The sequence below is a fragment of the Agromyces italicus DSM 16388 genome (assembly GCF_000421545.1).
In the GTDB taxonomy this organism is placed as follows: Bacteria; Actinomycetota; Actinomycetes; order Actinomycetales; family Microbacteriaceae; genus Agromyces; species Agromyces italicus.
In genome coordinates, this window is sequence record NZ_ATXF01000001.1 from 1 (window position 1) to 84,561 (window position 84,561).

Annotated in this window: 74 protein-coding genes, 1 tRNA gene, 1 other RNA gene and 1 pseudogene; 44 read left to right on the top strand and 33 right to left on the bottom strand. The window is 68.1% G+C overall.

The genetic code is table 11. The features are described from left to right. A partial coding sequence (locus H516_RS0100005) for a transposase (RefSeq protein WP_033196646.1) occupies positions 1 to 276 on the bottom strand: 276 nt, incomplete at its 3' end. A 224-nt stretch (positions 277 to 500) separates the two neighbouring features. Here H516_RS0100005 and H516_RS17395 point away from each other — a divergent pair. The 6 genes from H516_RS17395 to istB all read left to right on the top strand — a co-directional run bounded on the left by H516_RS17395 (position 501) and on the right by istB (position 6,399). Beyond that, positions 501 to 698, top strand: a complete 198-nt coding sequence (locus H516_RS17395; RefSeq protein ID WP_022887675.1) for a hypothetical protein — start codon at positions 501 to 503, stop codon at positions 696 to 698. 234 nt (positions 699 to 932) lie between these two features. Further along, positions 933 to 2,417 (top strand): DUF3375 domain-containing protein, encoded by a 1,485-nt coding sequence (locus H516_RS0100015; RefSeq protein ID WP_022887676.1) that lies wholly within the window; start codon positions 933 to 935, stop codon positions 2,415 to 2,417. Between the two features lie 28 nt (positions 2,418 to 2,445). Beyond that, on the top strand, positions 2,446 to 3,081 hold the full coding sequence (locus H516_RS0100020) for a DUF4194 domain-containing protein (RefSeq protein ID WP_169513483.1): 636 nt from the start codon (positions 2,446 to 2,448) through the stop codon (positions 3,079 to 3,081). Continuing rightward, the gene (locus H516_RS0100025) at positions 3,074 to 3,793 is read left to right on the top strand and encodes an ATP-binding protein (protein WP_169513484.1); all 720 of its coding nucleotides are present in this window, start codon (positions 3,074 to 3,076) and stop codon (positions 3,791 to 3,793) included. Before H516_RS0100020 ends, H516_RS0100025 begins: the two co-directional genes overlap by 8 nt. A 132-nt stretch (positions 3,794 to 3,925) precedes the next feature. Continuing rightward, positions 3,926 to 5,593 carry an IS21 family transposase gene (gene istA, locus H516_RS0100030; protein ID WP_026378233.1) on the top strand — a complete coding sequence of 556 codons (1,668 nt, stop codon included), beginning with the start codon at positions 3,926 to 3,928 and terminating at the stop codon, positions 5,591 to 5,593. Next, entirely contained in the window at positions 5,590 to 6,399 is an 810-nt protein-coding gene (istB, locus tag H516_RS0100035) for an IS21-like element helper ATPase IstB (RefSeq protein ID WP_026378234.1), read from the top strand. The genes istA and istB overlap by 4 nt, the downstream gene beginning before the upstream one ends. Positions 6,400 to 6,474: 75 nt before the next feature. On the opposite strand, the gene H516_RS0100040 is transcribed toward istB, so the two are convergent. Next, a complete protein-coding gene (locus H516_RS0100040) occupies positions 6,475 to 6,684 on the bottom strand; it encodes a hypothetical protein (protein ID WP_022887681.1) in 210 nt (69 codons plus the stop codon). Positions 6,685 to 7,020: 336 nt separating this feature from the next. On the opposite strand from H516_RS0100040, the gene H516_RS0100045 reads away from it, so the two are divergent. The 14 genes and pseudogenes from H516_RS0100045 to H516_RS0100115 form a co-directional block, all read left to right on the top strand. Beyond that, a complete protein-coding gene (locus tag H516_RS0100045; protein WP_157432095.1) occupies positions 7,021 to 7,575 on the top strand; it encodes a hypothetical protein in 555 nt (184 codons plus the stop codon). Between the two features lie 113 nt (positions 7,576 to 7,688). After that, positions 7,689 to 8,054 carry a hypothetical protein gene (locus H516_RS21935; RefSeq protein WP_157432096.1) on the top strand — a complete coding sequence of 122 codons (366 nt, stop codon included), beginning with the start codon at positions 7,689 to 7,691 and terminating at the stop codon, positions 8,052 to 8,054. A 123-nt stretch (positions 8,055 to 8,177) separates the two neighbouring features. Continuing rightward, positions 8,178 to 10,889 carry an ATP-binding protein gene (locus tag H516_RS0100060; RefSeq protein ID WP_084620124.1) on the top strand — a complete coding sequence of 904 codons (2,712 nt, stop codon included), beginning with the start codon at positions 8,178 to 8,180 and terminating at the stop codon, positions 10,887 to 10,889. Beyond that, entirely contained in the window at positions 10,882 to 12,009 is a 1,128-nt protein-coding gene (locus H516_RS0100065) for a Wadjet anti-phage system protein JetD domain-containing protein (RefSeq protein WP_022887686.1), read from the top strand. The genes H516_RS0100060 and H516_RS0100065 overlap by 8 nt, the downstream gene beginning before the upstream one ends. A 153-nt stretch (positions 12,010 to 12,162) precedes the next feature. After that, positions 12,163 to 12,738 (top strand): helix-turn-helix domain-containing protein, encoded by a 576-nt coding sequence (locus tag H516_RS22895; protein ID WP_425393469.1) that lies wholly within the window; start codon positions 12,163 to 12,165, stop codon positions 12,736 to 12,738. Then, positions 12,738 to 13,322 (top strand): hypothetical protein, encoded by a 585-nt coding sequence (locus tag H516_RS0100075; protein WP_022887688.1) that lies wholly within the window; start codon positions 12,738 to 12,740, stop codon positions 13,320 to 13,322. The genes H516_RS22895 and H516_RS0100075 overlap by 1 nt, the downstream gene beginning before the upstream one ends. A gap of 783 nt (positions 13,323 to 14,105) precedes the next feature. Further along, a complete protein-coding gene (locus H516_RS21475; protein ID WP_157432097.1) occupies positions 14,106 to 18,548 on the top strand; it encodes a type VII secretion EssC family protein in 4,443 nt (1,480 codons plus the stop codon). Between the two features lie 211 nt (positions 18,549 to 18,759). Then, entirely contained in the window at positions 18,760 to 19,053 is a 294-nt protein-coding gene (locus H516_RS0100085; RefSeq protein ID WP_022887691.1) for a WXG100 family type VII secretion target, read from the top strand. Between the two features lie 29 nt (positions 19,054 to 19,082). Further along, on the top strand, positions 19,083 to 19,571 hold the full coding sequence (locus H516_RS0100090) for a hypothetical protein (RefSeq protein WP_022887692.1): 489 nt from the start codon (positions 19,083 to 19,085) through the stop codon (positions 19,569 to 19,571). Then, entirely contained in the window at positions 19,568 to 19,861 is a 294-nt protein-coding gene (locus H516_RS21940; protein ID WP_157432098.1) for a hypothetical protein, read from the top strand. Before H516_RS0100090 ends, H516_RS21940 begins: the two co-directional genes overlap by 4 nt. After that, on the top strand, positions 19,861 to 21,315 hold the full coding sequence (locus H516_RS21030; protein WP_022887694.1) for a glycohydrolase toxin TNT-related protein: 1,455 nt from the start codon (positions 19,861 to 19,863) through the stop codon (positions 21,313 to 21,315). Before H516_RS21940 ends, H516_RS21030 begins: the two co-directional genes overlap by 1 nt. Beyond that, a complete protein-coding gene (locus H516_RS21945) occupies positions 21,312 to 21,653 on the top strand; it encodes a hypothetical protein (RefSeq protein WP_157432099.1) in 342 nt (113 codons plus the stop codon). The genes H516_RS21030 and H516_RS21945 overlap by 4 nt, the downstream gene beginning before the upstream one ends. A 251-nt stretch (positions 21,654 to 21,904) precedes the next feature. Next, a protein-coding gene (locus H516_RS0100110; protein WP_157432100.1) for an IS3 family transposase occupies positions 21,905 to 23,157 on the top strand; the annotation gives its coding sequence in 2 pieces (ribosomal slippage) (positions 21,905 to 22,187 and positions 22,187 to 23,157; 1,254 coding nt in all). A gap of 36 nt (positions 23,158 to 23,193) precedes the next feature. Continuing rightward, positions 23,194 to 23,559: pseudogene (locus tag H516_RS0100115) on the top strand (transposase); the annotation flags it as partial. A 330-nt stretch (positions 23,560 to 23,889) separates the two neighbouring features. Here the strand turns inward: H516_RS0100115 and H516_RS0100125 are convergent. Genes H516_RS0100125 through H516_RS17415 form a run of 4 tightly spaced genes read right to left on the bottom strand, consistent with a single transcriptional unit; the run spans position 23,890 to position 27,097 of the window. After that, on the bottom strand, positions 23,890 to 24,663 hold the full coding sequence (locus H516_RS0100125) for a DivIVA domain-containing protein (protein ID WP_157432101.1): 774 nt from the start codon (positions 24,661 to 24,663) through the stop codon (positions 23,890 to 23,892). Then, the gene (locus tag H516_RS17410; protein WP_022887700.1) at positions 24,660 to 25,868 is read right to left on the bottom strand and encodes a globin domain-containing protein; all 1,209 of its coding nucleotides are present in this window, start codon (positions 25,866 to 25,868) and stop codon (positions 24,660 to 24,662) included. The genes H516_RS0100125 and H516_RS17410 overlap by 4 nt, the downstream gene beginning before the upstream one ends. A gap of 4 nt (positions 25,869 to 25,872) precedes the next feature. Further along, the gene (locus H516_RS0100135; RefSeq protein ID WP_022887701.1) at positions 25,873 to 26,277 is read right to left on the bottom strand and encodes a group I truncated hemoglobin; all 405 of its coding nucleotides are present in this window, start codon (positions 26,275 to 26,277) and stop codon (positions 25,873 to 25,875) included. A gap of 40 nt (positions 26,278 to 26,317) precedes the next feature. Further along, positions 26,318 to 27,097, bottom strand: a complete 780-nt coding sequence (locus H516_RS17415) for a hypothetical protein (protein ID WP_157432102.1) — start codon at positions 27,095 to 27,097, stop codon at positions 26,318 to 26,320. An 85-nt stretch (positions 27,098 to 27,182) separates the two neighbouring features. On the opposite strand from H516_RS17415, the gene H516_RS0100145 reads away from it, so the two are divergent. Next, positions 27,183 to 28,940 (top strand): bifunctional 3'-5' exonuclease/DNA polymerase, encoded by a 1,758-nt coding sequence (locus H516_RS0100145; protein WP_022887703.1) that lies wholly within the window; start codon positions 27,183 to 27,185, stop codon positions 28,938 to 28,940. Here the strand turns inward: H516_RS0100145 and H516_RS17420 are convergent. Next, the gene (locus H516_RS17420) at positions 28,919 to 29,533 is read right to left on the bottom strand and encodes a PadR family transcriptional regulator (protein ID WP_022887704.1); all 615 of its coding nucleotides are present in this window, start codon (positions 29,531 to 29,533) and stop codon (positions 28,919 to 28,921) included. The two genes, H516_RS0100145 and H516_RS17420, sit on opposite strands and share 22 nt — an antisense overlap. A 214-nt stretch (positions 29,534 to 29,747) precedes the next feature. Between H516_RS17420 and H516_RS0100155 the strand changes: the two genes are divergently transcribed. Then, a complete protein-coding gene (locus tag H516_RS0100155; protein ID WP_022887705.1) occupies positions 29,748 to 30,269 on the top strand; it encodes a DUF3145 domain-containing protein in 522 nt (173 codons plus the stop codon). A 140-nt stretch (positions 30,270 to 30,409) separates the two neighbouring features. On the opposite strand, the gene H516_RS0100160 is transcribed toward H516_RS0100155, so the two are convergent. The 6 genes from H516_RS0100160 to aceE form a co-directional block, all read right to left on the bottom strand. Continuing rightward, a complete protein-coding gene (locus tag H516_RS0100160; protein ID WP_022887706.1) occupies positions 30,410 to 31,645 on the bottom strand; it encodes a beta-ketoacyl-[acyl-carrier-protein] synthase family protein in 1,236 nt (411 codons plus the stop codon). An 80-nt stretch (positions 31,646 to 31,725) separates the two neighbouring features. Then, positions 31,726 to 31,974, bottom strand: coding sequence for an acyl carrier protein (locus tag H516_RS0100165; RefSeq protein WP_026378239.1), 249 nt, complete (start codon positions 31,972 to 31,974; stop codon positions 31,726 to 31,728). A 67-nt stretch (positions 31,975 to 32,041) separates the two neighbouring features. Further along, the gene (locus tag H516_RS0100170; protein WP_022887707.1) at positions 32,042 to 33,046 is read right to left on the bottom strand and encodes a beta-ketoacyl-ACP synthase III; all 1,005 of its coding nucleotides are present in this window, start codon (positions 33,044 to 33,046) and stop codon (positions 32,042 to 32,044) included. A 24-nt stretch (positions 33,047 to 33,070) separates the two neighbouring features. Then, complete coding sequence (locus H516_RS0100175; protein ID WP_026378240.1) at positions 33,071 to 33,991, bottom strand: ACP S-malonyltransferase; 921 nt, start codon at positions 33,989 to 33,991, stop codon at positions 33,071 to 33,073. 125 nt (positions 33,992 to 34,116) lie between these two features. Further along, positions 34,117 to 35,325, bottom strand: coding sequence for a PucR family transcriptional regulator (locus tag H516_RS17425; RefSeq protein ID WP_022887709.1), 1,209 nt, complete (start codon positions 35,323 to 35,325; stop codon positions 34,117 to 34,119). A gap of 11 nt (positions 35,326 to 35,336) precedes the next feature. Further along, on the bottom strand, positions 35,337 to 38,063 hold the full coding sequence (gene aceE / locus H516_RS0100185) for a pyruvate dehydrogenase (acetyl-transferring), homodimeric type (protein ID WP_022887710.1): 2,727 nt from the start codon (positions 38,061 to 38,063) through the stop codon (positions 35,337 to 35,339). 189 nt (positions 38,064 to 38,252) lie between these two features. Between aceE and H516_RS0100190 the strand changes: the two genes are divergently transcribed. The 5 genes from H516_RS0100190 (at position 38,253) to rnpB (ending at position 40,910) form a co-directional block, all read left to right on the top strand. Then, positions 38,253 to 38,720: a peroxiredoxin gene (locus tag H516_RS0100190; protein WP_022887711.1), complete on the top strand. Its 468-nt coding sequence runs from the start codon at positions 38,253 to 38,255 to the stop codon at positions 38,718 to 38,720. 66 nt (positions 38,721 to 38,786) lie between these two features. Beyond that, positions 38,787 to 38,859 (top strand) — tRNA-Val (locus H516_RS0100195). A gap of 62 nt (positions 38,860 to 38,921) precedes the next feature. Then, entirely contained in the window at positions 38,922 to 39,740 is an 819-nt protein-coding gene (locus H516_RS0100200; protein WP_022887712.1) for a Nif3-like dinuclear metal center hexameric protein, read from the top strand. 34 nt (positions 39,741 to 39,774) lie between these two features. After that, on the top strand, positions 39,775 to 40,512 hold the full coding sequence (locus tag H516_RS0100205; protein WP_022887713.1) for a zinc ribbon domain-containing protein: 738 nt from the start codon (positions 39,775 to 39,777) through the stop codon (positions 40,510 to 40,512). 20 nt (positions 40,513 to 40,532) lie between these two features. Next, positions 40,533 to 40,910, top strand: an RNA gene (gene rnpB / locus H516_RS21035) — RNase P RNA component class A. Between the two features lie 42 nt (positions 40,911 to 40,952). Here rnpB and ppgK read toward each other — a convergent pair. Then, the gene (gene ppgK / locus H516_RS0100210) at positions 40,953 to 41,705 is read right to left on the bottom strand and encodes a polyphosphate--glucose phosphotransferase (protein WP_022887714.1); all 753 of its coding nucleotides are present in this window, start codon (positions 41,703 to 41,705) and stop codon (positions 40,953 to 40,955) included. A gap of 42 nt (positions 41,706 to 41,747) precedes the next feature. After that, positions 41,748 to 42,611, bottom strand: a complete 864-nt coding sequence (gene map, locus H516_RS0100215) for a type I methionyl aminopeptidase (RefSeq protein ID WP_022887715.1) — start codon at positions 42,609 to 42,611, stop codon at positions 41,748 to 41,750. A gap of 11 nt (positions 42,612 to 42,622) precedes the next feature. Here map and H516_RS0100220 point away from each other — a divergent pair, with 11 nt between their 5' ends. Continuing rightward, positions 42,623 to 42,808 carry an SPOR domain-containing protein gene (locus H516_RS0100220; RefSeq protein ID WP_022887716.1) on the top strand — a complete coding sequence of 62 codons (186 nt, stop codon included), beginning with the start codon at positions 42,623 to 42,625 and terminating at the stop codon, positions 42,806 to 42,808. A gap of 21 nt (positions 42,809 to 42,829) precedes the next feature. Here H516_RS0100220 and panB read toward each other — a convergent pair whose 3' ends face one another. Beyond that, positions 42,830 to 43,711 (bottom strand): 3-methyl-2-oxobutanoate hydroxymethyltransferase, encoded by an 882-nt coding sequence (gene panB / locus H516_RS0100225; protein ID WP_022887717.1) that lies wholly within the window; start codon positions 43,709 to 43,711, stop codon positions 42,830 to 42,832. Positions 43,712 to 43,810: 99 nt separating this feature from the next. Between panB and H516_RS0100230 the strand changes: the two genes are divergently transcribed. After that, complete coding sequence (locus H516_RS0100230) at positions 43,811 to 45,166, top strand: glutamine synthetase family protein (protein ID WP_022887718.1); 1,356 nt, start codon at positions 43,811 to 43,813, stop codon at positions 45,164 to 45,166. A 25-nt stretch (positions 45,167 to 45,191) separates the two neighbouring features. Further along, on the top strand, positions 45,192 to 48,188 hold the full coding sequence (locus H516_RS0100235) for a bifunctional [glutamine synthetase] adenylyltransferase/[glutamine synthetase]-adenylyl-L-tyrosine phosphorylase (protein ID WP_022887719.1): 2,997 nt from the start codon (positions 45,192 to 45,194) through the stop codon (positions 48,186 to 48,188). A gap of 146 nt (positions 48,189 to 48,334) precedes the next feature. On the opposite strand, the gene glnA is transcribed toward H516_RS0100235, so the two are convergent. After that, entirely contained in the window at positions 48,335 to 49,759 is a 1,425-nt protein-coding gene (gene glnA, locus H516_RS0100240; protein WP_022887720.1) for a type I glutamate--ammonia ligase, read from the bottom strand. 137 nt (positions 49,760 to 49,896) lie between these two features. Here glnA and H516_RS17430 point away from each other — a divergent pair, with 137 nt between their 5' ends. Further along, complete coding sequence (locus H516_RS17430) at positions 49,897 to 50,370, top strand: RDD family protein (RefSeq protein ID WP_022887721.1); 474 nt, start codon at positions 49,897 to 49,899, stop codon at positions 50,368 to 50,370. Between the two features lie 58 nt (positions 50,371 to 50,428). On the opposite strand, the gene H516_RS0100250 is transcribed toward H516_RS17430, so the two are convergent. The 3 genes from H516_RS0100250 to lipB form a co-directional block, all read right to left on the bottom strand. Next, entirely contained in the window at positions 50,429 to 51,142 is a 714-nt protein-coding gene (locus H516_RS0100250) for a DUF4191 domain-containing protein (RefSeq protein ID WP_022887722.1), read from the bottom strand. Between the two features lie 85 nt (positions 51,143 to 51,227). Further along, entirely contained in the window at positions 51,228 to 52,217 is a 990-nt protein-coding gene (lipA, locus tag H516_RS0100255; RefSeq protein WP_022887723.1) for a lipoyl synthase, read from the bottom strand. Next, on the bottom strand, positions 52,214 to 52,855 hold the full coding sequence (lipB, locus tag H516_RS0100260; RefSeq protein WP_022887724.1) for a lipoyl(octanoyl) transferase LipB: 642 nt from the start codon (positions 52,853 to 52,855) through the stop codon (positions 52,214 to 52,216). The genes lipA and lipB overlap by 4 nt, the downstream gene beginning before the upstream one ends. A gap of 107 nt (positions 52,856 to 52,962) precedes the next feature. Between lipB and H516_RS0100265 the strand changes: the two genes are divergently transcribed. Next, positions 52,963 to 54,615: a protein kinase family protein gene (locus H516_RS0100265; RefSeq protein WP_022887725.1), complete on the top strand. Its 1,653-nt coding sequence runs from the start codon at positions 52,963 to 52,965 to the stop codon at positions 54,613 to 54,615. On the opposite strand, the gene sucB is transcribed toward H516_RS0100265, so the two are convergent. The 3 genes from sucB to H516_RS0100280 form a co-directional block, all read right to left on the bottom strand. After that, positions 54,612 to 56,096 carry a 2-oxoglutarate dehydrogenase, E2 component, dihydrolipoamide succinyltransferase gene (gene sucB, locus H516_RS0100270; RefSeq protein ID WP_022887726.1) on the bottom strand — a complete coding sequence of 495 codons (1,485 nt, stop codon included), beginning with the start codon at positions 56,094 to 56,096 and terminating at the stop codon, positions 54,612 to 54,614. The two genes, H516_RS0100265 and sucB, sit on opposite strands and share 4 nt — an antisense overlap. 68 nt (positions 56,097 to 56,164) lie before the next feature. Further along, entirely contained in the window at positions 56,165 to 57,538 is a 1,374-nt protein-coding gene (lpdA, locus tag H516_RS0100275; RefSeq protein WP_022887727.1) for a dihydrolipoyl dehydrogenase, read from the bottom strand. Positions 57,539 to 57,636: 98 nt separating this feature from the next. Further along, entirely contained in the window at positions 57,637 to 59,109 is a 1,473-nt protein-coding gene (locus H516_RS0100280) for a leucyl aminopeptidase (RefSeq protein WP_022887728.1), read from the bottom strand. Positions 59,110 to 59,197: 88 nt separating this feature from the next. Between H516_RS0100280 and H516_RS0100285 the strand changes: the two genes are divergently transcribed. The 4 genes from H516_RS0100285 (at position 59,198) to H516_RS17440 (ending at position 63,696) form a co-directional block, all read left to right on the top strand. Next, on the top strand, positions 59,198 to 60,124 hold the full coding sequence (locus H516_RS0100285) for a proteasome assembly chaperone family protein (RefSeq protein ID WP_022887729.1): 927 nt from the start codon (positions 59,198 to 59,200) through the stop codon (positions 60,122 to 60,124). Between the two features lie 263 nt (positions 60,125 to 60,387). After that, on the top strand, positions 60,388 to 61,683 hold the full coding sequence (locus H516_RS0100290; RefSeq protein ID WP_022887730.1) for an RNA polymerase sigma factor: 1,296 nt from the start codon (positions 60,388 to 60,390) through the stop codon (positions 61,681 to 61,683). Positions 61,684 to 61,690: 7 nt separating this feature from the next. Then, complete coding sequence (locus H516_RS17435) at positions 61,691 to 62,962, top strand: Mur ligase family protein (protein WP_022887731.1); 1,272 nt, start codon at positions 61,691 to 61,693, stop codon at positions 62,960 to 62,962. Continuing rightward, positions 62,959 to 63,696, top strand: coding sequence for a type 1 glutamine amidotransferase (locus H516_RS17440; RefSeq protein ID WP_022887732.1), 738 nt, complete (start codon positions 62,959 to 62,961; stop codon positions 63,694 to 63,696). The genes H516_RS17435 and H516_RS17440 overlap by 4 nt, the downstream gene beginning before the upstream one ends. A 90-nt stretch (positions 63,697 to 63,786) precedes the next feature. On the opposite strand, the gene H516_RS0100305 is transcribed toward H516_RS17440, so the two are convergent. Continuing rightward, positions 63,787 to 64,023 carry a DUF7455 domain-containing protein gene (locus tag H516_RS0100305; RefSeq protein WP_022887733.1) on the bottom strand — a complete coding sequence of 79 codons (237 nt, stop codon included), beginning with the start codon at positions 64,021 to 64,023 and terminating at the stop codon, positions 63,787 to 63,789. A 142-nt stretch (positions 64,024 to 64,165) separates the two neighbouring features. Between H516_RS0100305 and H516_RS0100310 the strand changes: the two genes are divergently transcribed. Continuing rightward, positions 64,166 to 66,244, top strand: a complete 2,079-nt coding sequence (locus tag H516_RS0100310) for a DNA gyrase/topoisomerase IV subunit B (protein WP_022887734.1) — start codon at positions 64,166 to 64,168, stop codon at positions 66,242 to 66,244. Positions 66,245 to 66,351: 107 nt separating this feature from the next. Here H516_RS0100310 and H516_RS0100315 read toward each other — a convergent pair whose 3' ends face one another. After that, the gene (locus H516_RS0100315) at positions 66,352 to 68,829 is read right to left on the bottom strand and encodes a DNA gyrase/topoisomerase IV subunit A (protein ID WP_022887735.1); all 2,478 of its coding nucleotides are present in this window, start codon (positions 68,827 to 68,829) and stop codon (positions 66,352 to 66,354) included. A 75-nt stretch (positions 68,830 to 68,904) separates the two neighbouring features. On the opposite strand from H516_RS0100315, the gene H516_RS0100320 reads away from it, so the two are divergent. Beyond that, positions 68,905 to 70,053, top strand: a complete 1,149-nt coding sequence (locus tag H516_RS0100320) for an alkaline phosphatase family protein (protein ID WP_022887736.1) — start codon at positions 68,905 to 68,907, stop codon at positions 70,051 to 70,053. A gap of 66 nt (positions 70,054 to 70,119) precedes the next feature. Here the strand turns inward: H516_RS0100320 and H516_RS0100325 are convergent, their stop codons facing one another. Next, positions 70,120 to 70,704 (bottom strand): DUF3043 domain-containing protein, encoded by a 585-nt coding sequence (locus tag H516_RS0100325; RefSeq protein WP_022887737.1) that lies wholly within the window; start codon positions 70,702 to 70,704, stop codon positions 70,120 to 70,122. A gap of 36 nt (positions 70,705 to 70,740) precedes the next feature. Between H516_RS0100325 and H516_RS0100330 the strand changes: the two genes are divergently transcribed. The 5 genes from H516_RS0100330 to H516_RS0100350 all read left to right on the top strand — a co-directional run bounded on the left by H516_RS0100330 (position 70,741) and on the right by H516_RS0100350 (position 75,882). Further along, a complete protein-coding gene (locus H516_RS0100330; protein ID WP_022887738.1) occupies positions 70,741 to 72,186 on the top strand; it encodes a dipeptidase in 1,446 nt (481 codons plus the stop codon). A 79-nt stretch (positions 72,187 to 72,265) separates the two neighbouring features. Further along, positions 72,266 to 72,616, top strand: coding sequence for an iron-sulfur cluster insertion protein ErpA (gene erpA / locus H516_RS0100335; protein ID WP_022887739.1), 351 nt, complete (start codon positions 72,266 to 72,268; stop codon positions 72,614 to 72,616). 199 nt (positions 72,617 to 72,815) lie between these two features. After that, the gene (ctaC, locus tag H516_RS0100340; protein WP_022887740.1) at positions 72,816 to 73,718 is read left to right on the top strand and encodes an aa3-type cytochrome oxidase subunit II; all 903 of its coding nucleotides are present in this window, start codon (positions 72,816 to 72,818) and stop codon (positions 73,716 to 73,718) included. Next, a complete protein-coding gene (gene ctaD, locus H516_RS0100345) occupies positions 73,715 to 75,451 on the top strand; it encodes an aa3-type cytochrome oxidase subunit I (protein WP_022887741.1) in 1,737 nt (578 codons plus the stop codon). Before ctaC ends, ctaD begins: the two co-directional genes overlap by 4 nt. Continuing rightward, positions 75,451 to 75,882 carry a cytochrome c oxidase subunit 4 gene (locus H516_RS0100350; protein ID WP_022887742.1) on the top strand — a complete coding sequence of 144 codons (432 nt, stop codon included), beginning with the start codon at positions 75,451 to 75,453 and terminating at the stop codon, positions 75,880 to 75,882. Before ctaD ends, H516_RS0100350 begins: the two co-directional genes overlap by 1 nt. A 66-nt stretch (positions 75,883 to 75,948) precedes the next feature. Here H516_RS0100350 and H516_RS17445 read toward each other — a convergent pair whose 3' ends face one another. From H516_RS17445 to ctaE, 6 genes are read right to left on the bottom strand one after another with little or no spacing between them, the layout of a single operon-like run. Then, positions 75,949 to 76,632 carry a class I SAM-dependent methyltransferase gene (locus H516_RS17445; RefSeq protein ID WP_022887743.1) on the bottom strand — a complete coding sequence of 228 codons (684 nt, stop codon included), beginning with the start codon at positions 76,630 to 76,632 and terminating at the stop codon, positions 75,949 to 75,951. A 54-nt stretch (positions 76,633 to 76,686) separates the two neighbouring features. Next, positions 76,687 to 77,577, bottom strand: a complete 891-nt coding sequence (locus H516_RS0100360) for a methyltransferase domain-containing protein (protein ID WP_022887744.1) — start codon at positions 77,575 to 77,577, stop codon at positions 76,687 to 76,689. Between the two features lie 32 nt (positions 77,578 to 77,609). Then, complete coding sequence (gene qcrB / locus H516_RS0100365; RefSeq protein ID WP_022887745.1) at positions 77,610 to 79,217, bottom strand: cytochrome bc1 complex cytochrome b subunit; 1,608 nt, start codon at positions 79,215 to 79,217, stop codon at positions 77,610 to 77,612. Then, on the bottom strand, positions 79,214 to 80,290 hold the full coding sequence (qcrA, locus tag H516_RS0100370) for a cytochrome bc1 complex Rieske iron-sulfur subunit (RefSeq protein ID WP_022887746.1): 1,077 nt from the start codon (positions 80,288 to 80,290) through the stop codon (positions 79,214 to 79,216). Before qcrA ends, qcrB begins: the two co-directional genes overlap by 4 nt. 37 nt (positions 80,291 to 80,327) lie before the next feature. Continuing rightward, positions 80,328 to 81,122 carry a cytochrome bc1 complex diheme cytochrome c subunit gene (qcrC, locus tag H516_RS0100375; protein WP_026378243.1) on the bottom strand — a complete coding sequence of 265 codons (795 nt, stop codon included), beginning with the start codon at positions 81,120 to 81,122 and terminating at the stop codon, positions 80,328 to 80,330. A gap of 49 nt (positions 81,123 to 81,171) precedes the next feature. Continuing rightward, positions 81,172 to 81,807, bottom strand: coding sequence for an aa3-type cytochrome oxidase subunit III (gene ctaE, locus H516_RS0100380; protein WP_022887748.1), 636 nt, complete (start codon positions 81,805 to 81,807; stop codon positions 81,172 to 81,174). 138 nt (positions 81,808 to 81,945) lie between these two features. Between ctaE and trpD the strand changes: the two genes are divergently transcribed. Then, the gene (gene trpD, locus H516_RS0100385; RefSeq protein ID WP_022887749.1) at positions 81,946 to 82,998 is read left to right on the top strand and encodes an anthranilate phosphoribosyltransferase; all 1,053 of its coding nucleotides are present in this window, start codon (positions 81,946 to 81,948) and stop codon (positions 82,996 to 82,998) included. A gap of 66 nt (positions 82,999 to 83,064) precedes the next feature. On the opposite strand, the gene glpK is transcribed toward trpD, so the two are convergent. Beyond that, positions 83,065 to 84,561: glycerol kinase GlpK (gene glpK, locus H516_RS0100390; protein ID WP_022887750.1), on the bottom strand; the 1,497-nt coding region annotated here is incomplete at its 5' end.

Sequence of the window (84,561 nt, forward strand, 5' to 3'; positions counted from 1 at the left end):
AGCCGTCGCCGCCTTCAGGATCGCGACGTCCTCACGCAACGCCCGGTTCTCGGCCTTGAGCCGCTTGATCTCGGCATGTTCTTCGCTGGTTTGGCCATCACGGTCACCGGCATCGATATCGGCCTGCAGCACCCACCGGCGCAGCGACTCCGCACCCACGCCTTCCTGGCGGGCGACGGCCGCGATCGCCTTCGCGTTCGACGGGTACTCCGCCCGGTGCTCGCGCACGAGCCTGACAGCCCGCTCACGCAGCGCGGGATCGATCTTCTTCGGCATGATGACATCCAATCAACTCAAAAGGATGCGGCATCAAACCTGGGACGGTTCATGATGAGCCTACTTCGAAAGGAGGGGAGGGCGAGCTCATTCCGCTTGACGAGGAGAAACGCAATCACGCGACCGCCGCGATTCAGAAAGTCATCCCTGGCTTCGACTACTACGCACTCCTCGCACAGCTCAAAGACCGGGATGTCCTGAAAGCCAAGTTCACCGACACGAACGTGGGCTACGAGAAGGTCCAGATCTTCCGCATCGCGTCAGCGCTTGATCCCGACGCCCCAGGGGGCGATGCCGTCTTCAGGAAATTCGTCAATGAGTCGTACCACATCGAGAACGAGTACGTGATGCAGTTGAACCCGCGCGAGTTCGATTCAGTCCCCGAGCATGTCGTCCATGCGTGTGCGGACCTCCTTGGATAGCACGGCCGCGCTGAACGGTCATGCGCACGCCATAGAGAACCGTCGGGCGGGGCCTTGCTCTCGCCACGTTCCTCGTACTCACATCAGGCCCCATTTCCTCGGCTCGCCGGAGTGCCCGAAGAGCGCATTGCTGGTCTCAGCCCGCTGGTCAGGGGGATTCCGTGCGAGGCCAGTCGAGCCTTGCATCGAGACGGCCGAAATTGGGAAGTCGGCAGTCGTCGATATGGTTCGCTCATGCCGACGACGACGCTCGAAACCCACGGGGCGCTCAAACGCGCCCGTGACTTGCCCACCTGGCAGCTGCTTGCCGCCGACAACGCCAAAGAGGTCATCACCGTCCTCTACACCAACTTCATCGTGGCCGGACAGCCGCTGATCGCCACTGGCCGGTTTCACGAGCGCGTCGCTGACGACCTCCGCACCATGAACCGGCTCGCCGGAAGCCGGATGCTGCGACCAGCGGCGGACTACTGCAGCACCTGGGTCGACTACGGGTGGCTTGAACGCCGCCCCGACCAGTCCGGCGATGGCGAGACGTACGAACTCACACCGGAGGTGTACACCGCAATCGACGTCGTGACCAGGCTCGTCACCCCGACGTCCGGCACCACCTCATCCCAGGTTGCGTCCCTGTTCGCCCAGCTGGACGAACTGAACGTCCAGACGAATCCGAACAGCCAAGCTCGTCTCGACGCCCTGTACGCCCGCCAGGCCGCCACCCAGACTGAGATCGATCAGCTGCTCGACGCCGACGGCGAACCGGACCCGCTCGACGAGGAACGCGCCCTCGAGTCCGCGAGAGGGATCCTGAACAGTGTCCGCACTTCCGGCGCCGACTTCGCCCGCCTCCGCCGAGACCTGTCCCACACTGTCGACGACCTCCGCCGGAGAGCGCTTGAGACCGACGGCAACCGAGGGGACCTCCTCGAAACCGTGCTGTCGCAAACAGACCTCCGCGCCACTGAACAGGGACGGTCGTTTGTCGCGCTGTACGAACTCCTGGACGACATCGAATTGCGCGCCAAAGTCGGCAGCTCCATCAGGGACATCCTCTCCCGCCCGTTCGCCGCGAAACTCAGCCACACCGAACGGGAAGGCCTTCGCGACATGGTGGGGGAGCTGCGCCGGCGCGCCGGGGACGTGCACCAAGTCGTGGACACCCTCATGGACAAGCTCCGCAGCTACGTCGAAGAGCGCCAGTATGCGCAGGAACGCCTCATCGACCAAGCGCTCCGTACCGCGCTGAAGGAGTTCGGCCGGCTAGCGGAAACCGAATCGCTCCGCACGAAAGTACCGTTCGAGCTGCCGCTGTCCGTGCCGGAGTTCCGGTCCATCGGCCAATGGGCCCTCGGGGAGGTGCACGCATCGATCACCGACGAGCTCATCGACCACTCCGCCGACGACACCGAGCAGATCACCCTGGACGACGTGTTCGACCTCGCCGAAGGGGCCGACATCGACTTCCACACACTCCGGGAACGGATCACCGGATTGCTTGCCGCCCGGACCGTTGTCACGATCGGTGACATCATTGCCGACGCCCCGGACCTGCTAGACATCGCCGACGTCATCGGGTTGATCCTCATCGCCGGCCGCGGCACTGACAACGGCGTCACCGCCGTCATCCGCGACACCGAGGAGACCGTCTCGTGGGCCGGCGGCACCACCTTGAGGATCCCCAAGATACTGTTCCACGAATCGGAGACGCAGCATGCCTGACCTTAGCCTCGAACGCGACTTCGAGACGGTGAACGACCCCGACATTGCCCGGCACTTCGACGGCGACAACGGTGTGCTGCCGTTCGACGTCCGCGAAGCGATTGCGCGGATCCAACAAGGGCCGTTCCTCGACGGGTACGAACACACCCGGCTGTGGTCGGCGGTGATCACCCGCCGCGAAGACGTGCAACGGCACTTCGCGGAGACGTTCCAGGTCCTCTACGTCGACCGGGAGAAACGAACCGCGTTCGTTCGGCAAGCCGAGACCGACACCCCGTTCCCGGTGCTGCTGCGACGCGCCCCTCTGAACCTCGTGGAGTCAGCGGTAATCATCCACCTCCGCCGGCGCCTCGTCGAAGAGGCCGGGACCGGCGCCCCCGTCGTCGTCAATCGGAAGGACGTGCAGGATGAGGTCCTTACGTTCCGCCAGGCCGGCAACACCGACGAATCCGGCCGACGGAAAGCGGTGAACGGGGCGATCACGAAGTTCCAGAGGAACGGCATCCTGAAGCCGATCCGCGACACCGACGACCGGTTCACCATAACCCCGGTGCTCCACAACCTGTTCAAACTCGACGAAGTGAGCCGGCTCGTCGCAGCGCTGAAGTCCATGGACGGCGGCGCCGACAGCTACGACGAAACGCAGGGAGGCGATGATGACTGACCTGCTCGAAACCCTCGGCGAGGAGTTCGCGCTCGCCCTCCCACCGGTCGCGGAACAGTACCGGCTTACTGGCATCGGGCTGCTGAACTGGGGGACATTCAGTGGGCACCACTGGATCCCGGTGTCCGAAGTCGGGCACGTCCTGACCGGCGGGTCCGGGCATGGGAAATCCACAATCCTCGACGCCGTGTCGGTGGTGATGTTCCCGCCGAACGGGCTCGATCTGAACGCCGCCGCCCGCGACGCCACCGCGAAGGGGAAGGACCGGAACATCCTCTCCTACATCCGAGGCGCCTACGGGTCCCTCCCGGATGCAGAAGGGAATCCGGTCACCCAGTTCCTCCGCAACGGCAACACCTGGTCTGCGCTGTCGCTGGAGTTCACCCACCCTCAACATGGGCCGCTCACCCTGATCCGGGTGTTCCGTGCGTCGGAGACTGCCACCCGGCTGGAGCAGGTGCCGAAGGCCGGGATGATCGTCGAGGGCAAATTCCACCTGCCTGACCTGAAGGAGATCGTCACCCAGCCGCGGCTCGAGATGAAGGCGCTGCAGCGAGAGTTCGACCCGATCCACGTCAGCGCCGAGTTCACCCCGTACCAAGAACGGTTCATGCGGTTGCTGGGGCTCACGCAGCAGGCTATGGACCTGCTCGGGAAGATGCAGGCGAACAAGGGCCTGTCTTCACTCGAGCAGCTGACTATGGCAGCTTGATTCAGGACCGGGTTGACGGTCTGATTCAGGACCACCTTGCGGAATCCCGGAGTGTTGTGACGGTTTGATTCAGGACCACCTTCGACGGTTGATTCGCGGCCTCGCTGATGAGGCGCGGATCGGGGTGGTCAGATGGGAAGTCGCGTGGACCTGTTCGCTCGCATACGGCGTGATGCCCGCGTGGAAGGGCTCGGCATTCGGGCGCTCGCCCGAAAGCACGGCGTGGGCCGCGATACCGTCCGAACGGCCCTGTCGCGGGCGGACCCGCCGCCGCGGAAGACCCCGGTGCGCTCGTCGCCGAGGTTGGCTCCGTTCAAGACCGCGATCGATGAGATGCTGCGACAGGATCTCGACGCGCCGAGGAAGCAGCGCCACACCGCGACGCGGATCCTGGCCCGGCTCGCGGACGAGCATGGGGCGACGGAGCTGTCGTACTCAACGGTCCGGGACTACGTGCGTGTCCGCCGCGCCCAGATCGATGTTGAGGCCGGCCGGCGGGTCGAGGTGTTCATCCCGCAGCAGCACGCCCCGTCCGAGGAGGCTGAGGTCGACTTCGGTGAAGTCTGGGTGATTCTGGCTGGGGTGAAGACGAAGTGCCACATGTTCGCCTTCCGGCTCTCCCACTCTGGGAAGGCGGTGCATCGGGTGTACTCGACACAATCGCAGGAAGCGTTCCTGGAAGGCCACATCGACGCGTTCGAGGAGACCGGCGGGATCCCGACGAAGCACATCCGCTACGACAACCTCACCGCCGCGGTGCAGACCGTGCTCTACGGAAAGGGCCGCAACCGGGTAGAGAACGACCGGTGGGTGCTGTTCCGCTCGCACTACGGGTTCGACTCGTTCTACTGCCAGCCCGGGATCGACGGCGCCCACGAGAAGGGCGGCGTCGAAGGCGAAGTCGGCCGGTTCCGCCGCACCTGGCTCTCACCGATGCCCGTGGTCGACACCCTCGCCGAACTGAACGAACGGATCCGCGACTACGACGCCCGCGACCACGACCGGCGCATAGGCACTCGCATCCGCACCGTGGGGCAGGACTTCGCCGACGAGCAGGCGCTCCTTGGGCCGTTGCCGTTCGAACGGTTCGACCCCGGTCTCGTGCTGCACCCGCGCGTGGACCGATCGTCCCTGATCACGGTGCGGATGGCGAAGTACTCCGTCCCAGCGCGCCTGATCGGCCGGCAGGTGCGGGTATCGCTGCGTGCGTCCGAGCTCGTGGTCTTCGACGGCCGCGAGCAGGTGGCCCGGCACGAGCGAGTCGTCGCCCGCGGTGGGGAGTCGATCAACCTCGACCACTACCTCGAGGTCCTCCGCCACAAACTCGGTGCCCTCCCCGGGTCGACCGCGCTCGCAAGAGCCCGCGCGACCGGGGTCTTCACCCCGGCGCATGAAGCGTTCTGGCAGGCCGCCCGCAAGGCCGACGGCGACAGCGCCGGCACCCGCGCGCTGATCGACGTGCTGCTCCTGCACCGCACCATGCGACCCGTCGATGTGATCGCCGGAATCCGGGCGGCGCTCACCGTGGGCGCGGTATCCGCTGATGTCGTCGCCGTCGAAGCCCGCCTGCACGCGGGTGGGTCCGCCGCAGACCGTCACCCTGTTGAACATCGTCGTGGTGACGGGCAGCGAGTTGTCAGTCTCACCCAACGTCGACTTGCCGACCCGGCCGCGGTGATCGCAGGCCTCCCGCCGGACAACCGGCCGGTGCCAACGATGGCACCGTACGACGAACTCCTCACCCGCCGCCCCGCCGCCGCGCCGGCCACCAGCACGAGAGAAGGAACCAGCGGAACATGAGCACACCGACGAAGATCACGACCACCCTGCGCCGACAACGCGGAATGACCGAAGAAGCCGCCGCGACCGCGGTCGACCAAGCCTGCCGACGGCTCCGACTCCCGACCATGCGGGCCGTCATGGACGAAGCCGTGAAAGCCGCAGAACGCGAGCAACTGTCCTACCAAGGCTTCCTCGCCGAACTCCTCCTCGCCGAGTGCGACGACCGCGACCGCCGATCCGTCGTCCGCCGCGTCGCCGCAGCAGGGTTCCCGCGTCAGAAATGGCTCGGCGACTTCGACTTCGACGCAAACCCGAACATCAACCCCGCCACCATCCACACCCTCGCGACCGGGGAATGGATCCGCCGCGGCGACCCGCTCTGTCTCATAGGCGACTCCGGCACCGGCAAGTCCCACCTGTTGATCGGACTCGGCACCGCGGCTGCCGAAAAGGGGTACCGGGTCAAGTTCACGCTGGCGACGAAACTCGTGAACGAGCTCGTCGAAGCCGCCGACGAGAAACAACTCGCCCGCACGATCGCACGGTATGGGCGCGTCGATCTGCTCTGCATCGACGAGCTCGGCTACATGGAACTCGACCGCCGCGGCGCCGAGCTCCTGTTCCAGGTCCTCACCGAACGCGAGGAGAAGGCCTCCGTCGCGACCGCGTCCAACGAGTCATTCTCCGGGTGGACGAAGACCTTCACGGACCCGCGCCTGTGCGCCGCGATCGTCGACCGGCTCACCTTCAACGGCACCATCATCGAAACCGGCACCACCTCCTACCGACTCAACCACGCACGACAACGGCAGCACCCGAGTTGAAGACCGTTGGGGCTCCCACCGATCCTCCGCTTGGCATCATGCCGCTCTCATCGAAATGAACGGTGCACTCGCGGGTCAGCTGAGTGCGATCCACCACGCGACGCCGCCGGCCACGACAAGTAGCAGCACGATAAGTGCGATGCTCGTGCGCACGATTCTGCGACGACTGACGGTGCCCGGTTCTAGCGATGCGCGCGAGAGCTTGTCGAGGTTCGGGCTGACAGCCTGGAAAGGAGGCTCTGTCGAGGGCAGGATCTCATCGTCTGCATCCCGATCGCTGTTCATGCGGTCATCCTACGGGATGCTCATTTTGAGGCATTCGTTCGGTTCCTTGTCAAACGGCCGGGGTGGCATGTAGCCTCCACGGAAGGCTCGGCAACGGTGCCGAGCGTCTGGGGGGACAAACGAATGTTGCGCAAGATTGCCGTTGCGACGGCGTCGGTTGGGGCTCTGCTCCTGGGGGCCGGGTACACACCGGCGTTTGCGGCTCAGCCGGAGGATCCGGGCCAGTCGGCTCGTGCCGCTGAGAGCAGGCTGGTCGACTTCCGGGCTGCGAACCCGGAACCAAAGCAGCCCGCAGAGTCCGCGTCCGAGACCGCGTGGAACGAGTACTGGCACCGCATGTCCGACTGGTGGAGCGAGGTCCCCTGGGATGCCGTCGCAGAGCAGTGGGGCTGCGAGGCCGGCGGCACCGAAGTCGAACTCGTCGAGAGCAACGACGGCTCCGTGACCGCGCAGTACAGCGGTATCGTGCACTGCGATTCCGAACTCGACCAGGCAGGCCTTGGATACGTCGGTATCCCCGAGCCGCGCTCACAGCAGCTTGCAGCGTACGCCGCCGCAAGCAGGACCGATGTCGGGATCCTCGCCGTGCAACAGTGCGATCTGCCGGGCGGCGATAACTACTGCCTCACGCGGCCATCGAGCGGCAGCTCCACCCTCACCGCAAGCTTCCAGAAGGGGTACCCGGGCACCTTGACCGGCAGAGCTCGGCTTGGCAGCGTGCCCGCGACGGGTTCCTGCGTGAACGGAACCCAGATCGCGCTCGGCACTCTCGGGACGGGCGCACAGTACGCCACGTGGTACGCGACCGGCACCGCAGCATACAACGGCCGCTTCTCCTCGGCGTTCATGGTCGGCACATCGACGTATGGCCGGCACTGCGCGATGATGTAGCGAGAAGAGGTGATGCGACGATGAGTAGGCGATGGTCAGTAGCAGTCGGGATCGGCATCCTGGCGCTTGGCGCCGTCAGCGGCATCGCTGCGGCCGCCGTGCAACCGCCAGACGTGGGCGACAACCAGATCGATGTCAGTCCGGCAGCCCAGGCCGAGTACGAAGCTGAGCTCGTGGCGTTCCTTGAGGCGAACCCTCGTCCCGAAAGCGGAGACTTCACTCACTCCGTGGACGGCCGAAACTCCTATTGGAAGTCGATTGCCGCCTGGTGGGAGGCCGTCCCATGGGAGGCAGTCGCTGGACAGTGGGGATGCACTTCCGGTGGCGTCGGAGTCACCTTCAACCCGCCGGATGAGCAGGGAATCTCATCAGCTGGTTACGGCGGGATGATCGACTGCGGAACCCTCTACGAGTCGGGAACAGTACCGCTGCTCACCGAACCGGTACCCCGGAGCGAAGTCGACATCGCCGAGCAATAGGGCAGAGCATCCGGCCCTAGCCAAGCGAAGCGCCGCCGCGCATCTGATCGATGTCGTGGCGGCGTTTTGCTGCCCCGACGCGGGCATGGCTGGCCGATCCGCTCAACGCACGGTCACCGCAAGGTGGTCCTGAATCAGGCCGTCACGCCGGTCCTGAGTCAAGTTGACAAAGCCAAGCAGCTGATCCGCGAGTTCATGCTGGACCGCCCGGAAACGCAAGCGCATGCGCACCGTGCAGTCGGGAACCACGAAGCCACGAAGTCCGCCTTCCTCGCCGTGGAGGACGCCCGCAACCAACTCGCGGTGCTCGGCCCGATCCGCGACCTCGCCGCGACGATCGAATCGTCCTCGACAGCGCGGGCTGCCCTGCACCGACAGGCCGACGCAGTGCTGCGGGTCCGCACCAGCCGTGCGATCCAGATCACCGGACAGCTCACCGACGCTGCGGCCGCGAAGGTGCGAGCCGAGGCCGACAAGATCGACCGTGCAGACCGGCACCTCGCCGACCTGGGGTCGAAGATCGACCTCGCGAAAGCGCGGTACAACACCAACGGCGGGGACGAGCAGACAGTCGTCGACCTGCAGGTCGAGCAGGCGAAGCTCGAGCTCTCCAAGCGCGAGAACGCACGAAGGCGGCTCGAACCGAAGGTCGTCGAGGCCGGCCTCCAGATGCCCGACACCGGGCAGGAATTCGAAACGCTGCAACGCCTCGCAGGTGAACAGCTCGCCACGATTGACGAAGGCGGCGCCGCCGCCGCGCGACGTGACGTCCGCAACGAGTTTGTTATCACCGCTGGCAAGGCGAAGGACGCGTGGCGGGTCGCCGATCAGCAGCGGAAGAGCCTCGACGGGAACAGCAGCAACATCAACCCGCGCGAGCGGGAGCTGCGGGACCAGATCTCCCGCGCGACCGGTGTGCCGGCGGAACGGCTGCCGTTCGTCGCCGAGCTCGTGCAGGTGAGGAAGGGGCAGGAACGCTGGCAGGGCCCGATCGAACGGGTGCTGCGCGGGTTCGCCCTGTCGATGCTCGTCCTCGCGGACGACTACGACACGGTGAAGAACTATGTAGACGCGAACAACCTCCACCGCGACCTGACGTTTCATCCGGTTCGTTCCGCCGCGCCGGCGAAGCAGGCGGCGGCCGAAACGGTTCCCGGGAAGGTCGACGTTGCCGCAGGGGAGTTCCACGACTGGATCCGTGCGGAAGTGCGGACCCGGTTCGGCTACCGGTGCGTGGAGCATCTCGACGAGGTGGAGCGCCGGCAGCTGGCGGTGACGATCAACGGCTTGGTCCGCCATGCCGGTGAGCGGCATACGAAGCATGACCGCCGTCCGATCGGTGACACCACCAACTGGGTGCTCGGGTTCGACAACACGGAGAAGAAGCGTGCGCTGGCCACCCTGGTGGTGAAGCTCCGAGAGGAACTTCGCGTCGCGGAGGAAGCAGTCCTGAGCAACGACGACGCCGCGTCCACCCTGACGCAGCGGCGCGACTCGTTCGCCCGGATCCTCGAACAGGACTGGGAGGGCATCGATGTCGGGTCCGCATCGGAGCAGTTCCGAATGTATGAACGGAACCGCCGGCTCCTGTTTCGTGACCGGCCGACACTCGCGGACATCGCCGACGAGATCGAACTGCTCCAAGCTGACCGGACGACGTGGCAGGAACGTCGCGACATTGTGATCGCCGCGAAGAGCGGGCACGAGAACGACGCGAACCGGTATCACCGGGAACTGACGGACCTCCGCGAGACGCTGGCCGGCGAAGACCCAGCCGACCCTCCAGTCCTGCTGGCCGTGTCGGAACGGTTCGAGCTCACCGTCACCGCGAACACCATCCGTGGACTGGACGAAGCCGACCGGAAGGTCCGCAACGCGATCCAGGCTGATATCGACGAGCACACCGGCAAGGCATCCGCGGCGGAGAACGAACTCGCCCGCATCTTTACCAAGTACATCAGCGAATGGAAGGAGCTGTCCTCCGACCTGAACGGCACAGTCGAGTCCCTCCCCGGGTTCCTCGCCAAGCTCGACGCGATCGAGATGGACCGGCTGCCGGACTTCGTGGAGCAGTTCCGTGAGCTGATGCTCAGTGGACCAAGGAACCATCTCAGCGACCTCGCCGCGAAGCTCGAGGAGGAGCGTGCGGCGATCAGCCGCCGCCTCGACCCGATCAACTCGGCGTTGCGCAGCCTGCCGTACAACGCCGGCACGTACCTGCAGTTGGTGTCGTCGGACATGACCCCGCCAGAGCTGCTGGACTTCAACCGGGAATTGCAGACGTACTTCGCGTTGGATGTGCAGAACAAACGGAACCCGGACGACACCGGGTCGCTGGAGGAGCAGTACCGGGTGCTGTCCTCCATCGTCGACAAGCTCGGCAGCGACTCGCACACCACGTGGCGGAACAAGGTGCTCGACGTCCGTCAGCACGTGTCGTTCTCCGGGTACGAGTACCGCGGTACGGAACTGGTCGACACCCACCGTTCAGGTGACAGCCGTTCCGGTGGGCAGCGGGCGAAGCTGCTGATGTTCGTCCTCGCCGCGGCGCTGCGGTACCAGCTCGCTCGAGGCGAAGCGGACTTGCCGACATTCGCAGCCGCGTTCATGGACGAGGCGATGTCCCGCGCCGACGAGGGGTTCACGCAGAAATCTCTCGATGTGCTCCGCGACTTCGGGTTCCAGCCGATCCTCGCCACCCCGAACAAGATGCTCCGCACGTTCAGCCAGTACGTCGGCTCGTACACGATCGTGTCGATGAACGAGGAGGAGCACGAGTCGCGGGTCCGCCATGTGATTTTGGAGAAGCGCGCCGACGGGGGTTCCGATGCTTGACACCGTTGAAGCGATCCGTGCGGTCGCCTGGGCTGCGTTCGAAGCAAAGCTGCCCGGATGGGTTCAGTCGCGGGAACCGGTCGCGGTGAAGTTCACCATCCGTGGGTACGACGCTGCGGAGTTCGAACGGGACGCGGACGTGTACGCGGCCAACCTCGGCGACTGGGACCGGTACGCCGGCCCAGGCGCCGTGGAGTCCGTGCGCCGGAAGGCGGGACGGAGCGGCGTCATCGACGTCCCAGTCCGGATCCGGTTCGCAGGCGCCGCCGACGTGGCCGAGTTCGCCGGCCGGTCCTCCGAGTGGGCGCACGCAGCCCGCAGGGTTGATGATCTCCGTAGCCGTTGGCCGGTAGCGCACCTCACCCCGGGGCTGCTTCGGAAGGTGCTGGGATTCTCAGACGAGGACTGGGCTACCACCGTCGCCACCCTCGAGTGGACCGAACTGAACGACCCGACCGGGCTGTTCGCCCGCCAGCTGCCAGTCCCCGGCGCCGACACCAAATGGGTACAGAGGCACTGGCCGACAATCGTCCTCCTTTCCAAGAGTGGAGCCCGACGTAACCCAGAAGCGCTCGGCGAACTGCGCGACATCGAACCGATGACGTTCGTTCGTCTCCTGGACGACCGGCTCCGCCAGGAAGTCGGCGGCCTCGGGACATTCGCTGCCGCACCGTCCGAGCTCGGGAACCTCACGGTCACTCCGGACACCGTGATCATCTGCGAGAACCTCACGAACGGACGTTCGTTCACCGACCGCCCAGGCACAGCCGTTCTCGCCGGAAAGGGGAACGACGTCGTTTCCTACGCCGACCTTCCGTGGGTGCGCGCCGCCCGGGTCGTGTACTGGGGCGATATCGACACGTGGGGTTTCCAGATCCTCGACCGATTCCGCGCGTTCATGCCAGCCCAGTCGATCCTGATGGACGCCGCGACGCTGCACCGGAACCGGGCAGCGTGGGCCATCGAGAAGAATCCGACGAACGTAACGCTTGCGCGCATGGAACCGGAAGAAGCGGAGGTGTACGACGACCTGGTCGCCGGCACCTACGGCCCCGGAGTTCGACTCGAACAGGAGCGGATTCCGTGGGCGGACGTCACCGCCGCGCTCGACCTGCTCTGATCGGGGCAGGTCGGTGACGCCTGTCTAGGCCAACGGGCGGGGCGCCGCACTCTATGCGAAGGAGATTCGGACTGGACATTGTTCCGATGTCGTTCTTTTGCCCATGGAAGCATTTATGATGTAGGTGTCATATTCTTGGTTTGGAGGTGCTTTATGGTGAGCTCGTCGACGCTTGTTCGGGCCGCTCGTCGGAGTCGGCATCTCACGCAGTCGGGACTTGCGGCGCTGACTGGGATCGATCAGGCGAGCGTCTCGCATCACGAGCGGGGGAGAGATGCTGCGTTCAGCACTGTGGACCGATTGCTTGCAGGTGCAGGGCATCGTCTGTACGCGGCACCGACTCGGCGGGACGATGCCGCCAGCGCGGCGGCCACGATTCGCGACCACCTTCGCGCAGGAGACCCGGACCGAGCGCTCCGTGCGTTGCTTCAGCTGAACGACGACCTCACCGCCGAGCACGGACTCGTCCGAGGCATCCTTGCTCTGGCTGAACCTGAGCCGACCGGAAACCGTGTCTGGGATGCCGCCATCGCGGCTCTCGTGGCGTGGCGGCTGAACCAGGAGCAGATCCCACTGCCTGCGTGGGTCGATGATTCGGATCGTGTGTTGGCCGTCCCCGTTGTATTCCGAGTCGATCCGGCTGACCCTACTCCCGGGGGTGACGACGTCCCCGACGAGTTCGCTGACCGTGGTGTCCTCGCATGGGCCGACACGTTTGCGAGCGTCTGATGGCGGGCACGGCGCTCGACCGCGATGAGATCATCGCCGGTCTCCGAGACCTCGTTTCCGAGCTTCGCGCTGCCGGCGAGATCGCGGGTATTCGGCTGGTGGGCGGTGCGGCTCTCGCCCTGCGCTACTTCGACCGAGGGACCACCAAAGACCTGGATGCGCTCCATGTCCGTCCGGGCTCAGACGAGTCGGTGGCCGCTGCCGCTGCGCGGGTCGCGAATCGCCGCGGTTGGGACGCGCACTGGTTGAACTTCGAAGTGAACAACGCGGACGCGATCCCGACTCTCGGTCGCGCCGTGGAGTGGGAGACGATCTACGACAAGAGCGGCATCGAAATCCAAGTCGCCTCGAAGGAAGCGATGCTCGCGATGAAACTCCGGGCGAACCGCCCCGGTCGCGATACCCGCGACATCCGTCTCCTGCTCGCGCTTTGCGACATCCACACATTTGAGGGCGCGGAAGAACTCTACGAGGAGTTTTACCCCGGCGACCTGCTCACCGAACGCGCAGAGCGGATGGTCAACGCCATCCTCGATGGCGCGCCGACACCAGCTCCGCCTCCGCCAGGGCCGCTCGAGATCTGAACCGCGCCTGACCATCTCGGCGTTGACTTGGGCTCAAGTCCAGAGTGCTGCGCTCAGCACTCGATGCGTTCACGTTTATCCAACGCTTATTCGACCCGAGCTGAGTCGAGCTGCTCCGAGGCATCCCGAGTATTCTTGGATGCGCAGTTTCAGGATCGGCGAGAAATCCCCGATCATGTCGAGATCGGTCGAGCGGTTGCCGAGATTCGAAATCTGGGGGAGTGGTCCCAGGAGAGTCCATCGGTCGTCAGTTCAAGTCTGACCCGCCCCACGAAAGCCCTGTTGACGTATGCTTTTCGTCGCCAAGGGAGATGTTGTGGTGACTGCGTTCGACGTGGCAGTTGGAAACGGGCACGGCGCAACTCGCCTGGTCAAGGGTTTGCTCGGGAGCGGTGGTTGGATCTCGAGTGGACTGGCTCATGTTCCTCACGATGGTGTTCCGAGGAGGCCCCAGAGGAGGCCGAAACGGATAGACCCGGATCCAGTACTCCGGGGGTGCCCATTGCCACGACTCTCGGGTAGCGGGACCGCGTTGCGCAGCCTCGAGCGCACTTGGTCGGGCCGACGGCTAGTGTCGAGAGTCCGGGTCGGAATGCCCGACAGGGAATGTCGGTGCGGGATTTGTAGCGGGAGAGACCACTGAAGCTTCGGGTGAGCACGCGGGTTGCCGCGGCTGGTGGTGTACAGCGCAGCCGTGATGTGACGTTGACGGTGGAGGTGACGGCGCGAGTCGGCGAGGTTGCGCGCGCACTCGTGCGGGGAGGCGCGGGGCATCCGAGCTTGATGCCTTATGCGGTGCACCGGCATGCGCCGTTGACGTTGCTGGTGCAGTATCCGGACGGTGCTGCGCTCATGTTGGACTCCGGAGACGCGATTGTGGCGTCGGGGCTTCGGTCCGGGAGCTTTGTTGAGCCGGTGTTGGAGTCTCCCGCACACGCGGAGGCGTCGCGGGCGAAGGCGCCGGTTGCGTATTTGACGGTGCTCGACGACGAGCAGGAGGGGGTCACGTTTCTCGCGGTCCGGGGTGAGACGACGATCGGCCGTGATCGCAGCAACCGGGTCGAGCTTCATGATTCCGGGGTGTCTCGCCGTCACGCGATTCTCCGCACGGTGGGTGATCGTCTCGAACTCGAGGATCTCGGATCGGCGAATGGAACTGCGCGTTTGAGCGCGGGGGGCGAGCGGTTGCCGACGGAGGGGCCGGTTATTCCGGTGGCCGGGACCACGGTGGTCGAGGTCGGCACGGTACGCGTTCGGATCGACGTCGGTCCGCCCGGTCAGCCCGAACCCGCGTTGCAGAGCGCGGTGCCGCATTTGCAGGCACCGCAGGTGGATCCGGTGTTCGCTCCCGACGCGATCGCGCTTCCATCCCCGCCTGACGCACCTGAGCCGACCCGGTTTCCGCTCATCGCGATGCTCGCGCCGCTCGTGCTGGGGTCCGTTCTTTTTCTCGCAACTCAGTCCGTCTTAAGCCTCATCTTCATCGCGTTGTCGCCGATCATCATGATCGGCACATGGCTCGACAACCTCCTCTCGCGCCGACGGGCGAATCGCGCGAAGCAGCGCGAATTCGGGGCTGCGCTGGGCCTTGCCCGGCAAGAGCTTGAACAGAACAGGGAACAAGAACAGCAGTCACGAGGCGAAGAGACGCCACCGTCGGGTGATCTGGCCGAGCTTCCAACGCAACGAGCGCCGCGGCTGTGGGGTCGCAGGCCAGAGCATCGTGCGTTTCTCGAGTTGCGACTGGGAAACGCGACACTGCCCAGCCGCAAACAGATCGAGTTGCCGCCGCGCGGCAGCATCCCGGCGGAAGCCTGGGAAGAACTCCTTCAGCTGCATGAGCGCTACCGCACAGTGCAGGATGTCCCGATGCTGGAGCGTCTGGACCGGTGCGGCTCGCTTGGCATCGCCGGCCACGAACTCTGGGCGGGCGGGGCAGCACGTTCGGTGCTGGTGCAGTTGCTTTCGCAGCATTCCCCTGCAGATCTCGTGTTCACCGCGTTCGCCGATCCCGCGCATGCGCGCGGTGACTGGGCGTGGTTGAAGTGGATTCCACACGTCGACTCGGCCTTCAGCCCGATCAGAGCACCCCATCTGGTTGCGGATGAACGAAGCGCGGGCGTACTGCTGACCGAACTGGAAGGACTCATCCACGCCCGTACGCAGCCGGCACCGTCGAGGTCGGTGCGTTCCCGCATGACGGGCAGCGCCGAAGACGGGAAAGAGCGACTGACACCAGTCGGCGATCGCGCAGTGACTCCGGCGATTATCGTGTTCGTCCTCTCCGACACGATCGTCGACCGGACGCGACTGGTCGGGCTTGCAGAAGACGGGCCTGACGCGGGTGTTCACGTCATCTGGGTGGCGGAGCATCTCGGGGCGGTGCCCGCAGCATGTCGGACCACGGTGGAGGCCCTCCCGAGTGCCTGGCGGACGCACTTCGTGCGCCAGGGAGAAGTCGCACCCTTGACGGCATTGGAATCAGTGGATCTGCCGGTGGCCGAGAGGTTCGGCCGCGCGCTCGCCCCGATTCTGGATGCCGGAGCCAGAGTGCTCGACGAGAGCGATTTCCCGAGAAGCGTTCCGCTCGCGCAGATCGTGCCGGGCGACATCCTCGACTCCGGGACGGCGGTGCTTCGCAACTGGGAACAGACCGACAGCCTCGTTTCCCGGTGGGGATTCGGTGCAGAGCGAGAGGCCGGGCGGCTCGCCGCAGTTGTCGGCCAGGGCAGCGCCGGCCCAGTCGAGATCGACCTCCGCGTCCAAGGCCCGCACGCCCTCGTCGGCGGCACGACGGGTTCGGGGAAGTCGGAATTCCTGCAGTCCTGGATCTTCTCGCTCGCTGGAAACTATGCCCCAGACCGGGTCACCTTCCTGCTCGTTGACTACAAGGGCGGGGCAGCGTTCTCCGACTGCGTCGACCTGCCGCACACAGTCGGCCTTGTCACCGACCTGAACACGCACCTCGTACGACGCGCACTCACCTCGCTGCGGGCGGAACTGCGCTACCGGGAGGAACTGCTCGCTGAAAAGGGAGCGAAAGATCTGGTCGCGTTGGAGCGACGCGGCGACCCTGAAGCCCCACCGGCCCTCGTGATCGTGATCGATGAATTCGCGGCGCTCGTGAACGAGATCCCCGAGTTCGTAGACGGCGTGATCGATGTCGCACAGCGCGGCCGCTCGCTCGGCCTGCATCTGGTCATGGCGACACAACGCCCGGCAGGAGTCATCAAAGACAACCTCCGGGCGAACACGAACCTCCGTATCGCGTTGCGAATGGCAGACGCGACCGACAGCAGCGATGTGATCGGAGTGAACGACGCTGCAGGCTTCTCACCCGACGTGCCCGGCCGCGCGGCGATGAGGATCGGCGCGGGCCGACTCACGCACTTCCAATCCGGGTATCTCGGCGGGCGATCGGATTCCGATCTGCGCGATGTCGTCGAGATCCGTGACCTCGAGTTCGGTGAGCATTCGCCGTGGACGCTCCAACCTGAAGTTCGGCATGCACCCGCACGTGCGACGAAGGGTCCCACCGATATCGAAGTCCTCGCCGCGAACATTCGCAAAGCCGCAGAAGCCGCGGGCACCGTTCGTCCGCGCAGGCCATGGGTAGACCAGCTTCCCGAGTTCATTCCGCTCGGATCGGATCTCTTGGCACTCCGGCCGAGTGCGCGCGAGCGGGAGACGACCGGGCTCGTGGTCGGTCTCATCGACGAACCACACCTGCAGCGCCAGTCGCCGTACGAGATTCCACTCGCCGAGGTCGGGAATGTTGCGATCTTCGGCGGTGCAGGCAGCGGGAAGACGACCGCACTCATCACAGCTGCATGTGCCTCGATCCATGCCACTCCCGAAACTCAGATCTACGGCGTCGACTGCGGCGGCGGACGACTCGGTATGCTCGCGTCCCTCCCGAACACCGGCGACATCGTGCCGCTCGATGAACGTGACCGGGTCGTGCGGCTGCTTCGCCTCATCCGGACCCTCGTTGCAGGCCGTGTTGCCATGCGGACGGACGATCCGCCGGTGTTGCTTTTCATCGACGGTTTCGCCGCGTTCCGTGACGCTTACGAACATCATGGGGGCGGTATCGACCCTTTCGCTGATCTTGTGGAGATCGCCCGAGGAGGCCGCACCGTCGGCGTTCACGTGCTGCTCACCTCTGAACGATCCGTCGGTCTTCCGACCTCGCTTGCGGCGAGCGTGCCAGAACGGCTGGTGCTGCGGCTGCCCGCAGAACACGACTACAACTCGCTTGGCGTCCCAACCGGAATTCTCGAGAACGCCGGCCCTGGCCGGGCGCTGCGAATCGGATCCAACCAGGAGATCCAACTCGCAACTCCGGGCACCGATCCGGCAGACACCGACACGGCGATCAAGGACTTGGCTGCAGATCAGCAGCGCCTCGGGATCACCCGCCCGCCGGGCGTCGCTGCGGTCCCCGAATCGCTTCGTCGCACAGAGATCCCGCATGAGCTCGACCGGCCGGTCCCGTTCGCGATCGACACGGCCCACCTCGCGCCCGTACCGGCACCCGAACACGGCTTCCTGCTCGTCACCGGCCCGGCAGGCTCCGGACGCACGACGACTATCCGGTCACTCCTTGAAGCATTCGAGGAAGATGCCACCCGTACAGAACAACAGCTCGACGCCACGCTCCTCTCGCCTCGACGCTCATCGCTGCGCGATCTTCCGCTCTGGGGCGGCATCGCGGACACAGTCGACACCCGAGACCGAACGATCGCGAAGCTCATTCGTGCTCTCGGCGGGCACAGTCCGAAACCTGCCGGACTCCAGCTCCTGCCACTCATCGGCACCACCCCGCAGGCCACGCCTGAAGAAGCCGTCGAACCAGAGCCCATAGTGTTCCCCGCCGCCGGCCGTCGTGGAATCGTCGTCATCGAGGACATCGGCGGATTCGACGGCTCAGGAAACGAGCAACAGCTCGCGACGCTCCTCAAACTCCTCAGACGCAGCGACATCACCACCATCATCGAAGGCGAGAACGCGACTCTCAGTAGCGTCTGGGAACTGACCAGTCCACTCCGTGGCGCACGATGGGCAATCGCGCTCCAGCCCGATGCGAACGACGTACCCAGCCTCTTCAGCACACCTTTCGCTCACGCGAAGCGCGCTGAATCGCCGGCTGGCCGCGGCTACCTCATACGGAACGGCACACTCACCGGCGTTCACATCGGACTGCCCGACACGCATCGGTCTTGACCCGAGCAGCCTGGGGAAGGTGAGGTGCCGTCACTCACCGTACGCTGCTGCCACTGGTCGCGCAGGGGTTGCACGCACGATTCCCGCGAGCGCGGCATCGCTGCTTGTGGAGAGATTTTGTCCCCCAGCAGGATGACTGACAGTATCGTCAGGTGTCCGCGATTCTTCGGGACGCCATTTGTCTGCCGAACATGTAATGGAGTGCCAGGGGATGTCGAATATCAAGGTTTCCTACGCTGAGATCGAGACCGCGGCGAGCCAGCTCGGCACGGGACGTGAGGAGATCACGACGAAGCTGCAGGGCATGCAGAGCCAGATCCAGAACCTCGTGAGCTCCGGGTTCGTCACTGACCAGGCGTCGGGCAAGTTCAACGACGCGTACACGAAGTACACGGCGTCGGCGAACACGCTGATTGCGCAGCTCAACGAGATCCAGTCCTTCCTTACCGGCACGGCGAACGCGATGCGTGACCTCGACTCCCAGATCGCGTCCAAGATCAACTAGCCCCCAGCACGATCGTGTCGCGAGGCGACGTGCCAGACGCGAGCACGTCGATGTTGCTCGAGTTTGCGGGGCTCTGGTCGCGGGGTCTCGCCGATGTGGGCAAGTTGTGGCAGCTGTTCGATGTGTGCGAAATGCACATGCTCCGGCCGGACTACTTCGGTGCTCCGGTCTTCCGAACCGAAGCCGGATTGATCACTCCGGTGTTTTCAACGCTCGAGTTGCTCACGGAGTTCGTCGCAGCGTCGCCGGAGCTTGGGCCGGAATCAGGGGCCGGCGACTTCGACTGGGTGCGGCTGACCGGCGCGAAATTGTTCGGTCTCCCGGTCCGTGCACGGCTGCTGTCCATCGACCCGGGCAGCGAACACGGCGTGGTCGTGGATCTTGCTGCTAGGGATGACCCGCGGCCGTTGGCGAACGGTGCACCGCCGCTCGCGATCGATCTGGAGATGTCCCGCGACGGAAGGGTCATCGGCGGTCGGCGTGAAACCTCGGATGCTGCCACTGAGACGGAAGAATGATGAGCGATTTTCAGTGTTCCCCGCAGGAACTGCGAAACGGCGCGGTTAACGCAGGCGTGATCGGGCAGGCAATTGCTGGGCACCCGGTGCACCGGCTCATTTCTGGCGATGTCGGTCATGCCGGGGTGGCTGCGGCAGTGACCGCTTTTCGTGAGGCCTGGGCGGGCGAGTACCGTCTGCGGCAACAGGCAGCCGACGAGGCGAGCCAGATGCTCCAAGGTGCAGCAACCGATACCGAACGGGTGGACGCACTGCTGGCGCAGGCGATCGCACAGATCGGCGGCCGCTGATGCTGTCAGGAAGCGCGAGCGTTGAGACGTTGATCCCCGGGAGCCCGACCGCGATCGCGAGCACGATGGAAACGGCTGGTGCCGGTGCGAGCACCGCTCGGGATGTGACACAAGCGTGGCAGGTCATGAGCATCCCAGGCTGGCAAGGTCGCGCCGCGGCTGGGTGGCAAACGTTCACCCCGCGCGAAGCAGGTCGCGCCGGTCTCGCGCCTGCCGCGTTCAACCGGGTCGCGTCCGCCCTGCTGCGCTACCAAAGCGCGTTCCAAGCGGCTCGCGCCGAAGCACAAGCCGCGATCAATGATGCCGCCACTGCCGAACGGGCCACCGCGAACGCCCAACAGGAACATCAGACCGCGGAACGCGTCGCGGCCCTCGCGGCGCCCGGGACTCCTGAATCGATCGTGGCGCCGTTCGCTGACCCTGGTGCCGTTTCGATCGTGAACGCGAACGCCCGCTACGAAGCGGCCCGTGCCACGCTCCAACAGGTCGGCGACGAGGTCGCCGCTGAGATCCGTGCTGCGGGCGGCACGACCTCAGGTGAAGCACCAGGAATCGAATGGTGGGAGCAGGTCGGCATGTCTGTTCCCACATGGTTCGAGGGCCTGTTCCTCCAAGCAGGGGATACCGTGGTCGGGATCTGGGAGATGCTCCCCATCCAGTACATCTGGGACGACCTCGTCAACGATGGTGACGACTGGTGGGAGCAGTACTTCGTCGATCTTTGGGGCGGCATCATCGACTCCGTGGTCACAGACCCACTCGGTGCACTCGACGCGATGTGGGGTGAGTTCATCGCAGCTGACCACTGGGATGGCTATGTCGGCGAAGGCGCTGGCCGCGTCACCTTCAACGTCGCATCGTTCGCAGTCGCGGGCGTCGGAGCGCTCAAAGTCCTCAAGGGCCTCAAAGGACTTAGTCGGGCAGAAGCTGCAGCTGTCATCCTGAACAAGCCACCGAAACTCGATGTTCGAGTCGATCACTCACGCCCTGGGGGACACCTGTTTCCCGACGGCTTCGACCCACTGGGTGGGCTAAGGGCCGACGAGTTCGCAACCAAACACTGGGACCCCGACGCAGAACAATGGGACGGTTCGCTGGGAGGATGGAGATACCCGCCGGACAACGGATTCGACACCTCACCCGGTGTACCGCCACCACTAGAACTCACTGAGCTCCCCACTGGGTTCAAGTTCGACCGGTTCGGCGACCCGGAAGGTTCATATGTCTCGCCTGAGGGGACGCCGTTCCCTGAACGGGCCCTCCCACCCGACGCGGTACTGAAGGACTACCACGTCTACAAATTGGTGAAACCGTTCGACGACTCCTCGGGCTACCCGGTCGGTGGGGCCATCGCGGCAGAGTTCGAGCAACCTGGCGGTGGCACTCAGATCAAACTCCCGAAGAACGTTGCGTGGTTGGAAGAGAACGACTACATCGAGGAGGTTCCGCAGTGAAGTTTCCCGAACTGTGCAAGAAGTTGATTCGTGAGGTCGGTAGCGCCGACGTTGTCTGCAACGCTTATCCGGGTCTCGGGGCGACCTCTTCCCAGCAGGCCAAGCTGGGATTGTGGGTGCACGACGGCATATTCGACGTCGGAGGAGAAGAGCGAGGCGAGTGGAACTCGACCCGGCACTTCTCAACCGAGGATGAAGCTTGCGAATACATTTACGATCGCTTGACCCGACAGTCGGAGATTCGGGCAGAAACTCCGGAGGAGAGGCAACGAAGCCGGGAAATCACGGAAGCAACCACTCAGAAGTTGAAAGAGATGTTCCGCAAGCGGGACCTTTGAGTTCGTTGAAAGCATCACCGCGCTCACGTTCATCACACGGTCGCGGCCATCACTCCCGACATCCCGAATTTCGTCCGCGCTTCGAATTCGACGTGGCCGCGCTCGCATCTGTCTAAACAAACAGCCCACCTTGAGAGCGAGCAGAACAATTATGCAGCCTGCTGTTTCAGACCTTCGTGAACTCCGCAGCTTGGTGCAGCTGAGTCGCCCCGGTGTGTCCGGAGGCAGAATTCCTTGGAAGGATCTGTCTTATGGCACGTCCCAGTAAGTATCCGCGTGAGCTTCGTGAGCGCGCTGTCCGTATGGTCGCCGAGGTGCGGTCCGAGTATCCGAGCGAGTACGCGGCGATCACCGCGGTCGCGGGCATGCTCGGGATCGGCTCGCCCGAAACGATCCGGACCTGGATTCGCCGGGTCCAGGTCGATGTCGGGCAGCGGCCCGGTGTCACGAGCGACGCGCAGGCAGAGATCAAGAAGCTGAAGCGGGAGAACGCTGAGTTGCGGCGGGCGAACGAGATATTGAAGGCGGCCTCGGCTTTCTTCGCGGCCGAACTCGACCGGCCACACCTGCGATAGTCGCCTTCATCGACGAGCACAAGGATCGCACCGATGGTGGGCTCCGGTGGGGTGTCGAGTCGATCTGTGCCGTGCTCACCCAGCACGGTTGCAAGGTCGCCCCATCGAGCTACTACGACGCCCGGAACCGGGAGCCGTCGGCGCGGGAGGTCTCGGACGAGCGGTGGAAGCCGATCATCCTGGCCACGTGGAAGAAGCAACGGCGGCTGCTCGGCGCTCGAAAGCTCTGGTTGCGGTTGCGACGTGAGGGGCATGACATCGCCCGCTGCACGGTGGAACGGCTCATGCGTGAGCTCGGGATCGCTGGTGTCGTCCGGGGGCGGCGCAAGAACCCGGTCGACGCCGATCCGAGGGAAAGCAGGCCGGCCGATCTCGTGGACCGGCACTTCGCCAGGTTCCGCACGAATCAGCTCTGGGTGGCCGACTTCACCTACGTGTGGACATGGTCGGGGTGGGTGTACGTCGCGTTCGTGTTCGACGCGCACTCCCGCCGCATCCTCGGCTGGCGTGCCGCGACGAGCATGACGACCCCGTTGGTGCTGGACTGTCTCGAGATGGCGCTCTGGACCCGGCGGCGCGAGGGCGCTACCGGCTTCGCCGGGCTCACGCATCACACGGATGCCGGGTCGGTCTACACGTCGATTTCGTTCACCGATCGGCTCATCGACGAGGGCATCGACCCGTCCGTCGGGTCTGTCGGTGATGCGTACGACAATGCTCTCGCGGAGTCGCAGATCGGGCTCTACAAGTCCGAACTCATCCATCACGAGGGCCCGTGGCGCGACGTCGATCAGGTCGAGGTCGCGACCGCCGGCTGGGTGCAGTGGTTCAACACTGAGCGCATCCACGGCTCGATCGACGACCTCACGCCGCTCGAGGCCGAGCAGTTCAGCTACGCTCTGACCCAACCCCTCGAACGAGCGGGCTGACACCAGAAACCAGCCCTCCGGACACGCCGGGGCGACTCAGACCGCCTCCTGGAATACGTGACCGAGAAACTCCCGAAGGTCGCCGAGCACCTCGCTGACGCGCGGGAGGACGTCCTCGCGTTCACCGCGTACCCGAAAGACGTGTGGATGCAGATCTGGTTCAACAACCCCGCCGAACGGCTCAACAAGGAGATCCGCCGCCGCACCGACGCCGTCGGGATCTTCCCGAACCGCGACGCGATCATCCGCCTCGTCGGCGCGGTCCTGGCCGAGCAGACCGACGAATGGGCCGAAGGCCGCCGCTACCTCGGACTCGATGTCCTCGCTCGGTCACGCCTCAACCTCGTTCCCGACACCGGAAACGAGGTGACCGACCAACCCGTCCTCGAACTCAGCGCCTAACCAACACCAGCTCGAAGGATCACCGACCGCTACACCACGTCCAGGGGCTTGACCATCGGGCACCTGGTCGTCTCGATCATCGGCTCGTCGATCGCGCGGACGCGAGTCATGAACCCGCGGATCGCAATTCCGTTCATTTCGTCGATCTAGATACGCACACGGAGGGTGGGCAATTCCTCCAGCCGGTCGACTGTCCAAAGAAGTCGATTCACAGCCGCCGAAATTCAATGTGGATGTCACGGGGGCGCGCCTCGCCGGCGAAACCCCCGCAGTGGCCGGCCGGCGCCATCGGGCCACCGCCTGTTCGTTACGGGCGGTTGATCGTCGAGATCACGGCCGAATGTACGTTTGACGCTGCACGGTCGGTTCGGGCGGCACGGCCGGGAGCCAATCGGGTTCCTCGTCGGTCGCGTCGTCGTCGGCGACGACGGGGGGCGCGACCGGCTCGTCCGCCGACTGCGGCAGTGCGCCGAGCCGGTCGACCTGCTCGGCCAGCGCCTCGAGCACCGAGCGCAGTTGGACCTGGGCGACGCGCGCGTAGGTGCGCACGTACTCGATCTCCGGCATCGCCGCCTGCGGTGAGGCGACGGGGCCCGCGCCCGTGCTCCCGGCGGCAACGTGCGAATCCTCCGCCCGCGCGGCGCGTTCGAGCACGTCGCGGTACTCCTCACGGGCCGCGAGAACGAGATCGCGCGCATACTGCTCGGCATCTGCAACGGCCCGGTCGGCGATCGTCTGCGCCTGCGATAGCAGACCGACTGCGCCGAGGGTGACGTCTTCGTCGAGCTTCGCTTCGGCTGTGGCACTGAGTCGCGCAAGCTCTGCGCGCAGCTGGTCGCGTTCGCGGCGATCCTGTTCTGCGGCGGAGCGGACGGCGTCGATCGCCTCGTTCAGGCCGACGAGGAACGCGTCGACTTCGGCGCGGTCGTACCCGGCTCCGATATGCCGGACCGCGAACCTGGCCGGGTCGGTCTTGGGGAGGCCGGCGACGGCTGTCGCAAGATCGGACTGTTGCGTTACGGTCGGGGTCGGGATCGGGATCGGAGCCGTGGTCGGGCCGTGCACTGAATTGGACTGCGGCTCGTTCTCAAGATCGGGAGTCATCGGGCACTTCCCATTCGTTCGGCGGGCAGTGGGGACAGCTGCCCATCTTGGATTTCGTGAGGGCCTTCCAGCGGCGCCTCCTCGAGCGTCGCGAATTGCTCGAAGCGGAGATCGCCGGAGGCGACACCGGCAGCGCGGAGTCGTGCGAGCGAGTGCTTGACCATGGCCGGAGAGCCGCAGACCATCGCGAGGTCGCCAGCGCGGAAGTCGTCTTCCGCCGCCGCGTCGCCGACCAGCCCCTTGCGGCCCGGGTAGCTCGGGTCATCGGAGACGACGGGCGTGTAGGTGAACCAGGGTCGACCCGCGAGGCTCTGCAGCAGGCGCTGTTCGTAGAGATTCCACGGCACGCGCGCGCCGTGGAACAGGCGCACGCGAGGAGCATCCCCGGTCTCCTGCCACTGCACGTCGATCCGCTCGAGGTGTGCGCGGAGGGGAGCGAAGCCGGTGCCGCCTGCGACCAGCAGGAGGTCTCGGTGGTGCTCATCGGCGCCGAGAGTCAGTTCGTGCCCGACCGGTGCGCCGAGGCGCAGCACATCGCCGACCTTGAGTTTTCGGACGATCGCGCTCGACACTTGACCGCCCGGCACGAGCTGCACGTGGAACTCGAGCGTCCCGTCGGGCCGCGGCGCGTTCGCGATGCTGAGGTAGCGCCAGAGGCGGGGCGCCTGCGGCGTTTCGACCGCCACCGATTGACCGGGTTCGAAGACCAGCTCGGGTTCGGGGCGAACGTGCACGATCGCCACCTCCATGTTTCGGCGTTCGATCGCCGTGACATGGCCCTCCCAGGAGGCCGGACTGACCTGTTCCGACTCCTCGGCGGCCTGCACCATGACGGTGGCGATCACACCGTACGCGGCGGCCCAGTCGGACGCGAGCTCCGGGGTCCACTGATCACCGAGGAAGTGCTTCAGCGTCGTCAGCAGCGAGAGGCCCACGGCGTCGTAGTGCTCCGCGATCACCTGGAACCGCCGGTGATCCCTGCCGAGTTGCTGGATGAACGCGGTCACCTCATCGAGCTGGTCGACGTTCGAGACGATGCGACCCAGCGCGCCGACGAGTCGGTCGCGCTGGGTCGCCATCGACACCGGGAACATCGCCCGCAGCTCAGGGTGCGTGTAGAAGAGGTGCGAGTAGAAGAAGAGCGGCACCTCGTCGCCGAGCGTCTCCGCCGACGACCACGTGCGCTTCAGAGCCGCGGTGTCCAAGCGATCACTCGTGCGTCGAAGCGGCCTCGACGATGTCGGGCTGGGTGGCGGCGACCGCCGCCACCGTCCGATCGATGATCTCGGCAGGCACGCCCGCACCGGTCAGCGCGGCCACGAGGTGACCGGCGACGGCCGCGAAGTCGTCGGCCGAGATGCCCATGCCGGCGTGCGCCTTGCGCAGATCGCGCCCCTCGTAGACGACGGGGCCGCCCATGACGGTCGAGACGAGTGCGACCTGGTGTCGCTTGAGACGGACGAGTTCGATGCCGTCGAAGTAGTGCGCGAGTCGATCGTCGCCGAGCACCAACTCGTAGAAGCGGTCGACCACGGCGCTGATCGCCGGGGCGCCTCCCACCGCCGCGTAGTCGCTCTGTGCTTCCGATTCGGTCTGAAGTGTGGGGGAACTCATCGTTGGGTCCAATCGTTTCGTCGGGAGGGGCGATCCATTCCTAGCAGACGGAGTCGTCGTGGAACAAAGCCGGATCGACGATCGGGAGCACGATCGCGTCGACGGAAGCGTCGCCGCGAATGCGTCGCATCATCGCGATCACCTCGTCGGCGACCTCGCTCGTGAGGCGCGAGCAGACGACGCTCGTCGGACCGAGCGGACCGAGCCCGCCAGCGCGAACACGGATGACTCGCCACCCGACCTCGCCGAGCGCCTCGTCCTTCTCGAGGTCGGAGGCCTCTTTCAGCCAGACGTGCGCCCGGCGCGAGCGGCCCGGGTCGTCGTACTCGATCGCGATGCGGAGCTGCGGCACGATGATGTCGGGCCAGACCTCAGTTCGGCCGAAGAAGGCGCGGGCCACCCGAACGGCGTTGACACGGTGGTGGAGCCGGATGCGCTCTCCGAGCAGCATCCGCAGCTTCTGCTCGGTCATCGAGGTGCGGGTGCGCAGACCCGGGTTCATGAAGGCGACGCCGGCATCTCGGAGTGCCGCGGGCGCGTGGGCGTTGGCCCGGCACTTCCCGCAGCCGGTGCCCGTGAGCTGCTCGGCGACGGTCGCCCGGTACCGATCATGCCCGCGGTCGCATCGCCACTCGTACTCGGCGCCGATGCGCGTCTCCATCATGAGTCGGGTGCGCTGGGGTGGGGATGCTCGACGAAGGAGCTCGCCCCGCGAGCGCTGGGTCTCGGCGATGAGCATGCAGAGGGGGCAGGATCGGCCGATGAGGTGCGCCTCGTCGTCCTGGGCCCCGTGACCGCAACGGAATCTCACGGCGACCACATCGAGCTCCCATCGTTCGTCATGACCACGAGTCTCGTCCACGCCTCCGACAACCGATGTCGGCGGCGACCTCGAGAATGGAGCCGTGCGGATCGCTGTCGGAGCGGACGAGGGCGACCGGGTCGCCCTCGTCGACCTCGACGACCCCGGCGCGAGCGCCGAGGTGATCGGGCTGGCCGAGCTGCCGTCTCGCGCTGCGGCACTGGAGGCGGCCGGGCCCCGGTGGGTGTGGAGCGACACCCGACACTGGTATCCGATCCTGCTCCGCGCCGGGCTGCGCGTCGAGCGCTGCCATGACCTATTGCTCTGCGGGGCCATCCTCGAGGGCTCGGCAGATGCGCGCGAGCCCCGCGAGAGCGAGCGAGAACGGCCCGGATGGCTCGCCGCCGCCCCGACCCTCTCAGGGAGCACGATCGGCACGGCGTCATCGCCGCACGCAGGCGGGCCGACGGCACTCTTCGACCTCGGTGGCGGGCTCGGCCGTGGAGCCGCCGCGGACGCCGACCCTTCGGCCGTCCCACTCGATGGTATCGTCGCGGAGTATCGGCGGCAGGAGCGCCTGACCGCCGGGAGCGCGAGGCCTCGCGCGATGCGCCTGCTCCTCGCCGCCGAGTCGGCCGGTGCACTCATCGGTGCCGAGATGCGGGCCGCGGGTCTTCCGTGGAGCCGAGACGTGCATGAGCGGATCCTCGAGGCCGAACTCGGCCCGAGACCGAAACCGGGGTGGAAGCCCGAGCGCATGGCGGTGCTCGCGACCGAGGTCCGCAGCGCACTCGGGCAGACCTCGGTGAACCTCGACTCGCAGGCCGAGTTGCTCCGCGCCCTTCGAAACGCGGGTATTCAAGTCGACTCCACCGCGAAATGGGAGCTTCACGAGCACGACCATCCCGCCATCGCCCCGTTGCTCGCCTACAAGCGCTCGGCGCGTCTCCTGAGCGCCAACGGCTGGGCCTGGCTCGACGAGTGGATCGCCGACGGCCGGTTCCGTCCCGACTACGTCCCGGGCGGCACGGCCACGGGGCGCTGGGCGACCTCGGGCGGGGGAGCGTTGCAGCTACCGAAGATCGTCCGCGCCGCAGTGGTGGCCGATCCGGGCTGGTCGCTGGTCGTCGCCGACGCAGCGCAGCTCGAGCCCCGGGTGCTCGCCGCGCTCGCCCACGACGAGGCGATGGCGACCGCTGCGCGCGGCCGCGACATCTACCGGGGAATCGTCGACGACGGCGTGGTCGAGACGCGCGACCAGGCGAAGGTCGCGATCCTCGGGGCGATGTACGGCGCCACGACGGGTGACAGCGGGCGGCTCGTGCCGCGGCTCGCCCGCGCCTACCCGCGAGCGATGGCGCTCGTCGATCGGGCGGCCGCGACGGGGGAGCGCGGTGCACAGGTCACCACCAACCTCGGCCGGTCCTCACCCTTCCCTCCCGCGTCGTGGCACGCGGCGCAGGCCCGCGCGAGCGAGCCCGACGCGACGCCGTCCGACGAGCGTCGTGCCCGCAGCGTCGCGCGCGACTGGGGCAGGTTCACCCGCAACTTCGTCGTGCAGGGCAGCGCTGCCGAGTGGGCGCTCTGCTGGATGGCCGCGCTGCGCACCCGCCTCGCCCGCGTTCCGCCGACGACACCGGCCGCCGAGCGATCCGGGCCGGTCTTCAGCGCCGCGCCGCATCTCGTCTACTACCTGCACGACGAGATCATCGTGCACACCCCGAACGAGTACGCCGAGGCGGTCGCCGTCGCCGTACGCGAGAGCGCCGAGGGCGCAGGCCGACTGCTCTTCGGCGACTTCCCGGTCGACTTCCCGCTCGACCTCGCGATCGTTGACAGCTACGCGATGGCCGACGGCTGAGTGGTCGGATCCTCGGGCGCCGCCGCAGGACGCCTGCCCCGGCGTGGGCGTTCGAGGGTCGGGGCGAACGCGAGCGAGTCACCCGGTGCCGCGCCGAGCACTCCGGCCTCGAGCCAGCCGATCGCGGCACGGGCACGTGCGGCGTCGGCCGCCGCTGCGAGCCGGGCGAGTTCGGCGGGGGTGCCGGGGTCGCCGCCGGCCGCGTGCGCTTCCGACTCCGCAAGTCGCGCCCTCCACCGCTCGCGCTCCGCCGTGACGATCGGGCGTTCGTCGATCTCGGGCAGCGAGGCTGCGATCAGCACACGGTCGACCGTCTCGTCCCAAGGATCTGCGCCCGAAGCATCCGCGCCATCGAGCCAGGCGCGTGCGACGCGTGCGCCCGCCTCGGTGAGGCGATGCAGGGGCAGCCCGTCGGCCGTGGCGCCGGCCGATTCGATGAGGCCGGCCTTCGAGGCGCGTTCGAGCGTCGCGTAGCTCTGCCCGACGTTGACGCGGCGCCGGCCACCCGTTCTCGTCGCGAGGGCGCCGTGGAGTTGGAAGCCATACGCCGGCGCGGCGAGCAGGATGGCGAGGAGGGCTTCCCTGACGGCCATCGGGTCTCCTCTCGAACGTTCGAATACCTCACCGAGCATAGTGTTCGCGGCGCACGAGACGTCGCAGCGCACCGGATCGGCGCGCAACCTTGTGAACCGCCCTGATCCGGGGCATAATCGGCGATGCGGCGCTTGTCGCACACAATCGAACATCCGGCCACCCGCCGTTCCGAGGTCGTAGGGGAAGACGCACCTCAGCAGAACGGAGAAGGAGATGGCAGAGACGGTCGTGCGGGCCGCACGCACCGCGCGTGGCGTGCTGTTCGTGCACTCCTCGTCGCGGGCGCTCTGTCCGCATGTCGAGTGGGCCGCGGGGCGTGCGCTCGGCGTACCCGTGAACTTCGATTGGCAGGAGCAACCCGTGCTTCGCGGCGCCATGCGCGCCGAGTTCTTCTGGGAGGGCGAACCCGGCACCGGCGCCAAGATCGCCTCGGCGCTGCGCGGCTGGGAGCAGCTGCGATTCGAGGTGAGCGAGGACCCGACGCCCGGCAACGACGGCGCGAGGTGGATGCACACGCCCGAACTCGGCGTCTTCTTCGCGCAGACCGATGCGGCGGGCAACACCGTGATCCCTGAGGATCGCATCCGCTATGCCCTCGAGGTCGGCGGGCTCGACGCGCTCGAGGTGCACCGAGAACTGCGGCTCGCACTCGGCCAGGCGTGGGATGACGAACTCGAGCCGTTCCGGCATGCGAGCGACTTCGCCCCTGTCGTCTGGCTGCACCAGGTGGGGTGAGGAACCGAGGGCCCGCTGCGGCGCGACGCGGAGGTCGGATGGACCAGTCCCCGGCGGCCGTACGAGTGAAGCAGCCGGCCCGACGACGACGAAGGTCCCGGTGCGAGACGCACCGGGACCTTCGCCACGCGTAGCCGGCGTCAGACCGAACGGAACCCGACGACCGCGTTGTGCCCGCCGAACCCGAACGAGTTCGAGATCGCGACGAGCTCGCCGTCGGCGAGCGTGCGCGGCTCGCGCACCACGTCGAGCGGGATCTCCGGGTCGAGCTCGGTGACGTTGATCGTCGGGGGAGCGGTGCGCTCGTGCAGCGCGAGCACCGTGAACATCGCCTCGATCGCCCCTGCGCCGCCGAGAAGGTGCCCGGTCGAGGCCTTCGTCGCGCTGATCGCGATGCGGTCGAGGTGTTCGCCGAAGACCGCGCGGAGGGCCGTGTACTCGGCGATGTCACCGACCGGGGTGCTCGTCGCGTGCACGTTGACGTGGGCGACATCACCCGGAGTGAGACCGGCTGACGCGAGGGTCGCTCGCATCGCTCGCGAGGCGCCGAGACCCGAAGGATCGGGTGCGGTGATGTGGTAAGCGTCGCTCGTGACGGCGCCGCCGAGCAGCTCGGCGTAGATGCGAGCGCCGCGCGCCTTGGCGTGCTCCTCGGTTTCGACGACGAGCGCAGCGGCGCCCTCGCCCATCACGAAGCCGTCGCGGCTGACATCGTACGGACGCGAGGCGGTCGCCGGGTCGTCGTTGCGCTTCGAGAGCGCCTGCATCGACGCGAACGAGGCGATGGTGATCGGGTGGATCGCCGCCTCGGAGCCGCCGGCGATGACGACGTCGGCCTCGCCCGCCTGCAACTGGTTGTAGGCGTTGACCAACGATTCGGTGCTCGATGCGCACGCCGAGACGACGGTGCGGATGCCGGCGCGAGCGTGCAGGTCCATGCCGACCGCCGCGCCGGGGCCGTTCGGCATGAGCATCGGCACGGTCATGGGCAGCACGCGACGGGGGCCGCGCTCACGCAGCGTGTCCCATGCGTCGAGCAGCGTCCAGACGCCGCCGATGCCGGTCGCCCAGTCGACGGCGAGCCGCTCGGGCTCGACCTCAGGGGCACCTGCGTCGGCCCAGGCCTCACGGCCGGCGATGAGGGCGAACTGGCTCGAGGGATCGAGACGCTTCATCTCGTGACGCTCGAGCACCTCGGAGGCGGGGACCTTGGCGGTCGCCGCGAAGGTCACGGGCAGTTCGAGCTCGGCAACCCAGTCGTGCTCCAGGGCACGGGCGCCGGATTCGCCGGCGAGCAGCGCGTTCCAGCTGTCACGAGCGGTGCCGCCGATGGGCGAGGTCGCACCGATACCCGTGATGACGATCTTTTTGGTCATGACGAAAACACTCCGGGGAGGAAGGCGAAGGAAACGGATCGAGCGGGCCGGGCGAAGCCGCGGCCCGCTCGTCGCGGCGACTAGGCCTGGGCCTTGACGATGAAGCTGACGGCGTCACCGACGGTCTTGAGGTTCTTGACCTCTTCGTCGGGGATCTTCACGTCGAACTTCTCTTCGGCGTTGACGACGATGGTCATCATCGAGATCGAGTCGATGTCGAGGTCGTCGGTGAACGACTTGTCCAGCTCAACCGTGTCGGTTGCGATGCCGGTCTCGTCGTTGATGAGCTCGGCCAGGCCGGCAAGCACTTCTTCGGTGGACAATGCCATGGTTCTTCTCCTTGAGGGGTGTCTCGTTTTGACCGAGAGACAGTCTAGATGGACAGGGGTCGGCGGTTCAGGGGAGAACCACCACTTGGGCGCCGAACACGAGGCCCGCGCCGAAGCCGATCTGGAGGGCGAGGCCCCCGGAAAGTTCAGGATGCTCTTCGAGCAGACGGTGCGTCGCGAGCGGGATCGATGCCGCCGAGGTGTTGCCGGTCGTCGCGATGTCACGGGCGATGACGACGGAATCGGGCAGCTTCAACTGCTTCGCGAACTCGTCGATGATGCGCATGTTCGCCTGATGGGGGATGAAGGCGGCGAGGTCGGCGCCCGTGACGCCGGCGGCATCCAGTGCCTGCTTCGCGACCTTCGCCATGTCCCAGACGGCCCAGCGGAAGACTGTCTGGCCCTCCTGGCGCAGGGTCGGCCACTCGGCGGTGCCGTCACGGAACTCGACGAGCGTGCCGTTCATGCCGACCGCAGCCGCCTTCGAACCGTCGGAGCCCCACACCGTTCGGGCGATCCCGGGCGTGTCGCTCGGGCCGATGACCGCCGCGCCGGCGCCGTCGCCGAGCAGGAACGAGATGCTCCGATCGGTCGGGTCGACGACGTCCGAGAGCTTCTCGGCGCCGATCACGAGGGCGTAGTGCGCACCGCCGGTGCGGATCAGGGCGTCGGCCTGGGCGACCGCGTAGGCGTAACCCGCGCACGCGGCGTTGCTGTCGTAGGCCGCTGCGGGATTCGCGCCCACCCGGTCGGCGACGACCGCGGCCATCGACGGGGTCTGCTGCACGTTCGAGATCGTCGCGACGATGACGAGGTCGATGAGCTCGGGCGCGACGCCCGAGCGCTCGATCGCCTCCTTCGCGGCCTCGGTCGCGAGATCGAGTGCCGACACCTCGGCCCCGGCACGGGCGCGGGTGATGATGCCGGTGCGCTGCTGGATCCACTCGTCGGAGGAGTTGATCGGCCCGATGAGCTCTTCGTTCGGCACCGCGTTCTCGCCACGGGCTGCGCCGAGGGCGTAGATGCGGGTGTACGCGGGTCCGTGCGACTGCTGGAGCGTTGGTCTCGTCATGCTCGGCTTTCTCGTGATGAGGGGTCAGGCGGCCTGATCGATGAGCTCGATCGCGGCGGCGAGGTCGTCGGGAGTCTTCACGGCGACGGTGGGCACGCCCTTGAGGGCGCGCTTCGCGAGCCCGACGAGCGCTCCGGCCGGCACGAGCTCGATGATGCCGGTCACCCCGGCCGCGGCGAAGGACTCCATGCAGCGATCCCAACGGACGGGCGAGGAGACCTGTCCGACGAGCAGTTCGAGGAAGGTCGCACCGGATGTCACGCGGCCGCCGTCGCGGTTGGTCCACAGCGGCAGACCGGGGTCGGCGGGCGCGAGCGTCGCGGCGCGCTGCGCGAGACGCTCGACCGCGGGCTGCATGTAGTGGGTGTGGAAGGCGCCGGCGACTTGCAGCGGGATGACCCGAGCCCCGGCCGGCGGCTCGGCCCGCAGCTCATCGAGCGCATCGAGTGCGCCCGCGACGACGATCTGGCCGCCGCCGTTGAAGTTCGCCGGCTCGAGCCCGAGCTCGGCGAGGCGCGCGAGAAGTTCTGCCTCGTCGGCCCCGATGACGGCGCTCATGCCGGTCGCGACCTGCGCCGCGGCATCCGCCATGGAGCGCCCGCGTTCGGCGACGAAGCCGATCGCGTCGGCGTCGCTGAGCACCCCCGCGCCGGCCGCGGCGGTGATCTCGCCGACCGAGTGGCCCGCGATACCGCCGATGCGCGCAGCGCGACCGTCGGCGAGCAGGCTGCCGAGCGTGAGCAGACCGGCCGCGACGATGAGCGGCTGGGCGACCGAGGTGTCGCGGATCGTGTCGGCGTCGCTGACGGTGCCGTGCGCGGCCAGATCGAGGCCCGCGGCGGTGGAGAAGCCGTCGAGGCGCTCGGCGTAGCCGGGCACGTCGAGCCAGGGGGCGAGGAATCCGGGGGTCTGAGAGCCCTGTCCAGGGCAGACGACGACGATCACCACCCCAGTCTGCCAATCACCGGCGCCCGAGTGGTGTGCACACGCTACAAGCTCTTCGCGAAACCCTTGTGTCGACGGCACAGCGTGACGTCGAGACGCGCGTGAACGCTCCGTCGGCGCCGTGATCAGGGCCGACGCGGGGCGCCGTGCTCGTGATCGCTCATCGAACCGATGATGAGCGCCGACTGGAGGATGAGTGCCTCGCGGGCGCCCGTGGCATCCCACCCGATCACATCGGAGACGCGCTTCAGGCGGTACCTCACGGTGTTCGGGTGCACGAACAGCTCGCGCGCCGTCGCCTCGAGTGATCGACCGTTGTCGAGATAGCTCCACAACGTCGTGAGCAGTTCGGTCGAGTGCGCCCGCAGCGGGCGGTAGATGCGGTGCACGAGAGTCGCCCGTGCGAGAGGGTCGCCGGCGAGTGCCCGCTCGGGGAGCAGGTCGTCGGCGTGAACCGGCCGCGGCGCGTTGCGCCACGATCGTGCGACGGCGAAGCCCGCCAGGGCCGCCTTGGCGCTCTTCGACGCATCGACGAGGTTCGGCACCGCGTGCCCAAGAACGAGATGTCCCTGGCCGAAATGCGGTTCGAGCTGCGCGGCGATCTCCATGAACGTCAGGGCCGGTGCGGTGCCGATCGACTCCTCGGTCTCGCGGGCGAGCGGGTCGGCCCGGCCGATCACCAGCACGAGGCGATTGCCCTGCACGCCGATGAGGACATCTGCGTGCATGTGGCGTGCCGCGCGTCGCACGTGGTCGACGTCGAGCTGCTTCGGCGCGGTGCCGACGAGCACGGCGACCTCGCCGTGCCCGTGCCAGCCGAGGGCGGCGATGCGGCTCGGCAACTCGTCGTCGGCCTCGCCCGAGAGGATCGAGTCGACGACGAGCGCCTCGAGCCGCGCGTCCCAGAGGCCGCGCGCCTCGGCGGCACGCGCGTAGACGTCGGCCGCGGCGAAGGCGATCTCGCGCGAGTAGAGCAGTATCGCCTCGCGGAGCGGTTCGCCGCCGTCCTTCACGCGGTCTTCGACGACCTCGACCGTCACCCTGATGAGCTGCAGCGTCTGCTGGAGGCTCACCGACCGCAGCAGCTCACGAGGAGCCGCGCCGAACACGTCGGCGGCGATCCAGGGCGTCGATCGAGGGTCGTCGAACCACGCGATGAACGAGGAGATGCCTGCCTGGGCGACGAGACCGACCGCGGAGCGGCGGCTCGGAGGCATGTCGCCGTACCACGGCAACGTGTCTTCGAGTCGCTTGAGCGTCGCGGTCGCGAGTTCGCCCGCGATGGTCCGTAACCACGCGAGCGTCTCCGCCTTCGTCTTCGGTTTCGTCGCCACCTCGTCGCCCGCTAGCTCTCGCCGCCGGCCGAGCCGGTCGTGCCGGCGTTCACCTCGTGCAGACGGTACTTCTCGATCGCCTGCGCGGGCAGCGCCCGGTCGACCTCGCCGCGCTCGGCGAGGAGCTCGAGGGTGCGGACCACCACCGAGGGGCCGTCGATCTTGAAGAAGCGGCGCGCCGCCGGACGCGTGTCGGAGAATCCGAAGTCGTCGGCGCCGAGCGTCGCGTACTGGCCGGGCACGTAGGCGCGCACCTGGTCGGGCACCGCGTGCATGTAGTCGGAGACGGCGACGAACGGGCCGCGGGCGCCCGCGAGCTTCTGCGTCAGGTAAGAGACGCGACGCTCGGCATCGGGATTCAGGAAGTTGTGCTCCTCGGCGGCGAGGCCGTCGCGGCGCAGCTCCGACCAGCTCGTGACCGACCACACGTCGGCCGACACGCCCCAGTCGTCCGCGAGGAGCTGCTGCGCCTCGACGATCCACGGCACGGCGACGCCGGAGGCGAGGAGCTGGGCCTTCGGCCCGGCGGCCGTCGACTCCGAGAGGCGGTGGATGCCGCGGAGGAGACCCTCGACATCGACCCCCTCGGGCTCGGCGGGCTGCACGATCGGCTCGTTGTACACCGTGAGGTAGTACATGACGTTCGGGTCGGCGTGGTTTCCGCCGTACATCCGCTCGAGGCCGGCGCGCATGATGTGCCCGATCTCGTAGCCGTAGGCGGGGTCGTACGACACGACCGCGGGGTTGGTCGACGCGAGCAGCGGCGAGTGGCCGTCGGCGTGCTGGAGGCCCTCGCCCGTGAGGGTGGTGCGGCCCGCCGTGGCGCCGATGATGAAGCCGCGTGCCATCTGGTCGCCTGCCGCCCACATCGCGTCGCCCGTGCGCTGGAACCCGAACATCGAATAGAAGACGTACACCGGGATCAGCGGCTCGCCCTGCGTCGCGTACGAGGTGCCGACGTTCGTGAACGCCGCGAAGGCGCCGGCCTCGTTGATGCCCACGTGGATGATCTGCCCCTGCGGGCTCTCTTTGTAGGCGAGCAGCAGTTCGCGGTCGACCGAGGTGTAGTGCTGGCCGTTCGGGTTGTAGATCTTCGCGGTCGGGAAGAACGCGTCGATGCCGAAGGTGCGCGCTTCGTCGGGAATGATCGGCACGATGCGGTGGCCGAAGTCCTTCGAACGGATCAGGTCCTTCAGGAGGCGCACGAAGGCCATCGTGGTCGCGATCTCCTGCGTGCCCGAGCCCTTCTTCGCGATCGCGTAGACCGAGTCGTCGGGCAGGTTCAGGGCCACATGCGTCGAGCGGCGCTCGGGCGTGTAGCCGCCGAGCTCGCGACGCCGCTCCTGCAGGTACTGGATCGCCTCGTCGCCCTGACCGGGGTGGTAGTACGGCGGCAGGTAGGGGTTCTCCTCGAGCTGCGCGTCGGAGATCGGGATGCGCATCTCGTCGCGGAAGGTCTTGAGGTTGTCGAGCGTCATCTTCTTCATCTGGTGCGTCGCATTGCGCCCCTCGAAGGACTTGCCGAGGCCGTACCCCTTGATGGTCTTCGCCAGGATGACCGTGGGCTGGCCCTTGTGCTCGGTGGCCGCCTTGAACGCCGCGTAGATCTTGCGGTAGTCGTGGCCGCCGCGCTTGAGGCCCCAGACCTCGTCGTCGCTGAGGTGCGAGACGAGCTCGAGGGCGCGCGGGTCGCGACCGAAGAAGTTCTCGCGCACGTACGCGCCAGACTCGGTCTTGTACGTCTGGTAGTCGCCGTCGGGTGTGACGTTCATCAGGTTGCGGAGCGCGCCGTCGTGGTCGCGCGCGAGCAGGTCGTCCCATTCGCGGCCCCACACGACCTTGATGACGTTCCAGCCGGCACCGCGGAAGAAGCTCTCGAGCTCCTGGATGATCTTGCCGTTGCCGCGGACCGGGCCGTCGAGGCGCTGCAGATTGCAGTTGATGACGAAGTTCAGGTTGTCGAGACCCTCGTTCGCGGCGACCTGGAGCTGGCCGCGGCTCTCGACCTCGTCCATCTCGCCGTCCCCGAGGAACGCCCAGACCTGCTGGTCCGAGGCATCCTTGATGCCGCGGTTGGTGAGGTACTTGTTGAGCTGGGCCTGGTAGATCGCATTGATCGGGCCGAGGCCCATCGACACGGTCGGGAACTGCCAGAACTCGGGCATCAGACGCGGGTGCGGGTAGCTCGAGAGGCCGTGCGGCGCACGAGACTTCTCCTGGCGGAAGCCGTCGAGGTCGTTGCCGTCGAGACGCCCCTCGAGGAAGGCGCGGGCGTACATGCCGGGGGAGGCATGGCCCTGGAAGAAGATCTGGTCGCCGCCGCCGGGGTGATCCTGGCCGCGGAAGAAGTGGTTCAGTCCGACCTCGTAGAGCGACGCCGCGCCGGCATAGGTCGAGATGTGGCCGCCGACGGAGATGCCGGGGCGCTGCGCGCGGTGCACGAGGATGGCGGCGTTCCAGCGAAGCCAGGCGCGGTAGCGGCGCTCGATATCTTCGTTGCCAGGGAACGCGGGCTCGTTCTCGGGCGCGATCGTGTTCAGGTAGTCGGTCGTCGGCACCATCGGCACGCCGAGGTGGAGCTCCTTCGAACGCTTCAGCAGGCTGAGCATGATCTCACGCCCGCGCTGGTGGCCCTTCTCGGCGACGAGCGCATCGAGGGATTCGGCCCACTCGCTCGTCTCCTCGGGATCGGCGTCCATCGCCTCGACGGAGTACGGATCCTGGTCGTTGACAGTCACACTCGACCTTTCTCTACGGCTGATCTGCCGCGCGCGGGGTGCTGCGCGCACGACGAACGGCCGGGTTTCGACCGATCACACTTCGCCATACTAGTGACATTCACACAACGTTTCGGCCCACTCGACTGTGACTACACTCAGTGTTCCGACAAGAGTCCGCTGCATGAGCGCAACGAGAGAAGAGCACGGATGCCGCTGCCCATCGGGAGCCTCGCCCCCGACCTCGAACTCGCCGACCAGCACGGCCGCACGGTGGCTCTCGCGGCGCTCCGCGCCGAGAAGGCGGTCGTGCTCGTCTTCTTCCCGCTGGCCTTCTCGCGCACCTGCCAAGGCGAGCTGTGCGCGTTGCGCGACGAGATCTCGCTGTTCGAGGATGCCGGCGTGCACCTCGTCGGCATCTCGGTCGACTCGAAGTTCGCGCTGCGCGCCTGGGCGGAGGACCAGGGATACGGTTTCGCGCTGCTCGCCGACTTCTGGCCCCACGGCGCGGTCGCCAGGGCGTACGACGTGTTCATCGAGGAACGCGGCCACGCGGCTCGTGCGAGCTTCGTGATCGACCAGGGTGGCGTGATCCGCGCGGCGTTCGCGACGCCGCCCGGTGAGCCGCGCTCGATCGAGCAGTACCGCGAGGCACTCACCGCGTTGCGGCCGGGCTGAGCGGGCCGGCGGTGCCCGTCGGGTGCCGCCCCCGCGATAGCATTGCGGATGCGTCGCACACGCGACGGGCCTTTAGCTCAGTTGGTAGAGCGCCACGTTTACACCGTGGATGTCGTCGGTTCGAGCCCGGCAGGGCCCACGTCGTCGGTTCCGTCGTTCATTCGTCGAGTCGGCGGAAGGGCCCGACGCTAGGCTGGACGGGTGCCCCAGCAACTCGCCGATGTCCTCGCCGTCACCGAACGACTCTGGCCGGCCTCGGGCACCGAGCCGTGGGATGCCTCGGGGCTCGTCTCCGGGGCGCTCGATTCTCCCGTCCACCGCATCCTGCTCGCCGTCGACGCCGTCGCCGCGACGGTCGACGAGGCCGTCGAGCAGGGCGCCGATCTCCTGATCGCGCACCACCCGCTGCTCCTCCGCGGCGTCACGAGCATCGCCGAAGACCGTTACAAGGGTGCGCTGCTCGCGAAGCTCATCCGTGGCGGCAGTGCGCTGCTCTCCGCGCACACGAACGCGGACGTCGTCGCGACCGGCACCTCCGCGGTCCTCGCCGAGCGGCTCGGACTCGTCGCGCCGCGGCCGATCGAGGCATCCGACGACGGTGCCACCGGCATCGGCCGGGTGGGCCGGCTCGCCGAGCCGACCACCCTGGGCCGGCTCGTCCGCCACCTCGCCGAGGTGCTGCCGCCGACCGCGACGGGGGTGCGCGTCGCCGGCGGCTTCGACGATCCGGTCGAGACCGTCGCCGTGTGCGGCGGCGCCGGCGACTCGCTCCTCGGCCACCCGCTCGTCCGTGCCGCCGACGTCTACGTCACCGCCGACCTCCGGCACCACCCCGCCTCCGAAGCGCGCGAACAGGCACTGCTCGGCGGCGGCCCCGCGCTCGTCGACGTCTCGCACTGGGCGAGCGAATGGCTCTGGCTCGACACCGCCGCCGCCGAGCTGCGCGCGGCGCTGCCCGGTGTCGAGGTCGCCGTCAGCGAGATCCGCACCGACCCCTGGGATTTCCAGGTCGTGCAATGATGACTCCCACCCCGACCCCCACGAGGAGCAACACGTGAAGGCCAGCCCCGCCGAGCAGCAGGAACTCCTGCGCCTGCAGTCGATCGACACCCGGGTCGCGCAGCTCGCGCACCGCCTCGGCTCACTGCCGCAGACCGCTCCGCTGGCCGAGCTCGGGCAGCGCGATTCCGCCGTGCGCGGCACCCGCGCCGAGGCGATCGGCACGCTCGAAGACGCGAAGGCCGAACTCGCGCGGCTCGAGTCCGACGTCGCGCTCGTCGAGGCGAGGATGGCCCGCGACAGCGAGCGGCTCCAGCACACCTCCTCGGTGAAGGACGTCACCGCGCTCGAGGCCGAGCTCGCGTCGCTCGCGAAGCGCCGCTCGGACCTCGAGGACCAGGAGCTCGTCGTCATGGAGCGCGTCGAGGAGGCCGAGGTCGCCGTGTCGAGCATCGACCTCCAGCGCGCCGCGATCGTCACCGAGGTGACCGCGCTCGAGGCCGAGCGCGACGAGGCGGCCGGCACGCTCGCCGTCGAGCGCGAGCAGACCGAACGCGACCGCGAGGTCGTCGCCGCCGGCGTCCCCGCCGAACTGCTCGCCTTCTACGAGCAGCGGCGCGCCCGGGGTGCCGGCGTCGGTGCGGCCCTCCTGCGCCAGCGCACCTGCGGCGGCTGCACGATCACCCTCACGGGCTCCGACCTCGAGCAGGTGCGCCGCGCCGCGCACGACGACGTGGTGCAGTGCCCCGAGTGCGACCGCATTCTCGTGCGCACCGACGAGTCGGGTCTCTGACGCTAGACTTCAGGGGCGAGTGGGTCGGCAAGACGGTCGCGTCGCACGGTCTCGATCGTGCGCCGAGGAACGTCCGGGCTCCACAGGGCAGGACGGTGGGTAACACCCACCCGGGGCAACCCGCGAGACAGTGCCACAGAAAGCAGACCGCCCGGTGCGCAAGCGCCGGGTAAGGGTGAAACGGTGGGGTAAGAGCCCACCAGCGGTCGCGGTGACGCGATCGGCTCGGTAAACCTCGTCCGGAGCAAGGCCAGACAGGGAACGATGGGGCTGCCCGTCCCGTTCCCGGGTAGGCCGCTGGAGGGTCACGGCAACGTGCCCCCGAGAGAGATGGCCGTCCAGCCGGTGTCGCGCAAGCGCCCGGTGAACAGAACCCGGCGTATCAGCCGGCCCGCTCGCACCGAACGGCGCTTCAGCGGCGCTCGGCGCGCCCCGGCGTCCTACTTCGCCGCGAGCGAAGCGGCGCCGAGGAGCCCTGCGTTGTTGCGATGCATCGCCGGCACGATCGGGGTCTTCAGCTCGAGCAGCGGCAGGAACTCCCCGTGGAACTTCGAGACGCCGCCGCCGACGACGAACAGGTCGGGCGAGAAGATGAACTCGACGTGCGCGTAGAAGCGCTGAAGCCGCACGGCCCACTGCGACCAATCGAGCCCCTCCCGCTCCATCGCCGAGTAGGCGGCGCGCTTCTCGGATTCGAGCCCGTCGAGCTCGAGGTGCCCGAGCTCGGAGTTCGGCACGAGCACGCCGTCGTAGAGGAACGCCGAGCCGATCCCGGTGCCGAGCGTGGTGAGGATCACGAGCCCATCGGCGTCGACCGCCGCGCCGTAGCGCGATTCGGCGTAGCCGGCGGCATCCGCGTCGTTGATGAAGTGGATCTCGCGGCCGAAGGCCTGCTCGAACAGCTCTTCCGCGGGAAGGCCGATCCATTCGCGCGAGATGTTCGCGGCCGAGAGCGTCCGCCCGTGCTTCACGATCGAGGGGAAGCAGACCCCGAGGGGGAGGGAATCGTCGAAGTCGGCGGCGAGCCTCGTGAGCAGTTCGTCGGTCGCCGCGAGGATGTCGTCGGGTCGGCCTCCTTCGGGCGTCTTCACCTTGATTCGCGGGGAGACGAGCGCGCCGGAACGGAGATCGACGACGGCCCCCTTGATGCCCGTGCCGCCGATGTCGATGCCGATCGCGAGTTCCGTGCTCATGCGATTCACCCTAGCCCGAGCGGCCGGCTCGAGCGCCTGGGCTCAGGGCAGCGTGAGAATCTCGGTGCCGCGCTCGGTGACGACGAGGGTGTGCTCGAACTGGGCGGTGAGTGAGCGGTCGCGGGTGACGACCGTCCAGTCGTCGGCCCACACGTCTGCCTCGATCGACCCGACGGTCAGCATCGGCTCGATCGTGAACACCATGCCGGGCTCGATCACGGTCGTGGCGTCGGGGTCGTCGAAGTGGGGGATCACGAGCCCCGTGTGGAACGCGCGCCCCACGCCGTGCCCGGTGTAGTCGCGCACCACCCCGTACCCGAAGCGCTTCGCGTACGCCTCGATCGCGCGCCCGATGACGTTCACCCGACGGCCGGGTGCGACGGCGCGGATGCCACGCGCAAGCGCCTCGCGCGTGCGCTCGACGAGGAGGGCGGCCGCGTCGTTCGCCTCGCCGACGAGGAAGGTGTGGTTGAGGTCGCCGTGCATGCCGTCGAGGAACGCGGTCACGTCGATGTTCACGAGGTCGCCGTCGGCGAGCACGGTGTCGTCGGGGATGCCGTGGCAGATGACCTCGTTGACCGAGGTGCAGCTCGACTTCGGGTACCCGCGGTAGCCGAGCGTCGACGGGTAGGCACCGTGCGCGACGACGTACTCGTGCGCGATGCGATCGAGCTCGTCGGTCGTGACGCCCGGCCTGATCGCCGCGGAAGCGGCTTCGATCGCGCCCGCCGCGACACGTCCGGCGGCCCGGATGCGCTCGATCTCGTCGGGGGAGTAGCGGTCGCCGTCGCGGTTCGGGGCGGGGGAGGTGCGACCGACGTACTCGGGGCGGGGGATCGACGCCGGGACGGCGCGATTCGGTGACAGTCGGCCGGGGATCAGGTGGCCGGAGGCGTCCTTGGGCATAGGATCAGCCTATGGCCGAGGACATCGAGCACCGGTACTGGTACAACCTCAAGACCGGCGAGGTCGAGCACGGATTCGTCTCGCCGTCGGTGGATCGCGTCGGCCCGTTCGAGACGCGCGCGGAGGCCGAGCGTGCGCTCGAGATCCTCCGTGCGAACAGCGCGAAATGGGCCGAGGAGGACGCCGAGGAGCGCTGAGCGGCGCCCGCGCCCAGGGCACTACTCGTAGGAGTGTTCGGCGTTCGGGTAGCCGCCCGACTCGACATCGTCGCGCCACGCCTTGGCGGCGTTCGCGAGAATGCCCGAGAGGTCGGCGTACTGCTTGACGAACTTCGGTACGCGCCCGATCGTGAGACCGGCCCAGTCGGTCCAGACGAGCAGCTGACCGTCGGTGTGCGGGCCCGCACCGACACTGATCGTCGGGATGTCGAGCAGCTCGGTGACCTGGCGCGCCGCGTCCGCCGGAACCATTTCGAGCACCACGGCGAAGGCACCGGCATCTTGCACGGCCTTCGCATCGGCGAGGAGTTGCCTGACGCCCTCGCCACGCCCCTGGATGACGTGGCCGCCGAGGCCGTGCTCGCTCTGCGGGGTGTAGCCGATGTGCGCCATGACCGGGATGCCCGCTCCGACGATGCGGCGGATCTGCTTGTGGCTGCGCTCACCGCCCTCGAGCTTGACGGCGTGGGCGCCGGTCTCCTTCATGAAGCGCACCGCGGTGTGCAGCGCGTCTTCGGGGCCGTTCTCGTAGGAGCCGAACGGCATGTCCGCGACGACGAAGGCGCGCTTGACGGCGCCCGCGACGGCGCGCGTCAACGGGATCAGCTCGTCGACCGTGACGGGAAGGGTGGTCTCGTAGCCGAGCACGTTGTTGCCGGCCGAGTCGCCGACGAGGAGGAAGTCGATGCCGGCTTCGTCGAAGATGCGAGCCGTGAGCTGGTCGTAGCTCGTGAGGCCGGTGATCTTGATTCCGTCGCGCTTCGCATTCTGGAAGTGCCGCGTGCGCACCCGCTTCGGTGCACCCGGCGACGGCGCGCCCCCGTACGGGTTCTGCTCGACCGGCTGGTCGTCGGATGCTGCGGTCTGGGGCTCGCCTGACATGTCGCCATCCTCGCACACGCCGTCGGGGCAACCGCCCACGGCGCGTCGCGGCGAAGCGAGTGCGAGCCAGTACGCTGGAGGGTGCGAGAGAGGGTGTGGATGGATAAGCAGCGTGACTTCGTTCTTCGCACGATCGAGGAGCGGGGCGTCAAGTTCGTCAGGCTCTGGTTCACCGACGTCGTCGGCACCCTGAAATCGGTCGCGATCGCACCGGCCGAGGTCGAGGGCGCGTTCACCGAGGGCATCGGATTCGACGGCTCGGCGATCGAGGGTCTCAGTCGCACGTACGAGTCCGACCTGCTGGCGTACCCCGATCCGTCGACGTTCCAGACGCTCCCGTGGCGCGGCGACATCGACCCGACGGGCCGCATGTTCTGCGACATCACGACGCCCGACGGAGAGCCGGCGGTCTCCGACCCTCGCAACGTGCTGAAGCGCACGCTCGCACGGGCCGCCGACCGGGGCTTCACGTTCTACACGCATCCCGAGATCGAGTTCTATCTGCTGCGCTCGTCGAAGTACGGCGAGGCGGGCCCCGAGCCGGTCGACTCGGCCGGCTACTTCGACAACGTGCCCGGGGGCACGGCGCACGACTTCCGGCGCCGTTCGGTGCGCATGCTCGAAGACCTCGGCATCTCGGTCGAGTTCAGCCACCACGAGGCCGGACCAGGCCAGAACGAGATCGACCTCCGCTACGCCGACGCGCTGACCACCGCCGACAACATCATGACGTTCCGCACGGTCGTCAAAGAGGTCGCGATCGAGCAGGGCGTCTACGCGACGTTCATGCCGAAGCCGTTCGCGCTGCAGCCCGGAAGCGGCATGCACACCCATTTGTCATTGTTCGAGGGCGACGCGAATGCCTTCTACGAGCCCGGTGCGCAGTACCAGCTCTCGAAGATCGGCCGCCAGTTCATCGCGGGACTCCTGCGCCATGCGTCGGAGATCTCCGCGGTGACGAACCAGTTCGTGAACTCGTACAAGCGGTTGTGGGGCGGGGTCGGGCCTGACAAGCTCGCGGAGGCGCCGAGCTTCATCTGTTGGGGTCACAACAACCGCTCGGCGCTCGTGCGCGTGCCGCTCTACAAGCCCAACAAGGGCCAGAGTGCTCGGGTCGAGTACCGCGCGATCGACTCGGCAGCGAACCCGTATCTCGCGTTCTCGCTGCTGCTGGCCGCGGGAATGAAGGGGATCGAAGAGGGCTACGAGCTGCCGCCCGAGGCCGAAGACGACGTGTGGGCGCTCACCGACAGTGAGCGCCGCGCGCTCGGCTACAGCCCGCTGCCCGCAAGCCTCGACCACGCCATCGAGTACATGGAGACTTCCGAACTGGTCGCCGAGACGCTCGGCGAGCAGGTCTACAACTACGTGCTCGCGAACAAGCGGGCCGAGTGGCGCGACTATCGCTCGCAGGTCACGCCGTTCGAGTTGCAACGCAACCTCGAGATTCTCTGACCGCGACGTGTCTCGACAGGCGCCGATGCTCGGTCGGCTCGCGCGGGCGGGCTTCGATGATCTCGATCGGGCGTCGGCCGGTCTCGGCCGGCTCTCGCAAGCGACCGGCCTCGACGGCGAGGCGCTGCTCGAGGCGCTCGGCAGCGCCGCCGACCCCGACTCGGCCCTCGCAGAGCTCGAACGCCTCCATGACCGTGCCCCCGCCGAGCTCGTCGCGGTGCTCGCCGAACCGGCGGCCGCCGAACGTCTGACGCGACTCGTGGGAGCCTCACGCGGGCTCGCCGAGTTCCTGAGCCGGCATCCCGCCGACCTCGCGCTGCTGCAGGCCGTGCCGATGCCGCCGCCGTCGTCGGCCGAGTCCCGGGCACTCCTCCTCGCAGCGGTCGACGAACTTCCGAGCGAGGCCGCAGCCGATCCCGATGCCGTCGCCGCCGCGATTCGTGCGCGGTATCGTCGACTGCTCGCCGGCGTCGCGGTGTACGACCTCACCCGCCACGATGCCGTCGACGCCGTCGACGTCGTCGCCGCAGGCCTCGCCGACCTCGCGGGCGCGGTGCTCGATGCGGCGGTCGCCGGCGCACGCCGGATCATCTCCCGCGGGGAGGGTGCCCCCGCCGCGCCCGGCCGGTATCCCGCGGACGAGGTCGCCTCGACACGGCTCGCGATCATCGGCATGGGCAAGGCCGGCGCACGCGAACTGAACTACGTCAGCGACGTCGATGTCATCTTCGTCGCCGAGTCGGCCGACGATGCCGTCGTGGTCACGCCGCGCGCGGTCGAGATCGCGACGCGCCTCGCGATGGTCGCGATGCGCCTCATCGGCGAGCCCGGCATCGAGCCGCCACTCTGGGAGGTCGACCCGAACCTTCGCCCCGAGGGCAAGGACGGCGCGCTCGTGCGCACCCTCGACTCGCACCTCCAGTACTACGAGCGCTGGGCGAAGAGCTGGGAGTTCCAGGCGCTGCTGAAGGCGCGTCCGCTCGCCGGCGACCTCGAGCTCGGTGCCCGTTACACGGCCGGCGTGGCACCGATGGTCTGGTCGAGCTCGAGCCGCGAGGGCTTCGTCGAGTCGGTGCAGCGCATGCGCGAGCGGGTCACCGAGCACATCCCGGCCGACGAGGTCGACGTGCAGGTGAAGCTCGGCCCGGGTGGACTCCGTGACATCGAGTTCACGGTGCAGCTGCTGCAGCTCGTGCACGGGGCGAGCGACGACTCGATCCGCCAGGCCGGCACTCTGCCGGCGCTCACCGCCCTCGCCGACGGCGGGTACGTCGGTCGTGAGGAGGCGGGGGAGTTCTCGCGCGACTATCGCGTGCTCCGCGTGCTCGAGCACCGGCTGCAGCTCGAACGCCTGCGCCGAACCCATCTCATGCCCCGCGACGCCGACCGGCTTCGAGTGCTCGCCCGGGCTTCGGGGCTCGGCCGCGACGCGGCCGAGCTCACCCGGGTGTGGCAGTCGACCCGGCAGCGCGTGCGTGGGCTCCACCAGCGTCTCTTCTACCGCCCGCTGCTCTCGGCGGTCGCCGCGTTGCCCGCGTCGGGCCTCGAGCTCACGAGTGCCCAGGCCGAGGCGCGTCTCGCCGCGATCGGGTTCAGCGACCCGCGCGGGGCCCTCGCGCACATCGCTGCGCTCACCACGGGCCTCTCACGCCGTGCGACGATCCAGCGGCATCTCATGCCCGTCCTGATCTCCTGGTTCGCCGAGGGCACCGATCCCGACTTCGGGCTGCTCTCGTTCCGTCGCCTGAGCGACACGCTCGGCACGACGCACTGGTACCTCAGGCTCCTGCGCGATTCGTCTGACGCCGCGCTCCGCCTCACCCGGGTGCTCTCCGGCTCCCGCTACGCGGCCGAGCTCCTCGAACGCGCCCCCGAGGCCGTCGCCTGGCTCGAAGACCTCGAGGAGTTGCGGCCGCGTTCGCTCGCGGCGCTTCAGGACGAGACCCGCGCCGTCCTCCGCCGGCACGGCGAGACCGACGACGCCGCGAAGATCTTCCGCGCGATCCGTCGGCGCGAGATGCTGCGGCTCTCCCTCGCGGGAATCCTCGACGTCTGCACCGTCGAAGAACTGGGCCACGGACTCAGTGATCTCACGGAGAACCACATCGCCGCGCTGGTGTCGGCGATTCGCGGCGAGGGGCCCGACGGCATCGAGTTCGCGGTGATCGGCATGGGCCGTTTCGGCGGGCGAGAGCTCGGTATCGGCTCCGACGCCGACATCATCTACGTATACCGGCAGCAGGGCGCCGAGGCCGACGCCGCGCATTCACGAGCCCTTCGCATCGTGAGCGAGCTCGTGCGCCTCTCCGAGGACGCACGGCTTCCCTTCGACCTCGACGCCGACCTCCGCCCCGAGGGGCGCAACGGGGTCGTCGCCCGCTCGTTCGACGCGTACCGGGCCTACTACTCCCGCTGGTCGCTCACGTGGGAGGCGCAGGCCCTCTTGCGCGCTCGCGGCGTCGCGGGCGACTCGGCCCTCGTCGCCGACTTCACCGAACTCGCCGACACTGTGCGCTACCCGACCGAGATCGCCGAGCAGGCGGTACGCGAGGTCAAGCGCATCAAAGCCCGCGTCGAGAACGAGCGGCTGCCTCAGGGCGCCGACCCCACCCGGCACCTGAAGCTCGGTCGCGGGTCGATCTCCGACGTCGAGTGGTTCGTGCAGCTCGTGCAACTCCAGCACGCCGCCGAGATCGCGGCGCTGCGCACGACCTCGACCCTCGTGGCCCTCGAAGCGGCGACCGAGGCCGGGCTCATCGAGACCGACGACGCCGATACCCTGCGCGCCGCCTGGGTATTCGCCTCCCGCGCCAGATCGGCGCTGACGCTGTGGCTCGACCGCACGACCGACGTGCTGCCCGTCGAGCGTTCTCAGCTCGAGGGCGTCGCGCGCATCATGGGTTACCCCGCCGGCTCGGCGACCCGGCTCGAGCACGACTACCTTCAGCTCACCCGGCGCGCCCGCGCGGTGTTCGAGCGCGGGTTCTACGGCCTCGAGCCCAGGCGCGATCCCACCGTCTGACGATCAGTGCTCTCGGCAGCACGGATGCCACGGCGCCGGCCCCGTGGCATCCGCGATGATGCCGTGCCTCGTCGCGCTGGAAACGGCCGGAGGGCCGCCCCGCTCTCGCGGGACGGCCCTCCGGGGCAGCAGGGGGCTGCGGGTGATCAGACGCCGTAGTAGAGCTCGAACTCGAACGGGTGCGGGCGCTGAGCGAGGGGCTTCAGCTCCTTCTCGCGCTTGTAGTCGATCCAGGTCTCGATGAGCTCCTTGGTGAACACGCCGCCCTCGAGGAGGAAGTCGTGGTCGCCCTCGAGCGCGTCGAGCGCGGCGTCGAGCGAACCCGGCAGCTGCGGGATGGCCTTGGCCTCCTCGGGCGGGAGCTCGTAGAGGTCCTTGTCGACGGGCTCGTGGGGTTCGATACGGTTCTTGATTCCGTCGAGGCCCGCCATGAGCTGTGCGGCGAAGGCGAGGTAGGGGTTGCTCGCGCCGTCGGGCACGCGGAACTCGATGCGCTTGGCCTTCGGGTTGGTACCGGTGATCGGAATGCGGATGCACGCCGAGCGGTTGCCGGCCGAGTAGACGAGGTTGACGGGAGCCTCGAAGCCGGGAACGAGCCGGCGGAAGGAGTTGACGCTCGGGTTGGTGAAGGCGAGCACGGCCGGGGCGTGCTTCAGCAGGCCGCCGATGTACCAGCGGGCGAGATCGGAGAGCCCGCCATAGCCGGCCTCGTCGTAGAACAACGGCTTGCCGTCGTTCCAGAGCGACTGGTGGGTGTGCATGCCCGAGCCGTTGTCGCCGAAGAGGGGCTTCGGCATGAACGTCGCCGTCTTGCCCCACTGGTCGGCGGTGTTCTTCACGATGTACTTGAACTTCAGGATGTCGTCGGCCGCGTGCACCATCGTGTCGAAGCGGTAGTTGATCTCCTGCTGGCCGCCCGTGCCCACCTCGTGGTGCGAACGCTCGAGCTGGAAACCCGCCTCGATGAGCTTGAGCGAGATGTCATCGCGCAGGTCGGCGGTCTTGTCGACCGGGCTGACCGGGAAGTAGCCGCCCTTGAAGGGCGTCTTGTTGCCGAGATTGCCGCCCTCCTCCGTGCGGCCGCTGTTCCAGGCGCCCTCCTCGGAGTCGACCGAGTAGAAGCTCGAGTGCTGGTTGACCTCGTAGCGCACGTCGTCGAAGATGTAGAACTCGGCCTCGGGGGCGAAGTACGCGGTGTCGGCGATGCCGGTCGAGGCGAGGTACTTCTCGGCCTTCTTGGCGACCTGGCGCGGGTCCTTCGCGTAGATCTCGCCGTTGCGCGGGTTGTAGATGTCGAAGACCATCACGAGCGTGCGCTCGGCGCGGAACTGGTCGAGGTACGCGGTCGTCACATCGGGGATGAGCTGCATGTCGGACTCGTGGATGTTCGCGAAACCGCGGATCGAGGAGCCGTCGAAGAGCTGACCGACCGTGAAGAACTCCTCATCGACCGTCGAGGCCGGGATGTTGAAGTGCTGCTGCACACCCGGGAGGTCGGTGAAGCGGATGTCGAGGAACTTGACATCCGTCTCCTTGATGAACTTGAGCACTTCGGACGAATCGGTGAACATGTTTCGGCGTCTCCAAGGGGGCGGGTAGCGGAACGGTCTTGCACAGCCACGAGCGACGCTATCGGCGCGCCGTTTCCCGACCGTGACCGGAATGTTTCGGCCATGTTACGCCGGTTCGGCTTCGGTAGAATCGTCTGGTGCCCGACGCGAAACCTCAGACATTCGGTGATCTCGAACCGAGCCGTTGGCCCGGCGAACGCCTCGGTCTCCCCGATGAGGGGCGCGGTTCGGTGGCCCGGGCGGGCCGCCGCATCGCGGCGCTCCTCGTCGACTGGGGCAGTGCGATGCTGCTCTCGCTGCTCGTGACGCCCTACGAATCGGTGGCGTACACGTGGGTCACTCCGCTCGTGTTCGCGGTGCTGCAGATCGTCTTCATCCCGACGATCGGGGGCAGTCTCGGCCACAGGCTCTTCGGCATGCACCTCGTCGCGGTCGAAGGCGGCTGGGTCGGCTTCGTGCGCCCGATCGTGCGCACCGGGCTTCTGCTCCTCGTGATCCCCGCGCTCGTGTGGGACTCCGACCAGCGCGGCTTCCACGACAAGGTCGCCCGCACGGTGCTCATCCGCTCGTCGTCGTCGGGCGAGGCATCCGGCCCAGCGAACCCCCGCTGAAACGACGAACGCGGCACCCGTCGAATCGAGACGGATGCCGCGTGGTCGAGGTGTGCGTTCAGCGCATCTTGCCGCGCTGCGGCCGCGCCTTCATGGGGTCGATGCCCTTCGGGATCGGCAGCGCCGTCTGGAGCGAGTTCAGCCGGTTCGAGACCGCGAGCACCTCGGGCTTGGTCAACGCCTTCTTCGTCTTGCGCAGGGTCGCGGCGAGACGGTACAGCTCGATCGAACCATCGTCGTGCCCGACCGAGATGAGCGTGATGGGAACGTTCGGGAGCACGCGGGCGACCTTGCGCTGCTCGTCGTCGAGCATGCGCTGGGTGCGGGAGACCGGGCCCTCGCTGATCAGTGCGACACCGCCCTTGCCCACGGCGCGGTACACCGCGTCCTGGGTCTTGCCGTTGACGGCGACGGGCATCTCGTTGCCGACCCAGCTGCCGCGCAGACCGCTGCGGAGCACCGCGCCCACTGCGCCCGGCTGGCCGTCGATCTGCGAGTACGCGGCTCGCTCGGCACGTCGGCCGAGCACCACGAGGGCGAGAAGGAGGCCGGCCAGGACGCCGGCGACGACCCAGAGGGCGATGGTGAAGCCGTTGCCCTCGCCGAGCAGGAGCGCGAGCGCGAGCCCCACGATGATCGGCCCGAGGAATGCCAGGAGCATCAGCCACTGCGCGGTCGAGTCGTAGCGGCGGGTCATCTGGAAGACCTGCCACATCTGCTTGAGGCGGCCGGGCTCCTTCTGAGCCTTCGATGCGTCCTTGGTGCGTGCCATGGTTCCTAGGATACCGGCGGCCGGGGCCTGCTCGGACCGCGTGGGACGTCGCGATCCGAGCAGGTCGTGCGGGCGCGGGTCGGGATCAGCCGACCGCCTGCGCGAAGCCGAGTGAGGCGTCGGCGAGATGGGAGAGCTCGGCCGGAAGTTCGCGGCCCTTCGCCCGCATCGACTGCGCCCAGAGTCGGCCCGCCCGGTACGACGAACGAACGAGAGGGCCGGCGAGCACGCCGAGGAACCCGATCTCCTCGGCTTCGTCCTTGATCTCGAGGAACTCCTCGGGGCGGACCCACCGTGCGACCGGCAGATGCCGCGGGCTCGGACGAAGGTACTGCGTGACCGTGATGATGTCGGTGCCCGCATCGTGGAGATCACGGAGGGCCTGGGAGACCTCGACGCGCTCCTCGCCCATTCCGAGGATGAGGTTCGACTTGGTGATGAGCCCCGCATCGCGGCCCTGGGTGATCACGTCGAGCGATCGCTCGTAGCGGAACGCCGGGCGGATGCGCTTGAAGATGCGCGGCACCGTCTCGACGTTGTGGGCGAAGACCTCTGGTCGTGCGGAGAAGACCTGTTGCAGGAGCTCGGGCTCGCCGTTGAAGTCGGGCACGAGGATCTCGACGCCGGTGCCGGGGGACTGCCGGTGGATCTCGCGGATCGTCTCCGCGTAGAGCCACGCCCCGCCATCGGGCAGGTCATCGCGGGCGACGCCCGTCACGGTCGAGTAGCGCAACTGCATGCGCACGACCGACTCGCCCACGCGGCGCGGCTCGTCGGCGTCGAAGTCGGCCGGCTTGCCGGTGTCGATCTGGCAGAAGTCGCAACGGCGGGTGCACTGCGAACCGCCGATGAGGAATGTCGCTTCGCGATCCTCCCAGCACTCGTAGATGTTCGGACAGCCGGCCTCCTGGCAGACCGTGTGCAGATCTTCGCTCTTCACGAGCGATTGCAGCGCACGGTACTCGGGGCCCATCTTCGCCCGGGTCTTGATCCACTCGGGCTTGCGTTCGATCGGCGTCTGGGCATTGCGGACTTCGAGGCGCAGCAGTCTGCGCCCCTCGGGAACGGTGCTCACGCGGCCAGCGCCCCCTCGAACTCGAGGCGGAGGCGTGCGCCGACCGCGTCGACGAGGTCGGTCGGCGTCACCGCGCAGCCGAGCTCGCGGCTGATCGTCGTGATGCCCGCGTCGCGGATGCCGCAGGCGACGATCTTCTCGTACGGTTCGAGCGAGTTCGAGCAGTTGAGGGCGAAGCCGTGCATCGTGACGCCGTCGGCGACGCGGATGCCGATGGCCGCGATCTTGTGCTCACCGCCTTCGGGCCCGACCCAGACCCCCGAGCGTCCGTCGACGCGACGTCCGTCGACGCCGAACCCGTGGAGCACGTCGATGAGGACGCCTTCGAGGCGGCGGACGTAGCCGACCACGTCGATCGGTTCTGCAAGGCGGATGATCGGGTACCCCACGAGCTGCCCCGGCCCATGCCAGGTGATCTTGCCGCCGCGATCGACGTCGATGACGGGCGTGCCGTCATCGGGTCGCTCGTCGGGCGAGGTTCGCTTCCCGGCGGTGTAGACGGAGGGGTGCTCCAGGAGGAGGACGGTGTCGGGGCGTTCGCCCGCGACGACCGCGCGATGGACGGCGCGCTGAAGGTCGAGACCCTCGATGTACGGCACGGAGTTGGCGCTTAGCCCCGTGACGACGATGTCGAGCATTCGGCCAGTCTAGGCGACTCCTCCTCCCCAGCCGTTCGCGCCGCGAAGTCGCCCCGATTCGAGCGGTCGGCGCCTCGGGCGGACACGTCGTGGGGAAGAGTTCCAGGATGAGACGTCACAGGCGCGGCCGGTCGGCCACGACTTCTGCTCCGAACACCGGGACGGCGAAGGGATCGGGCCCGGCTCATGAGCCGCGCGCCGGCGACGAACGCGCAGCGATCTCGGGCTATCGTCTGCTGCGGCGCCTGGCGTCGGGTGATCGTGCCGCGATCTTCCTCGCGAACAGTCTGCACACGGCAGACGGCGAGTCGTCGTCACGGGCGGTGGTCGCGCTGCGAATCTACGAGGCCGGGTGCGACGACGCGCTCGTCGCGGCCGAGATCGCGGCGATGACGGCGGATGCCACGGGCACGCTGCCTGCGCTCATCGACGTCACCGCGCTCGACGACGGACGCTGCGTGCTCGCGGTTGAGCGGCTCGCAGGGCCGACGCTCGCTCGGCTGCTGACCGAGCGTGCGCTGGAGCCGGGGGAGGCCGTCACGATCCTCGCCCCCATCGCGGTCGCCGTCGCGGGGCTCGCCGAGGCGGGCTTCGTGCACACCCGGCTGGCACCGAACGACGTGATCATCGACGGGGTCGGCCGACCGCGACTCATCGGACTCGGGGCGATTCGGCGGCTCGACGAGGTCTCGAGCGCGATCGAGCGCACCGAACTCATTCGTGAGGGTCATGCGGCGCTGTCCGACCTCGTCGCAGGCGTGGCGGAGGTGACACGACCACCCGGCAGCCTCGACCGGGCGGTCGCCGCGATCCGCGACGCGGCTGCCGCACGACCGTTCGTGCGCAGCGAGGCTCTGCTCGAGCGCACCCTGTTCGAATCGGCGGCCGCGGCGCCGGTCCGCGGAGTTCCGGCCGGTGGGCAGCGCGGTGCCGTGCCCGGGCGGGTCGCCGAATCGACCGGGTCGGGCCTGGCCACTGGGCCGGTGGAGTCGGTCCGGCATGGGCTGGTGGACGATCCGACGCAGCGGGCCGTGGCCGCGCCGACGCCGCGCCGCGGGCTGCTCAGCACCCTGGCCGCGCTCGCCCAGGTACCGGCCGAAGCGGTCGAGCGCGGCGCGGACCTCGCGGACGTCGATCCGGTCACCTCATTCGCCGCGCGATGTCGGCGAGCACTCGCGGCCCGCCGCCGTACGGTGCTCGTGGCGGCGCTGGTGGGCGGCGCCGCGCTCGTGCTGCTGCTCGCGCTGGTGCCGCCCGCCGATCAGCAGGGCGTTCACGACGCGGGCGACACCGCGGCGGCCGCGGCGGGCGCCGCTGCGGGCCCGGCCTCCCCGGCGCCGGCGAGTGAGGGCGCCGTGATCTCCGACCGCGGTTCCGCTCCGGGCGACGGTTCCGCTTCCGGCGACGCCGAGACGACCCCCGGGGCCGACGGGGCGTCGATCGAAGATCCTGTGGAGGCGACCGCGGAACTCCTCGCGCGGCGCGAGGACTGCTTCGCCGCCCTCGACACGGCCTGTCTCCAGCAGGTCAACCATGCGGGATCGACGATCGAACGAGCTGATCTCGGGCTCATCTCCGGAGCCCGGGAGGGCGCGGAGATCTCTCCGGTCGCCTACTCTCTCGACGCGGTCGCGATCATCGCGGAGATGGGCGATGCCGTGCTCATGACGCTCCCGTACGCCGACCCCGAACGCGAACCGGCCTCGCTCCTCGTGATGAGGAGCGAGGCCGGTTGGCGTCTTCGTGAGATCTTCGACTAGATGCCGAGGTCGGCGTCGAACGCACCCTCTTCGAGACGGTCCTTGACCGCGGTGAGGAAGCGCGCGGCGTCGGCGCCGTCGATGATGCGGTGGTCGTACGACAGGGCGAGGTAGACCATCGAGCGCACAGCGATCGCGTCGGCGCCGTCCTGGCTGACGATGACGGGACGCTTGACGACGATGCCGGTGCCGAGGATCGCCGACTGCGGAAGGAACACGACGGGGGTGTCGAACAGCGCACCGCGCGACCCGGTGTTCGTCAGGGTGAACGTGCCGCCGGCGAGCTCGTCGGGCTTCAGCTGGTTGTTGCGCGTGCGGTCGGCGAGATCGGCGATCTGCGCGGCCAGGCCGGCGATGTCGAGCTCACCCGCGTTGCGGATCACCGGCGTGAGCAGGCCGCGCTCGGTGTCGACCGCGATGCTCATGTTCTCGTGTGCCGGGTAGACGATGCTGTCGCCGTCGACCGTCGAGTTGATGATCGGGTAGGCCTTGAGCGCCTCCGCCGCCGCAAGGGCGAAGAACGGCAGGAAGGAGAGCTTGTTTCCGGTCTTCGCGAGGAAGTCGCCCTTGACGCGGTCGCGGAACCGAGCCACGCGGGTCACGTCGACCTCGACCACGGTGGTGAGCTGCGCGGTCGACGTCATCGAGACGACCGCGCGCTCGGCGACGACCTTGCGCAGACGCGTCATCGGGACGGTGGTGCCCCGCAGCGGCGAGGTCTCGAGCGGCGTGCGCGCGGGAGCCGCAGCAGCCGCAGCGGGTGACGCCTGCGCCGAGATCACGTCCTGCTTGCGGATGCGGCCGCCGACACCGGTGCCGGTGACGCTCGCGAGGTCGACGCCCTGCTCGTTCGCGAGCTTGCGGACGATGGGAGTGACGTAGCCCGAGGGGCCCGCGTGGGCGCCCGCGGTGGGTGCAGGTGCCGCAGCCGGCGCGGGGGCCGGGGTGGGCTCGGGAGCTGCGACCGGAGCTGCCGGTGCGACCGGCTCGGCGGGTGCCGCGGCCGGTGCAGGTGCGGCGACCGGCTCGGGCGCGGCCGGTGCGACCGGCTCGGGTGCGGCGACCGGCTCGGGCGCGGCCGGTGCGACCGGCTCGGGTGCGGCGACCGGCTCGGCGGGTGCAGCAACAGGGTCGGCGGGTGCAGCAACAGGCTCGGGAGCGGGCGGTGCGGCGACCGGCTCGGCGACCGGCGCCTCGGCGGGCGCCGGCGCAGCGGCTTCGGGTGCGGGCGCCGCGGCACCGGAACCGTCGCCGATCGTCACGAGCGCGGTACCGACCTCGACGGTCTCGTCCTCCTGGACGAGGATCGCCTCGATGACACCCGCGACGGGCGACGGGATCTCGGTGTCGACCTTGTCGGTCGAGACCTCGAGCAGCGGCTCGTCGACCTCGACACGGTCGCCGACATTCTTCAGCCAGCGGGTGACCGTGCCTTCAGTGACACTCTCACCGAGTGCCGGGAGGCTGACGGATTCGCTCATGCGCTTGTCTCCTTCACAGCGTGGGAACGCTATCTAGCTTATTGCAGTCGTTGGGCGGGCAGCGTGGCTCAGATGGCGTGCAGCGGCTTGCCGGCGAGCTTCAGCACGGCCTCGCCGAAGGCCTCTGCCTGGGTCGGGTGGGCGTGGATGAACGGGGCGATGTCTTCGGGGTACGCCTCCCAGTTCACGGCCAACTGGGCTTCGGCGATGAGCTCGCCGACCCGCCCGCCGATCATGTGGACGCCGACGATGGGGCCGTCGTTCACGCGGACGACCTTCACCGATCCACCGGTGCCGAGGATGCTCGACTTGCCGTTGCCCGCGAGGTTGTAGTCGTAGGAGCTGATCTCGTCGGCACCGAACTTCTCGGCGGCCTTCGCCTCGGTGTAGCCGACCGAGGCGATCTCGGGCTCGCAGTAGGTGATCTTCGGCACGTTCACGTCATCGACGACGATCGGGTTCAGGCCCGCGATCTCCTCGGCGACGAAGATGCCCTGCTGGTAGCTGCGGTGCGCGAGCTGGAGGCCGGGGACGATGTCGCCGATGGCGTAGACGCCGGGGACGTTCGTGGCGAGGCGCTCGTTCGTCAGCACGAAGCCGCGATCCATCGTGACGCCGACCTCTTCGAAGCCGATCCCCTGGGTGGAGGGGCCGCGGCCGACGGCGACGAGCAGCAGTTCAGCGTCGTAGCTCTGGCCGTTCTCGAGGGTGATGACGACGCCCTGCTCGTCCTGGGTGACGCTCTGGAAGCGGACACCGAGCGAGAAGTCGATGCCACGCTTGCGGAAGGCCCGCTCGAGCTGCTTCGAGATCGACTCCTCCTCGTTGGGGACGAGGTGGGGGAGCGCTTCGATGATGGTCACCTCGGCACCGAAGGAGCGCCAGACGCTCGCGAACTCGACGCCGATGACGCCGCCTCCGAGCACCGCAACCTTCTTGGGCACGAAGTCGAGCTCGAGTGCCTGCTCGCTCGTGATGACGCGGCCGCCGATCTCGAGGCCGGGCAGCGAGCGCGAGTACGAGCCGGTCGCCAGCACGACGTTCTTGCCGACGTAGCGGTCGTCGCCGACCTGCACCGTGTTCGGCGCGACGAGGCGCCCTTCACCCTCGACCACGGGGATGCCGCGCGCCTTGAGCAGACCCTGAAGGCCCTTCCACTTGCTGGCGACGATGCCCTCGCGATAGGCCGAGACGCCGTTCATGTCGATGCCCTCGAAGGCGGCCTTCACGCCGTACTTGGCCGCTTCCTTCGAGACCTCGGCGACCTCCGCCGCGTGCAGCAGCGCCTTCGTCGGGATGCAGCCGCGGTGGAGACAGGTGCCACCGAGCTTGCCCTTCTCGATCACCACCGCGGTGAGCCCGAGTTCGACGGCGCGGATCGCAGCGGCATAACCCGCGCTGCCTCCGCCGAGGACGACCATGTCAAAGTTCTGCTCGGACAACCGCAATCTCCCTTGCGCATCTGATCTGCGTCGCGGACCGCCGCCGGCGTGTCGCCGCGGCAGGGCGTATGGGCGACGTTCTCGCCCATACGACCTTACTACTTGGCGGCGAGGTCCTCGCCCAGCGCGACGAGCGTGCGGACCGCCGCGCCGGTCGCGCCCGTTCCGGTGAATCCCCACCCGGCGCCGCCGTTGTGGCCGGGGCCCGCGATGTCGAGGTGCGCCCACGGGATCAGCTCCTCCGAGCCCTCCTTCTTCCCGACGAACTGCTGCAGGAACACGCCCGCGAGGAGCATGCCGGGCACGGTCATGCCGAGCTTCGCATTCATGAGGTCGGCGACGTCGGACTTGAGGAGGGGCAGCAGGTCGGCGGGAAGCGGCATCGGCCAGGTGGCCTCATCGACGGCGTCGGCCACGGTACGCACTCGAGCGACGAGCTCGTCGTCGCCCATGAGGCCGGTGATGCGGTGCCCGAGCGCGACGACCTGGGCTCCGGTGAGCGTCGCGACGTCGATGATGGCGTCGGGCTGCTCCTCGCTCGCGGCGACGAGGGCATCGGCGAGCACGAGGCGGCCCTCCGCGTCGGTGTTCACGACCTCGACGGTCTTGCCGCCGCGGATCCGCAGCACGTCGTTCGGTCGGATCGCGGTGCCGGACGGCATGTTCTCGGCGAGGCACAGCCAAGCGGTGACCCGGATCGGAAGGCCGAGTTCGGCGATCGCGACGATCGAGGAGAGCACGGCTGCGGCGCCCGCCATGTCGGTCTTCATGCCGACCATCGAGGCCATCGGCTTCAGCGAGAGACCGCCCGAGTCGAAGGTGATGCCCTTGCCGATGAAGGCGAGATGGGTGGATGCCCCGTCGGGGGCCCATTCGAGGCGCACGAGCCGGGGGCCCCGGCTCGAGCCCTGCCCGACTCCGGCGATGCCGCCGAACCCGTCGGCCTCGAGTTCCGCCTCGTCCCACACCCTGCTCGACACGCCCGCCGCGGTCGCGGCCTCGACGGCGGCTGCGGCGAAGGTCTCGGGGTACAGCTCCGCGGGCGAGGCGTTCACGAGATCCTTCGTGCGAGCGACCGCCGTGACGACCGATCGGATGCGTTCGAGACGGGTCTCCTCGGCGGTGAAGCGGCTGTGCAGCGCGATGCGGGCGACCGGGGGCTTCGGTTCGCTGCGGTATTCGTTGTAGGCGTACGCACCGAGCGCCGCACCCTCGAGAAGTGACGCGGCCGAGCCCGCGTCGTCGACGCCCGCGACGATCGCGACCGACTCGGTGCCGGTGAGGCGGCGGACGGCGGAGCCTGCTGCGCGGCGGAGGCTCGAGGCATCCGCCTGTTCGCCCACGCCGACGACCGCGACCACGCGGGGGCCGCCTTCGTGACCGGGAACCCGCGTGAGCTCCTCGCTCGCGCCGGTCGCGCCGAGCGCGACGAGCTGGGGTGCGACCCAATCGAATCCGTCGGCGGCGATCAGTTCGGGGCCGTCCGCGCCCTTCACGGCGACGAGCAGCGCGACGTCGGCGTCGGTGTCGGCGGCGGGGGAGGAGGTGACGGAGAGCGTGGGAACGGTCATGACTCCCGATGGTACGTGTTCGCTCTGGGCATGAACGCCCGTCCCCCAGGGCGGAAGGGGCCTCGATCGGCGTCACTAGGCTGGAATCATGCGCGACCCCCGCTCCCTCTACGAGTTGAACGCCGACGTCTCGGTGCCGCCCGGCCTGCCGCTCGTCGCGGGACTGACCGGCTCCGCCGATGCCGGCGGCGCCGTCGCGCAGACGACCGAGTACCTGCGGGACACCCTCGACACGACCGTCGTCGCGACCTTCGACATCGATGAACTGCTCGACTACCGCGCCCGGCGCCCGATCATCCTCTTCGAGGGCGACCACCTGAGCGATTACACGCCGCCCCGACTCGCGCTCGAGCTCGCCCGAGACGAGCTCGGCCGCCCCTTCCTCCTGCTCACGGGCTTCGAACCCGACTTCCGGTGGGAGCAGTTCAGCACCGCGGTGCTGCAGCTGGTCGACGAACTGCAGGTCTCGTCGACGACGTGGGTGAACTCGATCCCGATGCCGGTGCCGCACACGAGGCCGATCCGCGCCACCGTGAGCGGCAACCGCGAGGAGTTCATCGAGACGATGTCGGTGTGGCGGCCGACGACGCAGGTGCCCGCGAACGCCCTGCACCTCATCGAGTACCGTCTGGTGGACCTCGGTCACCCGACCACGGGATTCGTGCTCCTCATTCCCCATTACCTCGCCGATGCCGAGTTCCCGTCGGCGGCGGTGGCCGCGCTCGAGGCGATCAGCGCGGCGACGGGTCGCATCTTCCCGACCGACGCGCTGCGCGAGCAGGGGCGCGAGTTCCTCGGGCGCATCGACGAACAGGTCGGCGAGAACGGCGAACTCGCGAAGCTCGTGGGCACCCTTGAGGAGCGCCACGACGCCTACATGGAGGGGACGACCCTGCGGTCGCCGCTCACCGACGAGGACGGCGAGCTGCCGAGCGCCGATGAGATCGCCGCGGAGCTCGAGAAGTTCCTCGCGTTCCGACGCTCCCGAGACGACGAACCGCCACGGGCCGGTTGATCACGACGCCGAGCAGGAATTCCGGCGGGCCGCCGGGTGTTACCCGTGATGTACGCCGGGGTGCGTCGAATGTGCGTCGACGCGGCTGGTGGGCTGTATAATTGAGGCAGGACCCGTTCGGGTCCGCGGGTACGACCGACGCCGTGCCGAGACGCGGACTTGACATGGGTCCTCATAGTGTCCGAAAACGACCGGACCGACAGCTCGAGCCGCGCCCTCCGCCGAGGGCATACGCCGGCCGACGGTAGGAGAGGTTCATACGTATGGCAACGACGAAGGCGAAGGCGGCCGACGAGGCCGAGGCGCCCGCCACGAAGCGCCAGACCACCGCGAAGTCGGCTGCAGACAAGGCGCCGGCCAAGGCACCCGCCGCCAAGGCTGCGGCGAAGACGACGACCGCGTCGAAGACCCCGCGCGCCGCGACCGCGAAGGCCCCTGCGAAGCCCCGCACCAAGGCGAAGGGCAAGGCCTCCGAAGACGAGGACGAGCACGGGGCCCCGGTCGAGCACGACGAGGTCGACCATGACGAGGTCGACGACGAGACGAAGCCCATCGCGGTCGAGCCGCACCCGACGGGCGCGCTCGTGCTGCGCGCCGCCGACGACGAAGACGAAGTGCCCGTCTACTCCTCGGCGATCACGGGCGCGACGGCCGACCCCGTCAAGGACTACCTGAAGCAGATCGGCAAGGTCGCGCTGCTGAACGCAGCCGAAGAGGTCGAGCTCGCGATGCGCATCGAGGCCGGCCTCTTCGCGGAGGAGAAACTGTCTGCGATGACCGACGCCGAGAAGCGCTCGCAGCTCGGTCGCGAGCTGCAGTGGGTCGCGAAAGACGGCCAGCGCGCGAAGAGCCACCTGCTGGGCGCGAACCTGCGCCTCGTGGTCTCGCTCGCCAAGCGCTACACGGGTCGCGGCATGCAGTTCCTCGACCTCATCCAGGAGGGCAACCTGGGCCTCATCCGTGCCGTCGAGAAGTTCGACTACACCAAGGGCTTCAAGTTCTCGACCTACGCGACGTGGTGGATCCGCCAGGCCATCACCCGCGCGATGGCCGACCAGGCCCGCACCATCCGCATCCCCGTGCACATGGTCGAGGTCATCAACAAGCTCGCCCGCGTGCAGCGCCAGATGCTGCAAGACCTGGGTCGAGAGCCCACGCCCGAAGAGCTGAGCCGGGAACTCGACATGACCCCCGAAAAGGTCATCGAGGTGCAGAAGTACGGCCGCGAGCCGATCTCGCTGCACACCCCGCTCGGTGAAGACGGCGACAGCGAGTTCGGCGACCTGATCGAAGACACCGAGGCGGTCGTCCCCGCCGACGCGGTGGGCTTCACCATGCTGCAGAAGCAGCTGGAGTCGCTGCTCGACTCGCTGAGCGAGCGCGAGGCGGGCGTGATCCGCATGCGGTTCGGCCTCGGCGACGGAATGCCGAAGACCCTCGACCAGATCGGCGACACGTTCGGTGTGACGCGCGAGCGTATCCGCCAGATCGAGTCGAAGACGATGGCGAAGCTTCGCCACCCGTCGCGGTCGCAGTCGCTGCGCGACTACCTCGAGTAGGCCGCAGGTGCGCGCTGGTTCCCTGCGTTATGGGCCGGCGATCCTCGTCGGCCGACTCACCCGATTCGCCGCCCGGCTGCGCAAGCCGGGCGGCGGCTCGGCCGTGCCCGGGCTCGTCGTCAACCGCATCGCCCCGAAGTATCTGAAGCGCACGCTCTCGGGCTTCCCGCAGGGGCTCGTGGTCGTCTCGGGGTCTGCGGGCAAGTCGACGACGACGAAGATGCTCGTCGCGATCCTCCGCGAGCACGGCGTCGACGTCTTCACGAACCCGTCGACGGCCAATATCAGCCAGGGCCTCACCTCCGCCCTCCTGGAACAGGCCGACTGGCGGGGCCGGGTGCCCGGCGACGTCGCCGTCCTCGAGATGGACGAGGGCCACGGCGCGCTCGTCATGCAGGGGGTCGACGCGCGCGTCGTCGCCCTCACGAATGTGATGGTCGACCAGATCGACCGATTCCACGACTCCGAGATGGTCGCGGGCATGCTCGCCCGCATCGCGGCCCGCGCGGGCGAGGCCGTCGTCGTGAACGGCGACGACGCGTACCTCGAGCGCTTGGCTGCCAAGCTCGGCCCGGATGTCGCGGTGCACCGTTTCGGCGTGTCGCAGGCGGTGCTCGACTCGGCCCCCCGCGGGCTCGGCTACACCGAGACCTCGGCGCGGCGACTCGCGCCCGGTGACGGGCTCGTCATCGACGCGGTCGACGGGCGGGAGGCCGTGTTGAACGACCGGGGCGTGCCGGTGCGAGCGGGGCTTCCTGCTCGCGGCATCCACTACGCCGTCGATGCCGCAGCCGCCTACGCGACGGCACGTGCCGTGCTCGGCGAGCGCTTCTCGCCCGAGTCCGCTGCGCACGCGCTCAGCGCGATCCCCGCCGTGTTCGGGCGCGGCGAACGGATCACGGTGCGCGGCCAGGAGGTCGAGTTCGTGCTCATCCAGAACCCGGCGAGCTATCAGCTGAACGTCGACAGCATCGAGCCCGGAACGAGCGACATCCTGTTCGCGATCGGCTCCGATGTGCGCGATCCCTCGTACTTCTGGCCGGCTGACGCCGCGTCGCTCGAGCGGGTGAAGATCGTGAGCGGCTCGAAGGCCGCCGAGGCGGCGCTCATGCTCGCCTACGACGGGGTGGCGATCGACCGGGTCGAGCCCGAGCTCGGCATCGCCCTCGACGACTTCCTCGCGGCGCCCGCACCCGCGCGAGGCGTGAAGACCATCGTGTTCTCGGCCGACTCCATGCGCCGCACGCGGGCCCACCTCGGATTGACGGGAACCGAATGACCTTCACCATCGTGTCCCTGCTTCCGACGCTGCAGAACACCAACGGCGACGCGCAGAACGCCGCAGTGCTCGCGCAGCGAGCCCGATGGGCGGGCCTCGAGGCAGAAGTCGTGGCGGTCGACGATCGTTCGACGCTGCCTGATCGGGTCGATGCGGTCGTGCTCGGTTCGGGCAGCGACGCCTCGCTCGAGACGAGCCGTTCGGCGATGCTCGGGCTTCACGACGAACTCCGGCGGTGGGGCACCGAAGGTGTGCCGATCCTCGCCGTCGGCACCGGCTGGGAACTGCTCAGCTGGGGCATCGAGACGGCCGGGGGGCGGAGCATCGAAGGTCTCGGTATCCTGCCCGGTCGGGCCGTTCCCCGCGACGGCCGGGTCACGGGCGACCTCATCGTGAAGTCGCCGCTCCTCGGCGTGTTCGTCGGGTTCGAGAACCACGCTCGCGACTACGTCGGCGCTGAGGGCTCGCCGCTCGGCCGGGTCCGCGCGGGCGCGGGCAACGGCCGCGAATCCGGCCAGGAGGGCGTCGTCATGGGTGCCGTCTTCGGAACCCACCTGCACGGGCCCGTGCTCGCGAAGAACCCCGGGTTCGCCGATCACCTGCTCGGCATCATGGCCGATCGGGCAGGTCTCGGGTATGTTCCGGGCGGTCGGTCGGAGGAGGTCGACGGCTACGCCATGGCGGCGCGAACCGCGCAGCTGCGTGCGGCAGGCGTCGAAGCATCCATCGGCTGACCTCGAACCGGCCGCACTGCGCCCCCTCGAACGAAGAAGCGCCCCGGGTCGGTCGACCCGGGGCGTTCTCTCGTGTGCTCGGTGCGGCGCTCAGCGCTTGTCGTCCGCGAGCAGGCGACTCGACTCGTCGTGCCAGCTATGCGCGATCTGCGAGAGCTTCTCCTGGTGCTTGCGACCGTGGTGCGCGCAGAAGAGGAGTTCGCCGCTCGCGACGACGACGCGGATGTACGCCTGCGCACCGCATGCATCGCAGCGGTCGAGCGCGGTGAGCTCGTAGGGGGTCTCGAGTTCATCGACCGCACCGGTGGTCTCGGTGTACTGGGTCATGGCTCCTCCTCCGTTGCTCACGAATCTCCGTTCATCAATGAAAACACGCTCGGCGCCGGCCCCGTTCCATGCGGCCGGGCATTTCGCTCAGCGCGTAGCGCCTGCGCGCGGGTGTCGGCGGCGCTCACTAGGCTTGTTCGACGTGAGCTCCGACTATTCCGCCCGCCATCTCTCCGTCCTCGAAGGGCTCGAGGCGGTGCGCAAGCGCCCCGGCATGTACATCGGCTCGACCGACTCGCGCGGACTCATGCACTGCGTCTGGGAGATCATCGACAACGCGGTCGACGAGGCACTCGGGGGCCACGGTTCCGAGATCGGCGTGGTCCTCCATCCCGACGGCAGCGTCGAGGTGCGCGACCGTGCCCGCGGCATCCCCGTCGACGTCGAGCCGAAGACGGGCCTCACCGGCGTCGAGGTCGTCTTCACGAAGCTCCACGCCGGCGGCAAGTTCGGCTCGGGCTCGTACGCGGCGTCCGGTGGCCTTCACGGCGTCGGCGCGTCGGTCGTGAACGCCCTCTCCGAGCGGCTCGACGTGGAGGTCGACCGCGACGGCAAGACCTTCGCGATGTCGTTCCACCGCGGGGAGCCGGGCATCTTCTCCGATTCGGGCGCTCCGTCACCCGACGCGCCGTTCGCCCCCTTCGAGGAGCGAAGCGAACTCCGCGTCGTCGGCAAGGTCAAGAAGGGCGTCACGGGCACCCGCATCCGCTACTGGGCAGATCGGCAGATCTTCACGAAGGGCGCCGAGTTCCTGACGGACGAGCTTCTGGGGCGCGCACGGCAGACCGCCTTCCTGGTACCCGGCCTCGCGATCGATGTGACCGACGAGCGGGGCGAGACTCCGCACACGACCTCGTTCCAGTTCGAGGGCGGCATCTCCGAGTTCGTCGATCATCTCGCCCCCGACTCGGGAATCACCGACATCTGGCGACTCAGCGGCACCGGCGACTTCACCGAAACGGTGCCAGTACTGAGCGAGGGCGGCGCCATGGTGCCGACCGAGCTCACTCGCAGCTGCGACGTCGACATCGCGCTGCGCTGGGGCACCGGCTACGACACCGTCGTGCGCTCCTTCGTCAACATCATCGCGACGCCGAAGGGCGGCACCCACCAGACCGGGTTCGACCAGGGCCTCCTCAAGTTCCTCCGGCAGCAGGTCGAGCAGAACGCGCGCCGCCTCAAGGCGGGTAACGACAAGCTCGACAAAGATGACGTGCTCGCCGGTCTCACCGCCGTGATCACCGTGCGCCTGCCCGAGCCGCAGTTCGAGGGCCAGACGAAAGAGGTGCTCGGCACCCCGGCCGTGCGCAGCATCGTCTCGAGCGTGCTCACCAAAGAGCTGGGCGCCCGGTTCGCCTCGACGAAGCGCGACGACAAGACGCAGTCGGCACTGCTGCTCGACAAGGTCGTCGCCGAGATGAAGTCGCGCATCTCGGCCCGAGCGCACAAAGAGACCCAGCGTCGCAAGAACGCGCTCGAGAGCTCGTCGCTCCCGGCCAAGCTCGTCGACTGCCGCTCGAACGACGTGGCCCACAGCGAGCTCTTCATCGTCGAGGGCGACTCGGCACTCGGTACGGCCAAGCTCGCCCGTGACAGCGAACACCAGGCTCTGCTGCCGATCCGGGGCAAGATCCTGAACGTGCAGAAGGCGAGCGTCGCCGACATGCTCGGCAACGCCGAGTGCGCCTCGATCATCCAGGTCATCGGCGCGGGGTCGGGGCGAAGCTTCGACCTCGCGCAGGCACGCTACGGCAAGGTGATCCTGATGGCCGACGCTGACGTCGACGGCGCGCACATCCGGACGCTGCTGCTCACCCTCTTCTTCCGCTACATGCGCCCGATGATCGAAGAGGGGCGCGTCTTCGCCGCCGTGCCGCCCTTGCATCGTGTGGTCGTCATGAACCCGGGCTCGAAGCCCAATGAGACGATCTACACCTACTCGGAGGCCGAGCTGAAGAGCGTGCTGACGGGGCTCGACCGGCAGAAGAAGCGCTATCAAGACCCCATTCAGCGGTACAAGGGCCTCGGTGAGATGGACGCCGACCAGCTTGCGACGACCACGATGGACCGTCGGCACCGCACCCTTCGCCGAGTCGGCATCGGCGACGCCGAGAACGCCGGGCGCGTCTTCGAACTGCTCATGGGCAATGAGGTGGCGCCGCGCAAGGAGTTCATCATCGAGAGCTCCGACGCGCTCGAGCGCGACCGCATCGACGCTTGAGCGGCGTAAGGCCGATCGATCGCGGCGTCGGCCGCATCCCCTGAACGATGAAGGAGGCGGGAACCGAACGGGTGCCCGCCTCCTTCTGCGTGGGAGCACGTCAGCCGTCAGCCGACGCGGCGACCCACCGCCGAGACGACCGACTCGAGCGGCTGGCCCGAGCCGTCGCGCTTCGCACCCGGGTCGGGCAGTTCGCGCGTACTGCCGTCGGGGCCGACGGCGAGTGCGGGGGAGGGGCCGACCCAGGCGAGGTGGAGTGCGTCTTCGCCCTTCAGGAACCGTTGGGCCCGCACACCGCCGGTCGCGCGGCCCTTGGCCGGGAACTCGGCGAACTCGCTCACCTTCGCGCTGCCGGGGTCGGTGCCGAGCAGCGTGTCGGTCGAGGCGGCCACGGTCACGACGACGCAGCCGACGGCCTGGTCGCCCGAGATGCTCGTGAAGTGGATCACGTGCGCTCCCGAACCGAGGTTGATGCCCGCCATGCCGCCCGCCGCGCAGCCCTGCGGACGCACCGAAGTCGCGGGGAAACGCAGCAACTGCGCGTCCGAGGCGACGAACACGAGTTCGTCGGACTCGTCGCCCTGTACGGCTCCGACGACTTCGTCGCCGGCCTTGAGTCCGATGACCTCGAATTCGGGCTTGTTCGGGTAGCCGCCCGTCGCGACGCGCTTCACGATTCCCTGCTTCGTGCCGATGGCGATCGACCGCTCGGCGGCGAGCGACACGATCGCGAGCACCCGCTCGTCGCGGTTGGGGAGCGCGAGGTAATCGGCGACCTTCACGCCGGCGCCGAGCTGCACCGAGGTGGGCGGCAGCATCGGCAGGTCGACGGGCGTGAATCGGATGAGTCGGCCGCGGCTGGTCACCGCGCCGATCTCGGCCCGGCTCGTCGTGTCGAGGGTCGACGCGATCGCATCGTGCTTGCTGCGACGGGCGGGCACGGTGATCGTCGGCGCGCCCGCTGCACCCTCGGGCAGATCGACGCGCGCGATGCGGCCCGTCACCGAGAGGAACACCCGGCACGGGACGTTGGCGACCTCGAGGGCGGCCGCGGCCGCGCGCTTCGCCGCGGCGCCCGCGATCGAGGGACGTGCGTCGGTGAGCAGCGTGCGGCGGGGGGTGCCGTAGCGTTCGGCCGTCTCGGCGAGTTCGTCGGAGACGAGGGCCTCGATGCGGTGACGGCTGGCGAGCAGTGCCTCGAGCTCGGCGATCTCGGCGCGCAGCTTGTCGCGCTCGGCCTCGAGTTCGATGCGCGAGAACTTCGTCAGCCGGCGCAGCTGCAGCTCGAGGATGTACTCGGCCTGCACCTGACTGAGATCGAAGACCTCCATCAGGCGGCTGCGGGCGGCCGCGGTGTCGTCGGAGCCGCGGATGAGCTGGATGACCTCGTCGATGTCGAGGATCGCGACGAGCAGCCCGTCGACGAGGTGCAGCCGCTCGCGCCGACGCGCGAGTCGATACTCGGAGCGGCGCGTGACGACCGAGATGCGATGACCGACGTACACCTGGAGGAGTTCGCGCAGGCCGAGCGTCTGGGGGCCACCGTCGACGAGCGCGACGTTGTTGATGTTGAAGGAGTCTTCGAGCGGGGTCAGCCGATAGAGCTGCTCGAGCACCGCGTCGGGGCTGAACCCGGTCTTGATGCCGATGACGAGCCGCAGGCCGTTGGTGCGGTCGGTGAGGTCGGTGACGTCGGAGATGCCGTTGATCTTCTTGGCGTTGACGCCGTCTTTGATCTTCTCGATGACCTTCTCGGGCCCGACGAGGTACGGCAGCTCGGTGACCACCAGCCCGGTCTTGCGGGCCGTGATCTGCTCGACCGAGACCTTCGCGCGCGTCTTGAAGCTGCCGCGACCCGTCGCATATGCGTCTTTCACCCCGGCGAGGCCGACGATCGTGCCGCCCGTGGGCAGGTCGGGCCCCGGCACGAACTCCATGAGCTCGTCGAGGGTGGCGTCGGGATTGGCGATGAGGTGGCGGGCCGCGCCGACGACCTCGATGAGGTTGTGCGGGGCCATGTTCGTGGCCATGCCGACGGCGATGCCGGCCGCGCCGTTCACGAGCAGGTTCGGGTACGCCGCGGGCAGCACCTCGGGCTGGGTGAGCTGGGCGTCGTAGTTCGGAACGAAGTCGACGACGTCTTCGTCGAGCCCCTCGGTCATGGCGAGCGCCGTGGCGGCGAGTCGTGCCTCGGTGTACCGGGGGGCGGCGGGGCCGTCGTCGAGTGAGCCGAAGTTGCCGTGTCCGTCGATGAGCGGCACGCGCAGCGTGAAGGCCTGCGCCATGCGCACGAGGGCGTCGTAGATGGCGGTGTCGCCGTGCGGGTGCAGCTTGCCCATGACCTCGCCGACGACGCGCGCCGACTTCACGTGGCCCTTGTCTGGCCGGAGGCCCATCGCGCTCATCTGGTACAGGATGCGCCGCTGCACGGGCTTCAGCCCGTCACGGGCGTCTGGCAGGGCTCGCGAGTAGATCACCGAATAGGCGTACTCGAGGAACGAGCCCTGCATCTCGGTGGCGACGTCGACGTCTTCGATGTGCTCGACGATCGGTTCGTCGGCGGGCTGCGATTTGGCTCGGGTCATCCGTATTCTCTGTGCCGTGCGTGCGGGGCACGCGGGGGAACGGGGGCGCGCCCGGCCTGTGCCAGACTGGGCGCGATGTCTGCCATGCTACCGGTGCCCGCCGACACGGCCCCGCGCCTCACCGCAGTGCTCGGCAGTTCGCTCGCGAGCCTCACCGGGGCTGCGAACCCGCTCGGGTTCGCCCGGGCCCGGAGCGCGGTCGTCGTGCTCGTCGATGGGCTCGGGGCGGCGAACCTGCGGCAGCGCGCCGGCCACGCCCGTCACCTCGCGGGCAGCATGGCGAAGCGCGATGTCATCCAGACCGTCTTCCCCTCGACGACGGCGGCCGCGCTCGCGAGCCTCACCACCGGCGTGATGCCGGGTGCCCACGGACTCGTCGGCTACCGCACCCTCGACCCCGCGCACGACCGGCTCGTGAACCAGTTGAACGGCTGGGACGACGGCATGCGCCCCGAGACCTGGCAGTTGCGAGCGACGATCTTCGAGACCGCCGCGGCCGAGGGGGTCGACGCGGTCGCGATCGGGGCGCCGCGCTACGCCGACTCGGGCTTCACCCGGGCGGTGCTGCGGGGGGCGAGGTACGTGCCGGGCCTTCGCATGGCCGATCGGTTCGAGGCGGCACTCGGCGTGCTCGACGGGGGAGCGCCGGCCCTCATCTACCTCTACGTCCCCGAACTCGATCAGGCCGCCCATGCAGACGGCTGGGAGTCGGACCGCTGGCTGGGTCTGCTCGAGCAGCTCGACGCCGAGGTGGCGGCGTTCGAACGGCGGATGCCACGGGGCACGGGCCTGCTCGTCGCCGCGGACCACGGCGTGGTCGACGTGCCCGGCCACCGCCATGTCTTCGTCGACGCGAAGCCCGAACTCGTCGACGGCGTCCGCCATGTCGGCGGCGAGCCGCGGTTCCTCCACCTCTACTTCGAGGACTCCCTCGGTGCGGTGCCGCGGGCGCGGCTCGTCGAGCACTGGCGCGCAGCGGAGTCGGGTCGATCGTGGGTGATGACGCGCGAGGAGGTGATCGCCGCAGGGCTCTTCGGCGAGGTCGCGTCCGAAGTGGAGCCGCGCATCGGAGATCTCCTCGTCGCCGCGCGATCCGGCATCGCCTACTACGACCGGCGTGCCGCCGATCGGCAGGCGGAGACGATGATCGGCCAGCACGGCTCGCTCAGCGACGAAGAGGTGCGGGTACCGCTGATCCGCCGCGGCGCGTACGAGCGCTCCTGACGTCGCCGAAACGCGCGGAAGCCACGTGGCCGGCCGGCCACGTGGCATCCGCGAGGTTCGAATCGATCAGGCGGGGTACTTGCCGCGCTTGACCTGGGGCTTCGGCAGGCGGAGCGGACGCAGCTGGAGCGCGCGCATCGCCGCGTACCAGCGGACCTTCTCGACCTTGTCGGCGCCGAACTTCGCCGCGAGCTTGCGGGTCAGCACCTGGCCGAGGATGATCACATCGACCACCGCGACGAGGAAGAACGCCCAGAGGGACATGATGCCGATGGCCTGGACCTCGGCGCTCGGGATGAACGTCAGGATGATGACGGCGAACATGACGGGGATGAGTACCTCGCCGATGCTGAACCGGGCGTCGACATAGTCGCGGACGTACTTCTTCTGCGGACCGCGGTCACGGGCCGGAAGGTATCGCTCGTCGCCCATCGCCATGCCGACCCGGGCCTTCTCGCGGGCATCGGCGGCCTTCGCGCGCGCCTGCTTGGCCGCCTCTTTGCGGTCGTTCGGCACGAGCGGCCGCTTGTTGGCGGCCTCGCGTTCGGCGCGCGTCGGAGTCGGCGCGCCCTTGCCTCCCTTGAGGCGTGCCTGGGTCTCTTCGAGCGTCTCGGCGCTCGGCTGCTCGGTGCTGTTGGGTTGCTTTGCCACGGGGTCCTCGAATCGGTTCCCCTTAAGATTACCGGCATGACCGACTCTCTCCCCACTGTCGCCGGAGCCGATGCGGCGAACGCGCAGGTCGAGGCGATCCGTGCGGCCGTCGCCGATGGATTCCCGTCGACGATCGCCGACCTGACCGACCTCGTGAAGATCCCCTCGGTGTCGTGGCCCGCCTTCGACCCGGCCAATCTCCAGGCGAGCGCCGAGGCCGTCGCCGAGCTCGTGCGCGGGCTCGACGTCTTCGACCTCGTCGACGTCCGTCGTGCGCCGGTGGCCGGCGCCGAGCACGACGACGACCCGCAGCTCGGCTCCCCGGCGGTGATCGCGCACCGCGCCGCGCGCAACGGCCGGCCGACGGTGCTGCTCTACGCGCACCACGACGTGCAGCCGCCCGGGCGCGACGAAGACTGGGACTCGGCCCCGTTCGAACCGACGCTCCGCGGCGACCGCCTCTACGGTCGAGGCGCCGCCGACGACAAGGCCGGGATCATGGCGCACGTCGGCGCGATCCGCGCCCTCACCTCGGTGCTCGGGCACGACCTCGACCTCGGCATCGCGCTCTTCATCGAAGGCGAGGAGGAGTACCTCTCGCAGTCCTTCGGCAACTTCCTGCACGCGCACCGCGAACTCCTCGAGGCCGATGCGATCATCGTCGCCGACTCGGGCAATTGGGATCTCGAGACCCCCGCGATCACCGTCGCGCTCCGCGGCGCGGTCGCGTTCAACCTCCGCATCGACACCCTCGCGCACGCCTCGCACTCGGGGATGTTCGGCGGGGCGGTGCCCGACGCGATGTTCGCGGCCATCCGCCTGCTCGACACGCTCTGGGCCGCCGACGGCTCGGTCGCGGTCGACGGGCTCGCCTCGGCCGGACTCGAGACGCCCGAGTACGACGAGGCGCAGCTCCGCGCCGAGACGGGCCTGCTCGAGGGCGTCACCCCGATCGGCAACGACACGATCCTCTCGCGCATCTGGTCGCAGCCCGCCATCACCATCACCGGCATCGACGCGCCCGACATCGCGAACGCGTCGAACACGCTGGTGCCCGGGGTCCGGGTGCGTGTCAGCGCGCGCGTCGCCCCCGGCCAGGACGCACGCGAAGCCTACGAGGCGATCCGCGCGCACCTCGAGCGGAACGCGCCGTTCGGCGCCAGACTCGCCTTCGACGACGTCGACACCGGGCAGCCGTTCCTCGTCGACACGAGCGGATGGGCGGTCGCCGAGACCCGCGGTGCGATGGAGGACGCCTGGGGAAGGCCCGCCGTCGAGATCGGCGTCGGCGGGTCCATCCCGTTCATCGCCGAGCTGGTCGAGGAGTTCCCGTCGGCGCAGATCCTGGTGACCGGCGTCGAAGACCCCGACTCGCGCGCGCACAGCCCGAACGAGTCGTTGCACCTCGGCGTCTTCCAGCGGGCGCTGCTCGCCGAGGCGCTGTTCCTCGCGCGACTCGACGCGCGAGAGGAGGATTCCTGAGGGCTTCCAGCCGTCGGTCGGGTTCCGGCGGTTACCATGGGATGAGGATCACGCGTTTCCAGACGCATCGAGGAGAGACATGAGCGACACGATCACCGACACCACGCACGGCGTGAAGCTGAGCGACCCCGCCGCCGACAAGGTGCGCAGCCTGCTCACGCAGGAGGGTCGCGACGACCTGCGCCTGCGCGTCGCAGTGCAGCCGGGCGGCTGCTCGGGGCTGATCTATCAGCTGTACTTCGACGAGCGCCTGCTCGACGGCGATGCCGTCGTCGACTTCGAGGGTGTCGAGGTCGTCGTCGACAAGATGAGCGTGCCCTACCTCGACGGAGCCTCGATCGACTTCGAGGACTCGATCCAGAAGCAGGGCTTCACGATCGACAACCCCAACGCGCAGGGAAGCTGCGCGTGCGGTGACTCGTTCCACTGAGCCATACGCCATCCCGCCGAGAGGAGGCCGCGAAATGCGGCCTCCTTTCGTGTTTTCTGCAGATCGAGGGTGATTTTCGGGCCGCGGCGCGCCCGACACCGCACCCGGATGCACACCTCGGGGGCGGAGTCGGAGTAGGCTAGACAACGATCAACGCGCTTCGCTGTGAAGCGCCTTCGAGTCTCCCGAAAGGTCACCGGTGCGCCACAATCGCCGTCTCCGATGGGCTGCAATTCCGATCGCAGCGTCACTCAGCCTCGTACTCGCCGGGTGCACGCAGGCTCAGTTGAACGGATTCCTCCCCGGCTTCGTCGAGGGCGAGGCACCGGTCACGAACCACACCGAGCGAGTCTCGGGCCTGTGGGTCACCTCGTGGATCGTGCTGCTCATCGTCGGTGTCATCACCTGGGGTCTGACGATCTGGGCGGTCATCGCGTACCGCCGTCGCAAGGGCCAGACGGGCCTGCCGGTGCAGCTGCGCTACAACATGCCGATCGAGGTGTTCTACACGATCGTGCCCCTGATCCTCGTGCTCGGGTTCTTCGCGTTCACCGCGCGTGACCAGCAGGCGATCGAGCAGCGCTTCGCCGAAGACGAGGTCGAGGTCAAGGTCGAGGTCATCGCCAAGCAGTGGGCGTGGGACTTCAACTACGTGAACGAAGACGTCTACTCGCCCGGCATCCAGGGCCAGCTCGACGACGAGGGCCCCAAGGGCTCGCTCGTCCAGTCCGAGCTGCCGACCCTGTACCTGCCCGTGGGCAAGAACGTCGAGATCGAGCTCGAGTCGCGCGACGTCATCCACTCGTTCTGGGTCGTCGACTTCCTCTACAAGAAAGACATGTTCCCGGGCAAGACGAACTACATGTCGTTCGTCCCCGAGCGCGAGGGCACCTACGCCGGCAAGTGCGCCGAGCTCTGCGGCGAGTACCACTCGCTCATGCTCTTCAATGTCGAGGTCGTCTCCGAGGCCGAGTACGAGGACTACATCGAGTCGCTCCGCGAGGCGGGCCAGGAGGGCCAGCTGTCGAGCGAGTACGACCGAAATCAGAACATGCCCGGCACGGGCGCGCCTGAACTGAATGAGGAGCACGAAGCCGAATGAGCACCACGACCGCACCGGCTCGACCTCAGTCGAGCAGCCTGCCGTTCGGCGCCTCGAAGGTCGAACGCAAGGGCAACATCCTGGTGAAGTGGATCACGTCCACCGATCACAAGGTGATCGGGTACATGTACCTGATCACGGCGTTCATCTACTTCTGCATCGGCGGCGTGATGGCGCTGATCATCCGCGCCCAGCTGTTCGAGCCCGGCCTCGAACTCATCCAGACCCGCGAACAGTACAACCAGCTGTTCACCATGCACGGCACGATCATGCTGCTGATGTTCGCGACGCCGCTGTTCGCGGGCTTCGCGAACGTGCTGATGCCGCTGCAGATCGGCGCGCCCGACGTCGCGTTCCCGCGGCTGAACGCCTTCGCGTACTGGCTCTTCAACTTCGGTTCGCTCATGGCCGTCGCCGGCTTCTTCACGCCGCAGGGTGCGGCCTCGTTCGGATGGTTCGCGTACCAGCCGCTGGCCTCGACCACGTTCTCGCCGGGCGTCGGCGGAAATCTCTGGATGATCGGCCTCGGCCTCTCGGGCTTCGGCACGATCCTCGGTGCGGTGAACTTCATCACCACGATCATCACGATGCGCGCCCCCGGCATGACCATGTTCCGCATGCCGATCTTCACGTGGAACACGCTCGTCACCTCGATCCTCGTGCTGATGGCCTTCCCCGTCCTAGCGGCCGCGATGCTCGCCGCCGCCGCCGACCGCGTCTTCGGCGCGCACATCTACGACCCCGCCAACGGCGGCGTGATCCTGTGGCAGCACCTCTTCTGGTTCTTCGGCCACCCCGAGGTCTACATCATCGCGCTGCCGTTCTTCGGTATCGTCTCCGAGATCTTCCCGGTCTTCAGCCGCAAGCCGATCTTCGGCTACAAGACCCTGATCTACGCGACGATCGCGATCGCGGCTCTGTCGGTCACCGTCTGGGCCCACCACATGTACGTCACGGGATCGGTGCTGCTGCCCTTCTTCGCCCTGATGACGATGCTCATCGCCGTTCCGACCGGTGTGAAGATCTTCAACTGGATCGGCACGATGTGGCGAGGTTCGATCACCTTCGAGACACCGCTGATCTGGTCGCTGGGCTTCCTCGTGACGTTCGTCTTCGGCGGTCTGACCGGTGTGATCCTGGCGTCGCCGCCGCTCGACTTCCACGTCTCCGACACCTACTTCGTCGTCGCGCACTTCCACTACGTGGTGTTCGGTACGGTCGTGTTCGCGATGTTCGCCGGCTTCTACTTCTGGTGGCCGAAGTGGACCGGCAAGATGCTCAACGAGACGCTCGGCAAGTGGCACTTCTGGCTGCTCTTCATCGGCTTCCACACGACCTTCCTCGTGCAGCACTGGCTGGGCGTCGTCGCCATGCCTCGCCGGTACTACTCGTACCTGCCTGAAGACAACATCACCTGGATGAACCAGCTGTCGACGATCGGTGCGGGCATCCTCGCGATCTCGCTGATCCCGTTCTTCCTGAACGTCTACATCACGGCTCGCCGCGCTCCCAAGGTCACGGTCAACGATCCGTGGGGCTACGGCGGCTCGCTCGAGTGGGCGACCAGCTGCCCGCCGCCGCGCCACAACTTCACGTCGATCCCGCGCATCCGCTCCGAGCGTCCCGCGTTCGACCTGAACCACCCCGAGGCCGGCATTCCGGTCGGCATCGGCCCCGCGAAGGACGCCCCTGAGGCACCGACGTACGACGCCGCCACGGAGGAGATCAAGTAATGCGCGCCAACGTCATCCTGTTCTGGATCCTCACGGTCTTCTTCGTGATCATGGCCGGCGTCTACACGGCGTGGAGCTGGGCCGACAACGCCTCGCGCGGGCTCGACCACCCCGAGTGGGCGGGTACGGTCGCGATCAGCCTGACCGCGATCCTCTCGGGCTTCATCGCGTTCTACCTCGGTCGCGTGCACAAGGCTCAGGGCGCAGAACTGCCCGAGGACCGTCTCGACGCCAACATCGACGACGGCGACGCCGAGCTCGGATTCTTCAGCCCGTGGAGCTGGTGGCCCATCATGCTCGCCGGCGCGGCGGCGCTCCTCTTCCTCGGCCTCGCGGTCGGGTTCTGGATCTCGTTCATCGCGGTCGGCATCGGTCTCATCAGCCTCGTCGGCTGGGTCTACGAGTACTACCGCGGCAACTTCGCGCGCTGACGTTCGTTCATCGAAGCCCCCGACGCCCATCGGTGTCGGGGGCTTCGTCGTGCAGGCGAGCGGTCGTCATCGCCGTGCCCCGACGATGCACCAGACTCGATCCTGGTGTCGATAGCTCGCATGCAGCCCGTGCGCCGAGACGACGCCGACCATCGCGTCGGGGGAGTGGACGAATCCCCGATAGCCTCGCCCGAGGAGCCGCATCACGAGATTCACCCAGCCCGCAGCGGCCCGGCTCATCACACTTCTCGGTGGATGGCTGAAGACGAGCGCACTGGTCGCCAGATCCGCCGCGGCCGAGAGCAGGCGCTCGGCGTCGGGATAACAGCACACGACCCGGTGGAGCACGACGATGTCGGCAGGGCCCACGGCATTCGGGTGTTCGGCGATGTCGACGCCGACCGTCCTGGTCACTCGACCCGCCACACCCGCTTCGGCGAGCAGTCGGTGTGCGGTCTTCTCGTAGGCAGCGGACAACTCGAGGTTGACGGTGCTCGCGGCGCCGCGTTCGAGCAGGGCCAACTGCAACTCGCCGACCCCGCCGCCGATCTCGAGAACCCGTGCGCCTTCGACGCCGACCTCGTCGACGAGGTAGGCGACGATGCGCCGCTCAGGAGCAGCCAGACCCCGTCGCGCGTAGTGGCGTGCGACCCGCCGTGCGAATCGCTCGTCGAAGACGGCGTCGTAGCGTTCGTCCCCGACACCGGTGCGCCTCGGCGCTGCGCCGCTCGCGCTGCAACAGTCGTCCACGACGCAATTATGGAACCCGGGCGCCGTTCCCGCACGCCGGTCATGCCAGTCGTCTCAGGTGGGCGTCACGTGGGTGATGCTCAAGAGCTCGACCGAGACCGTGACGGGATCGAGCGGCTCGATGTTCACGCGGGCGCCGGCCGCGTGGAGAGCGAGCGTCTCGACATGGTGCGCCGATGGGCCCATCTCGGCGAGTCGGAGTCGCGTCGCGGCATCCGACTGGAGGGAATACTCGACCGCTGCGGTCGAATGCAGCGTCAATCCGGCGTCGCCGAGTTGCTCGATCAGTCGCGATGACTTGCCGCTGGGGATGTCGAGGACGAGGCCGTCACGGCGCAACTCCTGAAGGTGCCGCTCGGTCGGCACCACGCTGAGAATGCTTCCGCCGGGGCGGATCACGCGCGCGAACTCCTCGAGATTGCGCGGAGCGAACACGTTGAGGATGATGTCGACACTGTCGGTGCGAAGCGGAAGCGGGCGCCAGATGTCGAGCACGATGCCGGTCGCGTCGCCGAGCGCACGCAGGCTCGCGCGTACCGCATCCGGCGATCTGTCCGCGAGGAGGAACTGGAGCTCGGGGAGTGCTCGCGCGAGCTCTGCAGAGTAGTGCCCCGTGCCGCAGCCGAGGTCAGCGATACGCAACGAGGAGCCCGATCCACCGGGGAAGGGGGACCCGGGCGCGTCCTTCGCCACCGACCGCACGGCCTCGACGAGCGCATCCGAGATCGGAGCGTAGGCACCGCTGCCGAGGAGCTCGGCGCGGGCGCGCAGCATCTCGGGATCGTCGCCGATCGTGCGTGGCGCACCCGGGGGAAGCAGCGTGAGATAGCCGTGCTTCGAACGGTCGAATCGATGACCCGATCCGCATCCGAAGACGCGATCGTCGATGGGGGAGAGGTCGAGGAAACAGTTCGGGCACCGAAGCCAGGTCGAATCGATCGACATGGTTCGGTGCCCGGATCTGTCAGACGCGTGCGTCAGTGGTGGCCGTCGTGGCCGGCCTCGAGCTCGCCCTTCGTGACCGGCGCGATGCGGTCCTCGAAGAACCAACGCGAGATCGCGGCGCGAAGGCGCTGACCGACGGTGATCTTGCCACGCGCGTTCGGACGGATCATGAGCGGCTCGTAGCTCTCGTAGCTCACCAGACGCCAGCGCTCGTACTCGTCGAGCGGCTGGTGCACCTCGATGAACTCACCACCCGGGAGCTTGACGATTCGACCCGACTCGTAGCCGTGCAGCACGATCTCACGGTCTTTCTTCTGCAGTGCGAGGCAGACGCGCTTCGTGATGAAGTACGCGACGAACGGGCCGATGATGACCGTGGCCTGGAGAGCGTGGATCACGCCCTCCATGGTCAGCCAGAAGTGGGTGGCGAGGATGTCGGAGCTCGCCGCGGCCCAGAGACCTGCGTAGAACGTGACTCCGGCGGCGCCGATCGCGGTACGCGTCGGAGCGTTGCGAGGGCGGTCGACGATGTGGTGTTCGCGCTTGTCGCCCTTCACCCACGCCTCGATGAACGGATAGATGAGCACCGTCACGATGAATCCGCCGAGCACGACGAGGGGCACGATGATGTTGAACGACCAGGTGCGGTCGAGCCACACGAACTCCCAACCCGGCGGGATCAGACGCAGCGCGCCGTCGGCGAAGCCGATGTACCAGTCGGGCTGGGTACCTGCCGACACGGGCGACGGGTCGTAGGGACCGTAGTTCCAGATCGGGTTGATCGTGAACATCGACGCGATGAGCGCGAGCACACCGAAGACGATGAAGAAGAACCCACCGGCCTTGGCCGCGTAGATCGGGAGGATGGGCGGTCCGACCGCGTTCTGCTGGGTCTTGCCGGGGCCCGCGTACTGCGTGTGCTTGTGGACGACCACGAACACGAGGTGGAGGGCGACGAGCGCGACCACGAGTGCCGGGAGCAGCAGGATGTGCAGGGTGTAGAGACGACCCACGATCTGGGTGCCCGGGAACTCGCCGCCGAAGATGAGGAACGACGTCCACGTGCCGATCAGCGGGATGCCCTTGACCATGCCGTCGATGATGCGGAGGCCGTTGCCCGAGAGCAGGTCGTCGGGCAGCGAGTAGCCCGTGAAGCCCTCGGCCATCGCGAGGATGAAGAGGATGAAGCCGATCACCCAGTTCAGCTCGCGCGGCTTGCGGAACGCACCCGTGAAGAAGATGCGCAGCATGTGCAGTCCGATGGCGGCGACGAACAGCAGCGCGCCCCAGTGGTGCATCTGGCGCACGAACAGGCCGCCGCGGATGTCGAAGGAGATGTCGAGGGTCGACGCCATCGCGACCGACATCTCGACGCCCTTGAGCGGCACGTACGAGCCGTCGTAGTGGACCTCGGCCATCGACGCCTGGAAGAAGAACGTCAGGAAGGTGCCCGAGATGAGCACCACGACGAAGGCGAAGAGCGCGACCTCACCGAGGAGGAAGGACCAGTGGTCGGGGAACGCCTTGCGACCGAGCTCCTTGACGAAGCCGGCGACACTCGTCCGTTCGTTGACGTAGACGGAGGCTGCCGCGGTGAACGACCGCTTCTGCGGCGCGGTGGCGGACGGTGCGGTGCTCAATGGCGCTCCCAGAAGCTCGGGCCGACGGGTTCGGTGAAGTCGCTCTGCGCGATGAGGTAGCCCTCGTCGTCGACGGCGATCGGCAGCTGCGGCAGGGGCCGCTTGGCCGGTCCGAAGATGACCTCGCAGTGGTTGGCCACATCGAACTGAGACTGGTGGCAGGGGCAGAGCAGGTGGTGCGTGTGCTGCTCGTACAGCGCGACCGGGCAACCGACGTGGGTGCAGATCTTGGAGTAGGCGACGATGCCCTCGTACGACCAGCTTTCGCGATCGGGCAGTTCGTTGAGCTCCTCGGGGTTCAGGCGCATGAGCAGCACTGCCGCCTTCGCCTTCTCTTCGAGCCGGCCGTGCTCGAGTTCGGTCAGGCCCTCGGGGATCACGTGGAACGCACTGCCGATGGTGACGTCGGCGGCCTTGATCGGCGTGCCCGACGGGTCGAGCGCGAGGCGCGTGCCCTTCTTCCACATCGTGTGGCTGAGCAGCTCGACGGGGATCTGATCTTGCGGGGCGAATCCGCGGAACAGGACGACGGCCGGGAGCGGGAAGACCAGCAGCGCGCCGATGAGGCTGTTGCGGATCGCGGCACGACGGGTGAAGCCCGATTCGCGGTCGGCGTCGGCGAAGACCTTCGCGGCCGCCGCCTGCGTCTCGGGGGAGCCGCCGATCGGGTGGCGCTCGTCGGCGAGCTCGACGTCGGTCATGATCGACTTCGCCCAGTGCACGGCCCCGAAGCCGATGCCGAACAGAGCCAGCGTCGCACCGAGGCCGATGAACATGTTGTTCAGCCGGACGTCCCCGACGTTGTTCGACTCCATCGGGAACAGCATGTAGGCCGCGATGGCCCAGACGCTGCCGAGGATCGACAAATAGAAGAGCGTGTAGACGGTGCGCTGCGCACGCTTCTCGCGCTTCGGGTCTTCGTCGGTGACGCGGGGCCGGTGCGGCGGGAATCCGGGGTTCTCGAACGTGTCAGCGGTGATGACCGCAGTACCCGGCGAGACGGCTGAATCGTGCGCGGCGTGCGACGAGTCGGCAGCGGCGATCTCCGCGCTGCTGTGGTCGTCCTGTGCCATGGTTCTCCTTCGTAGCTTCTTCAGTGCCGGGCGTGCGCTAGTTGGACTTCGCCGTGATCCACACGGTGATCGCGACGATCGCGCCGAGACCGAAGATCCAGATGAACAGGCCCTCCGCGACCGGGCCGAGCGAGCCGAGCTCGAATCCGCCAGGAGAACGGTTGTCCTGGACGTACTTGAGGTACGTGATGACGTCGCGCTTGTCTTCGGGGGAGATGTTCAGGTCGTTGAACACCGGCATGTTCTGCGGGCCCGTGACCATGGCTTCGTAGATGTGCACGCCCGAGACATCCGTGAGCGGGGGAGCGAACTTGCCTTCGGTCAGCGCGCCGCCGGCGCCGGCGACGTTGTGGCACATCGCGCAGTTGATGCGGAAGAGCTCGGCACCGTTGGCGGCGTCGCCGCCGCCGTTGACGAGGTGGTCGCTCGGGATCTCGGGGCCCGGGCCGAGCGAGGCGACGAAGTAGGCGAGCTGCTTCACCTGCTCATCGGTGAACTGGACGGGCTTCTGCTGTGCCTGCGGGCCCTGCATCTGCATCGGCATGCGGCCGGTACCGACCTGGAAATCGACCGAGGCGGCGCCGACGCCGATGAGGCTCGGCCCGTTGTCGGTGCCCTGGGCCTCGAGGCCGTGGCAGGTCGCGCAGTTCGCCTGGAAGAGCTTCTTGCCCTCTTCGATGGTCTGCTGCGAGTTCGGGTCGACTTCGGCCTGGGCGACGGTGCCGGTGCTGAGCGCTGCGTAGGCGCCGCCGGTGAAGACGAGACCGAGCGCGAGGAGCGCGGCGGTGGCGAGCGGGTGCCGGCGTCCGGCGCGTCGCTTCGAGCGAGTCATGTGGTTCTTCCTGTTCACGGGCATGAGGGCTGACGCTTCTCGGGGCGGCTTACTTCAGTACGTAGATGACGAGGAAGAGACCGATCCAGACGACGTCGACGAAGTGCCAGTAGTACGAGACGACGATCGCGCTCGTGGCCTCGCGGTGACCGAAGTTCTTGACCGCGAACACGCGGCCGATGATGAGCAGGAACGCGATGAGGCCGCCGGTGACGTGGAGGCCGTGGAAGCCGGTCGTCAGGTAGAACGCGGAGCCGTAGGCGTTGGAGTCGATCGCGATGCCCTCGGAGACGAGGGTGGCGTACTCCCAAACCTGGCCGGCGACGAAGATCGAGCCCATCGCGAAGGTGAGGAAGAACCACTCGACCATGCCCCACTTCGCCACGTTGTACCACGCGCCGGTTGCGTACGGCTGCATGCGCTCCGCCGCGAAGACGCCGAACTGGCAGGTGAACGACGAGAGCACGAGGATGATCGTGTTCGTCAGCGAGAACGGGAAGTTGAGTCGATCGGCCTCGAACGCCCAGAGCTCGGGCGAGGTCGACCGCAACGTGAAGTAGATCGCGAAGAGGCCGGCGAAGAACATGACCTCGCTGCCCAGCCAGACGATCGTTCCCACCGCTACGGTGTTCGGTCGATTGATCACGGGCGCGCTCGCCTGATAAGTGATTGAGGTGCTCGTCACCCTCCCATTATGGCCGAAATCAGGCCTGAGTTTTCGTCATCCGCCTGGACCGTGTCGGCCGAGACGGGTAAGGGAACCCTAAGTCGCGCTGTGGGAAGCCCGGGAATACGCCGTGAATCGGGCGGATAGGATCGGCACATGCCCGATCACCAGAATTGGCCCGACGTCCTGAACTCCCTTCTACAGGGGGTAGATCTCAGCGTTTCGGATGCCGCGTGGTGCATGGAACAGGTGATGACGGGCGCCGCGACCGAGGCGCAACTCGCGGCGTTCCTCGTCGCGCTCCGCATCAAGGGGGAGACGGTCGACGAGATCGTGGGCTTCCGCGACGCCGTGCTGGAACACGCCGTTCCGCTCGCGGCTGACCCCATGGCGCTCGACATCGTGGGCACCGGCGGCGATCGCTTCGGCACGGTGAACGTCTCGACCATGGCGTCGATCGTCGCCGCGGCCGCCGGCGTACCCGTGATCAAGCACGGCAACCGTGCGGCGAGCTCGGCGTCGGGTTCCTCCGACGTGCTTGCCGCGCTCGGGCTCGACCTCGCCCTGCCCGCCGAGCGCGTGACGAAGGTGCTCGACGAGGCGGGCATCACGTTCGCCTACGCCGCGGCGTTCCACCCCGGATTCCGCCATGCCGGTGCCGTGCGCGCCCAGCTCGGCGTTCCCACCGTCTTCAACTTCCTCGGTCCGCTCTGCAATCCTGCCCGGCCCGAAGCCTCGGCGGTCGGCGTCGCCCAGCTCGATCGGGTACCGCTCATCGTCGGCGTGTTCCAGACGCGCGGCGCCACCGCGCTCGTCTTCCGTGGCGACGACGGGCTCGATGAACTCACCACCACCGGGCACAGCCACATGTGGGAGGTCTCGGGCGGCACGGTGAAGGAGCACGACCTCGATCCGCGCGACCTCGGAATCCCGCGGGCGAGCATCGACGCGCTCACGGGCGGCGACGCCACGCACAACGCCGCGATCGTGCACGAGGTACTCGCGGGCGCGCGCGGCGCCGTCCGCGACATCGTGGTCCTGAACGCGGCCGCCGGCCTCGTCTCGTTCGAGCTCGCGAAGGACCCGGCCCAGTTCCAGCGCCCGATCCTCGATCGCTTCCGTGACAAGATGGCGATCGCCGAGGAGACCATCGATCGGGGCGCCGCCGCCGCGAAACTCGACGAGTGGATCGCGGCGACCAAGCGCTGATCCCGTGTTGAACGACGATGCGGGCCCCGTGGCATCCACGAGGCCCGTGCTTCGTCGCCGACGTCGCTACTTCACGTCGTCGTCGACCCAGTCGAAGGTCTTCGACACGGCCTTCTTCCAGAGCCGGAGCTGCCGGTCGCGTTCGTCGGCGTCCATCTTCGGCTCCCAGCGGGAATCCTCCTGCCAGTTCGCCCGCAGCTCGTCGAGGCTCGACCAGAATCCGACCGCGAGGCCGGCGGCGTACGCCGCGCCCAGCGCCGTCGTCTCGGCGACGACCGGACGCACGACCGGCACGCCGAGGATGTCGGCCTGGAACTGCATGAGCGTGTTGTTGGCGATCATGCCGCCGTCGACCTTGAGCTCGGTGAGGTCGACGCCCGAGTCGGCGTTCACCGCATCGAGAACCTCCCTCGTCTGGAAGGCCGTCGCCTCGAGGGCCGCGCGGGCGATGTGGCCCTTGTTGACGTAGCGGGTGAGGCCGACGAGGGCACCGCGGGCGTCGGGTCGCCAGTACGGCGCGAACAGGCCCGAGAACGCGGGTACGAAGTACGCGCCGCCGTTGTCCTCGACCGACTTCGCGAGCTCCTCGACCTCGGGCGAACTCGAGAAGAGGCCGAGGTTGTCGCGCAGCCACTGGATCAGCGATCCGGTGACGGCGATCGAGCCCTCGAGCGCGTAGTGCGGCGGCTGGTCGCCGAGCTTGTAGCCGACGGTCGTGAGCAGGCCGTTCTTCGAGTGGACGATCTCCTCGCCGGTGTTGAAGATGAGGAAGTTGCCCGTGCCGTAGGTGTTCTTCGACTCGCCGGTCTCGAACGCGGCCTGTCCGAAGGTCGCGGCCTGCTGGTCGCCGAGGATGCCGGCGACCGGCACCTCGCGGAGAAGGCTCGACGGCTCGACCGTGCCGTACACCTCCGACGACGACTTGATCTCGGGGAGCATCGAGCGCGGCACGCCGAACGCGGCGAGGATGCCGTCGTCCCATTGCAGCGTCTCGAGGTCCATGAACATCGTGCGGCTCGCGTTCGTGACATCCGTCGCGTGCACACCGCCCTCAGTGCCGCCGGTGAGGTTCCAGAGCACCCAGGTGTCGGTCGTGCCGAACAGGAGGTCGCCGGCCTCGGCCTTCTCTCGCGCGCCGGGCACGTTCTCGAGGATCCACACGATCTTCGTGCCCGAGAAGTACGTCGCGAGCGGCAGACCGACCTGCTGCTTGAACCGCTCGACGCCGCCGTCGGCCGCGAGACGGTCGACGATGGGCTGGGTGCGGGTGTCCTGCCAGACGATCGCGTTGTACACCGGTTCGCCGGTGTTCCTGTCCCACACGACGGCGGTCTCGCGCTGGTTGGTGATGCCCACCGCGGCGATGTCGTGCCGGGTGAGGTCGGCCTTGCCGAGGGCCTGCCCGATCACCTCGCGGGTGTTGGTCCAGATCTCGGCGGGGTCGTGCTCGACCCAGCCGGCCTTCGGGAAGATCTGCTCGTGCTCGAGCTGCCCGGTCGAGACGATCGATCCGGCCTTGTCGAAGATGATCGCGCGCGAACTCGTCGTGCCCTGGTCGATCGC

Bases quoted from the DNA above. Each gene is read 5' to 3' on its own strand.
- erpA (WP_022887739.1), top strand. From the start codon at position 72,266: ATGAGCGACACGATCACCGACACCACGCACGGCGTGAAGCTGAGCGAC.
- panB (WP_022887717.1), bottom strand. From the start codon at position 43,711: ATGTCAGGCGAGCCCCAGACCGCAGCATCCGACGACCAGCCGGTCGAG.
- H516_RS0100125 (WP_157432101.1), bottom strand. From the start codon at position 24,663: ATGACTCCCGATCTTGAGAACGAGCCGCAGTCCAATTCAGTGCACGGC.
- H516_RS0100320 (WP_022887736.1), top strand. From the start codon at position 68,905: ATGTCTGCCATGCTACCGGTGCCCGCCGACACGGCCCCGCGCCTCACC.
- H516_RS0100075 (WP_022887688.1), top strand. From the start codon at position 12,738: ATGGCGGGCACGGCGCTCGACCGCGATGAGATCATCGCCGGTCTCCGA.
- H516_RS0100015 (WP_022887676.1), top strand. From the start codon at position 933: ATGCCGACGACGACGCTCGAAACCCACGGGGCGCTCAAACGCGCCCGT.
- H516_RS0100360 (WP_022887744.1), bottom strand. From the start codon at position 77,577: ATGTCGATCGATTCGACCTGGCTTCGGTGCCCGAACTGTTTCCTCGAC.
- qcrA (WP_022887746.1), bottom strand. From the start codon at position 80,290: ATGGCACAGGACGACCACAGCAGCGCGGAGATCGCCGCTGCCGACTCG.
- lipB (WP_022887724.1), bottom strand. From the start codon at position 52,855: ATGCTCGACATCGTCGTCACGGGGCTAAGCGCCAACTCCGTGCCGTAC.
- H516_RS0100165 (WP_026378239.1), bottom strand. From the start codon at position 31,974: ATGGCATTGTCCACCGAAGAAGTGCTTGCCGGCCTGGCCGAGCTCATC.
- H516_RS0100190 (WP_022887711.1), top strand. From the start codon at position 38,253: ATGCCGCTGCCCATCGGGAGCCTCGCCCCCGACCTCGAACTCGCCGAC.
- istB (WP_026378234.1), top strand. From the start codon at position 5,590: ATGAGCACACCGACGAAGATCACGACCACCCTGCGCCGACAACGCGGA.
- ctaD (WP_022887741.1), top strand. From the start codon at position 73,715: ATGAGCACCACGACCGCACCGGCTCGACCTCAGTCGAGCAGCCTGCCG.
- H516_RS0100135 (WP_022887701.1), bottom strand. From the start codon at position 26,277: ATGAGTTCCCCCACACTTCAGACCGAATCGGAAGCACAGAGCGACTAC.
- H516_RS22895 (WP_425393469.1), top strand. From the start codon at position 12,163: ATGGTGAGCTCGTCGACGCTTGTTCGGGCCGCTCGTCGGAGTCGGCAT.
- H516_RS0100230 (WP_022887718.1), top strand. From the start codon at position 43,811: ATGGATAAGCAGCGTGACTTCGTTCTTCGCACGATCGAGGAGCGGGGC.
- qcrC (WP_026378243.1), bottom strand. From the start codon at position 81,122: ATGACTCGCTCGAAGCGACGCGCCGGACGCCGGCACCCGCTCGCCACC.
- H516_RS0100290 (WP_022887730.1), top strand. From the start codon at position 60,388: ATGGCAACGACGAAGGCGAAGGCGGCCGACGAGGCCGAGGCGCCCGCC.
- H516_RS0100280 (WP_022887728.1), bottom strand. From the start codon at position 59,109: ATGACCGTTCCCACGCTCTCCGTCACCTCCTCCCCCGCCGCCGACACC.
- map (WP_022887715.1), bottom strand. From the start codon at position 42,611: ATGCCCAAGGACGCCTCCGGCCACCTGATCCCCGGCCGACTGTCACCG.
- H516_RS0100085 (WP_022887691.1), top strand. From the start codon at position 18,760: ATGTCGAATATCAAGGTTTCCTACGCTGAGATCGAGACCGCGGCGAGC.
- H516_RS0100220 (WP_022887716.1), top strand. From the start codon at position 42,623: ATGGCCGAGGACATCGAGCACCGGTACTGGTACAACCTCAAGACCGGC.
- H516_RS0100170 (WP_022887707.1), bottom strand. From the start codon at position 33,046: ATGACGAGACCAACGCTCCAGCAGTCGCACGGACCCGCGTACACCCGC.
- H516_RS0100265 (WP_022887725.1), top strand. From the start codon at position 52,963: ATGAGACGTCACAGGCGCGGCCGGTCGGCCACGACTTCTGCTCCGAAC.
- sucB (WP_022887726.1), bottom strand. From the start codon at position 56,096: ATGAGCGAATCCGTCAGCCTCCCGGCACTCGGTGAGAGTGTCACTGAA.
- H516_RS0100155 (WP_022887705.1), top strand. From the start codon at position 29,748: ATGGCAGAGACGGTCGTGCGGGCCGCACGCACCGCGCGTGGCGTGCTG.
- H516_RS0100350 (WP_022887742.1), top strand. From the start codon at position 75,451: ATGCGCGCCAACGTCATCCTGTTCTGGATCCTCACGGTCTTCTTCGTG.
- H516_RS17440 (WP_022887732.1), top strand. From the start codon at position 62,959: ATGACCTTCACCATCGTGTCCCTGCTTCCGACGCTGCAGAACACCAAC.
- H516_RS21475 (WP_157432097.1), top strand. From the start codon at position 14,106: ATGCCTTATGCGGTGCACCGGCATGCGCCGTTGACGTTGCTGGTGCAG.
- H516_RS0100040 (WP_022887681.1), bottom strand. From the start codon at position 6,684: ATGAACAGCGATCGGGATGCAGACGATGAGATCCTGCCCTCGACAGAG.
- H516_RS17420 (WP_022887704.1), bottom strand. From the start codon at position 29,533: ATGGCCGTCAGGGAAGCCCTCCTCGCCATCCTGCTCGCCGCGCCGGCG.
- H516_RS0100305 (WP_022887733.1), bottom strand. From the start codon at position 64,023: ATGACCCAGTACACCGAGACCACCGGTGCGGTCGATGAACTCGAGACC.
- H516_RS0100065 (WP_022887686.1), top strand. From the start codon at position 10,882: ATGCTTGACACCGTTGAAGCGATCCGTGCGGTCGCCTGGGCTGCGTTC.
- H516_RS0100330 (WP_022887738.1), top strand. From the start codon at position 70,741: ATGACCGACTCTCTCCCCACTGTCGCCGGAGCCGATGCGGCGAACGCG.
- trpD (WP_022887749.1), top strand. From the start codon at position 81,946: ATGCCCGATCACCAGAATTGGCCCGACGTCCTGAACTCCCTTCTACAG.
- H516_RS0100250 (WP_022887722.1), bottom strand. From the start codon at position 51,142: ATGGCACGCACCAAGGACGCATCGAAGGCTCAGAAGGAGCCCGGCCGC.
- glnA (WP_022887720.1), bottom strand. From the start codon at position 49,759: ATGTTCACCGATTCGTCCGAAGTGCTCAAGTTCATCAAGGAGACGGAT.
- ppgK (WP_022887714.1), bottom strand. From the start codon at position 41,705: ATGAGCACGGAACTCGCGATCGGCATCGACATCGGCGGCACGGGCATC.
- H516_RS0100025 (WP_169513484.1), top strand. From the start codon at position 3,074: ATGACTGACCTGCTCGAAACCCTCGGCGAGGAGTTCGCGCTCGCCCTC.
- H516_RS0100285 (WP_022887729.1), top strand. From the start codon at position 59,198: ATGCGCGACCCCCGCTCCCTCTACGAGTTGAACGCCGACGTCTCGGTG.
- H516_RS0100235 (WP_022887719.1), top strand. From the start codon at position 45,192: ATGCTCGGTCGGCTCGCGCGGGCGGGCTTCGATGATCTCGATCGGGCG.
- H516_RS21030 (WP_022887694.1), top strand. From the start codon at position 19,861: ATGCTGTCAGGAAGCGCGAGCGTTGAGACGTTGATCCCCGGGAGCCCG.
- H516_RS0100045 (WP_157432095.1), top strand. From the start codon at position 7,021: ATGTCCGACTGGTGGAGCGAGGTCCCCTGGGATGCCGTCGCAGAGCAG.
- H516_RS21940 (WP_157432098.1), top strand. From the start codon at position 19,568: ATGATGAGCGATTTTCAGTGTTCCCCGCAGGAACTGCGAAACGGCGCG.
- H516_RS0100160 (WP_022887706.1), bottom strand. From the start codon at position 31,645: ATGACCAAAAAGATCGTCATCACGGGTATCGGTGCGACCTCGCCCATC.
- H516_RS0100315 (WP_022887735.1), bottom strand. From the start codon at position 68,829: ATGACCCGAGCCAAATCGCAGCCCGCCGACGAACCGATCGTCGAGCAC.
- istA (WP_026378233.1), top strand. From the start codon at position 3,926: ATGGGAAGTCGCGTGGACCTGTTCGCTCGCATACGGCGTGATGCCCGC.